Annotated in this window: 89 protein-coding genes (2 of these 89 only partly in view); 38 read left to right on the top strand and 51 right to left on the bottom strand. The window is 71.5% G+C overall.

The window, feature by feature from the left end:
• The 6 genes from Sru02f_RS27755 to Sru02f_RS27780 all read left to right on the top strand — a co-directional run.
• Positions 1-812 carry the 3' portion of a SulP family inorganic anion transporter gene (locus Sru02f_RS27755; protein WP_109029723.1) on the top strand. The gene continues 679 nt to the left of window position 1, outside the view, so 812 of the gene's 1,491 nt are visible here — the last part of the coding sequence; the start codon falls outside the window, past its left edge; it ends in the stop codon at positions 810-812.
• 99 nt (positions 813-911) lie between these two features.
• The gene (locus Sru02f_RS27760; RefSeq protein ID WP_109029724.1) at positions 912-1,700 is read left to right on the top strand and encodes a slipin family protein; all 789 of its coding nucleotides are present in this window, start codon (positions 912-914) and stop codon (positions 1,698-1,700) included.
• An 89-nt stretch (positions 1,701-1,789) separates the two neighbouring features.
• Positions 1,790-3,187 (top strand): PhoX family protein, encoded by a 1,398-nt coding sequence (locus Sru02f_RS27765; RefSeq protein WP_109029725.1) that lies wholly within the window; start codon positions 1,790-1,792, stop codon positions 3,185-3,187.
• 69 nt (positions 3,188-3,256) lie between these two features.
• On the top strand, positions 3,257-4,780 hold the full coding sequence (locus tag Sru02f_RS27770; RefSeq protein ID WP_167469324.1) for an FAD-dependent oxidoreductase: 1,524 nt from the start codon (positions 3,257-3,259) through the stop codon (positions 4,778-4,780).
• A gap of 90 nt (positions 4,781-4,870) precedes the next feature.
• On the top strand, positions 4,871-5,737 hold the full coding sequence (locus Sru02f_RS27775) for a polysaccharide deacetylase family protein (protein WP_109029727.1): 867 nt from the start codon (positions 4,871-4,873) through the stop codon (positions 5,735-5,737).
• A gap of 17 nt (positions 5,738-5,754) precedes the next feature.
• The gene (locus Sru02f_RS27780) at positions 5,755-5,979 is read left to right on the top strand and encodes a hypothetical protein (protein WP_109029728.1); all 225 of its coding nucleotides are present in this window, start codon (positions 5,755-5,757) and stop codon (positions 5,977-5,979) included.
• Here the strand turns inward: Sru02f_RS27780 and Sru02f_RS27785 are convergent.
• The gene (locus Sru02f_RS27785) at positions 5,971-6,645 is read right to left on the bottom strand and encodes an ABC transporter (protein ID WP_109029729.1); all 675 of its coding nucleotides are present in this window, start codon (positions 6,643-6,645) and stop codon (positions 5,971-5,973) included. The genes Sru02f_RS27780 and Sru02f_RS27785 overlap by 9 nt on opposite strands.
• Entirely contained in the window at positions 6,642-7,496 is an 855-nt protein-coding gene (locus Sru02f_RS27790; protein WP_109029730.1) for an ABC transporter ATP-binding protein, read from the bottom strand. Before Sru02f_RS27790 ends, Sru02f_RS27785 begins: the two co-directional genes overlap by 4 nt.
• 44 nt (positions 7,497-7,540) lie before the next feature.
• On the opposite strand from Sru02f_RS27790, the gene Sru02f_RS27795 reads away from it, so the two are divergent.
• From Sru02f_RS27795 to Sru02f_RS27810, 4 genes are all read left to right on the top strand, one after another.
• Positions 7,541-8,290 carry a peptidyl-tRNA hydrolase gene (locus Sru02f_RS27795; protein ID WP_109029731.1) on the top strand — a complete coding sequence of 250 codons (750 nt, stop codon included), beginning with the start codon at positions 7,541-7,543 and terminating at the stop codon, positions 8,288-8,290.
• A 136-nt stretch (positions 8,291-8,426) separates the two neighbouring features.
• A complete protein-coding gene (locus tag Sru02f_RS27800; protein ID WP_109029732.1) occupies positions 8,427-9,743 on the top strand; it encodes a DUF692 domain-containing protein in 1,317 nt (438 codons plus the stop codon).
• A gap of 116 nt (positions 9,744-9,859) precedes the next feature.
• Positions 9,860-10,657 (top strand): TIGR04222 domain-containing membrane protein, encoded by a 798-nt coding sequence (locus tag Sru02f_RS27805; protein WP_109029733.1) that lies wholly within the window; start codon positions 9,860-9,862, stop codon positions 10,655-10,657.
• Between the two features lie 114 nt (positions 10,658-10,771).
• On the top strand, positions 10,772-12,355 hold the full coding sequence (locus Sru02f_RS27810) for an alpha/beta hydrolase (protein ID WP_167469325.1): 1,584 nt from the start codon (positions 10,772-10,774) through the stop codon (positions 12,353-12,355).
• Here the strand turns inward: Sru02f_RS27810 and hemQ are convergent, their stop codons facing one another.
• Together hemQ and hemG are read right to left on the bottom strand one after the other, a co-directional pair.
• Positions 12,356-13,087 (bottom strand): hydrogen peroxide-dependent heme synthase, encoded by a 732-nt coding sequence (gene hemQ, locus Sru02f_RS27815; protein WP_003972879.1) that lies wholly within the window; start codon positions 13,085-13,087, stop codon positions 12,356-12,358.
• 4 nt (positions 13,088-13,091) lie between these two features.
• On the bottom strand, positions 13,092-14,576 hold the full coding sequence (gene hemG / locus Sru02f_RS27820; RefSeq protein ID WP_109029735.1) for a protoporphyrinogen oxidase: 1,485 nt from the start codon (positions 14,574-14,576) through the stop codon (positions 13,092-13,094).
• Between the two features lie 238 nt (positions 14,577-14,814).
• Between hemG and Sru02f_RS27825 the strand changes: the two genes are divergently transcribed.
• Positions 14,815-15,795, top strand: coding sequence for a DUF4349 domain-containing protein (locus Sru02f_RS27825; protein WP_109029736.1), 981 nt, complete (start codon positions 14,815-14,817; stop codon positions 15,793-15,795).
• A 27-nt stretch (positions 15,796-15,822) separates the two neighbouring features.
• Positions 15,823-17,220 carry an FAD-dependent oxidoreductase gene (locus Sru02f_RS27830; RefSeq protein ID WP_109029737.1) on the top strand — a complete coding sequence of 466 codons (1,398 nt, stop codon included), beginning with the start codon at positions 15,823-15,825 and terminating at the stop codon, positions 17,218-17,220.
• A gap of 13 nt (positions 17,221-17,233) precedes the next feature.
• Here the strand turns inward: Sru02f_RS27830 and Sru02f_RS27835 are convergent, their stop codons facing one another.
• Positions 17,234-17,596 carry a hypothetical protein gene (locus Sru02f_RS27835; protein WP_115744787.1) on the bottom strand — a complete coding sequence of 121 codons (363 nt, stop codon included), beginning with the start codon at positions 17,594-17,596 and terminating at the stop codon, positions 17,234-17,236.
• A 135-nt stretch (positions 17,597-17,731) separates the two neighbouring features.
• Here Sru02f_RS27835 and Sru02f_RS27840 point away from each other — a divergent pair, with 135 nt between their 5' ends.
• Entirely contained in the window at positions 17,732-18,550 is an 819-nt protein-coding gene (locus tag Sru02f_RS27840; RefSeq protein ID WP_164275426.1) for a rhomboid family intramembrane serine protease, read from the top strand.
• A gap of 37 nt (positions 18,551-18,587) precedes the next feature.
• Here Sru02f_RS27840 and Sru02f_RS27845 read toward each other — a convergent pair whose 3' ends face one another.
• Genes Sru02f_RS27845 through Sru02f_RS27865 form a run of 5 tightly spaced genes read right to left on the bottom strand, consistent with a single transcriptional unit; the run spans position 18,588 to position 23,998 of the window.
• On the bottom strand, positions 18,588-19,820 hold the full coding sequence (locus Sru02f_RS27845; RefSeq protein ID WP_109029739.1) for an MFS transporter: 1,233 nt from the start codon (positions 19,818-19,820) through the stop codon (positions 18,588-18,590).
• A gap of 6 nt (positions 19,821-19,826) precedes the next feature.
• Positions 19,827-20,396 (bottom strand): GNAT family N-acetyltransferase, encoded by a 570-nt coding sequence (locus Sru02f_RS27850; RefSeq protein WP_109029740.1) that lies wholly within the window; start codon positions 20,394-20,396, stop codon positions 19,827-19,829.
• A complete protein-coding gene (locus tag Sru02f_RS27855) occupies positions 20,389-21,597 on the bottom strand; it encodes a type III PLP-dependent enzyme domain-containing protein (protein WP_109029741.1) in 1,209 nt (402 codons plus the stop codon). Before Sru02f_RS27855 ends, Sru02f_RS27850 begins: the two co-directional genes overlap by 8 nt.
• Positions 21,594-22,922 (bottom strand): DUF6271 family protein, encoded by a 1,329-nt coding sequence (locus Sru02f_RS27860; protein ID WP_109029742.1) that lies wholly within the window; start codon positions 22,920-22,922, stop codon positions 21,594-21,596. The genes Sru02f_RS27855 and Sru02f_RS27860 overlap by 4 nt, the downstream gene beginning before the upstream one ends.
• On the bottom strand, positions 22,904-23,998 hold the full coding sequence (locus Sru02f_RS27865) for a phytanoyl-CoA dioxygenase family protein (RefSeq protein WP_109029743.1): 1,095 nt from the start codon (positions 23,996-23,998) through the stop codon (positions 22,904-22,906). The genes Sru02f_RS27860 and Sru02f_RS27865 overlap by 19 nt, the downstream gene beginning before the upstream one ends.
• A gap of 416 nt (positions 23,999-24,414) precedes the next feature.
• On the opposite strand from Sru02f_RS27865, the gene Sru02f_RS27870 reads away from it, so the two are divergent.
• Complete coding sequence (locus Sru02f_RS27870) at positions 24,415-25,935, top strand: glycoside hydrolase family 3 protein (protein WP_109029744.1); 1,521 nt, start codon at positions 24,415-24,417, stop codon at positions 25,933-25,935.
• A gap of 28 nt (positions 25,936-25,963) precedes the next feature.
• On the opposite strand, the gene hemE is transcribed toward Sru02f_RS27870, so the two are convergent.
• Positions 25,964-27,031 carry a uroporphyrinogen decarboxylase gene (hemE, locus tag Sru02f_RS27875; RefSeq protein ID WP_109029745.1) on the bottom strand — a complete coding sequence of 356 codons (1,068 nt, stop codon included), beginning with the start codon at positions 27,029-27,031 and terminating at the stop codon, positions 25,964-25,966.
• A 151-nt stretch (positions 27,032-27,182) separates the two neighbouring features.
• Here hemE and Sru02f_RS27880 point away from each other — a divergent pair, with 151 nt between their 5' ends.
• The 5 genes from Sru02f_RS27880 to Sru02f_RS27900 all read left to right on the top strand — a co-directional run bounded on the left by Sru02f_RS27880 (position 27,183) and on the right by Sru02f_RS27900 (position 33,881).
• Positions 27,183-27,899, top strand: coding sequence for a DUF3000 domain-containing protein (locus Sru02f_RS27880; RefSeq protein WP_109029746.1), 717 nt, complete (start codon positions 27,183-27,185; stop codon positions 27,897-27,899).
• 293 nt (positions 27,900-28,192) lie between these two features.
• Entirely contained in the window at positions 28,193-28,855 is a 663-nt protein-coding gene (locus Sru02f_RS27885; RefSeq protein WP_003972894.1) for a response regulator transcription factor, read from the top strand.
• 203 nt (positions 28,856-29,058) lie between these two features.
• Positions 29,059-30,345, top strand: coding sequence for a ribonuclease D (locus Sru02f_RS27890; protein ID WP_167469326.1), 1,287 nt, complete (start codon positions 29,059-29,061; stop codon positions 30,343-30,345).
• Between the two features lie 192 nt (positions 30,346-30,537).
• Positions 30,538-31,755, top strand: a complete 1,218-nt coding sequence (locus Sru02f_RS27895) for a thiolase family protein (RefSeq protein ID WP_109029748.1) — start codon at positions 30,538-30,540, stop codon at positions 31,753-31,755.
• Positions 31,752-33,881 carry a 3-hydroxyacyl-CoA dehydrogenase NAD-binding domain-containing protein gene (locus Sru02f_RS27900; protein ID WP_109029749.1) on the top strand — a complete coding sequence of 710 codons (2,130 nt, stop codon included), beginning with the start codon at positions 31,752-31,754 and terminating at the stop codon, positions 33,879-33,881. Before Sru02f_RS27895 ends, Sru02f_RS27900 begins: the two co-directional genes overlap by 4 nt.
• Before the next feature lie 65 nt (positions 33,882-33,946).
• Here the strand turns inward: Sru02f_RS27900 and Sru02f_RS27905 are convergent, their stop codons facing one another.
• From Sru02f_RS27905 to Sru02f_RS27925, 5 genes are read right to left on the bottom strand one after another with little or no spacing between them, the layout of a single operon-like run.
• Entirely contained in the window at positions 33,947-35,914 is a 1,968-nt protein-coding gene (locus Sru02f_RS27905) for a PIG-L family deacetylase (protein ID WP_109029750.1), read from the bottom strand.
• A gap of 31 nt (positions 35,915-35,945) precedes the next feature.
• Complete coding sequence (locus Sru02f_RS27910) at positions 35,946-38,039, bottom strand: glycosyltransferase family 4 protein (protein ID WP_109029751.1); 2,094 nt, start codon at positions 38,037-38,039, stop codon at positions 35,946-35,948.
• Positions 38,036-39,796 (bottom strand): stealth family protein, encoded by a 1,761-nt coding sequence (locus Sru02f_RS27915; RefSeq protein WP_109029752.1) that lies wholly within the window; start codon positions 39,794-39,796, stop codon positions 38,036-38,038. Before Sru02f_RS27915 ends, Sru02f_RS27910 begins: the two co-directional genes overlap by 4 nt.
• Positions 39,793-41,415 carry a sugar phosphotransferase gene (locus tag Sru02f_RS27920; protein ID WP_109029753.1) on the bottom strand — a complete coding sequence of 541 codons (1,623 nt, stop codon included), beginning with the start codon at positions 41,413-41,415 and terminating at the stop codon, positions 39,793-39,795. The genes Sru02f_RS27915 and Sru02f_RS27920 overlap by 4 nt, the downstream gene beginning before the upstream one ends.
• A gap of 15 nt (positions 41,416-41,430) precedes the next feature.
• The gene (locus Sru02f_RS27925) at positions 41,431-43,056 is read right to left on the bottom strand and encodes a stealth family protein (protein WP_109029999.1); all 1,626 of its coding nucleotides are present in this window, start codon (positions 43,054-43,056) and stop codon (positions 41,431-41,433) included.
• Positions 43,057-43,499: 443 nt separating this feature from the next.
• Between Sru02f_RS27925 and Sru02f_RS27930 the strand changes: the two genes are divergently transcribed.
• Positions 43,500-44,600, top strand: a complete 1,101-nt coding sequence (locus Sru02f_RS27930; RefSeq protein ID WP_109029754.1) for an LCP family protein — start codon at positions 43,500-43,502, stop codon at positions 44,598-44,600.
• Between the two features lie 84 nt (positions 44,601-44,684).
• On the opposite strand, the gene Sru02f_RS27935 is transcribed toward Sru02f_RS27930, so the two are convergent.
• Together Sru02f_RS27935 and Sru02f_RS27940 are read right to left on the bottom strand one after the other, a co-directional pair.
• The gene (locus Sru02f_RS27935) at positions 44,685-45,806 is read right to left on the bottom strand and encodes a PLL family lectin (protein ID WP_109029755.1); all 1,122 of its coding nucleotides are present in this window, start codon (positions 45,804-45,806) and stop codon (positions 44,685-44,687) included.
• Between the two features lie 211 nt (positions 45,807-46,017).
• The gene (locus Sru02f_RS27940; RefSeq protein WP_109029756.1) at positions 46,018-47,043 is read right to left on the bottom strand and encodes a PLL family lectin; all 1,026 of its coding nucleotides are present in this window, start codon (positions 47,041-47,043) and stop codon (positions 46,018-46,020) included.
• Between the two features lie 147 nt (positions 47,044-47,190).
• Between Sru02f_RS27940 and Sru02f_RS27945 the strand changes: the two genes are divergently transcribed.
• Complete coding sequence (locus Sru02f_RS27945) at positions 47,191-47,568, top strand: PIN domain-containing protein (RefSeq protein ID WP_109029757.1); 378 nt, start codon at positions 47,191-47,193, stop codon at positions 47,566-47,568.
• A gap of 82 nt (positions 47,569-47,650) precedes the next feature.
• Here Sru02f_RS27945 and Sru02f_RS27950 read toward each other — a convergent pair whose 3' ends face one another.
• Together Sru02f_RS27950 and dxs are read right to left on the bottom strand one after the other, a co-directional pair.
• Complete coding sequence (locus tag Sru02f_RS27950) at positions 47,651-49,162, bottom strand: amino acid permease (protein WP_109029758.1); 1,512 nt, start codon at positions 49,160-49,162, stop codon at positions 47,651-47,653.
• Positions 49,163-49,328: 166 nt separating this feature from the next.
• Entirely contained in the window at positions 49,329-51,257 is a 1,929-nt protein-coding gene (gene dxs / locus Sru02f_RS27955) for a 1-deoxy-D-xylulose-5-phosphate synthase (RefSeq protein ID WP_109029759.1), read from the bottom strand.
• 368 nt (positions 51,258-51,625) lie between these two features.
• On the opposite strand from dxs, the gene Sru02f_RS27960 reads away from it, so the two are divergent.
• Positions 51,626-53,149: a glycosyl hydrolase family 18 protein gene (locus tag Sru02f_RS27960; protein ID WP_109029761.1), complete on the top strand. Its 1,524-nt coding sequence runs from the start codon at positions 51,626-51,628 to the stop codon at positions 53,147-53,149.
• A gap of 118 nt (positions 53,150-53,267) precedes the next feature.
• On the opposite strand, the gene Sru02f_RS27965 is transcribed toward Sru02f_RS27960, so the two are convergent.
• The 7 genes from Sru02f_RS27965 to ngcE form a co-directional block, all read right to left on the bottom strand.
• On the bottom strand, positions 53,268-54,560 hold the full coding sequence (locus Sru02f_RS27965; RefSeq protein WP_109029762.1) for a sugar ABC transporter permease: 1,293 nt from the start codon (positions 54,558-54,560) through the stop codon (positions 53,268-53,270).
• Positions 54,557-55,348 (bottom strand): ATP-binding cassette domain-containing protein, encoded by a 792-nt coding sequence (locus Sru02f_RS27970; protein WP_059298203.1) that lies wholly within the window; start codon positions 55,346-55,348, stop codon positions 54,557-54,559. Before Sru02f_RS27970 ends, Sru02f_RS27965 begins: the two co-directional genes overlap by 4 nt.
• Positions 55,349-55,509: 161 nt before the next feature.
• Entirely contained in the window at positions 55,510-56,613 is a 1,104-nt protein-coding gene (locus Sru02f_RS27975; protein WP_164274082.1) for an ABC transporter substrate-binding protein, read from the bottom strand.
• Between the two features lie 133 nt (positions 56,614-56,746).
• Positions 56,747-57,958, bottom strand: coding sequence for an ROK family transcriptional regulator (locus Sru02f_RS27980; RefSeq protein ID WP_109029764.1), 1,212 nt, complete (start codon positions 57,956-57,958; stop codon positions 56,747-56,749).
• 233 nt (positions 57,959-58,191) lie between these two features.
• Positions 58,192-59,100 (bottom strand): carbohydrate ABC transporter permease, encoded by a 909-nt coding sequence (locus tag Sru02f_RS27985; RefSeq protein WP_109029765.1) that lies wholly within the window; start codon positions 59,098-59,100, stop codon positions 58,192-58,194.
• Positions 59,097-60,158: a carbohydrate ABC transporter permease gene (locus tag Sru02f_RS27990; RefSeq protein ID WP_109029766.1), complete on the bottom strand. Its 1,062-nt coding sequence runs from the start codon at positions 60,156-60,158 to the stop codon at positions 59,097-59,099. Before Sru02f_RS27990 ends, Sru02f_RS27985 begins: the two co-directional genes overlap by 4 nt.
• 7 nt (positions 60,159-60,165) lie before the next feature.
• Complete coding sequence (gene ngcE / locus Sru02f_RS27995) at positions 60,166-61,578, bottom strand: N-acetylglucosamine/diacetylchitobiose ABC transporter substrate-binding protein (protein ID WP_109029767.1); 1,413 nt, start codon at positions 61,576-61,578, stop codon at positions 60,166-60,168.
• A 570-nt stretch (positions 61,579-62,148) separates the two neighbouring features.
• Here ngcE and Sru02f_RS28000 point away from each other — a divergent pair.
• The 3 genes from Sru02f_RS28000 (at position 62,149) to Sru02f_RS28010 (ending at position 67,467) form a co-directional block, all read left to right on the top strand.
• On the top strand, positions 62,149-65,955 hold the full coding sequence (locus Sru02f_RS28000) for a GH92 family glycosyl hydrolase (protein WP_109029768.1): 3,807 nt from the start codon (positions 62,149-62,151) through the stop codon (positions 65,953-65,955).
• Between the two features lie 181 nt (positions 65,956-66,136).
• Positions 66,137-66,997 (top strand): helix-turn-helix domain-containing protein, encoded by an 861-nt coding sequence (locus Sru02f_RS28005; RefSeq protein WP_109029769.1) that lies wholly within the window; start codon positions 66,137-66,139, stop codon positions 66,995-66,997.
• A gap of 71 nt (positions 66,998-67,068) precedes the next feature.
• A complete protein-coding gene (locus Sru02f_RS28010) occupies positions 67,069-67,467 on the top strand; it encodes a hypothetical protein (RefSeq protein ID WP_203696113.1) in 399 nt (132 codons plus the stop codon).
• 261 nt (positions 67,468-67,728) lie between these two features.
• Here the strand turns inward: Sru02f_RS28010 and Sru02f_RS28015 are convergent, their stop codons facing one another.
• Entirely contained in the window at positions 67,729-67,974 is a 246-nt protein-coding gene (locus tag Sru02f_RS28015; RefSeq protein ID WP_003972922.1) for a DUF397 domain-containing protein, read from the bottom strand.
• 216 nt (positions 67,975-68,190) lie between these two features.
• Positions 68,191-70,908 (bottom strand): aconitate hydratase AcnA, encoded by a 2,718-nt coding sequence (gene acnA, locus Sru02f_RS28020; protein ID WP_109029771.1) that lies wholly within the window; start codon positions 70,906-70,908, stop codon positions 68,191-68,193.
• Between the two features lie 305 nt (positions 70,909-71,213).
• Here acnA and Sru02f_RS28025 point away from each other — a divergent pair, with 305 nt between their 5' ends.
• Positions 71,214-71,411 (top strand): DUF4236 domain-containing protein, encoded by a 198-nt coding sequence (locus Sru02f_RS28025; protein WP_109029772.1) that lies wholly within the window; start codon positions 71,214-71,216, stop codon positions 71,409-71,411.
• Between the two features lie 86 nt (positions 71,412-71,497).
• Positions 71,498-73,027 (top strand): helix-turn-helix domain-containing protein, encoded by a 1,530-nt coding sequence (locus Sru02f_RS28030; protein WP_109029773.1) that lies wholly within the window; start codon positions 71,498-71,500, stop codon positions 73,025-73,027.
• A 304-nt stretch (positions 73,028-73,331) separates the two neighbouring features.
• Here the strand turns inward: Sru02f_RS28030 and Sru02f_RS28035 are convergent, their stop codons facing one another.
• Entirely contained in the window at positions 73,332-75,614 is a 2,283-nt protein-coding gene (locus Sru02f_RS28035; RefSeq protein ID WP_159107482.1) for an NACHT domain-containing protein, read from the bottom strand.
• A 487-nt stretch (positions 75,615-76,101) separates the two neighbouring features.
• Between Sru02f_RS28035 and Sru02f_RS28040 the strand changes: the two genes are divergently transcribed.
• Together Sru02f_RS28040 and Sru02f_RS28045 are read left to right on the top strand one after the other, a co-directional pair.
• Positions 76,102-76,863: a hypothetical protein gene (locus Sru02f_RS28040; RefSeq protein ID WP_109029775.1), complete on the top strand. Its 762-nt coding sequence runs from the start codon at positions 76,102-76,104 to the stop codon at positions 76,861-76,863.
• Positions 76,864-76,915: 52 nt separating this feature from the next.
• On the top strand, positions 76,916-77,812 hold the full coding sequence (locus Sru02f_RS28045; RefSeq protein WP_109029776.1) for a DUF4231 domain-containing protein: 897 nt from the start codon (positions 76,916-76,918) through the stop codon (positions 77,810-77,812).
• A gap of 1,334 nt (positions 77,813-79,146) precedes the next feature.
• Here Sru02f_RS28045 and Sru02f_RS28050 read toward each other — a convergent pair.
• On the bottom strand, positions 79,147-80,331 hold the full coding sequence (locus Sru02f_RS28050) for a DUF6183 family protein (RefSeq protein WP_109029777.1): 1,185 nt from the start codon (positions 80,329-80,331) through the stop codon (positions 79,147-79,149).
• Positions 80,332-80,440: 109 nt separating this feature from the next.
• On the opposite strand from Sru02f_RS28050, the gene Sru02f_RS28055 reads away from it, so the two are divergent.
• Positions 80,441-84,925, top strand: coding sequence for a DUF6531 domain-containing protein (locus tag Sru02f_RS28055; protein WP_244941744.1), 4,485 nt, complete (start codon positions 80,441-80,443; stop codon positions 84,923-84,925).
• A gap of 68 nt (positions 84,926-84,993) precedes the next feature.
• On the opposite strand, the gene Sru02f_RS28060 is transcribed toward Sru02f_RS28055, so the two are convergent.
• Both Sru02f_RS28060 and Sru02f_RS28065 read right to left on the bottom strand, forming a co-directional pair.
• A complete protein-coding gene (locus tag Sru02f_RS28060; protein ID WP_109029779.1) occupies positions 84,994-86,199 on the bottom strand; it encodes an McrC family protein in 1,206 nt (401 codons plus the stop codon).
• Positions 86,196-88,055, bottom strand: a complete 1,860-nt coding sequence (locus tag Sru02f_RS28065) for a DUF4357 domain-containing protein (RefSeq protein WP_109029780.1) — start codon at positions 88,053-88,055, stop codon at positions 86,196-86,198. Before Sru02f_RS28065 ends, Sru02f_RS28060 begins: the two co-directional genes overlap by 4 nt.
• A 162-nt stretch (positions 88,056-88,217) precedes the next feature.
• Here Sru02f_RS28065 and Sru02f_RS28070 point away from each other — a divergent pair, with 162 nt between their 5' ends.
• Positions 88,218-88,904 carry a hypothetical protein gene (locus tag Sru02f_RS28070; RefSeq protein WP_159107483.1) on the top strand — a complete coding sequence of 229 codons (687 nt, stop codon included), beginning with the start codon at positions 88,218-88,220 and terminating at the stop codon, positions 88,902-88,904.
• A 279-nt stretch (positions 88,905-89,183) separates the two neighbouring features.
• Positions 89,184-90,563 carry a serine/threonine-protein kinase gene (locus tag Sru02f_RS28075; RefSeq protein WP_109029782.1) on the top strand — a complete coding sequence of 460 codons (1,380 nt, stop codon included), beginning with the start codon at positions 89,184-89,186 and terminating at the stop codon, positions 90,561-90,563.
• A gap of 305 nt (positions 90,564-90,868) precedes the next feature.
• Here Sru02f_RS28075 and Sru02f_RS28080 read toward each other — a convergent pair whose 3' ends face one another.
• The 9 genes from Sru02f_RS28080 to Sru02f_RS28120 form a co-directional block, all read right to left on the bottom strand.
• On the bottom strand, positions 90,869-91,165 hold the full coding sequence (locus Sru02f_RS28080; protein ID WP_159107484.1) for a hypothetical protein: 297 nt from the start codon (positions 91,163-91,165) through the stop codon (positions 90,869-90,871).
• Between the two features lie 285 nt (positions 91,166-91,450).
• Complete coding sequence (locus Sru02f_RS28085) at positions 91,451-91,720, bottom strand: hypothetical protein (RefSeq protein ID WP_109029784.1); 270 nt, start codon at positions 91,718-91,720, stop codon at positions 91,451-91,453.
• Between the two features lie 165 nt (positions 91,721-91,885).
• Positions 91,886-92,404, bottom strand: a complete 519-nt coding sequence (locus Sru02f_RS28090) for a transglycosylase SLT domain-containing protein (RefSeq protein ID WP_109029785.1) — start codon at positions 92,402-92,404, stop codon at positions 91,886-91,888.
• A gap of 438 nt (positions 92,405-92,842) precedes the next feature.
• Positions 92,843-95,689: a TIR domain-containing protein gene (locus Sru02f_RS28095; RefSeq protein ID WP_167469327.1), complete on the bottom strand. Its 2,847-nt coding sequence runs from the start codon at positions 95,687-95,689 to the stop codon at positions 92,843-92,845.
• Positions 95,656-96,366, bottom strand: a complete 711-nt coding sequence (locus Sru02f_RS28100) for a hypothetical protein (protein WP_109029787.1) — start codon at positions 96,364-96,366, stop codon at positions 95,656-95,658. Before Sru02f_RS28100 ends, Sru02f_RS28095 begins: the two co-directional genes overlap by 34 nt.
• 83 nt (positions 96,367-96,449) lie before the next feature.
• The gene (locus Sru02f_RS28105) at positions 96,450-97,343 is read right to left on the bottom strand and encodes a cytochrome c biogenesis CcdA family protein (protein WP_109029788.1); all 894 of its coding nucleotides are present in this window, start codon (positions 97,341-97,343) and stop codon (positions 96,450-96,452) included.
• Positions 97,340-98,164 (bottom strand): DsbA family protein, encoded by an 825-nt coding sequence (locus Sru02f_RS28110; RefSeq protein ID WP_109029789.1) that lies wholly within the window; start codon positions 98,162-98,164, stop codon positions 97,340-97,342. The genes Sru02f_RS28105 and Sru02f_RS28110 overlap by 4 nt, the downstream gene beginning before the upstream one ends.
• 68 nt (positions 98,165-98,232) lie before the next feature.
• Complete coding sequence (locus tag Sru02f_RS28115) at positions 98,233-98,727, bottom strand: hypothetical protein (protein WP_109029790.1); 495 nt, start codon at positions 98,725-98,727, stop codon at positions 98,233-98,235.
• 51 nt (positions 98,728-98,778) lie between these two features.
• Positions 98,779-99,174 (bottom strand): hypothetical protein, encoded by a 396-nt coding sequence (locus Sru02f_RS28120; protein ID WP_109029791.1) that lies wholly within the window; start codon positions 99,172-99,174, stop codon positions 98,779-98,781.
• Positions 99,175-99,694: 520 nt separating this feature from the next.
• Between Sru02f_RS28120 and Sru02f_RS28125 the strand changes: the two genes are divergently transcribed.
• Positions 99,695-100,552, top strand: coding sequence for a DUF2637 domain-containing protein (locus tag Sru02f_RS28125; protein WP_167469328.1), 858 nt, complete (start codon positions 99,695-99,697; stop codon positions 100,550-100,552).
• Between the two features lie 118 nt (positions 100,553-100,670).
• On the opposite strand, the gene Sru02f_RS28130 is transcribed toward Sru02f_RS28125, so the two are convergent.
• The gene (locus Sru02f_RS28130; RefSeq protein ID WP_109029794.1) at positions 100,671-101,114 is read right to left on the bottom strand and encodes a DUF6299 family protein; all 444 of its coding nucleotides are present in this window, start codon (positions 101,112-101,114) and stop codon (positions 100,671-100,673) included.
• Positions 101,115-101,354: 240 nt separating this feature from the next.
• Here Sru02f_RS28130 and Sru02f_RS28135 point away from each other — a divergent pair, with 240 nt between their 5' ends.
• Positions 101,355-101,564: a DUF5999 family protein gene (locus Sru02f_RS28135; protein ID WP_109029795.1), complete on the top strand. Its 210-nt coding sequence runs from the start codon at positions 101,355-101,357 to the stop codon at positions 101,562-101,564.
• Between the two features lie 18 nt (positions 101,565-101,582).
• Here Sru02f_RS28135 and Sru02f_RS28140 read toward each other — a convergent pair whose 3' ends face one another.
• Genes Sru02f_RS28140 through Sru02f_RS28150 form a run of 3 tightly spaced genes read right to left on the bottom strand, consistent with a single transcriptional unit; the run spans position 101,583 to position 104,008 of the window.
• A complete protein-coding gene (locus Sru02f_RS28140; protein WP_109029796.1) occupies positions 101,583-102,410 on the bottom strand; it encodes an alpha/beta fold hydrolase in 828 nt (275 codons plus the stop codon).
• Between the two features lie 27 nt (positions 102,411-102,437).
• Positions 102,438-102,836, bottom strand: a complete 399-nt coding sequence (locus tag Sru02f_RS28145; protein ID WP_109029797.1) for a RidA family protein — start codon at positions 102,834-102,836, stop codon at positions 102,438-102,440.
• Positions 102,833-104,008, bottom strand: coding sequence for an acyl-CoA dehydrogenase family protein (locus tag Sru02f_RS28150; RefSeq protein WP_109029798.1), 1,176 nt, complete (start codon positions 104,006-104,008; stop codon positions 102,833-102,835). Before Sru02f_RS28150 ends, Sru02f_RS28145 begins: the two co-directional genes overlap by 4 nt.
• 87 nt (positions 104,009-104,095) lie before the next feature.
• Between Sru02f_RS28150 and ambL the strand changes: the two genes are divergently transcribed.
• From ambL to Sru02f_RS28165, 3 genes are all read left to right on the top strand, one after another.
• On the top strand, positions 104,096-105,850 hold the full coding sequence (ambL, locus tag Sru02f_RS28155) for an aminobenozate:CoA ligase AmbL (protein WP_167469345.1): 1,755 nt from the start codon (positions 104,096-104,098) through the stop codon (positions 105,848-105,850).
• 1 nt (position 105,851) lies between these two features.
• Positions 105,852-106,697: a PaaX family transcriptional regulator gene (locus Sru02f_RS28160; protein WP_109029800.1), complete on the top strand. Its 846-nt coding sequence runs from the start codon at positions 105,852-105,854 to the stop codon at positions 106,695-106,697.
• An 83-nt stretch (positions 106,698-106,780) separates the two neighbouring features.
• On the top strand, positions 106,781-107,692 hold the full coding sequence (locus Sru02f_RS28165) for a sulfotransferase family protein (protein WP_109029801.1): 912 nt from the start codon (positions 106,781-106,783) through the stop codon (positions 107,690-107,692).
• On the opposite strand, the gene Sru02f_RS28170 is transcribed toward Sru02f_RS28165, so the two are convergent.
• Positions 107,680-110,091 carry a bifunctional salicylyl-CoA 5-hydroxylase/oxidoreductase gene (locus Sru02f_RS28170; RefSeq protein ID WP_373103591.1) on the bottom strand — a complete coding sequence of 804 codons (2,412 nt, stop codon included), beginning with the start codon at positions 110,089-110,091 and terminating at the stop codon, positions 107,680-107,682. The genes Sru02f_RS28165 and Sru02f_RS28170 overlap by 13 nt on opposite strands.
• A 25-nt stretch (positions 110,092-110,116) precedes the next feature.
• Positions 110,117-110,944, bottom strand: a complete 828-nt coding sequence (locus Sru02f_RS28175) for an enoyl-CoA hydratase family protein (protein WP_109029803.1) — start codon at positions 110,942-110,944, stop codon at positions 110,117-110,119.
• A gap of 176 nt (positions 110,945-111,120) precedes the next feature.
• Here Sru02f_RS28175 and Sru02f_RS28180 point away from each other — a divergent pair, with 176 nt between their 5' ends.
• Positions 111,121-111,561, top strand: coding sequence for an ATP-binding protein (locus tag Sru02f_RS28180; RefSeq protein ID WP_174855003.1), 441 nt, complete (start codon positions 111,121-111,123; stop codon positions 111,559-111,561).
• Here the strand turns inward: Sru02f_RS28180 and Sru02f_RS28185 are convergent.
• From Sru02f_RS28185 to Sru02f_RS28195, 3 genes are all read right to left on the bottom strand, one after another.
• Positions 111,521-112,960 carry an amino acid permease gene (locus Sru02f_RS28185; RefSeq protein ID WP_109029805.1) on the bottom strand — a complete coding sequence of 480 codons (1,440 nt, stop codon included), beginning with the start codon at positions 112,958-112,960 and terminating at the stop codon, positions 111,521-111,523. The two genes, Sru02f_RS28180 and Sru02f_RS28185, sit on opposite strands and share 41 nt — an antisense overlap.
• A 128-nt stretch (positions 112,961-113,088) precedes the next feature.
• Positions 113,089-114,096 carry an ornithine carbamoyltransferase gene (gene argF, locus Sru02f_RS28190; RefSeq protein WP_109029806.1) on the bottom strand — a complete coding sequence of 336 codons (1,008 nt, stop codon included), beginning with the start codon at positions 114,094-114,096 and terminating at the stop codon, positions 113,089-113,091.
• Between the two features lie 82 nt (positions 114,097-114,178).
• Positions 114,179-115,343, bottom strand: partial view of an arginine deiminase gene (locus Sru02f_RS28195; RefSeq protein WP_164274016.1) — the 3' portion only. The gene runs 59 nt beyond the window's last position; the window shows 1,165 of its 1,224 coding nt (coding positions 60-1,224); its start codon lies off the right edge, out of view — the gene reads right to left on this strand; it ends in the stop codon at positions 114,179-114,181.

Consider the following 115,343-nt stretch of genomic DNA (forward strand, 5'->3'; position numbering starts at 1 on the left):
ACGTGATCCAGCCGCCCGGCGCCGACGCGTTCGGCGAGCTGGCGAGCGTGGGCCTGCTCGGCACGATCGTGGCCTTCACGCTGATCGCCTCGGCGGAGAGCCTGTTCAGCGCCGCGGCGGTGGACCGGCTGCACGACGGGCCGCGCACCCAGTACGACAAGGAGCTGATGGCGCAGGGCGCGGGCAACACCGTGTGCGGCGTGCTCGGCGCGCTGCCGATGACCGCGGTCATCGTGCGCAGTTCCGCCAACGTCGCCGCGGGCGCCCGCACCAAGGCGTCCCGGGTGCTGCACGGCGTGTGGCTGCTGCTGTTCACGGCGCTGCTGCCGTCCGTGCTGGGCCTGATCCCGCTGCCCGCGCTGGCGGGCATCCTGGTGCACGCGGGCTGGAAGCTGATCCCGTTCCGCAGCATCCTGCCGCTGTGGCGCGACCACCGGGGCGAGGCGCTGATCCTGGTGGTCACGGCCGTCTCGATCGTCGCGGTCAACATGTTCGAGGGCGTGCTGATCGGTCTGGCCCTGTCCGTGGTCAAGACCGCCTGGGAGGCCTCGCACCTCGGGCTGGAGATCGTCGACAAGGGCGCGGGACCCGTCCAGGCCCACCTGAGCGGCAACGCGACCTTCCTGCGGCTCCCGAAGATCCTGGAGTCCCTGGAGGCGCTGCCGCAGGACCGCCCGGTCGAGCTGGACCTGTCCGGGCTGCACCACCTGGACCACGCCTGCCGCACGGCCCTGGAGAACTGGGCCGAACGGCACAGCGCCGCCGGCACGGATCCGGTGAAGGTCACGGAGCCGGAGCGGGCGGGGGTGTAGCGGGGGTCCGCCGCCGGGTTCCGGGCATGGCACCCGGCCCGGCGGCGGGCCTATCGTGACAGTAAGGGTGAAAACCGTCCTCCGAGCGAGGAGGTCGTCATGGTCCAGGAGCTTCTGACCGCGGCCGCCGCCGTCGGCAGCGCGGGCGTCCTGTACGTCGCCTCGGCAGCACGGGTCGTCAAGCAGTACGAACGCGGGGTGGTCTTCCGGCTCGGACGGCTCGCGGGGCAGGCGCGCGGTCCCGGGTTCACCATGATCGTGCCGTTCGTGGACCGGCTGCACAAGGTGAACATGCAGATCATCACGCTGCCCGTGCCCGCCCAGGAGGGCATCACCCGGGACAACGTCACCGTACGGGTGGACGCGGTCGTGTACTTCAAGGTGGTCGACGCGGCCAACGCGCTGGTCCGGGTCGAGGACTACCGGTTCGCCGTCTCGCAGATGGCCCAGACCTCGCTGCGCTCCATCATCGGCAAGAGCGACCTGGACGATCTGCTGTCCGACCGGGAGAAGCTGAACCAGGGTCTCGAGCTGATGATCGACAGCCCGGCGGTCGGCTGGGGCGTGCAGATCGACCGGGTCGAGATCAAGGACGTGTCCCTGCCGGACACCATGAAGCGCTCGATGGCCCGCCAGGCCGAGGCGGACCGGGAGCGACGTGCCCGGGTGATCAACGCGGACGCCGAGCTGCAGGCCTCGAAGGTGCTCGCGGAGGCGGCCCGGGAGATGTCCGAGACGCCCGCGGCGCTGCAACTGCGGTTGCTCCAGACGGTCGTGGCGGTGGCCGCCGAGAAGAACTCCACCCTGGTGCTGCCCTTCCCCGTGGAGCTGCTGCGGTTCCTGGAGAAGGCGCAGGAGCACCCGGTCGATCACCCGGTGGAGCGGTGACACGAGCCACACGCGTGGTTCCCGGGGCTCCTGGCAGGTGATAGACACAGCGGGGTCACAGTCCTGTCCGCCAGCAGGAAGGTTTCCCCATGTCCACGTCCCGCAACGCGGCGACCCGCCGCCAGGTGCTCGCGCGTACCGGAGCCCTGGGCGCAGGCATCGCCTTCACCGGCGCCCTCTCCGAACTCTTCGCCGGCACCGCCGCCGCCCAGTCCCTCGGCCACACCGGCTACGGCCCCCTGGTCCCCGACCCCGACGGACTGCTGGACCTGCCCAAGGGCTTCCGCTACCGGGTGCTGTCCCGCGAGGGCGACCGGCTGCGCTCCGGCGAGGGTCCGGTGCCCTCCAACCACGACGGCATGTCCGCCTTCCCGGGGCGTTCCTCCGGCAGGCACGGCCGCACCACCCACCTCGTCCGCAACCACGAGAACCGCGAGGACGGCCGCGTCCCCGTCCCGACGGTCGAGGGCCTCACCTACGACCCGCAGGGCAAGGGCGGCTGTACGGCGCTGACGCTGGACTCCCGCAACCACGTCCTGTCCGAGCGGGTCGCGATCGCCGGTACGGCCGTCAACTGCGCGGGCGGTCCCACTCCCTGGCACACCTGGCTGACCTGCGAGGAGACCGAGGACCGGGCCGGGACCAACGGCTACACCAAGGACCACGGCTTCATCTTCGAGGTCGACCCGGTCGACCCGCACCGCACCGGGGCGGTGCCGCTGACCGCGATGGGCCGCTTCCAGCACGAGGCGATCGCCGTGGACCCGCGGCGCGGTGTCGTGTACGAGACGGAGGACGCCTTCGAGCGGCCGTTCGGCCTGTTCTACCGGTTCCTGCCGGAGAAGCCGCTGGGCGGCCTGGGCTCGCTGCGGGCGGGCGGCCGACTCCAGGCGATGCGCGTGCCCGGCGTGCCCGACCTGTCCTCGATCCAGGAGACGGGCGCGACCTTCGACCGCGTCGAGTGGGTGGACGTGCCCGACCCGCTGGCGGACGGTACGCCGATCCGCTTCCAGGACTTCGGCCGGGGCGGCATCACCCACGCGCAGAAGCTGGAGGGCTGCTACTGGGGCGGGCGGAGCGTGTACTTCGTGTCGTCCTTCGCCCACAGCGACGAGGGCTCGGCGGCCGACCACTACGGCCAGATCTGGCGCTACGACCCCGAGCGGCGCCGCCTCACCCTGGTGATCGTCTTCGGCCCGGACACCGACGTGCAGCTGCCGGGCGAGTCCCCGGACAACATCTGCCTGGCGCCCAACGGCGGCCTGATGGTCTGCGAGGACGGCAACGGCGCCCAGCACGTCTTCGGCGTGACCCGGCGCGGCGAGGTGTACGCGATGGCCCGCGGCGCCCAGAACATCGGTACGGAGGAGGAGCCGGAGTGGGGCGAGTTCGCCGGCGTCACCTTCTCCCCGGACGGCGACACGATGTACGTCAACTGCTACACGCCGGGCACCACCTTCGCGGTGACCGGGCCCTGGCGCAGGTAGCGGCCCGGGGACGCGGGCGGGGCGCGCCGTCCGGTCACTGAAGCCGCGACCATGGGGTACCCGGGCCGCATGACTCAGAACGTGCAGGTCAGCGACTCGTACTGGCTTCAGACGGCACCGGGCGGCGCGGCCCGCCCCGCGCTCGCGGAGGATCTCGACGTCGACGTCGCCGTGATCGGCGCCGGTGTCGCCGGGCTCAGCGCGGCCTGGGAGCTGAGCCGGGCCGGGCGGAGCGTGGCGGTGCTGGAGGCCGGGCGGGCCGCCGCCGGGGTCACCGGGTACACCAGCGCCAAGCTGACCGTCCTGCACACCCTGGTCTACGACAGGCTGCGCCGCACCCGCGGCCCCGAGGGCGCCCGGCTGTACGCCCGCTCGCAGTCCGAGGCGATCGAGCACGCCGCCGGGATCGTCGCCGAGCTGGGCATCGACTGCGACTGGGAGACCCGGGACGCCTACACGTACGTCCGCGACCCCGGCCGCGTGGACGAGCTGCGCGCCGAGGCGGCCGCGGCCGAGGAGGCGGGGCTGCCCGCGTCGTTCGTGACGGAGACCGGGCTGCCGTTCCCGGTGGCGGGCGCCGTGAAGGTGACCGGGCAGGCCCAGTTCCACCCCGTCAAGTACCTGCTGGCCCTCGCCGCGGACCTGGAGGCGCGCGGCGGGCGGATCTTCGAGGGCACCACCGTCCAGGGTCTGGACGAGGGCGAGCCGTGCCGGGTGAGGACGGAGGCGGGGGCGACGGTCACCGCCCGGGACGTCGTGGTGGCCACCCACTATCCGATCTTCGACCGGGCCCTGCTCTTCGCCCGCCTCTCCCCGCGCCGCGAACTGGTCGTCGCCGGGACCGTCGAGGCGGACCGCGACGTCGACGGCATGTACATCACGCCGGAGGAGAACACCCGCTCGGTGCGCACGGCACCGCTGGCCGACGCGGGCCGCCGCCTGCTCGTCGTCACCGGCGAGCACTTCACCCCCGGCACGGGCGACACCCGCGAGCGCTTCGAGACCCTCGCCGCCTGGGCGGACGAGCACTTCCCCGGCGTCGAGCGCACCCATGCCTGGGCCACCCAGGACATCGACCCCACCGACACCGTGCCGATGGTCGGCCCGCTGCACCCGGGCGCGCACCACACGTACGTCGCCACCGGCTTCGGCGGCTGGGGTCTGAGCGGCGGCATGATGGCGGGCCGGCTGCTCACCGCGCAGATCACCGGCGAGGAGTGCGCGTGGAGCGGGCTGTACGACCCGCGCCGACTGCGCACGGCGGTGCGTGAGGCGCCCGCGCTGCTCAAGACGCAGGCCGAGGTGGCCCGGCACTTCGTCGGCGACCGGCTGCGGCCCACCCCGCCGGTGGAGGCGCTGCCGCCGGGCGAGGGCGCGGTGGTCCGGGCGGGCGGCGACCGGGTCGCGGTCTACCGGGACGAGGAGGGCGCCCTGCACGCCGTCTCGCCGCGCTGCACCCACCTGGGCTGCCTGGTCGACTTCAACGCGGCCGAACGCGCCTGGGAGTGCCCCTGCCACGGCTCCCGCTTCGGCACGGACGGCAAGGTGCTGGAGGGCCCGGCGACCAAGCCGCTGGAGCGGCGGGACATCTGACGCCCTGGATCTGAGCCGGGCGGGTGACCGAGGCGGCACGTCACCCCTCATAGTCATACAAACCGAACATCCCACTCCTACGTTCGTACGGTGATCACTCTCGTACGACGTGCCACCGCGCTCTGTGTCCTGGGCGCCGCCCTCGCCGCCTGCGGAACCACCGGGGCCGAGCAGACCCCCCGCCCGGCACCCTCCGCCCCCGCCCCGTCCCCCTCCTCCTCGTCCGCCCGGACGCCCACCCTCGCCCCCGGCCCCGCGGGTCTGACGCCCGTCTTCGAGCACGGCCCGCGCACGGGCGGCACCAAGGACGGCAAGCCGGTCGCCCTCACCTTCGACGCCGACATGACCGCCGACCAGGGGCCGCGGGCGGCGTCGGGCGAGCGGTTCGACAACCCGGGGCTGATCGCGGCGCTGCGGGAGCTGAAGGTGCCGGCCACGGTGTTCATGACCGGCCGCTGGGCGGAGGAGTACCCGGACGAGGCCCGCTCCGTCGGCCGGGACCCGCGGTTCGAGATCGCCAACCACTCCTACAGCCACTACGCCTACACCGACGACTGCTACGGCCTGCCCACCGTGTCCAAGGACCGCATGCGCCCGGACCTGGAGCGGGCGTACGCGGCGTTCGAGAAGGCCGGGGTGCCCAACCCGATGCCGTACTTCCGCTTCCCCGGCGGCTGCTACGACAAGGCGGCCCTCGAGGAGTTGTCGGCCACCGGGGTCACCGCCGTGCAGTGGGACGTGGTGAGCGGGGACGCCTTCGCGACGGACGCCGACGCGGTCACCCGGCAGGTGCTCGACGGGGTGCGGCCGGGGTCGGTCGTCGTCATGCACTGCACGCGCAGCGCCGCCCCGGTGACCGAGGAGGTGGTGCGGGCGGTGGTGCCGGAGCTGCGCCGCCAGGGGTACCGCTTCGTGAAGGTCTCGGAGCTGGTCGGCGCCGCGAACGGACACGCCTGACGTCCTAGGCTGGAGACATGGACAGCGACCACGACCACGAACCGGAGCCGGACGGCGCCGGCTGCGAGCCCGGCGGCTACTGCCTGATCGACGCGCCCCGGCCGCCGAAGGCCGACGGCCCGCCGTTCGCGGAGTGCGTGCAGTGCCGGGAGCCGACGGAGTACCCGGAGTCGTACAAGGGCATCACGCTCTGCCCGGTCTGCGAGTGGCAGGAGGCCCAGCGCACCGCCTGCTCAGGCTGACGACCTGCGCGGGCCGAGCGCACAGGCCACGGCGATCGCGCCCGCGGCGATGACCGCCGCCCCGGCCAGCGGCAGCAGCGGCAGCGGGACCGCGCCCGACCTGGACCCGGTGACCAGGCCGCTCACCGCAGCCCGCGCCGGGGACCCCGACGCCACCAGCGCCAGCAGGGCCGCCAGCAGCAGGGCGGGGACCGCGCGGCCGGGCGAGCGCAGCACCGGCCAGGCGGTGAGCGCGCCGACGGCGGTGCCGAGCAGGGCGCACACCAGCGCGGCGAGCAGCCCGGCACCGGCCGCCGGGAGCGGGGACACGCGCGTTCCGTGACCGGTGCTGACGGGGTCGCTGATCAGCGTCACGACGACGGTCGCGACGGCGGCCAGGACGACGGCGGCGGCCAGCCCCACCAGCACGGCGGCCAGGTGGGACCGCGCGGGACCCCGCGCCGCCGACACGCACCCCCGCGCGGCGGGCGGCTCGCCCGTGACGCAGATCCGCACCAGCCAGGCCGCGACCGGCAGCAGCACGGCCGCCGCCCAGCCCAGCGAGTCGAGCACCGGCTGCCCGCCCTGCACGCCGATGCCGAGCGCGGCGGCGTACAGCACGACGGGCGGCAGCCAGCGCTGGGAGCGCAGCAGGAGCGCGGTCTGGTAGCGCAGCAGAGCGGTCATCGGCGGTCCTCGGGGGCGTGCACGCTCACCACGTGCCAGGGCGGCCGGGCGGTCAGGAGCGTGCGCAGCAGGACGTCGGAGTGCGAGGCGGGGACGGTGAGCGTGTGGCAGCCGGGACCGGTCTCCTCGGCCGAGGAGGCCACGCGGTGCACGTCGGCGGGGAGGGCGGCACCGGCCGGCCCCCGCACCCGCACGACGACCCGCGGCCCCGCGGACACCGGGGCGGGTCCGGTACGGCGGTGCAGGGTGCCGTCGCGCACGGCGTACACGGCGGCGGGCACCCCGGCCAGGCGGCGCGGATCGTGGTCGACGAAGACGACGGCGCCGCCGGCCGCCGTCCGTTCGGCGACCGCCCGCTCCAACTCGCCCCGCGCGTCCGCGTCCAGCCCGGTCCAGGCCTCGTCGAGCACCAGCAGCTCCGGCTCGGCGAGCAGGGCCTGCGCCACCGCCACCTTCTGGCTGCTGCCCTTGGACAGCCGGGAGAGCCGCGTGCCGGCGTACCCGGCGGCCCCCAGCCGCTCCAGCCAGTGCCCGGCGGCACGGGCCGCCGCCCGGCGGGACAGGCCGTGGACGGCGCCGAGGTGGGTCAGGTACTGGGCGGCCGTGAAGGGCAGGGTGGGCGGGAAGCGTTCGGGGACGTAGGCGGTGCGCGGGCGGCCGGTGACCCGGCCCTCGGTGGCGGCGTCGATCCCGGCGACCAGGCGCAGCAGGGTCGACTTGCCGGTGCCGTTGGCGCCCTCGACGCGGACGAGGGCGCCGGGCTCCACGCCCAGCTCGACCCCGCGCAGCACCCACGGGCCGCGCAGACCGTAGCGGCGGCCCACCCCGTCCAGCCGTAGCTCGCGTCGCATGGGGCCATACTCTCCCAGCCGCGCGGGTTGGCAGACTGTAGGGCGTGAGCAACGACCCGACGACACCCGTCCCCGCGCCCGTTCCCGTCCCCGACAGCCCCTTCCGTCCCGAGCCCGGCGACCGCGACCTCGCGCCGCAGTTCGTGCTGCCGCTCGTGGTGCGCATCGAGCGGGCGGCGCCGCCGTCCCGCACCGACGCGCTGGAGACCGCGGCCCGGGCGGTGCTGGTGATGCTCGCCGACGAGCGGTCGACCGGCGACGGCGCGTGGGCGCGGGCGGTGCGGGACTGGCAGGACGCGCGTATCCGCAAGGTCGTCCGGCGGGCCCGCGGCGCGGAGTGGCGGCGGGCCGAGGCGCTGCCGGGCATCACGGTCACCGGCAAGAACGCCGAGGTACGGGTCTTCCCGCCGGTCCCGTTGGACGGCTGGCCCAAGGACCTGGCCCGCCTCCAGGTCTCCGGCACCGACCTCGACGACCCCGAGCCGCCGGTCGACGCCGACCCCACCGCGCCGGTGCTCTGGCTCAACCCCGACCTGGACATGTCGGCGGGCAAGGCGATGGCCCAGGCGGGCCACGGTGCGCAGCTCGCCTGGTGGGAGTTGTCCGGGGACGAGCGGACGGCGTGGCGCGACGCGGGCTTCCCGCTGTCGGTGCGCACCGCGGACCCCGCCCGCTGGACCGGCCTCACCACCGGCGCCCTGCCGGTGGTGCGGGACGCCGGGTTCACGGAGATCGCGCCGGGTTCGTGCACCGTGGTGGCGGACCATCCGGCGCTGCGGCGGGCGCGCCCGTAGCCGCGGGGGCGAACCGGCCGGGGCCCGGGGTGGCCCGCGAACCTCAAATGTTCCTCTGAAGGCGTCCTGAGCGGGGTTCGGGCCCGGTCGCGCGGGCGATACCCCGGTCATGACGACGCGGAGGGAGGGATCGGCCATGCGACGACTGGGCACCGGCATCGGATGGCGGCCGGAGATCGCGGACGCCGTCGAGGAGATGCCCGGCATCGAGTGGGTCGAGGCCGTGTCCGAGAACCTGTGTCCCGGGCATCTGCCCGACTCGCTGCTGCGGCTGCGCGAGCGCGGCGTGACCGTCGTACCGCACGGGGTCTCGCTGGGGCTCGGCGGCGCGGACCGGCCGGACCCGGGACGGCTGGCGGCGCTGGCCGAGCGGGCCGAGGTGCTCGGGTCGCCGCTGGTCACCGAGCACATCGCGTTCGTGCGCGCGGGCGGGGCGCTGACCGCGTCGCCGTCGCTGGAGGCGGGGCACCTGCTGCCCGTGCCGCGCACGCGCGACGCCCTCGACGTGCTGTGCGAGAACGTGCGCGTCGCGCAGGCCGCGCTGCCCGTGCCGCTCGCCGTGGAGAACATCGCCGCGCTCGTCCCGTGGCCGGACGAGGAGCTGACGGAGGGGCAGTTCCTGTACGAGCTGGCCGACCGGACCGGCGTGCGGCTGCTGATCGACGTGGCGAACCTGCACACCAACCACGTCAACCTCGGCCAGGACCCGGCCGAGGCGCTCGCCGAACTGCCCCTGGAGGCCATCGCCTACGTCCACGTCGCGGGCGGCTTCGAGCGGGACGGCGTCTGGCACGACAGCCACGCCCACCCCGTCGCGCGGCCGGTGCTGGACATCCTGACCGACCTCGCCTCGCGCGTCGCGCCGCCGGGCGTGCTGCTGGAGCGCGACGAGAACTTCCCCTCCGGCGACGAGCTGCGGGGTGAGGTGGAGGCGATCCGCGGCGCCGTGGAGAAGGGGCGGGCGGCGGCCACCGGGACCGGAGCGGCCGCCCACACCTCGCGCACCGGTACCGATGCGGGCTCCGGCGCCGACGACGCCGTACGGCAGCGGCTCGGGCTGGCGCAGGCCGCGCTGCTGTCCGCGCTGGTCGCGGGGGCGCCGGTGCCCGAGGGGTTCGACCGGGTGCGGCTGGGGGTGCAGGCGCGGGCGCTGGCCGGGAAGCGGGCCGACGTGGTCGGGAAGGTCGCGCCCGAGCTGCCGGTGATCCTGGGCGCGCGGTACCGGCCCGCCTTCCTCGCCTACGCGCAGGACCGTCCGATGACCGGCGGCTACCGGCGGGACGCCCTCGACTTCGTCGCACACGTGCTGCGGACGGCGCCCGGGGACGAGGACCCGGGTGTGCGGCGGGAGTTGCGGGAGTGGTGGCTGGAGCGGTCGGGACCGGTGCCGCGGTCGGCGCGTCCCGGGGCCCGGCTGGCCCGTGCGACCAGGCGTGTTCTGCTGCGCCGCTGAACCGGGGGCGGCGTGGGGGGACATCGCCGAGCGGAACGTCACATACCCACAACGCTGCGTCCCGGAATGTGAAAAGGGCATGGCGCCGGCGAAAGCCTTTGGCATAGAAGTACGGCATGTTCTGGGTCCTTTTCCTCCTGTCGGCCTGGGCCGTCGCCGGCCTCGCGTGCCTGCGGCTGTGCCTGGCCGCCGTACGCGCGGCGGCCGTGGAACCGGGCGCCGTCGTCCGTGAGCACACGCTGACGCTGTACGAGGCGGCGTTCCTGTCCGGCGGTCCGCGGCGGGTGGCGGACCTGACGCTGGTCTCGATGGCGCGCCAGCGGCGGCTGCTGCTCGCGCACACCGGCTGGGCGACCGTCGTCGACCCGTGCGGCCGGGACGACATGGAGCGGTCGGTCATCGGGGCGATAGGACCCGGTGGCCAGTCCCGGATAGCGCCGGTACGGGCCGCCGCGGCCGCCGCCGACGCGGTACGGGGCCTGGCCGACCGGCTGGTGGGAGCGGGCCTCGCAGTACCCGACGGCGGCACCGGCGGCGTCGCGGCCGGGGTGCGCCGGGTGCGGGTCGCCGCGGTGACGGTGTGCGCGCTCGGCCTGGTCGCCCTGGCGCTGCCGCTGCCCGCCACCGAGCCGCGCCTCCTGATCGCCCTCTGGTTCGCGCTGCCGCTCGCCCTGACGCTCGGGTGCCTCGCCATCACGCGCATGGAGATCCATCCGTACGCGCGCTGGGCCTCCCCCGCCGGGCAGCGGCTGGTCGGCGCCCTCGTGCGGCAGGCCGACGGCACGGCGGACGACCGGACCTTCCTCACCTCGGTCGCCGTGCGCGGCGTGCACGCGATAGGCGAACCGGACCTGCGTGCGGCCTTCGCCCACCGCGAGAAGTACGCCGGGGACCACTGGGAGCGCCGGGCCTGACGCCCGGGGGGCGTACGGGGGCACTCGGCGCCGACACCCGCGGGCGGTGCTTGCCCCGTCCGGCCGCCGCACCAAACATCCCTTGTGTCACACCGTGCACCGAAGGGATACGCGATGCGAGCTGCCGCCCTCTACTCGGCCGCCGGGTCCTTGCTGCTGGCCACCCTCACCGCCGCCCCCGTCCAGGCGGCGCCGCCGGCCGGGCCCGGATCGGCCGAGGCGCTCGGCACCGCCGTGGCCGCCCGGCGCGCGGCGGCGGCCGGGGTGGACTTCGGCAGGTGCCCGAAGGCGGAGGAGCTGCCGGACGGCATCCGCTGCGGCACCGTGACCGTGCCGCTGGACTACGCCCACCCGGACGGCGAGCAGGTCCGGCTCACCGTCAGCCGGGTGCGGGCCACCCACCGGGACCCGGACGGCGGCGGGCGCGAGGTCTCCGGCCAGGGCGCGCTCCTCTACAACCCGGGCGGCCCCGGCGCCTCCGGGCTGTACTTCCCGCTGGTGGGCATGGTGCCCGAGTGGAAGCGCATCGCCGCCGCCTACGACCTCGTCGGGTACGCCCCGCGCGGGGTCGCGCCCTCCGCGCCGCTGTCCTGCCAGGACCCCGGGGACTTCTTCAAGGGGCCGCGGCCGGCGCCGACGCGGCCCTCGGACGCGTACAAGAAGGAGCGCGCCGCGGAGGCCGAGGCGTACGCGCGCGACTGCGCGGAGCGGGGCGGGGACGCGCTGCGGCACTACCACTCGCTCAACAACGCCCGGGACCTGGAGGTCGTCCGCGCCGCGCTGGGCGAGCGGCGGCTCACGTTCATGGGCGCGTCCTACGGCACCTACCTCGGCGCGCTGTACGCCGAACTGTTCCCCTCGCACGTGCGGCGGATGGTGTTCGACGCGGTGGTGAACCCGGACCCCGAGCAGGTCTGGTACCGCAACAACCTCGACCAGTCGGAGGCGTTCGAGGACCGCTGGGAGGACTTCAAGGAGTGGGTCGCCGAGCACGACGCCGTGTACGGGCTCGGGGACACGGCGCGGCAGGTGCAGGACAGCTACGAGGAGGCGAGTGCGCGGCTGGCGGCGGAGCCGGCGGGCGGCACGGTGGGGCCCGCGCAGTTGCAGGGGGCGTTCCTGAAGGCCGGGTACTACGACGACTACTGGCCGCACCGTGCCGAGGCGCTGTCGGCGTACCTGAAGGGCGATCCGCAGCCGCTGGTCGACCAGGCGGGCACCCGGACCGCGGAGGGCGCGGTGCGGTCGGAGAACTCCAACGCCGTGTACACGGCCGTCGAGTGCAACGACGCGCCCTGGCCGGCCGACTTCGAGGTCTGGGACCGGGACAACACCCGGCTGGCCCGCCGGGCGCCGTTCGAGACCTGGGACAACGTGTGGGCCAACCTGCCGTGCGCCTACTGGCGGGCGCCCCGGCAGCGGCCGCTCGACGTGCGCACCGCGCCGGGCGAGCTGCCGCCGACGCTGGTCCTGGCCGCCGAACGGGACGCGGCGACGCCGTACGAGGGTGCGCTGGAGCTGCGGCGGCGGCTGGCGGGCTCGGTGCTGGTGACCGAGCGGGACGCCGGGACGCACGGCATCGCGGGCGGACCGAACGACTGCGTCAACGGCCACCTGGAGGCGTACCTGCTGGACGGCCGCCTCCCGGCGCGGGACACGTCGTGCGCCCCGCGCCCGGAGCCGGAGCCGAGGGCCTGACTAGGCGAGCCCGGCGACCAGCTCGCCGATGTCCTTGCGGCGCCCGGTGTAGAACGGGATCTCCTCGCGGACGTGGCGACGTGCCTCGGAGCCGCGCAGGTGGCGCATGAGGTCGACGATGCGGTGCAGCTCGTCGGCCTCGAAGGCGAGGATCCACTCGTAGTCGCCCAGCGAGAAGGAGGCGACCGTGTTGGCGCGCACGTCCGGGTAGCCGCGGGCCATCTTGCCGTGGTCGGCGAGCATGCGGCGGCGGTCCTCGTCGGGCAGCAGGTACCAGTCGTAGGAGCGCACGAACGGGTAGACGCTGATGTAGTTCCGCGGCGTCTCGTCGGCCAGGAAGGCCGGGATGTGCGAGCGGTTGAACTCGGCGGGGCGGTGCAGCGCCATGTTCGACCAGACCGGCTCCAGCGCACGCCCGAGCTTCGTGCGGCGGAAGAGGTTGTACGCCTCCTGGAGCTGGTCGGCGGTCTCGGCGTGCCACCAGATCATCAGGTCGGCGTCCGCGCGCAGCCCGGACAGGTCGTAGGTGCCGCGGATCGTCACGTCCTTCGCGGCGAGCTGGTCGAACAGCTCCTGGACCTCGTCGGCGTACCCGGCGCGGTCCTCGGGGAGGGTGTCCTTGAGCTTGAAGACGGACCAGAGGGTGTAGCGGATGACCTCGTTGAGGTCCTTGGCCAGCTTGCCCTTGTTCGGGATCCGCTCGGCGGCGGGGGTGGAGGCGTCGTCACTCATGGCCCTATTCTCCCGCTCCGCCGTGCAGGCTCTGCACCGGGTGGGCCGTGAGCTGCTCCACACCGCCGAGGTCGCCCCGGATCTGGTCGGCGGCGGCGTACGCGCTCGCGATGCTGGCCGGGATGCCGACGCCGTCGTAGGCCGCGCCGCACACCGCGAGGCCGGGGAGCTTGGCGACGTGCTCGCGGACGCGGGCCACGCGCGCGTGGTGGCCGACGGGGTACTGCGGCAGGCCATCCTGCCAACGGGTGACGCGGGTGGCGACGGGCGCGGCGGTCAGGCCGGTGGCCTCGGCCAGGTCGTGCCGGGAGACGGCGACTAGGCCCGCGTCGTCGCGGCCGAGGATCTCCGTGTCGCCGTACCGGCCGACCGAGGTGCGCAGGACCATCAGGTCCGGGTCCTCGTCGGCGATCCAGCCCCACTTGCGGGAGGCGAAGGTGGACGCCTTGATGGTGTGCCCGTCGACCGGCGGTACGAGGAAGCCGCTGCCCTCGGGGAGCGCGGCGGCCTCCGAGCGGCGGTAGGCGAGGGTGATCAGGGCCATCGAGGCGTACTCCACCGCGGACAGCTCGGCCGCGGCGGCGGGCGCCTCGGCGCGCAGCAGCTCGGCGGCGGGCCCGGCCGGGACGGCGACGACGACCGCGCCGGCGTGCAGCACCCGGTCGCCGGCGACGATCCGCCAGCCGCCGGACGCGGTGCGGCGCAGCTCGGTGACGGGCGCGTGGGTGACGATCTCGCCGCCGCGCGCGCGGACGGAGTCGGCGACGGCGGGCGGGAGGGTGCCGATGCCGCCCTCGATGCCCATGAAGACCGGACCGCTCGGCGGTGAGGTGGCCGTGCGGCCCTGGAGGGCGCGGACCGCCTCGGTGAGCGAGGTGTGGGTGCGGGCGGCCTCGAAGAGCTGCGGCACGGCCGAGCGGAGCGAGATGCGGTAGGCGTCGCCCGCGTAGACGCCGCCCAGGAGCGGCTCGACGAGGCGGTCGACGACCTCGCGGCCGAGGCGCGCGGCGACGTACTCCCCCACGGCCACGTCGTCGCCGACCTCGGTGCGGGGCAGCTCGGCGTCGCGCTCGATGCGGGCGAGGCCCTCCTCGGAGAGCACGCCGGACAGGGCGGCGGCGGTGCCGGGGACGCCCATGACGTGGCCCTTGGGCATGGGGCGCAGGGCGCCGCGGGTCCACAGGGAGGCCGTCGCGGTGGACGGCGGCTGGAGACGGTCGCCGAGTCCGGCCGCGCGGGCCAGGCCGACGGCCTCGGGGCGGCGGGCCAGCATCGACTCGGCGCCGAGGTCGACGCGTACTCCGGCGATCTCGCCGGGCAGCAGCTTGCCGCCGACCCGGCCGGACGCCTCCAGGACGGTCACCCGGGCGCCGGCCTCCAGGAGACGGTGGGCGGCGGCCAGTCCGGCGATGCCGGCTCCGACGACGACTACGTGTCCGGGTGCCTCTTCCGGTGGGAACTCGCCCGCCGGGGTCTCACTTGCGCTCATGGCCCCAGCGTCTCAGACGCCACCGACACCGCCCCGGGGCCGGACGGCCCCCGCCCCGGGCCCACAGGTCCCGCGCGATCCGCGCGACCCGCGCGTCCGCCCGTCCGTCCGGCCCCGTCCGGCGCCCGGCCGGCCGCGAGTCCGGACCGTGATCTCTTCGGAACCGTTCCGCGCCGTCGTGCGCGCCCCTCCGCGCGTCGTAGAGACATCAGTTGCCACCAACCTGGGGGGATCCACGATGCAGGTACGACAGCAGGCGACAGGAAGAACCGCGGCGCCGAGGTCCGTGCCACCCGCCCGCGCCCTGGCCGGCCTGTTGCTGGTCACGGCGCTCGCCCTCACCGGATGCAGCGCCTCGGACGCCGGCTCCGACGCGGGCGGCAACGCCAAGGCGGCCGCGCCGCAGCAGGGCTCGCAGGCGCAGGACTCGCAGGCCGACGGCACGACGGGCGCGGCCGGTGAGGGCGGGTCCGACGGCGCCGGTGCGAGCGCGCCGCCGAAGCTCACCCCGGCCCACATCATCCGCACCGTCTCCCTGAGCGTTCAGGTCAAGGACACGCCCAAGGCGCTCGACGCGGCCCGCACCGTGACCGAGAACGCCGGCGGATACGTCGGCGACGAGTCCACCACCCGCGACGCGGAGGGCCACGAGCGGACCGAGGTGACGCTGCGCGTGCCCGTGGAGCGCTACGAGGACGTGCTCGACGCTCTGGAGGGCGCCGGGAAGCTGCTGCGGCGCGACGCGAAGGCGGAGGACGTCACCGACCAGGTGGTGGACGTGGACAGCCGCGTGAAGTCGCAGCGGGCGAGTGTGGCCCGGGTCCGCGAGCTGATGGACCGGGCGACGCGGCTGAGCGACGTGGTGAGCCTGGAGGGCGAGCTGAGCACCCGTCAGGCGGAGCTGGAGGCGCTGCTGGCCCGGCAGGCGGCCCTGAAGGACCGCACGAGCCTGGCCACCATCACCCTCTCCCTGTCGGAGACGCCGGTGAAGCACGAGGAGAAGAAGGAGGACGAGGACCCGGGGTTCACGGACGCGCTGGCCGGCGGCTGGGACGCCTTCGTGACGATGCTGCGCTGGGTGGCGGTGGTGCTGGGCGCGGTGGCGCCGTTCGCCGCGGTGGCCGCGCTGCTCGCGCTGGTGTGGCTGCGGGTCGTACGCCCCCGGCTGCCGCGCCGTCCGCAGGGGCCGCGCGGTGCGGAGCCCGGGGCGCGGGACTGAAAGATCCCGCCCACGTAGCGTGTTCGCATGAACATGAGCGCTGGGGACGGGAAGAGCGAGCGGCTGGTGGTGATCGGCGGCGACGCCGCGGGCATGTCCGCGGCGTCGCAGGCGCGCCGGCTGAAGGGCCCGGACGAGCTGGAGATCGTGGCGTTCGAGCGCGGTCACTTCAGCTCGTACTCGGCGTGCGGCATCCCGTACTGGGTCGGCGGCGACGTGACCGGACGGGACGCGCTGATCGCGCGCACGCCCGAGGAGCACCGCGCCCGGGACATCGACCTCAGGATGCGCACCGAGGTCACGGAGATCGACGTGGCCGGCGGGCGGGTACACGCGCGTGACGTCGATTCGGGCGCCGAGTCCTGGACGTCGTACGACAAGCTGGTGATCGGGACGGGAGCGCGGCCGATCCGGCCGGAGCTGCCGGGCATCGACGCGCCCGGCGTGCACGGGGTGCAGACGCTGGACGACGGGCAGGCGCTGCTCGACACGCTGGCACGCACGCGTGGCCGCCGCGCGGTGGTCGTCGGCGCCGGGTACATCGGCGTGGAGATGGCCGAGGCGCTGATCAACCGCGGTTACGAGGTGACGGTCGTCAACCGCGGCCGGGAGCCGATGTCGACGCTGGACCCGGACATGGGCCGCATGGTGCACGGGGCGATGGAGGGTCTCGGCATCACCATGGTCAACGACGCCGAGGTCACCGGGGTGCTGACCGGGGACGACGGCCGGGTCCGGGCGGTGGCGACCAGGGACGCCGAGTTCCCGGCGGACGTGGTGGTGCTCGGCATCGGGGTGCGCCCCGAAACGGGGCTCGCCGCGGCGGCGGGGCTGCCGCTCGGTGCCCACGGCGGGCTGCTCACCGACCTCGCGATGCGGGTGCGCGGCCACGAGAACATCTGGGCGGGCGGCGACTGCGTGGAGGTGCTCGACCTGGTCTCCGGCCAGGAGCGGCACATTCCGCTGGGTACGCACGCCAACAAGCACGGGCAGGTCGTCGGCACCAACGTCGGCGGCGGCTACGCGACCTTCCCGGGCGTGGTCGGCACGGCGGTCAGCAAGGTCTGCGACCTGGAGATCGCGCGGACCGGCCTGAGGGAGAAGGACGCGCTGCGGGCGGGGCTGCGCTTCGTGACGGTGACCGTCGAGTCCACCAGCCGGGCGGGCTACTACCCGAACGCGTCCCCCATGACGGTGAAGATGCTGGCCGAGCGGCGCACCGGGCGGCTGCTCGGCGTGCAGATCGTCGGCCGTGAGGGCGCCGGCAAGCGGGTCGACATCGCCGCGGTGGCCCTCACGGCCGGGATGACGGTCGAGCAGATGACCGCCCTGGACCTCGGTTACGCGCCGCCCTTCTCGCCGGTGTGGGACCCGGTGCTGGTGGCCGCCCGCAAGGCGGCGAGGGAGGTCGAGCGGCAGCGCTGAGGAGCGCCCGCGGTCAGGCCGTGCCGTTGATCCGGTCGATGGCCTGCCGTGCCTGCTCGGCCGGGGGCCGCGCCGGCAGGGAGGACACGGACGCCGGGGCGCCCATCGACGCCGGGGCGGTCGCCGGCACCGGGGTGCGTACCGCGGGCGGCTGCTCACCGGCCGGCTTGGCGTGGGACGCGCCGCGCGCGGAGCGCAGCCGGTGGCTCACCGCCTCGTCCAGCGTCACCGGCCGCTGCATCTGCGCCGCCAGCCGCCCCGCCTCCTGGCCGAGGCGGGCGACGTCCTCCCAGGGGAGGCGGAGGACGAGGGCGACCTCGGCCTCGCCGTCGGGCAGGGCGTGCATCGCCGGAGCCGGTGTGACCCGTTCGTTCATCGCCTGTTCCTCACGTCGTCCCCGCGTCCCGCCTTCCCCGGGCCGCGGGCGGTTGAGAGGGCATACGTACACACGGACGGGGGCGTTCAACGGGGCGGACCGGTTCACCGCCGGCCGGGCGGGCAGTACTGTCTCGTGGTCATCCCCGTCCATGACGTGAACCCGGCGCGCCGCACCCCGTGGGTGACGTACGCCCTGATCCTCGCGAACATCCTGGTGTTCCTCTTCACCCCCGGTATGGCCGGGTCCGCGTCGGGCGACGGCAGCCTCGCGCAGATGTGCGACCTCCAGGCCTTCCTGGACCACTGGGCGGCGGTGCCCCAGGAGCTGCTCCAGCACCGGATGCCCCGCCTGGTGCCCACCGGCGCCGTGGGGGTCGGCCCGCAGGGGCCGGGCTGCGTGGTCGCGCCACCCGGCTACGACAAGTCGCCGGAGCTGAGCGTCCTGACGGCGATGTTCCTGCACGGCGGCTGGCTGCACCTGCTGGGCAACATGCTCTTCCTGTGGATCTTCGGCAACAACGTCGAGGACCGGATGGGCCACGTCCCCTTCCTGCTCTTCTACGGCGTCTGCGGCTACGCGGCGACCTACGGCTTCGCCCTCCTCAACGCCGACTCGGGCGCCCCGCTGATCGGCGCGTCGGGCGCGATCGCCGGGGTGCTCGGCGCCTATCTGGTGCTGTATCCGAGGGCCCGCGTCTGGGTGCTGGTGCCCTTCCTGATCTTCCTGCCGCTGCGGCTGCCGGCCTGGCTGGTGCTGGGCTTCTGGTTCGGGCTCCAGGCGGTCTACTCCTCCGGCGGCGCCGTGTCCGACGCGGGCACGGTGGCGTACGTGGCGCACGTCGTCGGCTTCGTCGTCGGCATGCTGATCGCCTGGCCGCTGCGGCGGGGCACCCCGCGCCCGCCGGAGCCGCCCGGGCTGCTGTTCGGGCGGCGGGCACGGCCGGGGTGGTGAACGGCGGGCCGGGTGGTGATCGGCGGGCGGGGCGTGCTCAGGCGGGGGTCGCCTCGCTCTGCGCGACGGAGGCCGGTTCGGTCCAGCTGATCCGGGTGCTGCACAGGGCGACGGCGCCCGCCGAGGCGGCCACGGCGCCCATGCCCCACGCCAGGTTGCTCGCGCCGGCGATGAAGCCGATGAGCGGCGGGCCGGCCAGCAGCCCCGTGGTCCCCATGGCGGCGACCAGGGTCAGCGCGTCCGAGCCCTGCCGGGCGGCGGCGGCGTAGACGCAGGGGGTCACGGCCGCGATGCCCAGGCCCATGCAGGCGAAGCCCGCCAGCGCCGGGGCGACGCCGCCGCTGACCAGGGCGACGGCGAGACCGGCGGCGGCCACGGCGCTGCCCAGCAGGACGACCCGTCCGTCGCCCCAGCGGCCGCGCCAGCCGTCGGCGAAGAGGCGGGCGACGACCATCATCCCGGACACCACGGCGATGCCGAGCGGGGCGAGTTCCGCCGAGGCCTCGGCGATGTCCTTCAGGTAGAGGGCGGACCAGTCGTTCATGGCGCCCTCGGCCACCGTGCCGAAGACCATGGCGCAGCACATCCACAGGGTCAGGCGCGAGGGCACGGTCCAGCGGCGGCGGCCCGGCTTCGGGCCGGCGTCGGCCGGGACGTCGGCCGGGGCCCCGTCGTCGGCCGGGTCCGGCCGGTCGGCCGGGGCGTCCTCGTCGAGCAGTCCGGTGCGCGCCGTCACGCCCAGCGCGGCGAGCAGGACGACGGCGACACCGAAGTGCGCCGCGACCGATCCGGTGGCGGCGGTCATGCCGGAGGCGAGCAGGGCCGCGAGCAGCGAGCCGGCGCTGAAGACGGCGTGCAGCCTCGCCATCGTGTTGCGTTCGTGCCGGGTCTCCAGGGCCGCGCCCTGCGCGTTCATGGCCACGTTCAGGCAGCCGACAAGGACGCCGTCGGCGCACATCACCAGCAGCGCCACCGGGTAGTTGGGCGCCGCCGCCAGGGCGAGCAGCAGCAGGGCCAGGCCCAGCTGGGACAGCAGGGCCAGCCGCCGCGAGCCCATCCGGCGCATCAGCCAGGCCACCGCCGGGAAGGAGACCGCCGCCCCGACCCCCGCGGCCATCAGGAGCACCCCCACCTCAGCCGCGCTCAGGTCGAGGTCGGCCTTGATGGCGGGGATCCGCGCGGCCCACGTGGCGTACTGGAAGCCGAGGGACAGGAAGAGCGCGGCGATGGCCAGTTGGCCGCGCCGGAAGGGGTCGTGGAGACGGGTCACGCGCAATCAGCTCACTTCGCGCAGGGTGGGGGCGGGCGGGGAGAGGGACGGGCGGCCCCGGGTCCGCCGGGCGGCCGCCACCGGCTTGGACATGTAGACGGCGTCGCCGCCGTACTCGCCGGGCGGCACCACCCCCGGCTCGGCCACGAAGCCGCGCGCCGACCAGAACCGTTCGGTGCCGCCCACGGCGACCAGGGAGATCCGCTCGTCCCCGCGCGCCCCGGCGGTGGCGGTGAGGTGGTGCAGGAGGTGCCGGCCGAGCCCCCGGCGGCGCAGCCCGGGGGCGACGACGATGTCGTGGAGGTGGAGGTTCCCGGGCTCGGACGCGTCCCGGGCCGCCTCCGTCCGCGTCAGGTCCGGGTAGCGGTGCGGCGGATAGGGCAGCGCGAGCAGGTAGCCCGCCGTACGGGCGCCGACGTCCACCACGAAGCAGGTGTCCGGCGACGCCGCCGCCCGGGACTGGAGCGCGGCCCGGCCCTCCGACAGGCCGAGGCCGGTGTAGGCGTCCCGCTCCAGCGTCACGACCGCGTCCCAGTCCCCGTCGGCGAGGGGGCGTACGCGCACGGTCTCAGTCATCGGCGCCGGTCCCCTCCGGGCGGCCCGCGAAGGTGTACGGGAGCGGGGCGAAGCCGTTGAAGCCCCGGGTCGTGTAGCTGGTCGCGTAGGCGCCGCAGGACAGCACCCAGACCGGGTCGCCCGAGGCCAGCGCCGCGGGCACCGGGACCAGCCCCTCCTCGTGGGAGTAGGCGTCGTCGCTGTCGCAGGTGGGTCCGGCGACCACGGCCGGGACGTACGGGCCCTCGGGGTGGCCCGGGAAGACCAGCCGGTACTGCAGGGCGTCCATCTCGTACAGGCCGTTGAACTTGCCGCAGCTCAGGTAGAGCCAGTGCTGCCGCTCGCCGTCGGCCGCCCGGCGCTCGGTGAGGCGGGCGACGTGGGCGCGGATCGCGCCGTGGTCGGCGACGAGGTGCCGCCCGGGTTCGACGACGAAGTCCAGGTGGCCGCCGTGGATCCGGCGCAGCTCGTCCATGCCCTCCCGGATCACCGCGAAGATCTTGTCCAGCGGTGGGTCGAGGGGGGCGCCGTGCCGGTCGCGGTAGCCGAGCGCGGGCAGGCCGCCGCCGAGGTTGACGTGGTCGACGCGGATGCCGCGCCGGCCGAGTGCGCGCAGCACGTCGCCCAGGTCGTCGACGGCGCCGTGCCAGGCCTCGCTCGTCATCTGCTGGGACCCGACGTGCACGGACAGGCCGGCCGGCACCAGCCCGGCGTCCCGGGCCGCCACCAGCACCCGGACGGCGTCGCCGGGCGGGCAGCCGAACTTGTTGCTCAGCCCCCACAGCGCGCCCGCCCCGCCGGTCGCCACCCGGCAGAACACCCGGGCGCCGGGGGCGTGGGCGGCGAGGGCGGCGACGTCCTGGAGGCTGTCGGTGGCGAAGGTGCGCACGCCGAGCCGGTGGGCCTCGGCGATGTTCCGGTCGGACTTGACGGTGTTGCCGTAGTGCACGCGCCCGGCCGGCACCCCGGCCCGCAGCGCCTGCTCGACCTCGCCGGGGCTCGCCGCGTCGGCACCGGCGCCCCGGCCGGCCAGGGCGGCGAGGACCTCGTCGACCGGGCAGGCCTTCATCGCGAACCGCACCTGTACGCCGGGCAGTTCCTCGAGCAGCGTGTCGTGGCGCCGCTCGATGCCGGCCAGGTCGTACACGAGCCGGTCCTCGGTGGCGGCGGCGAGCGCGGCGGCCAGGGGTTCGCCGAGGTCCGCGGCCGTCAGGGGGCTCACCGCTGCTGCCCCTCGGGCAGGCGGACCGGGGTGGTCCTGGCCGCGGCCACCATGGACTCCCACGCCTCCGTCAGCAGTGCGAAGTCGGCCATGTCGCCGCGTGCCTCGTCCAGGAGGCGGGCGCGTCGCCCGGCCAGCAGGTCGGCGAAGTCGGCGTATCTGCCGCCGAGCCTTCGGTAAGCGGCGTCCAGGGCGTCGAGCCGGCGGACGTTCTCCGCGGTGTCGAGGCCGGTGCTCTCGCGGGCCAGGGCGGCGACGGTGTCGGGGCGGACCCGGCCGTGCTCGTCCAGCAGGGCGTCGCCCGCCTCGGCCATGCGGTCGTAGACGTGGTGGAAGTAGAGCATCGACAGCAGGAACTTGGCGAAGCGGGTCTGGTAGGCGAGGAAGCCGGGTCCCGTCCGGCGTTCACCGGTGTAGTAGTTGACGATGTTCCGGTTGTGCAGCACGCCCGGCAGCCGCGCGTCGTGCACGAGGTGGATGAGGAAGTAGTCGCTGCCGATGGTGTCCCGGGCGGGCGGCAGCGGCACGCGTTCGCTGACCGTCGGGCCGTGGAAGGCGATGTTGCACATGTCCACGCGCATCGGGTCGACCACCGTCAGCAGCGAGTGGTCCGCCGTGAAGGGTTCGGTGCCCGCGCCGGTGAAGGACTCCTCGACCAGGGCGCGCTTCTGCTCGGCGGACCAGTCCTCGGGCGCCCACAGGGAGACGACGTCGTGGTAGACGTCGGGGTCGGTGTCCCGTATCTGCGCGATGTCGACGGAGAGTTCACCCACGAAGGAGCTGCCGACCATGGCGACCCGCCGCTCCCGGAGGTGGTCCGGGAGGGCGACCGGCTCGGTGACGCCGGCCGCGGCGTCGGCGGCGCGTTGGCCCAGCGACAGCAGTTCGTGGTGGACGGGGTAGACGGTACGGCCGTCCACGCTCTGGTAGCGGCTGTCGGAGTCCCTGCGGTGGACGGACTCGCAGCCGAGCGCGGCCGCGATCAGGAACGCGCGGTTGGTGCAGGCGCCGTAGGACAGCCCGTCGGGGAGCATCAGGTCGAGGAGCAGTTCGGGCTTGGCGCTCCCGGAGCGTGCCGCCACCCGGGTCAGGAAGTCGCGCTGGGCCGCCTCGTCGAGGTGGTGCGCGGTGATCCGGGGGTGGGCCGGCAGGCGCCGTAACGCGGCGGCGTGGGCGGCGCGTTCCGCGGGCGGGCAGGAGTCGAGGACCAGCAGATGGACATCGATGTCGAAGTGGTCGGCGGCGTAGGCGGCTTCCTCGCCCAGGGCCGCGACGGTGTCCGGGCAGTGCCGGTTGGTGGGCAGGGTCAGGCAGATGCCGCGCATGCGCCGTCCCCGGTGGCCTCGTTCCGGTCGCTGTTCTGGTCGCCGCTCTCGGCGCCGGCGTCCGCGTGCCAGGACTTCAGGCCGAGCAGCCTGGCGCCGAGGTCGGTCAGTTCGGCGGGGCCGTAGCGCTCGGACTCGTGCCGGTGGGCGTCGCCGAGGAGGGTGACGTTCCAGTCGGGGGTGGCGAGGGTGCGCCAGGAGTCGATCCGGGAGTCGCGCAGGGTGCGGTGGGACTCCAGCGCGGGCATCATCGACAGGTACTGCACGGCGCGCACGCCCTCGCCGGAGACGTTCGGGGCGACGCCGTGGGCCAGCAGGCCGTTCCAGATCAGCAGGTCGCCTGCTTCCAGGTCGGGCCGTACGACGGGCATGTCCTCGCGGTCGATCGCGGGCCTGATCGGGTCGCGGCCGTCGGGCTGGAGGGCCTTCCAGCGGTCGAAGCGGCGGAACAGCTCGGGGCAGCACTGGAAGCCGCCGTGGTCGGGCTTGGTGTCGTTGAGCGCGATGATGCCCTGGACGCGCTGCGGCAGGACGCCGAGCGTGGTGTCCACGTCCCAGTGCAGGTCGATGTCGAAGCCGCGGTCCGGCTTGTTGATCAGGGCGCGGTCGCGGTTGCCCGTGTTGGGCGGGTTGAGGTTGAGCCGGTCCAGGGTGACCCACAGCTCCTCGCAGTCCCACACGTCGACGAAGGCGTCGTAGACGCGCTGCGTCTGGCGGCTGTCCCAGATGAGCTGGTGGTGGTAGGCCTCGACGAAGCCGTAGATGTGCAGCTCCCGGTCGAGGTCGGAGCGGTACTCGCGGTCCTGGTACCAGGTGTCGGGGCGTTCGGGGTCGAGGCCCTGGAACTCCCAGGCGAAGTCGAGCAGTCGGCGCGCGGAGTCGGCGGGTATCGCCTCCTTCACGACGACGTAGCCGTACGTCTGCCAGTGGGCGAAGTCCTCCTCGGACAGCACCCGCAGCGGACGGGTCTTGTCGAGGTCGCGCAGCTGGGTGCGGGCCAGGTAGGTGTCGGCGTCCGCGCTGAAGTAGGGCAGGTCCGACGGGGCTCGGTGGAGGTAGGAATCGGGCGTCGCCATGTGGTGCTCCAGATCCTCGCCGTCGCCCCGTGCGGGCAACGGCGGTGTGCACGACGGTGGTCGGGCCGTCGCACATGAGGTCGGGTGGTGGCAGCGGGCCCGCTCGCGGCACGGGGCGGGAGCGGGGCGAGGTCCGGGGTGGTCGTCACGGAAGTCGTCGTACGGAAGTCGTCGCCGCGGCGGCGGACTTCGCGGTCCGGTCGCGGCAGGTGCCCGGCGCGGAAACTGACGTCACATCCGTCCCTCGCCGAACTTGCGCCTCACAATGGACTAGACCAAGGCGGGGTGTCAACACCCCTCCCGACTAGGCGAGTTGTTACTTCCGAGTTCGGCGAGGGGCACTCTTGACACGCCTGGTTAACCTGAACGCGCACCTCCTTGGTCTATACCAAGAATCCACCCGAAAGGCGCGGCCGATGTCCTCCAGCAAGCACAGCAGCGAGTTGCGTCGGCTCGCGCTCTCCGTTCTGCAGCCGGGTTTCGTGGGCACCGAGGCCCCCGACTGGATCCTGCGCGACATCGGCGACGGACTGGCCTCCGTCGTGCTCTTCTCCCGCAACATCGTCTCCACCGAGCAGGTCGCCCGGCTGACCGCGCGACTGCGCGCCGAGAACCCCGACCTGATCGTCGCGATCGACGAGGAGGCGGGCGACGTCACCCGCATCGAGTCCGCCACCGGGTCGTCCCGGCCGGGCAACCTCGCCCTCGGCACCGTCGACGACCCGGCGCTGACCGAGGCGGTCGCCGCCGACCTCGGCCGGCAGCTGCGCACCGCCGGGGTGAGCCTCGACTACGCGCCGAGCGCGGACGTCAACTCCAACCCGGACAACCCGATCATCGGCGTACGCTCCTTCGGTTCGGACCCCGAGGTGGTCGCGCGCCACACCACCGCGTGGATCCGCGGCCTCCAGTCGTCCGGCGTCGCCGCCTGCGCCAAGCACTTCCCCGGCCACGGGGACGTCGCCGTCGACTCCCACCACGACCTGCCCGCCTACCCGGCCGGCCGGGACGAGATCGCCGCCCAGGCGCTGCCCCCGTTCCGGGCCGCCCTCGCGGCCGGCGTGCGCGCGGTCATGAGCGGCCACCTGCTGGTGCCCGCCTACGACCCCGACCTGCCGGCCACGCTGAGCCGGCGGATCCTGCACGGCCTGCTCCGCGAGGAGCTGGGCTTCGACGGCCTGGTCGTCAGCGACGCCATCGAGATGGGCGCCGTCACCCGCCGCTACGGCATCGACGGCGCCACCGTGAAGGCCGTCGCCGCCGGGGTGGACGCCGTCTGCGTGGGCGGCGAGAGCGCCGAGGAGGCCACCGTCGCGCTCCTGGTCAAGGCGCTGACCGCCGCGGTGACCGGCGGGGAGCTGGCCGAGGAGCGGCTGGCCGAAGCGGCGGGCCGGGTACGGGAGTTCGCCCGCTGGTCGGCCGGGCTGCGGGCGTCCGGCGCCGCCGGGGAGGCCGCCGGGGACGGCATCGGCCACGTCGCCGCCCGCCGGGCCGTACGGCTCACCGGTGCCGCGCGGGCCGCCCTGCCGCTGACCGCCGCGCCGCACGTGGTCGAGCTGGCCCCGGTGACCAACATGGCCATCGGCAAGGAGACCCCGTGGGGCGTGGCCGAACCGCTGCGGGAGCGCCTGCCGGGTACGACCTCCGTGCGGGTGCGCGGGCAGGAGCTGGAGGAGGGGACGGTGGCGCTGGAGAGCTGCGCCCTCGAACCGGCCGTGGGGCGCCCCCTGGTGATCGTCGCCCGCGACGCGGCCCGGCACGCGTGGATGAGCCGCGCCGTGACCGGCCTGACCGCCGCCCGCCCGGACGCGATCGTGGTGGAGATGGGCCTGCCGGGCGCCGGCCCCGCCGCGGCGGCGCAGATCTTCACCCACGGCGCGAGCGCGGCCTCGGGTGTCGCCGCGGCGGAGGCCCTGACTCAGGCATCGGTGCTCTGAGCCGGAGCCCCTCCCCGGGCGGGTGCCCTCAGCGGGTGGTCTGCGTGTGGACGTACTCCACGAGGTGGGTCAGCGCGTCCGGGTCGGTGGTCGGCAGGACGCCGTGGCCGAGGTTGAAGACGTGGCCCTCCAGGCCCGCCGCCGCGTCCAGGACCTCGCGGGTCTTGGTCTCGACCGCCTCCCGCCCGGCGAAGAGGACGGCCGGGTCCAGGTTGCCCTGGAGCGCCTTGCCCGGGCCGACGCGGCGGGCCGCCTCGTCCAGCGGGACGCGCCAGTCGACGCCGACGACGTCCGCGCCGGCCTCGCCGAGCAGGCCCAGCAGCTCGCCGGTGCCGACACCGAAGTGGATGCGCGGCACGCCGTACCCGGAGACGGCCTCGAAGACCTTGCGGGAGGCGGGCAGCACCGAACGGCGGTAGTCCGTGGGGGAGAGCGCGCCGACCCAGGAGTCGAAGAGCTGGACGGCGCTCGCGCCCGCTTCGATCTGCACCTTCAGGAAGGCGGCCGTGATGCCGGCGAGCCGGTCCAGGAGGTCGGCCCACAGCTGCGGGTCGCCGTACATGAGGGCCTTGGTGTGCTCGTGGTTGCGGGACGGGCCGCCCTCCACGAGGTAGCTGGCGAGGGTGAACGGCGCGCCCGCGAAGCCGATCAGCGGGGTGGCGCCCAGCTCGCGGGTGAGCAGGCCGAAGGCCTCCGTGACGTAGGCGACGTCCTCGGGGGTGAGGTCGCGCAGCCGCGCCAGGTCCGCGCGGGTGCGGATCGGGTCGGCGATGACCGGGCCGACGCCGGGCTTGATGTCGAGGTCGATGCCGATGGCCTTGAGCGGGACCACGATGTCGCTGAAGTAGACCGCCGCGTCCACCCCGTGCCGGCGCACCGGCTGGAGGGTGATCTCGGCGACCAGTTCCGGCCGCATGCAGGACTCGAGCATCGGGATGCCCTCGCGCACCTTCAGGTACTCCGGCAGCGAGCGCCCGGCCTGCCGCATGAACCACACCGGGGTGTGCGGCACCGGCTCACGCCTGCACGCCTTGAGGAACGCGGAGTCGTACGTGGCGGTCGGCGGCTGGCCCGCGGGGCTCTGGTTGGCACTCACACCGGCAAGTCTCGCATGCCCCCGGAACGGCACCGGACCACGGGTGGGGCGGCTCCCGCGTGCCCCCGCGGGGCCGCGTGATCCGGACATCGCGTCCGCCCGCGGGTGTCCCTCCCTGCGCCGGGCCGCCGTTCCGCTTAATGTTCCCCGCATGGCTGCGGCTCAGGGACGACTGTCGGACGGCGCTGGCGGAATGGACGAGGCGAAGGGGACCGAGGAAGAGGCCCGGCACAAGGGGGGCCACAACGGAAGCAACGGAAGCGGCGGGGGCAACGGGAGTACCGTGCCGCCGCCCTTCGCGGCCGCCGTGGAGGCGCTGCGGACCGCGCGGCTGCGGCCGCAGATCGAGGTGGAGGCGACCCCCGCCCCGAAACGGCTCGCCCCGCACGCCTACGCCCTCGAGGCCGCGGTCGTGGACGGGGACGACGACCTGGCGGACGGGCGGCTGGTGCTGCTGCACGACCCGGCCGGGCACGACGCCTGGCACGGGACCTTCCGGCTGGTGACGCTGGTGCGGGCGGAGCTGGAACCGGAGATGGCGGCGGATCCGCTGCTGCCGGACGTGTGCTGGTCCTGGCTGACCGGCGCGCTCCAGGCCCGCGGGCTGACGTACGGGGAGCCCAGCGGCACGGTCACGCGTGCGAGTTCCCACTATTTCGGAGGGCTCTCGGCGCGCCCGTCCGCCTCGCAGATCGAGATCCGGGCGTCCTGGACGCCGCGCGAGGGTCTCGGCGGCGTCCCGGACACCGCGGCGCACCTCTCCTCGTGGTGCGACCTGCTGGCCCAGGTCGCGGGTCTGCCGCCGGCGGCGCCGGGCGACGCCTCGGTCGTGACGCTGCCGCAGCGGCGCGGCCCGCAGTCGCGCTGACCCGTCACCAGCCGTCGTTCATCGTTCCGGGCAGGGGGTCCGCATGCCCGGAGGAGGTTCCGTCACTTTGTCGACACGGCCACTTTCGGCCTCGTATCGACAAAGTGCGGAACCGTTCGATCTTCGAATGATCGACAGCGTGTCCGAATTGCTCGGATTGTTACTCACCAGATCGTGATCATTCTCTAAAGGAGGACGCGTTCGGTGCCGAAGACGACTGTGACCTTGAAAGCACGGTTCGTCCCGGCTTAAACCCCATGAGCCGGCCCCGTCCCCGCACCCCAGGAGGCCTGGTGTCCGTTCTCCTCGAGCAGCCTGCAAGCCTGGTCGCCTACCGCCCGAACAAGCCGACCGCCATGGTGGTCGTGGCCGACCCGCGCGTCCGTTCCACCGTCACCCGCCATCTGTGGGCGCTCGGTGTGCGCGACGTGATCGAGGCCTCGTCCGTCGCGGAGGCTCGTCCCCGCATCGGCAACCCCCGCGACATCTGCGTCGCGGACGTCCACCTCCCCGACGGCTCGGGCCTGACCCTGCTGTCGGAGACCCGTGCCGCGGGCTGGCCCAACGGGCTCGCCCTGTCCGCCGCCGACGACATCGGCGCCGTGCGCAACGCCCTGGCCGGCGGCGTCAAGGGCTACGTCGTCACCGGCACCCGTACCAACGTCGGGCTCCCCACCCGGCCGGGCGCCGCCCCCATCGGCGCGGCCGCCGCCCGTCTGCACCGCCGCCCCCCGGGCGCCCCGAGCCACCCGGGCGGCTACCGCGAGCTCTCCGGCCGCGAGGTCGAGGTGCTGCGGCTGGTCGCGGAGGGCCAGTCGAACAAGGCGATCGGCGTCTCGATGGGCCTGTCCGCCCTGACCGTCAAGAGCCACCTGGCCCGCATCGCCCGCAAGCTCGGCACGGGCGACCGCGCCGGGATGGTCGCGGTGGCCCTGCGCACGGGCATCATCCACTGACCGCCCCGATCCCCGATTCCCCCGATCTCCATTCCCCGCTCCCCGGTCCCCCGCTCCCCCGCACTCCACTCCCGCTCCCCACTCCCCCGACAACGCCCCGTGAAGCCGGTCTTTCACTGACCTGACTGGTTTACGACCCCCCGGAGCCCGCCGACGGAACGTTCCGTCGGCGGGCTCCGTCGATCCACCGATACCCTTGACAGGTGACCGACGCCCACGAAACCGCAGCAGACCGTCCACTGCGAACCACCGGAGGCGCCCCTCCGGAAGACGCCGGATCTTCTGTGAGTCAGGCGCCGATCCCCTTGCTGGAACCGCGCGAGGGCATTCCGCCGGTGATCGCCGACGCGGACGCCCTCGCCGAGGTGACCGCCGCCTTCGCCGCCGGGAGCGGCCCCGTCGCCGTCGACGCCGAGCGCGCCTCCGGCTACCGCTACGGCCAGCGCGCGTACCTGGTGCAGCTGCGCCGTGCGGGCGCGGGGTCCGCGCTGATCGATCCGGTGGCCTGTCCCGACCTCTCCGGCCTCGGTGCGGCGATCGCCGACGCGGAGTGGGTGCTGCACGCGGCCACCCAGGATCTGCCGTGCCTGCGGGAAATAGGGATGGTGCCCACCCGCATCTTCGACACCGAGCTGGCCGGGCGGCTCGCCGGCTTCCCGCGCGTCGGCCTCGGCGCGATGGTGGAGAACGTCCTGGGCTTCGTCCTGGAGAAGGGCCACTCCGCCGTCGACTGGTCGACGCGCCCGCTGCCCGAGCCCTGGCTGCGCTACGCCGCGCTCGACGTCGAGCTGCTGGTCGACCTGCGGGACGCCCTGGAGAAGGAGCTGGACCGCCAGGGCAAGCTGGAGTGGGCCCGGCAGGAGTTCGACGCGATCGCCTCCGCCCCGCCGGCCGAGCCGCGCAAGGACCCGTGGCGCCGTACGTCCGGCATGCACAAGGTGCGCCGGCGCCGCCAGCTCGCCGTGGTGCGGGAGCTGTGGCAGGCCCGGGACCGGATCGCGCAGCGCCGGGACGTCTCCCCCGGCAAGGTGCTCGGGGACGCGGCCATCGTCGAGGCCGCCCTCGCGCTGCCGCCCAACGCGCACGCGCTGGCCGCGCTGAACGGGTTCGGCAGGGTGAACCGCCGGCAGCTGGAGCAGTGGCAGCTGTCGGTCGACCGGGCCAGGGCGCTGTCCGAGTCGCAGCTGCCGCAGCCCGGCCAGCCGGTGACCGGCCCCCCGCCGCCGCGGGCGTGGGCCGACAAGGACCCGGCCGCCGCGGCCCGGCTGACCGCGGCACGCGCGGCGGTGACGGCGCTGGCCGAGCGGCTGGGCATGCCCCAGGAGAACCTGATCACGCCCGACACGGTGCGCCGGGTCTGCTGGGAGCCGCCCGCGGTGGTCGACGCCGAGTCCGTGGGCGCGGCCCTCGCCGGACACGGGGCCCGGCCCTGGCAGGTGGAGCAGGTGACACCGGTACTGGTGGCGGCGCTGAGCCGGGAGGCGGCGTAGCGGGAGCGGCGGATTCCGGCCAAGGTCGTGGGTGCGGTACTTCCTCCGGTGGTGTGACGGACGGTGTGACCTTCGCCGCTCCGGCCGGGGGGACTGGGCAGCTACGTTACTCATAAGTAGCATGGGGCTGAGCGCGCGCTCAGTGCATGCGTGCCGCAGCAGTGCCATCCCGCACCCTGGAGGAGAGCCATCGTGCCTCGTACCGTCAGGGACGTCGTCTTCGTCGACGGCGTCCGCACCCCGTTCGGCAAGGCGGGCCCGAAGGGCGTCTACCACGAGACCCGCGCCGACGACCTGGTCGTGAAGGCGATCCGGGAGCTGCTGCGCCGCAACCCCGGTCTCGACCCCAAGAAGATCGACGAGGTCGCCGTCGCCGCGACCACGCAGATCGGCGACCAGGGCCTGACCATCGGCCGCACCGCCGGCATCCTGGCGGGCCTGCCCACCTCGGTCCCGGGCTACTCCATCGACCGCATGTGCGCGGGCGCCCTGACCGCCGTCACCTCGGTGGCCGGCTCGGTCGCCTTCGGCGCGTACGACGTCGCGATCGCGGGCGGTGTCGAGCACATGGGCCGCCACCCGATGGGCGAGGGCGTGGACCCGAACCCGCGGTTCGTCAGCGAGAAGCTGGTCGACGAGTCCGCCCTGTTCATGGGCATGACCGCGGAGAACCTGCACGACCGCTACCCCTCGATCACCAAGCAGCGCGCCGACGAGTACGCGGTGCGCTCCCAGGAGAAGGCCGCCAAGGCCTACGCCAACGGCCAGATCCAGGCCGACCTGGTGCCGGTCTCGGTGCGCCGCACCAACGAAGAGGCCGGTGAGACGGGCTGGGGCCTGGTCACCGCCGACGAGCCGATGCGTCCGGGCACCACGCTGGAGAACCTGGCGGGCCTGAAGACGCCGTTCCGCGTGCACGGCCGGGTCACCGCGGGCAACGCGGCCGGTCTGAACGACGGCGCGACCGCCTCCCTCATCGCGAGCGAGGACTTCGCCCGCGAGAACAACCTCCCCGTGAAGATGCGCCTGGTCGCGTACTCCTTCGCGGGCGTCGAGCCGGAGGTCATGGGCTACGGCCCGATCCCGGCCACCGAGAAGGCCCTCGCGCAGGCGGGTCTGTCCATCTCGGACATCGGCCTGTTCGAGATCAACGAGGCCTTCGCCGTCCAGGTCCTCGCGTTCCTGGAGCACTACGGCATCGCCGACGACGACGCGCGCGTCAACCAGTACGGCGGCGCCATCGCCTTCGGCCACCCGCTGGCCTCCTCCGGCGTCCGGCTGATGACGCAGCTGGCCCGCCAGTTCGAGGAGCAGCCGCACGTCCGCTACGGCCTGACCACCATGTGCGTCGGCTTCGGCATGGGCGCGACGGTCATCTGGGAGAACCCGCACTTCGAGGGGGACAAGTGAGCACCACCGCAGAGCTGCTGAAGGGTGCGGCCGAGCTGTTCCCCGGCGAGGTCGTCACCAGCGCCCACGTGCGCCACTTCGACCTCCCCCTGGGCGCCGGGCGTTTCGCCCTCGTCACCCTGGACAACGGCCACGACCACACCAAGCCGACCACGCTCGGCCCGCAGTCGCTGGCGAACATCGACGCCGCGCTCGACCAGGTCGAGAAGGAGGCCGCGGACGGCGACATCGTCGGCGTCGGCGTCACCGGCAAGCCGTTCATCTTCGCGGTGGGCGCCGACCTCAAGGGCGTCGAGCTGCTCAAGCGGCACGAGGACGCGCTGGCCATCGGCAAGGGCGGCCACGACGTCCTCAAGCGCCTGGCGAACCTCGCGGTGCCGTCGTTCGCGTACTACAACGGCGCGGCCATGGGCGGCGGCGTGGAGATCGGCCTGCACTGCACCTACCGCACGGTGTCGGCGGCCCTCCCGGCCTTCTCCCTCCCCGAGGTCTTCCTCGGCCTGGTCCCCGGCTGGGGCGGCTGCACGCTGCTGCCGAACCTGATCGGCGCCGACAAAGCCGTCTCGGTGATCATCGAGAACAGCCTCAACCAGAACAAGCAGCTCAAGGGCGAGCAGGTCTTCGAACTCGGCATCGCCGACGCGATCTTCGAGGGCGCGGACTTCCTGGAGCAGTCGCTGCTGTGGACGGCGTCCGTCCTCAAGGGCGAGATCACCGTCGAGCGTCCGCTGATCGACCGCGGCGAGGCCTGGGACCAGGCGGTCGCGCGCGGCCGGTTCATCGCCGACGGCAAGGTGCACGGTGCCGCCCCGGCCGCCTACCGCGCCCTGGACATCGTCGCCGCCGCCAAGAACGGCGACCTCCAGCAGGGCTACGACGCCGAGGACCAGGCCCTCGCCGACCTGATCATGGGCGGCGAACTGCGCTCCGGCATCTACGCCTTCAACCTGGTCCAGAAGCGCGGCAAGCGCCCGGCGGGTGCGCCCGACAAGTCGCTGGCCCGCCCGGTCACCAAGGTGGGCGTGGTCGGCGCCGGTCTGATGGCCTCCCAGCTCGCGCTGCTCTTCCTGCGCCGCCTGGAGGTCCCGGTCGTCCTCACCGACATCGACCAGGAGCGCGTCGACAAGGGCGTGGGCTACGTCCACGCCGAGATCGACAAGCTGCTCGGCAAGGGCCGTGTCAACCAGGACAAGGCCAACCGCCTCAAGGCCCTGGTGACCGGCGTCCTGGACAAGGCCGAGGGCTTCGCGGACGCCGACTTCGTCATCGAGGCCGTCTTCGAGGAGATGGGCGTCAAGCAGAAGGTCTTCGCCGAGGTCGAGGCGGTGGCCCCCGCGCACGCGATCCTGGCCACGAACACCTCCTCCCTCTCCGTCTCGGAGATGGCCTCGAAGCTGAAGCACCCCGAGCGGGTCGTCGGCTTCCACTTCTTCAACCCGGTCGCGATCCTGCCGCTGCTGGAGATCGTCCGCGGCGAGCAGACCGACGAGGCCTCGCTGGCCACGGCGTTCGGCGTCGCCAAGAAGCTGAAGAAGACCGCGGTCCTGGTCAAGGACGCCCCGGCGTTCGTGGTGAACCGCATCCTGACCCGCTTCATGGGCGAGATCCAGAACGTCATCGACGAGGGCACCCCGGTGCCGGTGGCGGAGAAGGCGGTGGAGCCCCTCGGCCTGCCGATGTCCCCGCTGGTCCTCCTGGAGCTGGTCGGCCCGGCCATCGGCCTGCACGTCTCGGAGACCCTCAACCGCGCCTTCCCGGAGCGCTTCACGGTCTCCCCGAACCTCAAGGCGGTCGTCGAGGCGGGCAAGCGCGGCTTCTACGTCTACGACAGCGGCAAGCCGGAGCTGGACCCGGAGGTCGCCGCGCTCCTCAAGCAGGGCGACTCCGTCCTGACCGAAGAGCAGGTCCGCGACCGCGTCCTGGACGCGGTGGCCCAGGAGATCGGCCTGATGCTCGACGAGGGCGTCGTCGCCGAGGCCCAGGACGTCGACCTCTGCCTGATCACCGGCGCCGGCTGGCCCTTCCACCTGGGCGGCATCACGCCGTACCTGGACCGCGAGGGGGTCTCGGAGCGGGTGAACGGGAAGCGGTTCCTGGAGGCGGGGGTGGCGTCGGTACCGGCGTGACCTCCCGGAGCAGGTGAAGTGGGCCCCGCCGACGGCGGGGCCCACTTCGGCGTTCGGAGCCGCGCTCAGCAGAGCCAGGGGCCGAGCGGACTGCTCACGGACGCGGAGAGCTGGCGGCGGACGTGCAGCCGGCCGTCCACGCCGATGACGGCCACCACCAACGCGCCCTGTGCGTCGTACGCCATGGCCGGGGCGTACGCGAACGTCTCGCCCGACTCGTGCCAGTGCGCGCCGGAGTGGTCCTTGTCCCGGTCGGGCAGGGAGACCACGAGCCGTCCACTGCTGCCGCGGTGCGCGAGGAACGCCTCGCGGGCACCCCGTTCCGGAGCCCACAGCGCCGCGACGGCGCCGGTGCCGCCGTGGCCGCCGACCCCGGCGCCGGAACCGGGCCAGCGGCCGTCGGCGTGCTGCCGGTAGGCCATGACCTGCTGGGTGCCCGCCTCCCGGAAGTACAGGCAGGTGCGCTCGTCGCCCGAGTCCACCGCGGTGATTCCGCCCGTCGCGGGCCGGCCCGTGCGCAGGGTGTCGTCGAGCAGGAAGGAACCGCCGGGCTCGGCCTGGTACCAGCGCCATACCGAGTTCTTCCCCGGCACGTACAGCTCCACGGTGCCCCGCGAGGTGGTCAGCGTGGTGCCCGCGTCCTGGACGAAGTTGCCGCCGATGCCGGTCCAGGCAGTCCAGTTGCCGTCCGTGTCCCGGCCGCGGTGGGAGATGCCCTGGTCGAAGTCGCGGACGAAGACGTGCAGCCGGCCGGCCCCGTCGACGGCCGCCGACGGTACGCCGACCTCCCGCTGCCGGCGCCCGTCGGCCTGGGTCCAGTCGGGGTTCTCCAGGGAGTGCCAGCCGCTGAAACCGTTGCCGTCGGCATCCTGCACGGTGTGCACGACGTCGGCGGTGACCGTGCCGCCCGCGACCACCTGACGGCGCAGGCCCACCAGTTCCGCGGGACCGCCGGGCAGCCCGGCCACCGCGAGCGTGGACGCGAGCCAGCCGTCGCCCAGGACGTACGGGCCCTTCCACTCACCGCTCGCCGGAGCGGTCTCGGTCCAGAAGGCGAGCCGGCCGGCCAGCACCCCGAAGGCGTTCAGCCGCCCGCCCGGCCCCAGCCGCAGCCAGTCCGTGGTGGGCGAGTAGCGGTAGGCGCAGCTCAGCATGTGCGTACTGCGGTACGGGTTGCCGCCCAGTTGCCGGTCACCGCAGGTGCCGCAGGTGCCGTGCCGACAGGTCGCGGGTGCGTCGATGCCGGCGTACGTCGCCAGGTACGCGGCCTTTTCCGTGGCGGCCGCCGAGTCGAGGTTGTAGCCCCAGAAGCGGTTGGCGTAGGCGCGGTAGCACTCGACGACCGGGTTGTGCCCCGCCTCGCGGTGACGGGCGAGGGCCGCGAGCGCGAACTCGGCGGTGACCGTGTGGTCGACGTGGTCGGAGCAGACGAACTCCGTCTTTCCGCCGTCGTGTTCGGGGTCGGGGTCCATCGTCCGCACGGACGTCGGACGAAGGTGACCCAGCAGCGCGGCGAGCCCCGTGATGACCTGCTCGCGGGTGACGTGCTGGACCTCGCCGACCGTGCAGCCGTGCACCGGCAGTGTGGCCTGGGTGTGCAGCGTGCCGCCCCACAACTGGTGCAGCCGGGTGCGGACACCCCGCGGCCCGGGGGCGCCCATGTGCAGCTGGAGGAAGTACAGGCACACCTTGTCGTGGCCGGTGAGCACGAACCGCTCGGCGGCGAAGCCGGGGACGAGGTCCACGGGCTCCCGCCGCCAGGGGTGGTCGCGGTCACCGGTCACCATCAGGGCGTACGCGGACCGGAGTCCGCAGCCGCGTTCGGTGCTGTACCGGGCGAAGTCCGGCGCCGTCCCGCCGCGCCCCGGATCGCCGGTGTCGGCGTTGATGCCGTCGCCCTCCCCCGCGGTCACCACCACCGTGGTGACCTGATCGCCGTCCTGGAGGGAACGGGCCAGGTCGGGGTTCATGAAGTAGAGGTCGTCGTCCTGGTGCGCGATGATGTGCAGGACGGAACGGGCCGTCGCGGTCACCGGTCCTCCAAAGTGGTCGGTCGTCGTCGGATCATCGGTCCACCACGTTCATGGCCATGGCCCCGGAGGCCGAGCAGTAGGGCCGCACCCAGACCGGCCGGGCCGGGTGGATCACGGCAAGGTCCGATATCCCGTCCCCGGTCAGCGGGAGGGACGGGTAGGCGTAGGCGCCCTTGACGTCCGGGAAGTCCTCCAGCAGGTGGCACACCCGCACCTTGCGCCGGTCGTGCGGGTCGGGTTGCAGCCACCAGTCCCAGTCCTCCCAGCGTTCCAGGCGGTGGTCGACGACGCGTCGCACCGGCACGTGCGCCCGGAACGCGTGGCGGCCGAGGACCTCCACGGGCACGGTGAAGTTCTTGCCGTGCGGACCGCGGCGGCTCACGACGAACAACGCGCCCGGTTCGATCCGGCGGCCGCCGCACAGGACGCCCCGCAGCGTGATGGCACCGTCCCCCAGCTCGACGGTCGCGCACTCGACGTGTTCCTCGCGCAGCACCGTGCGCAGCATGAGCCGGCCGTTGGGCTGGGCGTAGGGCAGGTTCCAGGTGACCGGCCCGGTCGGCGGACGGCCCACCAGGTCGGCCCGGGCGTCGATCAGCGCCCGGGTGTCCCGGATGCCCGCCTTCATGTGCACGGTCTTCGACCTGGCCGAACGCATCGTCACCTGCCAGCGTCCGTCGCCGAGTTCGTCCAGGGCCGAGGGGCCCAGCGCCGCCGTGTACCGGGTGCCTCCGTTGTCGAGGTCCGTCCGCGAGGTGCGCACGGGCACATCGGGGCGCCGGTTGCCGTCGGACGGCTTGTGGCGCAGTACGAACTGCCAGCGGTGACGGCCGTCGCCGGGGCCCTCGGTGCTGAAGCGCAGCCAGCCCGCGCCGTCGGCGACGACGTCCACGGTCGCCGCGCCGATGCCCACCGGGGGGACGGTGGCCGGGGCCCCCGTCCGCCGGGACGCGGCCGGTGCGCGGTAGCCGCGGACGGCGGCGGCCCGGCGGCGGGCGGCGTCCTCGAAGAGCCGCACATAGCGGTCCGCGACGGCGGCCGGATCGTAGCGGGCGGCGTTGCGCAGGGCCGCCTCGCCCATGTCGCGTCGCAGCACCTCGTCGGCCATGAGGCGGCGCAGCCCCCAGGCGATGCCCGACACCTGCCCGTTGGGCACCAGGAAGCCGTCCTCGCCGTCGCTGAGGATCTCCCGGGGCCCGACCGGGCAGTCGGTGGAGACCACGGGCAGTCCGCAGCGCATCGCCTCCACCAGGGTCATGCCGAAGGACTCCGCGCTGGAGGTGACGGCCGCTATGGACCCCTTCGCCCACTCGGAATCGATCGGCGAGAACCCGCCCATGAGCAACGCCCGCCCGGACAGTCCGAGTTCGGTGACGAGCGTGCGCAGCTTTCCGGCCTCCCCGCCGTCGCCGTAAATGCGCAGCTGCCAGTCGGGGAACTCGTCGGCGAGGCTGCCGAAGGCGCGGATCAACAGGTCGTAGCGCTTGATGTGGTGCATGCGGCCCGCGCTCACCACGATCTTGCGGGTGCAGTCCGAGGGCTGCACGGACGGCCGGGGCACGCTGTTGGGGATGCCGACCACGGTGATGCCGGGGATCGGGGTGTTCTCCATGAAGGACCCGGCGTCGGCCTCGGTGACCGTCGTGATCGCGTCCAGCCGCGGGTACACCCGGGCCATCTCGGCACGCACCGCCGGCGGGATGGCGAGGTGCGTCATGTGCTCCTGGGCGACGCGCAGCGCGCCCTCTTTGGTGTGGGCGGCGACGAAGAGGTTGAGACTGGGCCGGGTGCCGACCACCACGTCGGCGTCGGTCCTGCGCAGGTCCCGGATGATGCGCTCGTCGGTGAACCGGCTGTACTGCGCGAAGAACTCCTCCTGTCGCGGCACCACTGCGCTCGGCTCGTCGCTGCCGGCGGCACCCCGGTCGGACGAGCCGGGACGCAGGTCGACGAGGGCCCGGACGGTGATGCGCGGGGAGATCTCGAACTTGGTCGCGTGCGCACGCCGGAAGACCGAGACGATCTCCACGTCGTGGTGGACGGAGAGGGCCTCGGCGAGGTTGATGACGGTCCTGTTGGTGCCGCCGATGCCGTAGATGTTGTTGATCAGGAAGGAGATCTTCACCGGGCCTCGCGCTCCTTGCGCTCGAAGGGACTGGGCACCGGGTAGTAGGCGCTGAGGAAGGTGGCGAGCATCTCCGTCTGGCGGTCGACGTCGTGGCCGTCGGAGAGCGTGTCGTTGATGCAGAACGCCTGCCGGTCGCGGCGGGCCAGCAGGATGCCCAGCCTCCGTGCGACCTCGGGCCTGGCGAGGTCCAGGTAGGCGAACCGGATGTCGGACGGCACGGCGCGGCCGGTGAAGTAGGCGTAGTAGTGGTACAGCGACGACGGGATGGAGATGTCGGTCGGGCTGCGGAACCGGCTGTGGGAGGTCTCCCAGTGCGCTTCGGGGTACTCGCGTTCTATCTCCGCCAGCACACTCCGCCGCAGGGCGTAGGGCGCGTGCCGGAGTTTCTGGACGATGACCGAGCCGAAGTTCTCCAGGAGAAGCCGCCGGTTGTTCTTGCCGGCCGCGTCGACCGGACGGTCCGCGGGGCTGGGGTCCGGGCGGGGCACCTGGGACGGCGAGAAGAAGGTCCGGGTCATGCCGTTGGACAGGAAGAAGTCCTGCGGAGTGACGGGCCGGCCCAGGAACATGTCGTCGTTGAGGTAGAGGAAGTGCTCGGCCAGCCCCTTGATGTGGTGCAGCCGGCTCTCGATGGCGTGCGAGTTGAAGGTGGGCAGGGCGGCCGGATCGGCGAAGATCTCGGAGTGGTCGACGACGGTCAGGCGCGGGTGGCTGTCGTTGAGCCATGCCGGACGCTGCCCGTCCGTCACCAGGTGGACGTGTCTGACCCAGGGGGCGTTCTGCTCCAGGGCCCGCAGGGAGTAGCGCAGCTCGTCGCGGCTGATGTAGCGGGCCGCGTTCGCCGACTCGGCGTGGTATCCGCCGTCGTAGGCACTGCGGCGTCGCCGCCAGGCGGGGTCGTTGCCGTCGACCCACGTGTAGACGACGTCGATCGGAAAGCGCACGTCCTCCGGCAGCGCGTCGGCGCAGGCCGGTACGGTGCGCACCGAGCGGGTGCGCCGGGTGTGCAGCGCGGCGAAGCCGGTGAGCCGGCTGACCGGCACGGTGACCCGGGCCTCGCGCAGTGACACGTCCTCCGTGACGCGGTTGGGGCGGGGCGCCACGAGGCGGCCGGCCTCGGGCTTCCAGAACTCGATGTCGCAGCTGTGCTCGAGACCGAGCACCAGGGAGCCGGTGGGATCGCTCCAGACCATGCCGGTCCGAAGGACCGCGGCATGGCGGGCCTGCTGTCTGCCGGCCCGGGAGCCCGCCAGTGCCGGACGGGCCTGTGGGGTCTCGCCCCGGCATGCGCGCAGATAGAGGGGGCCGTGCCCGGCACAGCGTTCGAGCGCCCTGCCCACCTGCTCACGGTCGGACTCCGCGACGGCGAGGACGGAGCGGAAGTCGGAGGTCCCGCGGACGGCGAAGTAGTCGACGCCCGCCTCCTCCAACGCGGTCACGACCAGTTCGAGGTTGGCCTCGCGCAGGCCGAGCGGCGAGACGGTGGGCCGGACCAGGGCGATCCGGTCGCCGTGTCCGGCGAGTGCGGCGAGCCGCTCCCCCTCGCGGAAGAGGTGCGGCCAGCGGCGGCGGGCCCGGAAGCCGCGGAACAGCCGGGAGGCGAGGGAGAGGACGTGCAGCCGGCGGAGCAGGTGCTTGAGCACCGTACGCAGACCTGCCGGGACACGGCGTGCGATACGGCGCCTGAGGCCCGCCGGGACCAGGCTGCGGTACGCGCCGACCGCGGCGGAGGCCTCAGGGTTGCCTGTGCTCACGAATGTCTGTCCGGCTCTGTGTCGGTCTGCGGGCGGTCGCACTCGAAGACGCTGGGGACGGGGTAGTACTGGTGCAGGAAGCGCACGACGGCGTTGGTCCCTCCTCCGGAACCCGCCTCCCCGGTGCCGAGACCGAAGAACTGGAGCTGTTGCACGTCACGCCGGACGAGCAGCCGTTGCAGGTGGGTGCCGATCCCGGGCAGTGCCGCGTGCAGCGCCACCGACGCCTCCCCCGAGGGGTCGGCGAGTCCGGCGACGTATCCGAAGTGGTGGGCCATCCCGTCCATGGGGTGGGTGCCGGGCACGCCGGACAGCACCTGCTCGTCCGGTACGGGCAGGGACCGCGCCCCCGCCTCCCCGAGCCGGGTGAGGGTGTCGGCCCGGTACGGCTGGGGCCCGGCCGCGTAGCCGTGGCCGGTGGCCCGGCCCGTGACGGAGTAGGCGGCGCGGACCCACTCCGCGAAGGACTCCGACGCGCTCCAGGGGCCGCGCCGGGGACGGGTTCCGCCACTGGGCGTGAAGTAGTCGAAGGGCCGCACCGGCCGGCCGAGCAGGGCACCGGGCCGCATGAGCAGGAAGTGCTCGGCGAGGTCGGGCAGCTGGTCGAGTCGCCACTCGGCCCCGGGCACGGCGCGGACGACGCTGATCCGTTCGTCCGCCTCCAGCCAGGCCGGCGGCTCCGCCTGGGCGACGACGTGCACGACGTCGGTCCACGGCGCGTACTGGTGCACCGAGCGCAGGGCCGCGCGCAGCAGTTCCTCTCCCCACGGCGTGGGGTGCTGCCACAGCAGTACCGCGTCGACGGGGAAGGAGATCTCCTCGAGCCGTACGACGTCGAAGTTCTCCAGGGTGACCGTCGGCCCCAGGTCGCCGTCGATGTCGCAGTAGCCGGACAGCCGGTCGAGACCGATCTCGATGCCGAGTGCATCGGCGGGCACGGCGCGCTGCACCCGGTTGGGGCGGGGGCCGATGAGCCGTTCGTGGGGCAGGTCGGTGTTGGCGGTCCAGAACTCGATCTCGATGCCCTGGTCCTCCCCCACCCACAGGCGCTCCGTGGGGTCGGTACGGAGCCACGTGAGGCGGATCACCCGGGCCCGGCCGTAGTGCTTCCACGCCTTGATGTGGCTGCCGGGTGTCTCGCGGGTGTCGGCGGCGGACGGCGACACGGAGACGACGTAGCCGGTGTGCTCCTCCAGCAGGGCGCGCAGCACCCGGCGCACGGTGCCCTTGTCCCGCACCTCCACGGCGAGGCACAGACGGCGGTCGTCGAGGGCGGGCACCGCGAACCAGGGCACCTCGGCGGCGTCCAGCGCCTGGGTGACCAGGTCGTGGTCGAGCCGGCGGGCGAGGTCGACGGTGAGCCCGGTGTGCACGTGCGCGATCCTGCCGTCCGGTGCGGTCGTACGGCGCTCGGACTGTCCGAGGCCCGCGCGGCGGACGCGTCGCAGGGCCCTGCGGTGCAGGCGGGCTTCTCGGCGGCTCAGGGTCCGCGCGAGGCCGCCCTTCACCTTGCGCCGCACGCCCGCGGGCACGGTGGTCGCGGCGGCGGAGCGGACGGGCTGGGGGACGAACCTTCGGTAGACGTGCACCGCGGAACTCATCGACGTCGGATTGGCCACGTCATGAACTCCGTCTCATCGTTCGTAGGGACTTGGGGTGGGGAAGTACGAGGTGAAGAAGTCGTCCAGCAGTTCTTGCTGGGCCTCCGTGTCCTCGGGGGTGGAGAAGGCGTCGTTGAGGCAGAACGAGTCCTGGTCGCGGCCGTCGAGCAGCCGTTGGAGTCGGTCCGCCAGGTCGGGCACGGCCAGCTGGATGTAGGTGAAGGGCATCGATCCCGGCTGCGCCCGGCCGGTCAGCGCCGCGTAGTACAGCGCGAACGACGAGGTGGGCGACAGGTCCGTCATGGCCCGGAACCTGCTGGCCGAGGTGCGCGCCCACGCCTCGGGGAACTCCAGTTCGGCCTCTGTCATCGCCGAACGCCGCAAGGCGTAGGGGATGTGCTCCATGGGCTGCGTGATGACCTTGCCGAAACGTTCATGCAGTAGCGCTCTGTTGTTCTTGCACGCCGCGTCCACCGGACTGTCGGTCTCGGCGACCGCTCCCTGCGGGATGCGATTGCGCGAGGGGAAGTAGCGCGCCGTCCCGTTCGGGGTGAAGAAGGAGTGCGGGGCGACCGGTCGCCCCATGAACATGTCATCGTTGAAGTAGAGGAAGTGCTCGGCCAGCCCCTCGATGTGATGGAGCTGGCTCTCGATCGAGTGCGAGTTGAAGGTGGGGAGGTCCTCCGGGTTGCGGAAGATCTCCCGGTGGGTGGCGATGCGGGCCCCGGGCACGTCCTCGCGCATCCAGCCGGGAACCTGGTCGTCGGTGACGACGTAGATGTTCCGGATCCACGGTGCGAACAGGTGGAGGGAGCGTATCGAGTAACGCAGTTCGTCCCGGCTGATGAACCTGGCGTCGCTCGCCGACTCGGCGTGGTAGACCTCACCCTTGGCCTGCGCCTTGCGCTGCTTCCAGGCCGGGTCGTTTCCGTCGACCCACGTGTAGACGGCGTCGACGGGAAACGCGATGTCGTCGGCGCAGTTCACCAGGAACTCGGGCCGGGTCGGCAGCGCCGGTGCGAGGTACCCCGGGGTCCAGTCCGACACGAAGCGGCTGAACAGCCGGGCGGCGCCCATGACGTTCGGACCGCCGACGGCCACCGCCCAGGTGGCCCGGTTGGCCCGCGGCGCGACGAGACAGCTGCCCTGCCGCCGCCAGAACTCCAGGGCGCAGCCGTACTCGTGCCCGAGCAGCAGGTGCCGGCCCGGGTCGGTGCGGTACCAGCTGACCTGCAGGATCCGCGCGCCGACGACCTCGCGCCAGGCGCGGGGGTCACGCGAGGAGACCGGCTTGGCGGGCCGGGGCGCGTCCGGGTCCACGACGCTCAGGTGTCCCGGGTACTGGCCCAGCCCGCGGAACACCGCCTGGAGCGCACGCTCACGGTCCTCTTCGGCGACGCCCACGACCGTGCCGTGGTCGACCGTGCCGCGTACGGCGAAGTGGCCGACGCCGGCCGCGTCGAGCAGGGCGACGAGTGCCGAGCGGTTGGCCTCGCGCGCGGCCAGCGGAGTCAGCCCCGGCTCGACGTAGACGTCGCCGTGCTCGTCCGTGAGCGTCGCCGGCGCGTCCACGGCGGAAGGCCGTGGGCCCGCGGTGCCCTTCGGGGCCACAACGGCCGTGGCGGTCTGATGCGCGGTGAAGTCAGAAACGGTCGTCATGCCACTGAACCCCATAGGACGACGCACGCAGCGGCACAGCCACCCTCCCTCTCCTCACTCGGGACACGCCGGAGTGAGTACCAGTGACCGTGAGCCCTCGTGCCCCCCGGCTCGAATCACGACCACGCCAGGCACCGACCGACCGGCCAGTGCCGTCCACACCGAAACTTTAACGTTCACAGGACCGACACATCTTCACCAAGGTCCCGATTGCTGTCAACAGCAGTCACTTATGACGGAAAATACACAGCTCTCTGACATGCCCTTGAACATCGGACATCGGGCAGATGTCCAGTCCCGCCAACCGGCCCGTCCGCCAGTCGGTCTATAGTTCGGAAACGCTTCGGCGACCGTCGCCGCGGCGGGGCCCGGCCTCTCCCCCCACTCGTGGCCTGCACGCACGTCCGGACCAGCGAGCCGGTGACAAGAGAGGACCGAGGTCGATGACGCACGCCCCGACGGAGACGAGCCCCCGCCGGTCCCGGCGCGCGCCCAGCCGCCGCCGGTCGCCCCGTCCACCGAGACGGCGCCGAGTCTGGCGCTGGGTCGGCCTGAGCCTCGTCCTGTTGCTCCTGGTCGTGGGGGGTGTCGGGTACTGGCTGTACAGCGACCTCAACGGCAACATCAAGGGCGTCGACATCAACGAGGCGATCGGCGACGACCGCCCGGAGAAGCTGCCCACCTCGGGCCAGAACATCCTGGTGCTCGGGTCCGACTCACGCTCCGGGGACAACGCCGGACTCGGCACCGGCAAGGTGGCCGGGGCGCGCTCGGACACCGCGATGGTGATGCACATACCCGAGGGCCGCACCGAGGCCGTGGCCGTGAGCATCCCGCGGGACACCCTGGTCACCCGTCCCGAGTGCAGGAAGCAGGACGGCACCGAGGCCGCCTCCGCCGAGCGCGTGATGTTCAACTCCATCTACGCGCAGGTGGGTCCGGCCTGCGTGGTCAAGACGGTGGAGCAGATGTCGGGCATCCGCATGGACCACTACGTGGAGATCGACTTCGCCGGTTTCAAGGACCTGGTCGACGCCATCGGGGGCGTGACGGTCACCGTCGACCAGGACATCCACGACCCGTCCAGCGGTCTCGACCTGACCGCGGGCACGCACAGGCTGAACGGCACCGACTCCCTCGCCTTCGTCCGCACCCGGCACGGCGTCGGTGACGGCAGCGACCTCGGCCGCATCGGCCTTCAGCAGCAGTTCATGCTGGCTCTGCTGAGCGAGATCAAGCGCCAGGACCTGCTCGGCAGCCCCACCAAGACCTACAAGATCGCCGACCAGCTCACGGCGGCCCTGACCACCGACTCCGACCTGGCCTCCCTGACCAAGCTCGCCGAGTTCGGACGCAGCCTCAACGGCGTCGATCCGGCCGCGATGGAGACCATCATGCTGCCGGTCGCCTACGACACCCAGGACCGCAACCGGGTGGTGGCGGCCCAGCCGCAGGCGGAGCAGTTGTGGGAGGCGCTCCGCAAGGACGCGGACATCCCGGAGTCGGCGAAGAAGTCTCCCGCCACGGGCGGCGGTTCCGCCTGACCCGTGGGCCAGGTGCCCGGTGCGCTCCGACAGGGTGACGAAACGTTACGTCACCCTGCCGGGCCGCAGACGGCGGCACGCGCCTCAGACACGTACCGGTGGATCGAGCGCCAGCCCCGGGCCGGTACCCTGCCGCGCGACGCGCAGCGTGCCGTCGGGACCGATCAGCGCGAGGACGATCCGGCCGTGTCCGTCCAGGGCCAGCGCGGGCGCCCCCGCACTCGGCCCGCCGGCCGGCGACCACCACACGCCCGCGCCTTCGTTCTCCGTGCCGCACGCGGCCACCATGACCTCGCCGTCGAGTCCGCGGTGGGCGAGCACCGTGCAGTCGTAGCCGTCCAGCACCGCGCGCAGCACCGCGATCCGGTCCCCGGTGGACGCCCCGCCTAGGGGGACCACCCAGCCGCCGAGGCGGTGGGCGACGATCTGCCCGGTGTCTCCGTCGGCCCAGTAGAAGGTCGACCGGTCCGGCGCGGTCTCCAGCAGCGAGGCGGTGCCGGGCGTGATGCGCAGGGGGATGTTCGGCTCCCGCCCGAAGTCCGCGTCGGCATCGGACTGCCACCACCGCATCGCGTGTTGCGAGCTGTCCGCGAGCACCTCTATCCGCCCGGAGGAGTGGACCGTCGTGGCGAACCCGTCCCGCACCCCGCTGCCCTTGAGGTCCAGCCAGCGGTCCCATCGGCCGCTGGGGCCCTCCCGACGGAGCATCAGCCCGCCCCCGGCATTGCGCACGATGACATGGACTCGTCCAGTCGAGCTCACCGCGGCCACCGGAGCGCCGAGGCGGACGGCCTTCTCCTGCTGCGGGTGCGGATTTCCCAACGACCGCCACTCGGTGACCGGGCGGGCGGTCTGGTACTGGATGGCGTGGACGACGTCGACGGTGGGCTGCGCCCCGTCGCCCCCGCGGGCACGCCGGCCCAGGAAGTGGACATAGGTGTCGGCGCCCTGCGTCACCGAAAGGTCCGTCAGGTCCGGCACCGGGATGAGTTCCGGCTCCGACCAGTGCGGTCCGCCGGGCCTGGTCTCCGTCCAGCGCAGCAGGCCGGCCCGGGAGCGGGCGTAGGCGGTCAGCCTGCCGTCCTTGCCCAGGACGAGCCACCGGCCGTCGAGACAGCCCTCGGCGACATGCCGCTCTCTCCCCGCCTCGACGACCTGGCCGGCCGCTCTTCCTCGGGCGGCGCCGCGCCCGGATCCGGTCCGCATGACGTGACCTGCCCCTCCCGCCGCCGAACGCGGCTGACCCGCCCTCCTCCCGAGGATCCGTCCTGCGCGGAGGCTGAGCGCGCACCATCATAGATCGAACGTTCGACGAACATGATGTGACGACCTGGTGCGCGGCTCCTCCCGCCCGCGACGGCTGCTCCCGGGACCCGCCCGCGCGGCCGCTCCCGGGCGGCGGCCCGGGGGTCTTGGGTCAGACCGCCTGCCACGCCCCCAGCGCCAGCCCCGCCTCGTCCTTCCGCCGGGTCAGCAGCAGCTGCCCGGTCGACGGGGACAGGGTCGCCGCCACCAGCCGGCCGTCGGCGTCCAGGGCCAGGGCCACGGTCGCGTCGGCCGGCAGCGCGGGGCCCGACTCGGTCCAGGCCACGCCGGCCTCCTCCGTCTCCGAGGGGTACGCGGCGAAGGCGACGCGGCCGCTGCCCGCCGCGCGCTGGGCGAGCAGCGTGCAGTCGTAGCCGTCTATGACGGTGCCGACGGCCGCCACGGGACCGGGGCCCGCGGCGGGCACCAGCGGGACCGGCTTCCCGCCGGGGCGCCAGGCGCACAGCTCCCCGGTGCCGTCGTCGGTGAAGAAGACCGTGGTGCGCTCCGCGGAGGTCGCCAGGGCGCGCAGGGTGCCCGGGCGGACCGCGGCGTGCAGGCGCTCCCCCAGCTCCATGCGGGTGCCCGCCGCCTCCTGACTCCAGTGCAGGATCCCGCTCTCCACGGGCGCGTACAGCTCGACCAGTCCGGTCCGGGTCGTCACCGCCACGGGCGACTCCCGGACGCGGCTGCCCCTCAGGTCCCGCCACGGCGCCCAGCCGCCCTTCTCCCGCTGGGCCACCATGCTCATGCCGCCGCCTCCGTTGCGGACGAAGACGTGGGCGCGTCCCTGCGCGTCGACCGCGACGGTGGGAGGCCCGGTGCGGTCGCCCTGCTTGTTGGGGTGGCCGGCCGGCTGCCAGTCCAGGGGCGCGAGCAGCGGCCGGTAGTGCGTGGTGTGCACGAGGCCGGCGCGGTCGGCACCGGTGGGCTGCCAGGCGACCAGGTGGGCGTAGCCGTCCGCGCCCTGCCCGACCGCGAGGGCGCCCGGACGCAGTTCCTGGTCGCCGCCGGCCCGGCGCGGGGGCTCCCAGCGTCCGCCGGGTGTGCTCTCGGCACGCCACAGGGCGGCGTCGTCCGCCTGGAAGTACACACTGAGGCGGCCGTCGCGGCCGAGGAGAAGCCAGTCGCCGTTCACCGGTTCACTCTAAGCGGGAGCACCGGTTCCGTGGCGAGCGGGTACGGCCGCCGACCGCGAGGCGGGGCGGGGCGGGGCGGCGCGGGGACAGTGAGGCTCAAGGGCGGGGAGCCGCAAGGGCGGGGAGGGGCGTGCGACCCTGGCGGCATGGAAGACAACGCGCCCCTGCTCGTGGTCGTCGACGCCGCGAACGTCGTCGGCTCGGTGCCCGACGGATGGTGGCGGGACCGGCGCGGGGCCGCCGAGCGGCTGCGGGACCGGCTGGCGGCGGACGGGGTGCCGGGGCGGGCCGGGCCGGTGGACATCGTGCTCGTCGTCGAGGGCGCGGCCCGCGGGGTCGAGTCCGTGCCCGGCGTACGGGTGGAGTCGGCGCCCGGCAGCGGGGACGACCACATGGTCGACCTGGTCGCGCGGGCGGCGGACGACCGCCCCGTCCTCGTCGTGACGGCCGACCGCGAACTGCGCCGCCGGGTGACCGGGCTGGGCGCGGAGGTGGCGGGGCCCCGGACGGTGCGGCCCGTGTGACACCCGGCCCGGTGCCGGGCGGGGCCCCGCACCCGCGCTGGTGCGGGGCCCCGGCGCGACGGACCGGGTGGGGCCGGTGGGGCTACGTGCCGGACGGCCCGGCCGGGTCGGCCGGCGCCTCCTCGCCGCGGGCCAGGCGGCTGTGGGTGCGGCCGTAGAGGAAGTACACGACGAAGCCGATCGCCATCCAGATCCCGAACCGGACCCAGGTCTCGGCGGGCAGGTTCAGCATCAGCCACAGCGAGGCCGCCACGGACACGATGGGCAGCACCGGGACCAGCGGGGTGCGGAAGGCGCGGGGCAGGTCGGGCCGGGTCCGGCGCAGGATGATCACGCTGATCGCGACGACGACGAAGGCGAACAGCGTGCCGATGTTCACCAGCTCGGCCAGTTCGCTGAGGCTGGTGAACCCGGCGACGATCGCGATGACCACGCCGAGCAGGATGGTCGGCCGGTAGGGGGTGCGGAACTTCGGGTGGACGTGGGAGAAGAAGCGCGGCAGCAGTCCGTCGCGGCTCATCGCGAAGAACACCCGGCTCTGGCCCAGCAGCAGGATCATGCAGACCGTGGTCAGGCCGACGGCCGCGCCGAAGCTGATCACCCCGGAGAAGAAGGGATGCCCCGTGGCTTTGAAGGCGTCGGCGAGCGGTGCGTCCACGGAGAGCTTGGTGTAGTGCTGCATGCCGGTGACGACGATGGAGACGCCGACGTACAGGAGGGTGCAGATGATCAGGGAGCCGAGGATGCCGCGGGGCATGTCGCGCTGCGGGTTCCTGGTCTCCTCGGCGGCGGTGGCGACGATGTCGAAGCCGATGAAGGCGAAGAAGACGACCGAGGCGGCCGTGAAGATGCCCATCACGCCGAAGTTGGACGGGGCCCAGCCGAACATCAGCTGGATCAGTGGTGAGTGCAGTCCCCCGCCCGCCTCGACGGGCTGCGACTTGGGGATGAAGGGGTCGTAGTTGGCGCTCTTGACGAAGAAGGCGCCCGCGATGATCACGATGAGGACGACGGCCACCTTGATGGCGACGACGAGCGAGGTGATCCGCGCCGACAGCTTCATGCCGAGCACGAGGATGGCGGTGAGCACCAGCACCAGGGCGGCGGCGAGGATGTCGAAGCCGAAGCCCTCCGCGCCGTCCCGGCCGCCCAGCTCCGCGGGCATGTGCCAGCCCGCGTTGTCCATCAGCGAGCGGATGTAGCCCGACCAGCCGACGGCCACCACCGCCGTGCCCAGCGCGAACTCCAGGACCAGGTCCCAGCCGATGATCCAGGCGGGCAGTTCGCCCAGGGAGGCGTAGGAGAAGGTGTACGCGGAGCCGGCCACCGGGACGGTGGAGGCGAACTCGGCGTAGCACAGCGCGGCGAGCGCGCAGACGACGCCGGCCACCACGAACGCCAGGGCCGTGGCGGGCCCGGCGTTGTCCTTGGCGACGGTGCCGGTCAGTACGAAGATGCCGGTGCCGATGACGACGCCGATACCGAAGACGGTCAGGTCCAGCGCCGACAGGGATTTCTTGAGCGCGTGCTCCGGTTCCTCCGTGTCACGGATGGACTGCTCGATCTTCTTCGTCCTGAACAGGGTGTTGCTCACGGGGACCTCCCACGCTTGTCGTCCTCGACATGATCGAGAGGGGGCGTACTGCGTATGCCCCGGCGTGGGCGATTTCACGCGGATGGGCCGGTTCCACCACCGCAACGAGTGGTCGAACCGGCCCATCCGGCTCAGTGCCGGGTCGCGGGTCCCGCGGTGCGCGGTGTCAGTCGCGCGCGGCCTCCACCTGGTCCACCTCGGCGCCGGCCCGGTCGTACCTGCCGTCCAGCTTGGCGACCAGTCCGGTGACCTGGCGCGCGATGTCGGGCGCGGTGAGCCCGATCTCGGCCAGCACCTCGGCGCGGGAGGCGTGGTCGAGGAAGCGCGGCGGGATGCCGAAGTCGCGCAGCGGTACGTCGACGCCGGCGTCGCGCAGGGCCTGGGCCACGGCGGAGCCGACGCCGCCGACGCGGGAGTTGTCCTCGACGGTGACGACCACGCGGTGGCGCTCGGCGAGCGGGGCCATGGCCTCGTCGACGGGCTTGACCCAGCGCGGGTCGACCACGGTGGTGGAGATGCCCTGCTTGTTCAGCAGCTCGGCGACCTCCAGGCACATCGGGGCGAGGGCGCCGACCGAGACCAGGAGCACGTCGGGGGTGTCGGTGCCGGGGGCGCGCAGCACGTCCATGCCGCCGACGCGGCCGACGGCGGGGACGGCGGGGCCGACGGCGCCCTTGGAGAAGCGGACCACGGTCGGCGCGTCGTCCACCGCGACGGCCTCGCGCAGCTGGGCGCGGACCTGGTCGGCGTCGCGCGGGGCGGCGAGCCTGAGGCCGGGGACGACCTGGAGGATCGACATGTCCCACATGCCGTTGTGGGAGGCGCCGTCGGTGCCGGTGACGCCGGCCCGGTCCAGCACGAAGGTGACGCCGCACTTGTGCAGGGCCACGTCCATCAGGACCTGGTCGAAGGCGCGGTTGAGGAAGGTGGCGTACACGGCGAAGACCGGGTGGACGCCGCCGTGCGCGAGGCCGGCCGCGGAGACCGCGCCGTGCTGCTCGGCGATGCCGACGTCGTAGACGCGGTCGGGGAAGGCCTTGGCGAACTTGTCGAGACCGACCGGCTGGAGCATGGCCGCCGTGATGGCGACCACGTCCTCGCGCTCCTTGCCGAGCTTGAGCATCTCGTCGCCGAAGACGCTGGTCCAGTCGGCGCCTGAGGTGGAGATGGGCAGGCCGGTGTCGGGGTGGATCTTGCCGACGGCGTGGAAGCGGTCTGCCTCGTCCTGGAGGGCGGGCTGGTAGCCGCGGCCCTTCTCGGTGAGGCAGTGCACGATGACCGGGCCGCCGAAGCGCTTGGCGCGGGTGAGGGCGGACTCCAGGGCCTCCAGGTCGTGGCCGTCGATCGGACCGACGTACTTGAGGCCGAGGTCCTCGAACATGCCCTGCGGGGCGATGAAGTCCTTCAGGCCCTTCTTGGCGCCGTGCAGGGTGTCGTAGAGCGGGCGGCCGACGACCGGGGTGCGCTCCAGGACCTCCTTGGTGCGGGCCAGGAAGCGCTCGTAGCCGTCGGTGGTGCGCAGGGTCGCCAGGTGGTTGGCGAGGCCGCCGATGGTGGGGGCGTAGGAGCGCTCGTTGTCGTTGACGACGATGACCAGGGGGCGGTCCTTGGCGGCGGCGATGTTGTTCAGCGCCTCCCAGGCCATGCCGCCGGTGAGGGCGCCGTCGCCGATGACGGCGACGACGTGGTCGTCGCGCTCCATGACCTGGTTGGCCTTGGCGATGCCGTCGGCCCAGCCGAGCACCGTGGAGGCGTGGCTGTTCTCGATGACGTCGTGCTCGGACTCTCCTTGCGAGGGGTAGCCGGACAGTCCGCCCTTCATCTTGAGCTTCGAGAAGTCCTGGCGGCCGGTGAGCAGCTTGTGCACGTAGGACTGGTGGCCCGTGTCCCAGAGCACCTTGTCCTTCGGCGACTCGAAGACCCGGTGCAGGGCGAGGGTGAGTTCCACCACGCCGAGGTTGGGGCCGAGGTGGCCGCCGGTCTTGGACACGGCGTCGACGAGGAAGGTACGGATCTCCTCGGCCAGCTGAGTCAGCTCTTCCAGGCTGAGCCGGTCCAGATCGCGCGGTCCCGTGATGCGGGTCAGCAGCGGCACCCGTGCCTCCTTGCAGTAGAGCTGTTGCCGGGCTCGTCGAGTCTAATGTTCCGCTCCGGCGGAACGTGTCCGGGCGGTGCGTCGTACGTCACGCGTTCGGCCCTACCCACGGGCGGGCCGTTCTACGTCTTCCCGGCCCGCGTCCGCGGGCACCTCGGCGTCCGGCTTGGGGACACCTTTACCCGGGTGGTCCAGTCCACGGGGCGCACGGTGTGCAGGCCGGGTGGCGCCCGGCCCCGCGAATTGGTCTAGTCCCATTCTGGTCCAGACCATTGCGTCCCCCGTCGCTCCGGCGATATCCCCGTACCCGGCAACACCCCAGCACAGCACGGGAATCGACGTTCCTCCCCACACACACCGGGACTGACATGAGACGCATGCGTTCCATCCGGGCGGCCCTCACCGCGGCCGCCACCACCGTGGCCGCGGTGGGCCTCGCCCTGTCCGGCACCGGCGCGGCCCAGGCGGCGACCCCGCTGCCGGACCGGGTCTTCGCGCCGTACTTCGAAGCCTGGACCGGCGAGAGCCCGGCCGCGCTGGCCGCCCAGTCGGGTGCCAAGCACCTCACCATGGCCTTCCTCCAGACGGCGACGCCGGGTTCCTGCACGCCGTACTGGAACGGCGACACGTCGATGCCGATCGCCCAGTCGACCTTCGGCGCCGACTTCGACACCATCCAGGCGAACGGGGGCGACGTCATCCCCTCGTTCGGCGGCTACACGGCCGACACCACCGGCACCGAGATCGCCGACAGCTGCACGGACGTCCAGCAGATCGCCGCGGCCTACGAGAAGGTCATCACGACCTACGACGTCTCCAGGCTCGACATGGACATCGAGATCGACGCGCTGGACAACACCGCGGGCATCGACCGCCGCAACAAGGCGATCAAGCTGGTCCAGGACTGGGCCGCCGACAACGGCCGCGACATCGAGATCTCCTACACCCTGCCCACCACCACCCGCGGCCTGGCGAGCAACGGCGTCGCCCTGCTGGAGAACGCCGTGGCGAACGGCACCGAGGTCGACGTCGTGAACCTCATGACGTTCGACTACTACGACAACCAGCAGCACGACATGGCCCAGGACACCCGGACGGCGACCCAGGGGCTGCACGACGTGCTGGCCCGGCTCTACCCGGCCAAGTCCTCGGCCGAGCTGTGGCACATGATCGGCGTCATCGAGATGATCGGCGTCGACGACTTCGGACCGGCGGAGACCTTCACCCTGGACAACGCCCGCACGGTCTACGACTGGGCCCTGGACCAGGGCATCAACACGCTCTCCTTCTGGGCGCTGCAGCGGGACAACGGGAGCTGCGCGGGCGGCGGCGCGGCCGACAACTGCTCCGGCATCCAGCAGAACACCTGGGACTTCTCGCACATCTTCGCGCCGTTCACCAGTGGCAGCACCACCCCGGAGAACGACTTCTCCCTCTCCGCCACCCCGGCCTCCGGCACGGTGACCGCGGGCGCCTCGGCCACCACCACGGTGAAGACCGCGGTGAAGTCGGGTACGGCTCAGACGGTGCAGCTCAAGGCGAGCGGGGTCCCGGCGGGCGTCACCGCGTCCTTCAGCCCCGCCTCGGTCACTGCGGGCGGGCAGTCGACGCTCACCCTCGCCACCACCGACCAGGCGGTCTCGGGGACGTACTCCATCACCGTCACGGGCACCAGCCCGTCCGGCAGCCACAGCACCACGTACGCGCTGACCGTCACCGGCGGCAACGGCAACCAGTGCACGGCCGCCCCGTGGAACTCGGGCGCGATCTACACCGGCGGGCAGCAGGTCTCCCACGAGGGGCACACCTGGAAGGCCAAGTGGTGGACGACCGGCGAGGAGCCCGGGACCACCGGCCAGTGGGGTGTCTGGCAGGATCTCGGCGCCTGCTGAGAACGGCACGGCCTGAGAACGGCACGGCTCACCCCGACGGCGCGGAAAGCGGTCCGCCCGCCGGCCCAGGGCTCAGCTGGGCGGGCGGGCGGACCGTCGTCGGCCGTGCGGCGGCGTGCTACGCGCGGCCGGCCGTCTTCTGCGTCTTGCGGGTGATCGCGTCGATGACGACGGTCGCCAGCAGCACGCCACCGGTGATCATGTACTGGACCGGCGAGGCGATGCCCTCCAGGGCGAGGCCGTACTGGATCGAGACGATGACCATCACACCGAGCAGCGCGTCCCAGGTGCGGCCGCGGCCGCCGAACAGGGACGTGCCGCCGATCACGGCCGCGGCGATGACGTTCATCAGGAACTCACCGGTGCCCGCGCCCTGGTTGGCGGAGGCGATCTTCGACGCCACGAAGAGGCCGCCGATCGCCGCGAAGCCGCCGGCGATCGCGAAGACCGAGATCCGGACCAGCTCCACGTTGATACCGGCACGGCGGGACGCCTCGACACTGCCGCCGAGCGCGAAGATCTTGCGACCGTAGGCGGTGCGGCGCAGCACGAAGTCCGTGAGCAGCAGGAACGCCAGGAAGATCACCACGGCCAGCGGGAGGCCCTTGTACTGGTTGAAGACGATCGCCACGGCGAAGGCCAGGATCGCGAGCAGCACCGTGCGCACGATGATCTCGTTCAGCGGCCGGGACGGCACCCCGGCGGCCTCGCGGCGGCGGTTGTCGAAGAACGCGGAGAGGAAGTAGCCCGCGGTCACCACGACAGCCAGACCGTAGGCGGCGGCCACGTCGCTGAAGTAGTAGCTCGTCAGCTTCACCACGACGCCGTCGGAGTCGAGGTTGATCGTGCCGTTGTCGCCCAGGATCTGGAGCATGAAGCCCTGCCAGAACAGCAGTCCGGCGAGCGTCACGGCGAAGGCCGGGACACCGATGCGGGCGAAGACGAAGCCGTGGATGGCACCAGCGACGGTACCGGTGAGGATCGCCAGCAGCAGGGCGAGCCACTCGTTCATCCCGTGCGTGACGCTCAGCACCGCGAAGGTGGCGCCCGCGACACCGCTGACCGAGCCGACCGACAGGTCGATCTCGCCGAGCAGCAGGACGAAGACGATGCCGACGGCGATCATGCCGGTGCCGACCATGGCGACCGACATGTCGGAGAAGTTGCCGGCGGTGAGGAAGTTGGAGTTCAGGCTGGTGAAGATGGCCCAGATGATCAGCAGACCGACGACGACCGGTATGGAGCCGAGGTCACCGGCCTTCATCTTCCGCTTGAACTCGCCGAGGTAGCCGGCGAAGCCCTGCTCGCGCACCAGCAGCCGGGGGTCGACGGCCGTGACGGCGGCGGCCGCCGCGTCGGTGTTCTCCACCGCGCTGTCCGCGGCGGGGGTGGAGGTCTTGTCGATGCTCACTTCTTGATCTCCCCATTTGCGCGTGCCGCACGACGGGTCACGGCGTTCTCCGTGGCGCCCGTGATGGCGGAGATGATCTCTTCCTGCGAGGTCGACTTGACCTCGAAGACGCCGTTGTTGCGCCCGAGGCGCAGGACGGCGACCTTGTCGGCGACCGCCTTGACGTCAGCCATGTTGTGGCTGATGAGGATGACCGCGTGGCCGCGCTCGCGCAGCCGCTCCACGAGGTCGAGGACCTGCGCGGTCTGCTCGACGCCGAGGGCGGCGGTGGGCTCGTCCAGGATGACCAGCTTGGGCTCGCCGAGCATGGACCGGGCGATCGCCACGACCTGGCGCTGACCACCGGAGAGGGAGGCGATCGGGATGCGGACGCTGGGGATGCGGATGGACAGCGTGTCCAGGAGCTCGCGGGAGCGGCGCTCCATCTCCACCTCGTCCAGGACGCCGCGACGGCGGATCTCCCGGCCCAGGTAGAGGTTGCCGACGACGTCGATGTTGTCGCACAGCGCGAGGTCCTGGTAGACCGTCGCGATGCCGAGGTTCTGGGCGTCGTGCGGCCTGTTGATCGAGACGGCCTTGCCGTCCCACTCGATGGCGCCCTCATCGATGGGGTGCACGCCGGCGATCGTCTTGACCAGCGTGGACTTTCCGGCGCCGTTGTCGCCCACCAGGGCGACCACCTCACCGGCGTGGACCTCAAGCTCTACCTCGGTGAGCGCCTGGACGGCACCGAATCGCTTGGAGACCCCGCGCAACGCCAGCACGGGCGTAGCGGACACGTGAACCATCTCCTTCGCCGCCTGACCCGGCGGGAGGTTGTGCAGAAGTATTTGGGGAGGGTGTTCCGTCCGGCGCCCCGCGTAGCTTGCGGGGCTGATGAGTGCGGGGCGCCGGAGGAGCTGGGGCGGACGGTCCCGGGCGGCTCAGTCGGCTCGGGACGCGGGTCCGCTTACTTGAGGCCGATCTTGTCGCAGGCGGCCTTGTACTTGTCCGTGCAGATCTCGTCGATCGTGTAGAAGCCGTCCTTGATGACGGTCTCCTTGATGTTGTCCTTGGTCAGCGAGACGACCGGGACGATGACCGCGGGGATGCCCTTGGCGGTGGCGGAGTCGACCTTGTCGTTGGCGATGGAGTCGAGCGACTCGCCCTTGGCGAGCGCGACGGCCATCTCGGCCGCGGTCTCGGCCTCCTTCGGGTACGACTTGAAGACGCTCATGTACTGCTCACCGGTGACGATGCGCTGCACGCCCGCGAGCTCGGCGTCCTGGCCGGTGACCGGGACGTCGGAGATGCCGGCGGCCTTCAGGGCGGTGATGATGCCGCCCGCCATGCCGTCGTTGGCGGAGTAGACGCCCTGGACCTTGTCCTTGCCGAGGGCGGAGATGGCGCCCTCCATGTTGGCGTTGGCGTTCTCCGGCTTCCACTCCTTGGTGTCGTACTCGCGGCCGACCTTCACCTTGCCGTCGAGGGCGGCGTGCGCGCCCTCCTTGAACTGGGCGGCGTTCGGGTCGGTGGAGGAGCCGTTCATCATGACGATCTGGGCGTCCTTGGCCTTGTCGCCCAGCGCCTGGAGGAGCGCCTCGCCCTGCGTCTTGCCGACGGTGACGTTGTCGAACGAGGTGTAGGCGTCGATGGGGCCCTCCGCCAGGCGGTCGAAGGCGACGACCTTGATGCCGGCGTCCTTGGCCTTCTTGACCGAGCCCGCGATCGCCTTGTAGTCCACCGCGTCCACGATCAGCACGTCCACCTTGTTGGTGACCATCGTGTCGACCTGCTGGTTCTGCAGGCTGGCGTCCTGCTTGGCGTTGGCGTAGACGACCTCGCCCTTGTTGTTCGTGAGCTCCTTGACCTTCTTCTCGATCATGGGCTTGTCGAACTTCTCGTACCGCGCGGTCTGGTTCTCGGGAAGGAGCAGGCCGACCTTGATGTCGTCGCCCTTCTTCGCCGCCGAGTCGGACGAGTCGCTGCCGCCGTCGGACTCCTTGGCGCTGCCACAGGCGGCGAGCGAGACGGCCATCGCGGTGGTGGCAACGGCAACGGCGGCACGACGCATACGCGTGTTCACTTCACAAACCTCCCTGACGAGGCCGCGTCGTTGCGGCCGAGGTGGCTGGAAGTCAACTCGGCCACACGTGCGACGTCAAGAAGTAAATCCTTAACGAGATGACAACGGTGCCATCCGTGCTCTAAGTGAAGGCAGGCGTGGCCGCCGGCAGAGCGCCGGTCGCAGACCCGTCCAAGAGCGTCGAATCGCCCATCTCGCTGAGGGCGAGGGCGAGGGCCCCGAGCACCTCCGCACGGCCACCGAGGGCCCCGGGAAGCACGGAGAGCTGCCGCGCCGCGCTGGGGATGGCGTAACGCCCGACGGACTCTCTTATCGGCCCGAGCACCAGCTCGCCGGCCTCGGCGAGATCGCCGCCGAGGACGACGCGGCTCGGGTTGAGCAGGTTGCAGAGGTTGGCGACTCCACTGCCGATGTGGCGGCCGACGTCGGCGATCACCCGACGGCAGCCAGGGTCACCGTCCCGCGCCAGCCGTACGACGCCCTCCATCGTCAGATCGGTGCCGTGGCTGGGCTGGAGGAGCGGAAGCACATAGCGTGCTGCGGCGAAGGTCTCCAGGCAACCCCGGTTGCCGCACCGGCAGACGGGACCGGCCTCGTCCAGGGTGATGTGCCCGATTTCGCCCGCCGTGCCGCCGGGGCCGCGATAGATCTTCCCGTTGATCACCAGCCCGGCGCCGACACCGCTGGCGACCTTGATGTACGCCAGGTCCCGCACCCCCCGGCCGCTGCCCCAGACCAGCTCGCCCAGGGCGCCGAGGTTGGCGTCGTTGTCCACGTGCACCGGCACGCCGAGCCGCCCCCGCAGCTCCTCGGCGGGCCGGATGCCGCCCCAGCCGGGCAGGATGGCGGTCGAGCCCAGCGTCCCGGACTCCACGTCGATCGGGCCCGGCACGCCCAGGCCCACCCCGGCGATCTTGGTCCGGTCCACTCCGGTGGCCGCGATCAGCCGGCTGACCAGCTGTTCCGCCCGGTCGAAGCCCTGGTCCGAGGAGGCGTCGACGTCCAACGGCTCGGACTCTTCGGCGAGCACCTGGTGGGCGAGGTTGCCGACCGCGACGCGCAGGTGGGTGTGTCCGAAATCCACGCCGATGACGATGCCGGCGTCCCCGCTCAGCGAGACGCTGCGGGCCCGGCGGCCGCCCGCCGAGGTGGGCGTGACCTCGACCGTCCCGCCGTCCTTCAGTTCCCGGACGATGTTCGAGACCGTCGCCGCCGACAGGCCCGTCGTCCTCGCGATCTCCGCCTGCGTCAGCGAACCGGCGAGCCGTACCGCCCGTACGACGCGTTCCAGGTTGGCGCGGTGCAGCGACGACTGCGACCCGGGAGTCTCCATTGACTCTCACCCTCATCCCCTGGGTCCGCGTCACCCGGTGCGATGCGGACCTTGTACAAGTTATGAACCCCAAACTCCGCTGAATCGTCCAGTGCCGTCAAGCCCTTGAAAGAAATCGGTTCCAGGCCGTGTCCACGGCCGGCTGCCGGTGGTACGCCGCAGGGGTCCGTCCCCGGAGAGCTGTCTCTCCGGGGACGGACCCCTGCGTGTGACGGGTGAAGCGGCAGTGGGCGTCAGCGGAAGGTGCCCTGCGACACCGAACCGGCGATCCGCCGCTGGAAGACGCAGTACACGAGGAGTACGGGCACCACCGTGACCACGATCGCCGCGAACAGCGCACCGTAGTCGATGTCGTAGACCTGCGAGGACGCGTAGGCGGCCATGCCCTGGGTGAGGACCCACTTGTCCTGGTCGGTGTTGAGCGCCACCGGCAGCAGGAACTGGTTCCACAGGCCCAGGAAGTTGAAGATCGCCACCGCCGCCATGCCCGGACGGGCCATCGGCAGCATCACCTGGAAGAACGCCCGCCAGTCCCCGGCACCGTCGATCAGCGCGGCCTCGTACACGTCGTGCGGCAGCGACCGGAAGAACGAATAGAGGAAGAACATCGTGAACGGCAGCGCGAACGCGACATAGGTGAGGATCAGTCCGGGACGTGTGTTCAGCAGCCCGAAGTTCTGCAACTGGAAGAAGAGCGGAACGATCGCCAGGAAAACCGGGAAAGTCAGGCCGGCGAGCATCACGTAGTAGATCAGCCGGCGTCCGGGGAACTCGAACCTGGCGAGAACGTAGGCGCACATCGCGCCGAGCAGCATCACCAGGACGAGTGCCGAGACCACGACGATCACGGAATTCAGGAAGTACTTCCCGATGTTCGCGTCGGTCCACGCGTTCGCGTAGTTCTCGAAGCGCCAGTGATCCGGCAGCGAGAACGGCGACGAAAGGATCTCGCCGGTCGATTTGAACGACGACATCAGCACCCACAGCATGGGCACGATCACGATCACGGACCACAGGATCAGCAGGGTGTGCGAGATCGCCGCGAATCTGCGGTCGCTGCTCGCGGCGGCCCTCGTCAGCCTGCGGTCGCTCGCCGGTTTCCGGTCACTGGCCGGCTTGCGGTCGGCGGCGATGACGCTCACCGGGCACCTCCCTTGGCTGCGGCACGCCGAGCCCTGGACCCAGGTGCTTTCCTCTTGCTCTCGCCCTCGCCGCCGCCCGTGAGGCGGTTGACGAGGAACACCAGCGCGGCGAACACCAGGGTGACGATGGCGAGGACGACGCCCATCGCGGTGGCGTAGCCGAACTGCTGCTTGGCGAAGGCGACGTTGAACAGACGCTGGCTGATGGTCAGGGTCGAGTTGTCCGGGCCGCCGTTCGGCACCATCGCCTGGACGTAGACGAACGCGTCGAGGGCGGCGATGCCCAGGTAGATGTACGCCGTCTGCACGCTGTCCCGGATCGCCGGCAGGGTGATCGAGATCGTGGTGCGGAACCGGCCGGCCCCGTCGATCTTCGCCGCCTCGTACAGCTCGCCGGGAACGCCCTTGATCGCGGCGATGAAGAGCACCGCGTAGAACCCGACGAGCCCCCAGATGATGACGAACATCACGGACGGCATCGCGGTCGCCTTCTCGCCCAGCCACGCGAACGACTCGAACCGGTCGAGGCCGAGGCCGGAGAGGACGCCGTTGAGCAGGCCGGCGTTCGGGTCGTACATCTGCGCCCAGATCAGGCCGACGATGATCGCCGGCACGACGTAGGGGAAGAAGGAGATGATCCGGTAGAACGACGCTCCCCGGATCCCTCGGACGGGGCCCTTGCTGGGCCCGCCCAGGGTGATGGCCACGGCGACCCCGAGGGCCAAAGTCAGCGTGACCAGCGGGACGAAGGCCGCGAGGAGTGCGACGTTGCGCAACGCCTTCAGGAAGATGTCGTCCTGGAACATCTTCGTGAAGTTGTCGAAGCCGACGAAGTTGTAGTCCGGGCTGAAGCCGCGCCAGTCGGTCATCCCCCAGAAGATCGCCTGGCCGAACGGGACCAGGACGAAGAGAACGAAGATGGTCAGCGGGACACCGAGGAACGCGAGGAAGAACGTCACCCGGTCGAACGTGAGCCTGCGGCGCCGTGGCCGCCCGCCGCGAGCGGCCGGCTGGGGCCGGCGGCTCGCGGCGTCGGAGGTGGTGATGTCGTCTTTCATCGCTGTACTAGCTGATCTCGATCTTGTCGATGGAGTCGTCGTCCCGGACCTTGTCGGAGATCTTCTGCAGGGCCGCGGTGAGGCCCTTGCGGTCGAGGTCGCCGGAGAGGAACGAGTTCCACGGCACCAACTGGTCGGTGTTCATGCCGTATGCCTCGACGAACCTCCTCATGTCGGAGATGTTGTCGCCCGCGGCCTCGAGCATCTTCGTCTGGGAGACGAGGGCGGCCGATCCGAAGCCGTCGGCGGGCACGGTGCCCTTGACCACCGTCGGGGCCAGCTTCGTCTTGGAGAAGTTGGCGGCCGCCTTCTCGGACAGCATCGCCCGCAGCACTTCCTTGCCGCCGGCCGGGTTCTTGCCCTGCTTGGGCACGATGAACGGCTCGCCCGCCGCGGCGTGGAGCGACTCGTAGGGCAGCTTCGGCTTGTCCGTGAGCGTCATCTCCGGGAAGCCGGTCATCTGGAAGTCCTTCTTAGTGGCCTGCTTCATCTCGTTCTCGATCCAGCCACCGGACGGGTAGAGCAGCGCCTTCTGGTCGTTGCTCCAGATCGCCTGCGCCTTCTGGAACTGGGTGCCGGAGCCGCCGGGGACGAACATCTTCTCCTTGACCATGGTCTCCATGACCTTGAGGACGCCCTGGATGGCCGGATGCGACCAGGCGTTCTTCTCGAGATTGCCGAGAGCGAGCCGGACCTCGTCACCGCCCTCCTTGATCGCTGAGGCGAACAGCATCGTCTGGTAGTAGGTCGCGGCTTCCTTGCCGTGGACGAAGAGGTACTTGCCCTTCTTCTTCGCGTTCTGGCCGAGGTCGAGCGCCTCGTCCCAGGTCTTCGGCGGGGTCCAGCCGTTCTCCTCGAAGAGCGTCTTGGAGTACCAGACGCCGTACACCGTCATCACGTACCGCAGCGCGACGAACTTGCCGTTGTACGTTCCGGGGTCCTTGACGCCGGGGTAGACGATGTCGGCGATCTTCTTGCCCTCGTAGGTGTTGGCCTCGAAGAGGTCGTCGAGCGTCTCCAGCTGGTCGAGGATGCCGAGGAAGCCGATCTGGTCCTCACCGGAGTTGTCGATGAGGTCCGGCGGGTTGCCGCCGACGAAGCGGGGCTGGAGCTGGGGGGCGATGTCGACGACCGGCTTGACCTGGACCTTGAGGCCCTTGACCTGACTGCCGAGCACCTGGTTGGTGTAGTCGACGTAGTCGGTGCCGTAGCCGCCGTCGAAGATGGCCGCTTCGACCGAGGAGTTCGCGGCGGCGCCGAACGGGTTGTTGGCGCTCTTCTCGCCCTTCGGGCCGCCGTCGCCGTCGCCGTCCTCGCTGGAGGGAGAGCTGCACGCGACCGCGAACGAGCCCACGGCCGCGGTGGCGATGGCCCCGCGCAGGAGCGTCCGCCTGTCAAGAGAGCCGGCACGAATGGTCATCTTTGCATCCTCACTGATCGATTGGTTCTGTCCGGGTGTGCTGCGTGTGCGGCGTTGTCGCCGTCGTCTCGGAGCCGCGGTACGGCGCCGATGATCAGCTGAGCGATGCCGGCACAACAGTCGCCGGGGCCGGAGCGGCGGTCGCGCTCCGCCTGATCAGATCGTGATGGCCCACGCCGGTGGTGGATCCCATGCTCAAGTCCTCGCCTTCTCCAGGACTCAGGCGGTGAACCGGATCCTCCCCGGCACCGCGTTCGGGTCAAGCTGGGTCGTGCAGGAAATGCGGCCGTACAAGGTCGGGTGCGGTGAAGATGCCCCGGAGTGCCGACAGGTATAGTCCACTTTCGCTTGGCGGAGCAAGATCGAATGCAAGGTTCGCGGTACGTCTTTTCCGAGTTGAGACCTCCCGGAAATATGAGTGGCCTGTGCACCGCATGCCGGAGGAATACCTGCCATAAGCCCCGAACGCCACATCCAACACCCTTGACATCACATGCCACTTGACCCCTACTGGTCCTTGCGCAGTTGATTTGACAACGTTGTCCCGCGCGCAGGGAGGGTGGCCAGGACATGCAGTACAGAGTTCGGCACAGATGGGGTCCGGCGGTCGTCATGACGACCGCCTTCGCCTTGGCGGTGGGTTCACAGGGAGCGGCGGTCGCGCTGCCGGGCGCCCCCGCCAAGGCCGACCGGGAGTTCGCGTCGTCCTTCGAGGCGGACGACCCGGTTCCGGACTGGACCGACACCGTGGACACCGACCGGGACGGCGGCAAGCGGGCCTCCGGCGTGGACGGCGGGTACAGCACCGGCATACCCGGCAACGTCACGGAGAACGTCACCGGAGTGCGCGCCAGCGCCGAGAACACGGGCGGCCGGGAGGTGAAGGAGAACCTCGTCGACAACGAGCCGGCCACCAAGTGGCTCACCTTCGCGCCGACCGGCTGGGTCGAGTTCGACCTCGACGCACCGACGAAGATCGCCAAGTACGCGCTCACCTCGGCCAACGACCACGACGAGCGCGACCCGCTGGACTGGACGCTGAAGGGCTCGGCGGACGGCGAGAACTGGCAGACGCTGGACACCCGTGCCGGGGAGCACTTCGACGGGCGGTTCCAGACCAAGACGTACCAACTCGCCGAGACCGCCGAGTTCCAGCACTTCCGGCTGGAGATCACCAAGAACAACGGGGCCGGCGACGCGCTCCAGCTCGCCGACGTGCAGCTGGCCACCGACGACACCGAGGTCCCCACGCCCGAGGACATGCTCTCCTTCGTCGACGAGGGCCCGGTGGGCTCGCCGACCGCGAAGGCGAACGCCGGGTTCACCGGCACGCACGCGCTGCGCTACGCGGGCCGGCACACCGCGGACGGCCGGGGCTACTCGTACAACAAGGTCTTCGACGTGAACGTCGAGGTCGACCGGCGCTCCGAGCTGTCGTACAAGATCTTCCCGTCGATGGCGGACGGCGACCTCGACTACGACGCCACGAACGTCTCGGTCGACCTCGCCTTCACCGACGGCACCTACCTGAGCGATCTCAAGGCCACCGACCAGCACGGGTTCCCGCTGACGCCGCGCGGTCAGGGCGACGCCAAGATCCTCTACGTGAACCAGTGGAACAGCGTGAAGTCCGGGATCGGTTCGGTCGCGGCCGGCAAGACCGTCGACCGGATCCTGCTGGCGTACGACTCCCCCAAGGGCCCGGCGAAGTTCCGCGGCTGGCTGGACGACGTGGCGATCGAGCGGGCCGCTCCCGAGCGTCCCAAGGCCCACCTGTCCGACTACGCGCTCACCACCCGCGGCACCAACTCCAGCGGCAGCTTCTCGCGCGGCAACAACTTCCCCGCGACCGCCGTGCCGCACGGCTTCAACTTCTGGACGCCGGTGACCAACGCCGGTTCGCTCAGCTGGATCTACGAGTACGCCAGCGGCAACAACGACGACAACCTGCCCACCGTTCAGGCGTTCTCCGCGAGCCACGAGCCGAGCCCGTGGATGGGCGACCGGCAGACCTTCCAGGTGATGCCGTCGGCCGCCTCCGGCACCCCGGACACCGGCCGGGACGCCCGCGAGCTGGCCTTCCGGCACGAGAACGAGACCGCCCGGCCGTACTACTACGGCGTGCGGTTCGAGAACGGCGTCAAGGCCGAGATGACGCCGACCGACCACGCGGCGATGATGCGCTTCACCTACCCCGGTGACGACGCGAGCGTGATCTTCGACAACGTCAACGACCAGGCCGGCCTGACCCTGGACAAGGAGAACGGCACCTTCACCGGCTACTCGGACGTCAAGTCCGGCGGCTCCGCAGGTGCCACCCGCCTCTTCGTCTACGGCGAGTTCGACAGCAAGGTCACCGGCGGCGACTCCAGCGGCGTCAAGGGCCACCTGCGCTTCGACGCCGGCCGGGACCACGCCGTGACGATGCGCATCGCCACCTCGCTGATCAGCGTGGACCAGGCGAAGGACAACCTGCGCCAGGAGATCCCGAAGCGGGCCTCCTTCGACAAGGTCAAGCGGGACGCCCAGAAGCAGTGGGACAAGATCCTCGGCAAGGTCGAGGTCGAGGGCGCCACGCAGGACCAGCTGACCACGCTGTACTCCGGCCTCTACCGGCTGTACCTGTACCCGAACGCGGGCCACGAGAAGGTCGACGGCACGTACAAGTACGCCTCCCCGTTCTCCAAGGCGGTCAAGGAGAACACGCCGACCGAGACCGGCGCCAAGATCGTGGACGGCAAGGTCTACGTCAACAACGGCTTCTGGGACACCTACCGGACCGCCTGGCCCGCGTACTCCTTCCTCACCCCGTCCCAGGCCGGTGAGCTGGTCGACGGCTTCGTGCAGCAGTACAAGGACGGCGGCTGGACCTCGCGCTGGTCCTCCCCCGGCTACGCGGACCTGATGACCGGCACCTCGTCCGACGTGGCGTTCGCCGACGCCTACGTCAAGGGCGTCGACTTCGACGCGAAGGCGGCGTACGACGCGGCCGTCAAGAACGCCACCGTGGTGCCGCCGTCCTCCGGCGTGGGCCGCAAGGGCATGGAGACCTCGCCGTTCCTCGGCTACGCCGGTACCGAGACGCACGAGGGCCTGTCGTGGTCGCTGGAGGGCTACCTCAACGACTACGGCATCGCCAAGATGGGCGAGAAGCTCTACAAGGAGACCGGCGAGAAGCGGTACAAGGACGAGTCCGCCTACTTCCTCAACCGCGCCCAGGACTACGTCAACCTCTTCGACGCGAAGGCCGGCTTCTTCCAGGGCAAGGACGTCAAGGGCAACTGGCGCGTGGACTCCGAGAAGTACGACCCGCGCGTGTGGGGCTACGACTACACGGAGACCAACGGCTGGGGCTACGCCTTCACCGCCCCGCAGGACAGCCGCGGCCTGGCCAACCTGTACGGCGGCCGCAAGGGTCTCGGCGACAAGCTCGACGAGTACCTCTCCACCCCGGAGACGGCCTCCCCGGAACTGAAGGGCTCCTACGGCGGGGTCATCCACGAGATGGTCGAGGCGCGGGACGTCCGCATGGGCATGTACGGGCACTCCAACCAGGTCGCCCACCACGCCCTGTACATGTACGACGCGGCCGGGCAGCCGTACAAGACGCAGAAGAACATCCGCGAGGTGCTCCAGCGGCTGTACACCGGCAGCGACATCGGGCAGGGCTACCACGGCGACGAGGACAACGGCGAGCAGTCGGCCTGGTTCCTCTTCTCCTCGCTCGGCTTCTATCCCCTGGTGATGGGCAGCGGCGAGTACGCCGTCGGGTCCCCGCTGTTCAAGAAGGCGACGGTGCACCTGGAGAACGGCCGCGACCTGGTCGTCAAGGCGCCGAAGAACAGCACGAAGAACGTCTACGTGCAGGGCCTGAAGGTCAACGGCAAGCGCTGGAACTCCACTTCGCTCCCCCACTCGCTGATCGCGAAGGGCGGCGTCCTGGAGTTCGACATGGGCGCGAAGCCCTCCTCGTGGGGCACGGGCGACAACGCGGCGCCGCCGTCGATCACGAAGGACGACGAGGTGCCGACCCCGCGCACCGACGCGATCACGGGCCAGGGCGCGCTGTTCGACAACACCTCGGCGACGGACGCGAACGTGGCCTCGGTGGACCTGCCCGTGTCCGGCGAGGGCGCCAAGGCGGTCCAGTACACGCTCACCTCGTCGGCGGACCGCACCAAGGCCCCGACCGGCTGGAAGCTCCAGGGCTCGGCCGACGGCACGACCTGGCGGACGCTGGACGAGCGCTCCGGCGAGTCCTTCGCCTGGGACCGGCAGACGCGGGCGTTCTCGGTGAAGTCGCCGGGCTCGTACGCCCAGTACCGCCTGGTGTTCACCGGTGCCTCGGTGCTCTCCGAGATCGAGCTGCTCGCCTAGCACCATCGTTGATCAGGGCCCGCCCAGCTTCTGGGCGGGCCCTGCGCGTGTCCGGGCCCTGCGCGTGCGGGTTTTGGCTCTATGCAGAAAGCCAGAGGCATAATGGTTCGAGCGAACAGCTAGGAACTGTCTGTGCATGGCCGTTCTGGTTCAGGGTACGTGCACGGTCGAAGGAGCGGCGATGACACCCCTTGTGGACCCCAGTCTCAACCGGCGCAAGCTTCGGCTCGCCCTGCGCAAGGCGCGGGAGCGTGCGGGGCTCAGCCAGCGTGAGGCCGCCGAGCAGGTGGAGTGGTCGCAGTCGAAGCTCATCCGTGTGGAGACCGGGACGGTGAGTGTGTCCGTCAGCGACCTGCGCGCCCTCCTGGCGCTGTACGACATCACCGAGCCCGGCACGGTGGAGGAGTTGACGGAGGCGGCCCGGGGCAGCAAGGGGGCCAGTTGGTGGTCGAGCTACCACGACGTCGTTTCACCGCAGTTCGCCCAGTACCTCGGTTACGAGGGCGCCGCGCGTGCCGTCGACACCTACCACCCCATCGTGATCCCTGGACACCTTCAGACCCGCGCCTACGCGGACGCCCTGCTCGCCGAGCGCGGGCTGGCCGAGGAGCGGGTGCGGCGCATCGTCGACCTGAGAATGGACCGCCAGCGGCGCATGTTCGACGGCTCGGGCCGTCCGGCGGCCACTTTCGTCCTGGACGAGGCGGCGGTGCGGCGGCAGGTCGGCGGACGGAGCGTGTTCGCCGAGCAGTTGGCACAGGTCGTCGCCTTCGCCGGACGGGACGAGGTGACCGTCCGCGTGCTGCCGTTCGACACCGGAGCGCACTACAGCACCCTGGGCAGCTTCGTCCTGCTGCGCTTCCCGGACGACGACGACCTCCTGTACCTGGAACACGCCGCCGGCAGTATGACCGGTGGCGAGGACCTGGAACTGCTGGCCCGCTACCAGGAGTGCTTCCAGACGCTCATGGAGCGGGCGCTGGACGAGAGCGCGTCCCTCGACTTGATCGATCGCGTCAAGCAGAGCCTCAAGGCCGGCTAGACCCGCGGTACCGGGCTGACAGAGGCAGGGGGAGGACCGGCGTGGTCTCCAGGTCGACAATCGATGCTCTGATGGACGTGCTGCGAATAGCCTTCGGCTCCGGCATGAACGACGAGGAGCTGAAGGCTCAGGCCATCCAGGACCCTGAGCAGACGAAGCGTCTCATAGCCATCGAGACGTCCCGGGCACGCGACAAGAGGAAGCACACCGCACTGCTCGGCGTGCTGGGGCTGCTGGCCCTCGCCATCGTCATGGTGAAGGCGGCGCCCTTCATCGTGAAGAAGGCCCGTGCCCTCGAACTCCCCTGGTCCGGCGTCGGGACCGCACTGGGCACGTTCGTGATGGGCTCCGCCCTCGCCGGGCTGAGCTGGTGGGTCAGGCGCAAGCTGGCGGCGCGCGGCTCGGCTACTCCGCGGAACCCGCCCGAGAGTCGTAACGAGGGTGATCAGAACCAAGTAGGGACGGGATAGCCCCGTTCCCCGCGCGCCACACTCCCGCGCCTACTGCCACCGCGGCCACCACGCTCACCCAGAGGAGCCGTTTGGCGAGTACGCTGTCGACGAGCATGGACGCGACCGCGGCCGCCAGCGTCGCCACCGCTCCCACGCTCACGGTGAAGGTGAGGACGCCGCCCACGACGACGGCGCTCCGCCTGCCGACCGACCGCCGCCCTTCGGATGCCTCGGCATTCATATGGCCCCCTACCGCCTGCCGATGGCTGGATAAGAACGTCACAGACCGTCCAACTCTCCTTGTGCCACGGCATGCAGGAAGTCAGTCCAGACGGAGGCGCTGAAGCCCAGTGGTGTGCGCCCGAGTGTCTTGGAGTCGCGTGCCAGCACCCGGCCCTCGCACACGGCGACCTCCACGCACTCGCTCTCGTTGCCACACACACTGCTCCTGCGCCACAAGGGTCTCCCCTCATGCACTGCCCCAGCCCCCTGCTTCCCCCACATGCCTGGATAGCGCCCCATCATGTTAGTGGACGAGTGTGCACTGTCGCAGGCGAGTGCCCGAATCCCCTCCCGGCAAGCCCCTGCGGCATTCCGTCGTCACCGAATCCATCACTGAAAGTCATCGAACGACCAGTTTAGGTGACGCAGTTCGGCGGTGGCCATACGGGAACCAGCCGGGTGGTACGGCACGGGCCGCGCCCTCCGAAGGACGGTGGACACGGCCCGTGGAACAGCCGTCTACTTGCGGATCAGGCTGCGCAGCACGTACTGCAGGATGCCGCCGTTGCGGTAGTAGTCCGCCTCGCCGGGGGTGTCGATGCGCACGACCGCGTCGAACTCGACGCCGGTGTCGGTGGTGACCTTCACCGTGCGCGGGGTGGTGCCCTCGTTCAGCTCGGTCACGCCGGAGACGGAGAAGGTCTCCTCGCCGGTCAGGCCGAGGGACTCGGCGGTCTGACCCTCGGGGAACTGGAGCGGCAGGACGCCCATGCCGATGAGGTTCGAGCGGTGGATGCGCTCGTAGGACTCGGCGACGACGGCCTTGACGCCGAGCAGCGCGGTGCCCTTGGCGGCCCAGTCGCGGGACGAGCCGGAGCCGTACTCCTTGCCGGCCAGGACGACGAGCGGGGTGCCCTGCTCGATGTAGTTGCGGGAGGCGTCGTAGATGAACGACACCGGACCGCCGTCCTGGGTGAAGTCGCGGGTGTAGCCGCCCTCGGTGCCCGGCGCGATCTGGTTGCGCAGGCGGATGTTGGCGAAGGTGCCGCGGATCATGATCTCGTGGTTGCCGCGGCGCGAGCCGTAGCTGTTGAAGTCGCGGCGCTCGACGCCGTGCTCCGTCAGGTACTTGCCGGCCGGGGTGTCGGCCTTGATGGCGCCGGCGGGCGAGATGTGGTCCGTGGTCACCGAGTCGCCGAGCTTGGCGAGCACCCGGGCGCCGGAGATGTCCTCGACCGGGGCCGGCTCCATGCCCATGCCCTCGAAGTACGGGGGCTTGCGCACGTAGGTGGACTCGCCGTCCCACTCGAAGGTGTCGCCGGTCGGGATGGACAGCGCCTGCCACTGGGCGTCGCCCGCGAAGACGTCGCTGTAGGACTTGGAGAACATGTCCTCGCCGATGGCGTTGGCGACGACGTCGTTGACCTCGGCCTCGGAGGGCCAGATGTCCTTCAGGTAGACCGGGTTGCCGTCCTGGTCGGCGCCCAGGGCGTCCTTGGTGATGTCCACCTTCATGGAGCCCGCGAGCGCGTAGGCGACGACCAGCGGCGGGGACGCCAGGTAGTTCATCTTGACGTCGGGGTTGATCCGGCCCTCGAAGTTGCGGTTGCCGGAGAGCACCGAGGTGACGGCGAGGTCGTGGTCGTTGACGGCCTTGGAGACCTCGTCCGGCAGCGGGCCGGAGTTGCCGATGCAGGTGGTGCAGCCGTAGCCGACCAGGTTGAAGCCGACCTTGTCGAGGTAGGGGGTCAGGCCCGCCTTCTCGAAGTAGTCGGTGACGACCTTGGAGCCCGGGGCGAGGGTGGTCTTGACCCACGGCTTGCGGGTCAGGCCCTTCTCGACGGCCTTCTTGGCCACCAGGGCGGCGGCGACCATGACGTACGGGTTGGAGGTGTTGGTGCAGGAGGTGATGGCCGCGACCGTCACCGCGCCGTGGTCCAGTTCGTAGGTCGTGCCGTCGGGGGCGGTGACCGGGACCGGGTTGGACGGGGCGCCGTTCGGGGTGACGGCCGGGGAGTCGGAGGCCGGGAAGGACTCCTTGCCCGCCTCGTCCACGACGTCGACGTAGTTGAGGACGTCTGTCTTGAACTGCTGGGCGGCGTTGGCGAGGACGATGCGGTCCTGCGGGCGCTTCGGGCCGGCGATGGAGGGGACGACCGTGGAGAGGTCCAGCTCCAGCTTCTCGGAGAAGTCCGGCTCGGCCTTCGGGTCCAGCCAGAGGCCCTGCTCCTTGGCGTACGCCTCGACGAGGGCGACCTGCTGCTCGGAGCGGCCGGTCAGGCGCATGTAGTTCAGCGTCTCGTCGTCGACCGGGAAGATCGCGGCGGTGGAGCCGAACTCCGGCGACATGTTGCCGATGGTGGCGCGGTTGGCCAGCGACGTGGCGGCGACGCCCTCGCCGTAGAACTCGACGAACTTGCCGACGACGCCGTGCTTGCGCAGCATCTCGGTGATCGTGAGCACCAGGTCGGTGGCGGTGGTGCCGGGGGTCAGCTCGCCGGTGAGCTTGAAGCCGACGACGCGCGGGATGAGCATGGAGACCGGCTGGCCGAGCATCGCGGCCTCGGCCTCGATGCCGCCGACGCCCCAGCCGAGGACGCCGAGGCCGTTGACCATGGTGGTGTGCGAGTCGGTGCCGACCAGGGTGTCGGGGTAGGCCTTGCCGTCACGGGTCATGACGACGCGGGCCAGGTGCTCGATGTTCACCTGGTGGACGATGCCGGTGCCCGGGGGGACGACCTTGAAGTCGTCGAAGGCGGTCTGGCCCCAGCGCAGGAACTGGTAGCGCTCCTTGTTGCGGCCGTACTCCAGGTCGACGTTCTGCTGGAAGGCGTCGTTGGTGCCGAACTTGTCCGCGATGACGGAGTGGTCGATGACCATCTCGGCCGGGGAGAGCGGGTTGATCTTGTTCGGGTCGCCGCCCAGCTCCTTGACGGCCTCACGCATGGTGGCGAGGTCGACGACACAGGGCACGCCGGTGAAGTCCTGCATGATCACGCGGGCCGGCGTGAACTGGATCTCCTGCGACGGCTGGGCCTGCGAGTCCCAGCCGCCGAGGGCGCGGATGTGGTCGGCGGTGATGTTCGCGCCGTCCTCGGTGCGGAGCAGGTTCTCCAGCAGCACCTTCAGGCTGTAGGGAAGGCGCGCGGAGCCCTCGACCTTGTCCAGCCGGAAGATCTCGTACGACTCGTCGCCCACCTGCAGTGTGCTGCGGGCGTCGAAGCTGTTCGCCGACACGACAGTCTCCTTCATTCATGTGCGCGTACCACCGCATCCTGCCGCCACGCCCTGTTGGCCGATCCGCTAAGGTAAGGCTAAGTTAGGTAACCCTTACCGCCAGACCGACAGCGGCGCGCGACTGCGGCACGCCTCGGCAGATATCTCGATGTCGAGATAACTCTAGTACATGGGGGCGGTCCGGTCATGTCCGGGCGCTGTGTGGCGTGCGCCCTACTCCGGGTGACCCGTGCGGCCATCACTACGCCGAACGGGGGTATCCGATGCGTGCCGGACCGACCCGGCGCGACACGGAAGGGGGCACGATGCCGCTCACGTTCCGCAAGAGTTTCCGGATCCTCCCCGGAGTGCGGCTGAACATCAACAAACGCTCGTGGTCCATCACGACCGGTGGCAGCAGCGGCCCGCGCCACACCCGCAGCAGTACCGGACGCCGTACGACATCGATGGATTTGCCGGGACCTTTCGGGTGGCGTCGCACGACGACGAGCAGGCGCCGCTGAGGCGTGACCGGGGGTTACTTGACGTCACGTCACCCGAACGGACCCCCCGAGAGGTGCGATCTCATATCTGAGATAGCCTCGACCTCATGGCAGACGACTACCTCGTACGCATCGGCCGACTCATCCGTGACGCCCGGCAGCACCGCGGCTGGACGCAGTCACAGCTCGCGGAGGCGCTCAACACCAGTCAGAGCGCCGTCAACCGCATCGAGCGCGGCAACCAGAACATCAGCCTTGAGATGATCGCCCGGATCGGCGAAGCGCTGGACAGCGAAATCGTCTCCCTGGGCTACGCGGGACCGATGCATCTGCGTGTCGTCGGCGGCCGTCGCCTGTCCGGCGCCATCGACGTCAAGACCAGCAAGAACGCCTGCGTGGCCCTGCTGTGCGCCTCGCTGCTCAACAAGGGGCGCACGGTGCTGCGCCGGGTCGCCCGCATCGAGGAGGTCTACCGCCTCCTGGAGGTGCTCAACTCCATCGGCGTGCGCACCCGCTGGATCAACGACGGCACCGACCTGGAGATCGTGCCGCCGGCCGAGCTGGACATGGAGGCCATCGACGCCGAGGCCGCCGTCCGCACCCGCTCGATCATCATGTTCCTCGGCCCGCTGCTGCACCGCATGGAGCGCTTCCGGCTCCCCTACGCCGGCGGCTGCGACCTCGGCACCCGGACCATCGAGCCGCACATGATCGCGCTGCGCCGGTTCGGCCTGGACGTCGCCGCGACCGAGGGCCACTACCACGCGGTGGTCGACCGCACGGTGCGCCCGGACCGCCCGATCGTCCTGACCGAGCGCGGCGACACGGTGACGGAGAACGCCCTCCTGGCCGCCGCCCGCCACGACGGCGTCACCGTCATCCGCAACGCCTCGTCCAACTACATGGTCCAGGACCTCTGCTTCTTCCTGGAGGCCCTGGGCGTCCGCGTCGAAGGCATCGGCACCACCACCCTCACCGTCCACGGCATGCCGGTCATCGACGCCGACGTGGACTACTCCCCCTCAGAGGACCCGGTCGAGGCGATGAGCCTGCTGGCCGCCGCCGTGGTCACGGAGTCGGAGCTGACGGTGCGCCGGGTCCCGATCGAGTTCCTGGAGATCGAGCTGGCGGTCCTGGAGGAGATGGGCCTCGACCACGACCGCACCCCGGAGTACTTCGCCGACAACGGCCGCACCCGCCTGGTGGACCTGACGGTGCGCCCCTCCAAGCTCGAAGCGCCGATCGACAAGATCCACCCCATGCCCTTCCCGGGCCTGAACATCGACAACGTCCCCTTCTTCGCGGCCATCGCGGCCTCGGCGCAGGGCCAGACCCTCATCCACGACTGGGTCTACGACAACCGCGCCATCTATCTCACGGACCTGAACCGCCTGGGCGGCCGCCTCCAGCTCCTGGACCCGCACCGCGTCCTGGTCGAGGGCCCCACCCGCTGGCGCGCCGCCGAGATGATGTGCCCGCCGGCCCTGCGCCCCGCGGTCGTCGTCCTCCTGGCGATGATGGCCGCCGAGGGCACGTCGGTACTGCGCAACGTCTACGTCATCAACCGCGGTTACGAGGACCTCGCGGAGCGGCTGAACTCGATCGGGGCGCAGATCGAGATCTTCCGGGACATCTGAAAGCACCAGGGAAAGTCGACGTGAATTCCCTCCTGGCCTGTACTCGTGCTAGCCAGGAGGGGATTCCGCCGAAGGACCGACGCCGAAGCCGTCGCCGCCTACGGGCTTGACGACGCCACCATCACCGCTCTGCACTCCTGGGCCCTGGAGCGGGCGGACGTCCTCGCGGCCCGCTTCATCGATGTCGCGGCGGTCTGCAGCTCGACCAGATCGGCGGGCCGGGCAGTCTCGGACGGGGCGTCGGCCGATGCAGGCGACCTTCGTCGCAGTGGACGGTCCAGCACCGCCGCAGTGCTGGCGGGGCCTAATTGGTGGCTCTGCGCGGGCTGCCCAGGTTCTCCTCCAGGAAGCGGCCCAGGGTGTCGTCCACCTTCTTCTCGGCGGCCAGCTGGTGGCAGGCCTGCCGGCCGCTGCTGGTGGCGCTGATCATCTCGCTGCGCCCGCCCTTGACGGTCAGGTAGTCGCAGCCGAAGAGGTACTCCAAGAACTTGCGGGCCAGCGGCACGTTCCGTTCGGCGGCGCCTCGCTGCTGGACCCCACGGCGCTGGTGCTGCGCCCCGTCGGCGAGGACCTTGCAGATCTTCTGGACGACCTCGAAGTCGGGGTTGGTGGCGAACACGTAGTACGGGTTGACGTCGTCGGTGATCGCGCCCTGCGCCCGCAGGTGGCCGACGAGGTGCTCGCCGGTGATGATCTGGGTGCCTCGGGAGGTCTTGATTACGGCGGTCGAGTCCCGGTCCAGGTCGGTGAAGTCGGCCTCGGCGCACTGGAGGCCCGTGATGTCGCAGTCCATGATGAGGGCACGCTTGAACGAGGCTCCGTCGGCCACCGCCTGGGACAGATTGCACGCCTCGAAGATCGAGTCGGAGAAGTTGGAGCGCTCGATCCGGGCCCCTCGGAAGGAGACCCCCGACAGTTCGGTCTCGGAGGCGTTCAGCCGGTGCAGGCCCGAGGACCGGGCGTCGGCGGAGAAGTCGACCTGGTGCAGCCGGGACTTGGAGATGTCCAAACCGGGGCCAACGATCCGGGCGAGAATGTCCCGCTTGTCTTCGGTGGCGGGGACGTTCTGAAGGAGAGCGGGCCACAGCAGCGTCAGGATGCGGTCCAGGCTCTTGCTGTAGCTGCGGTTGGGCCAGCCCATGGCGAGTTGCGCGAGGGAGCCTTCCAGGACGTCCTTCGGCATCGACCGGGCGAAGGTCAGCATCGCGTCGGTGAGCTGGATCTGCCGGGGCAGCGAGCGGCCCGCCTGGTGCTCGCTGACCATGAAGGTGAGGGCGAGGTACTCGCGCAGGGAGTTGTGCGAGAACTGCCAGGCGTACTCGCCGGGTTCACGAGAGCGGGTGAGCGTTGAGGAGGAGCGCAGGTCGTCGAAGAGGGCGTCGGCAGCGTCGGCGGCGTCGGCGGCCCGCTGTTTGGCGAGATAGCCGGGGAAGCGCTCCTCGATGAGTTCCCGGAATGCGGCCTCGCGGATCGACCGGCGACTCTCAGAGGAGAGCCGAACCGCGAGATACCGGAGGAACTCGAGGCGGTCCGACGGGGGAAGGTTCTTCACCCGGGCCCAGTCGCGCAGCATCAGCTTGTTGATGATCAGCTCGTAGATCTGCCACTCGGTGAGCTTGCCGCCGCTGCCGCTGGCCTCGTCGCGCTTGAGTTCCTCGACGACGTCCAAGAGATAGCTGACGATGACGGGTTTACCGCCGAGGGAGTGCTCGCGGGTGCTCTCGGGGCGGAAGACCCGGCTGAGGATGCCGGTGACCGCCTTCTCACCCGCGGGATCGTCCCCGAGGCGCTTCTTCACCAGATGGAACGTCTGGTCCGGACTGAGGTCGCGCAATTGCCGCTCGGCGCGCTGAATGACGAACTGCTCCAGCATCCGGTCGACCTGCTGCTCCTGTTGCAGGACCTCCTTGTCGAGGGCGGCGGCGCCGATCTCGGACCGGGTGTCGAGGTTCCGGTAGAGCACCTCGAAGACCTGGAGCTCCTCGGCCTCGGTGAAGTAGTTGGGCCGACTGGTGAGGATACCCCGCACGCCGTCGCCGGAGAGTTCGGTAAGCGCCTCCAAACAAGCTCTGCGTTCCCGCGCGTTGAGGAACTGGGCCATCTCGTCGTAGCCGTCGAGGATGAGCATGACGCGCCCGTTGGCGATCATGGACTCAACGAAGCTGATGTTGAGGTGGCCCAGTTCGTTGCGGTCGAGGAAGTGGTGGAGCAGGCCGCGGGCGTCGAACTGGCGGCTGAAGTCTCTGAGTTCCACCCGGAACGGCAGCCTGGCCAGCCGGCCTTCGCGGTAGTCGCTCATCCAGCGACGCTGGAGGACCCTGGTGAGGGCGGTCTTCCCCGTGCCGTACTCGCCGACGACCACCACCCAGCGGGACGGTTCGGCCTCGTCGCCCACCCAGCGAGTCAGCCATTCGGTGGCGCGGTGCACTCCCTCGTCGTCGTCGAAATCGGGTTCCTCGTAGACCTCGTCCAGATCACGCAGGGAATCGGCGAAGTCACCGTCCCCCAGGACGTGCTCGATATACGGGTCGGTGCGCTCGAACTGCCGGAAAAGTTCCTGGAAGGTGTAGACCAGAATTCCTTCCATTTTCGCATGGTCGCGCGCTTCGTCGGTGAATCCACCTGACGAAACGAGAACCTGTTGCGAACCGAGCACCTGTTTCCGCGCCAGGGCCAGTTTCGCTATCAGCCCCTCATGCCTGACCATGTTCACGTGGTCGATCGTGACTTCGATGAATACCTTTTGCTCGACCAGTCCCGCCATCTGTTTCGCAAGGAGCGGGAACCTCACGTCCTGGACGGTGACGTCCTCCGTGACCGAGTAGCCGTTCGACTCGAAGAGCCAAGCCACCGCGCGGGGCAAGGTCTGCTCGGTATAAGTGAAGTCCACTGATCAACCCCCCGATTCCGTGCACCTTCACCTGTCAGCATAGTGGTCCGCGGGGGGTCCGTCTGCGTGTAGCACCGAAGTATAATTCACCCCAAATCGACCTGATTCCCCATCAGGCGTGACGAACATCCGAAGAGCGCGACGCCATATACTGCCGCTGCCCACTTCATGGCCTGGGGGGAACATGGAAACGCCAGCCGCGACCCACCGCTGTTTCTACATAGCGCCGATCGGAGCGACGGGATCGGACATCCGGCGACGCAGCGACCAGATTCTCCGGCACATCGTAAAACCGGCCGCCCTGGAATGCGGATATCAGGCGACCAGGGCCGACGAGATCGACTCCTCGGGACTGATCAGCACTCAGGTCCTCGAGCGGATTCTCGGCGACGGACTGGTGATCGCCGATCTGACCGACCAGAACCCGAACGTCTTCTACGAACTCGCGGTGCGGCATACCACCGGGAAGCCCTTCATCCAGATCATCTCCGAGGGCCAGACCATTCCGTTCGACGTACAGGGTCTGCGGACCATCGAACTGGACCACCGGGATCTGGACAGCGCCGCGGAGGCCCGGGAGGCGATCGTCCGGGCGATCAAGGCCGTCGAGGCGGGGGAGGCTGTGAACACACCCATGACGTACACGATGGATCTCGCCGAACTCCGCGGCTCGGGCAAGGCGGAGGAACGCGGCGTCGCGGACATCCTCGAGGTGGTCAAGGGCATCCAGCGGCAGCTCAGCCGACCCGCCAACGAGACCTCAGCGCGGCACGACCTGGCCCTCCTCCAGAACATCATCGGGATGTGGGTCCAGCAGGGCCACCTCCAGCGGGACAGCCTGATGGTCCTCATGGGCGAGATGAAGTCGAAGAACGGCTCCGCCTGGCTCCAGGACTTGATGCACAGCACCTTCCCGGGGACCACGGCCCCGGCGCAGGACGCTTGAGCAGCCCCCGCGCACCTCCCCACGTTCGTACCGCAGAAGAGAAGAGAGTGCCGTGACCGACGACCAGCGCCTGCGCAGCTCCGATCTCCCCGAACTTTTCCGGGTCGCCGACGCCGCCTCCCTGGAAGGACAGCGGCTCTACATCCGCGGCACCCGGCTTCGGCTCGTCCTGGCGGTCACCGCCGCGGTCCTCGCCGCCGCCAGCCTGGAGATCGGCGACGGCTGGGACCTGCCCGCGCTGATGGTGGCCGTCGTGTTCCTCGGGACGCTGGTCCTGGAGATCTGGCTGCTGGGCCGCAGCCCCGAGCGGGACTGGTACGACGGCAGGGCGCTCGCGGAGTCCGTCAAGACGCTCTCCTGGCGATACGCCGTCGCCGCCGCCCCGTTCTCGGCGTCCCTGACCGACGAGGACGCCGAACGGCACTACGTCTCCGAGGCCGAGAAACTCATCGACGACGCCCCGGCGACATCCGTCATCGTGACCGGGCCGCTCGGTGTCACCGACGCCATGCGCGGCCTGCGGCACACCGGCCTCACCGCCCGCCGGGACCTCTATCTGAAGAACCGCATCGGCGACCAGCTCACCTGGTACTCCACCAAGGCCCGGTTCAACGCGGACCGGGCCCGCCGCTGGCGGCTGGCACTCATCCTCATCGAGGCCCTCGGGCTGATCGTCGCCGTGCTGCGGGCCTCCGGTGTGGTCGATGTCGACCTGCCCGGCATCCTCGCCGCGCTGCTGGGCGCCGGGACGGCTTGGTTGGCGGTTCGTCAGTACGACGCGCAGGCAAGGGCGTACGCCTTCGCCGCCAAGGACCTCGGCACCATCCACAACGGGCTGCGCACCATCGACTCCGAGACCGAGTGGGCCGTGCACGCGGCCGACGCCGAGGAGGCGATCAGCCGCGAGCACACCATGTGGCGGGCCTCCCGAGGCGCGTACGGCGGGTGACGGCCCCGATGGTCGGAGTGCCGGCCACACCGTGGTGCGCGAACCCAGCCGGCTGTCGTCCAGCAGCACGCTGCTCAGCAGGACCTCGCCGGGAGGCCGTCGCCAAAACCGGACAGGTTGGTGACGCAGCACCCGCCCGCCGACCGGCCGGACCCGCAGCAGGCCGTCCGGCGCCTCGTCCGAACAGGTAGGCGTCCTACCCGTAGAGCAGCTTGCGAGGCAGCTGAGGGCCGTGTCGTACAGCTCCTGAGTCGGCCCCGCCAACCCGTCCTGGCTGTGGCACAGCCACCGCTACGAGGTCAAGTCCGGCAGCCTCCCCCCTCCCCCCCCCCGGCGTCCCCGACCTGCCCAGCGCGAAACAGTTGCGGACCTTGCCCAGGGGGTTCCACACCCGGCCGTCCGGCACCCGCACCCCGGTCGACTCCCCGGAGTAGGAGCGCTGGTCGGCCCCGAAGCCGATCCACGTCGCGCCGCGCGTCGGACGAGGACCTCTCTGACGTACGCCCCAAGACCGAACAGCGCGGCGCGCACCCTCGCCTCTTCCACCCCGTTCTTGCGCAGCCCGTCGACAAGGAAGTCGACGACGCGAAGGCTCGCCACTGAGTAGTCCAGCGGCAGCCTGTTCCGGACGGCGACACGTTGCACGAAGGCCGCAGCGGCGGTCCGCATCTCCCGTGCACACGGCAGACGTTCACCCACATCACTCATCGGGCCGCTCCCCCTCCACTCAGTCGTGTGGAAGACATACGCCCGCCTTCCCCCCGTCTTTCAGCACAACCTTCTCGGTTGCTACGCGTCTCAAGGCGAGCGCGCCAGTGTCCGGCGGCCCAGTGGACATGCGGGTGGTCGGCGGCCCGGTGATGCCACCCCACTGACCCATCACTGCGGTCCCTCGGCCCCATCGACGCCGCGGTCTCATGAAGGACCCCGAGTCGAAGTCCTACAACTCCATGCACAGCGCACCACAGGACTTCCGAATGACCGAATCCGGCGACCGCGGCAGCGAACGTCCCATCGACTACCCCACCCAGTACGCCAAGGCACTCGTCATCAGCTTCAACCGATGACCCGCCACGCCCGGCCGCGGCGCCAGCCCCCTCCCTCACGTCAACGGCAGCTGTGCCATGGCAGATTGCGTCAGGCTCGGCCACCCTGGCTTCGGGGGCCCTCTGGGACTTTCCTGGGACTTCCCGCCGCATCAGCCAGCACGAGCGTGAAAGAACCGAAACAACATTCATGCAGGTCAACGACCTACGGCAGCCAGACGCCACAGGCTGTAAGACCTGGGCCCACTCTGACGACAAGGGCGAAGAAGGTACCAGGACGTCGTCCCGCTATCCGAGAGCATCGCAGTGGACATCGGTATCGGTAGCCGCCAGCACCGCGACCCGAGTCCGGGTGGGATCGAGCACGGCGAAAGCCAGGTCCGAGGTGTCGTGGTGGAACCAGTCCGTGAACGCCATGAACCGCAACCACCGGTGATCCGCCGCGCGCCGCACCGCCTCCAAGAGGGGTACACCGGTGGGCAACCCCATGAGCGCGTAGAGACTCTCCCAGGCATACAGCCGCGCGTACGCTCCGCCCTGCCCCTGGCCGTTCACTCCGCCGACGTACGAAGCCGAGAACAGTTCGTTGAGCACATCGTCGGGTGTCGTCACGCAGGCGAGCGCGCTCCCCCGGCGGCTGCCCTCACCCGCCAGACAGCGCAAGGGCAGTTCCTTGATGAAGGAGATGCCGAAGTCGTCGGGGCTGAGCGGGCTCGGCAGCGTGAAGAACCGTGCCTCGGGCTCACGGGCCCAGCCGCCGGCCGCGAACGGTCGGGCGGCCGCGTTCACCCGACCGCCGTCCCGGGCGTCCTCGGCCCCGCGGCCGACGGCGGCGCCGCCGTCGGTCGAGGGAGCCTCCGGGAAACGCGACCGTAGCTGCTTCGCGGTCTTGATCGACCCCAGCCCCCGGACACGAACGGCGAAACGGTGCTCGATGTCCAGTCGCGCCCCCGGCAGCCGAGCCAGCGGATGCCCCAGCTCACGCAGCTTCTCGGCGTACGCCTCCAGGGAGCGGCGACCGGCCCCCGAGCCGATCAGCGCCAGCTCTCCGAGGAGACAGGCCCGTAGCTCGACTGCCGGATCCTGAATCGCTTCCGGCACCTCACAGAACAGAGGCTCGATGTCGCGCAGATGCTGAGCCTTGGCCAGCCTCGCCGCCACGGAACGCAGCAGTCGATCGCCTTCGCCGGGAGGCACGGTCCCTTCGGACAGCAGCCGATTCACGAGGTCCACAGCGAACGTCACACTGTCCCGGGAACGCGTGTCGGCCAGAGTCTCGGCGATCCGCCCGACAGCTCGCGCCGCCGAGGCTTCAAGGGGGCCATCGCCGGTCGTCGTCCGGCACAGCTTCTCCGCCGCTTCGTACATTCCCCTCGGTTCGAGCTCAACCAGATGCTGCGACTCCGGCCCGGGCCGCTCCCCTTGCTGTCCGTCGGAAGCGCCGACGCCGGGTGTCTCTTCGTTGTGGCTCACGCCCCGAGTCTAAGAGCTGGAGTTCGAGTAACTTTGCTGAGGCATACGTGTCTTGACTAGAGCCGTGCGACGGGGGAAGAACGTGGGAAACCGGCCAACGGACTGGCATGTGCTTGATCTGGACAAGGACCCGACCCCCGGCGATCCGCAACGAGTGCGCAGGCTGGCGAAAGTCCTGCACGACTTCGCCGACGACGTGTCCGACGCCCTGCGCCTGGTCAAGAACATGGCGGGCGAGAGCACACTCGCGGAGTGGACGGGCAAGTCGGCCACGGTCTTCAAGGAGGAGTTCTCGGGCGTCCCGAAGAACTTGAAAAAGCTGGAGAAGTCCTACGGGATGTGCGGCGACGCCCTCTCGGACTTCTGGCCGAAGCTGGAGCGCGCCCAGGCTCTGGCGGACAAGGCGCTGGTGAAGGCGCGCGAAGCCCGTGCCGACCTCTCCTCGGCACAGTCGAAGCTCTCCTCGGCCGACTCCTGGGTGACCCGGGCGTCCAAGGAGGCCGACAAGTACAAGGACGACCCGACCGGCAGCAAGTCGGACGCCGACAAGCCGGACGAGGCGAAGGTGCGGGCGGCCACCCGGGACGTCCAGCATGCCAAGACGGCGCAGACGAACGCGCAGTCGGCCGTCGATACCGCCCAGAGTGCCCTGGACGCGGCGAAGAAGATGGCCGAAGACGCCCGCCAAATGCGCGAGGACGCCGCTCGCGAGGCCAAGACCAAGATCGACGAGGCGTCCGACGCCGGCATCCAGAACCGATCGTGGTGGGAGGACATCGGCGACTGGGTCTCGGACAACTGGGACACCATCGTCGCGGTCTGCAAGATCGTCGTGACCGTGGTCGGCGTTATCGCGATGATCATCGGCGGACCGATCCTGGCCGCGATCGTCGTCGTGGCCGCCCTCGTCGTCCTCGCCGACACACTCAACAAATACCGCAAAGGCCAAGCGTCACTGTGGGACGTGGGATTCGCGGCCCTGGACTGCATACCGGGCGTCAAGGGCATCACCACACTCGGCAAGCTCGCGGCAGGAGCGAAAGCCCTGGGCAAGGGTGGCCTCAAGGCGATGGCCAAGGGCCTCGGACGAGGCCTGCGCAAGGGAGCCGACGACGCGGTCGGCAAGAGCAAGCCGGCCAAGGGGCGCTGCAAGAACGGCGACCCCGTCGACATGGTCTCCGGCGAGATGCTCGTGGAGGAGACCGACGCCGAGCTTCCCGGGCTCCTCCCGCTCGTGCTGCGGCGTACGCATCTGTCGACATACAACTGGGGTTCGTGGTTCGGCCCATCGTGGGCCTCGACGTTCGACGAACGTCTCGAACTGGACGGCGAAGGCGTCGTCTTCGCCGCTGAAGACGGCATGATCCTCGTGTATCCCGTGCCCGCCCCCGGTACGTCGGTCATGCCGACGGAGGGCCCGCGCTGGCCGCTGGACTGGAACGGCTCCCCCGAGAGCCCCCTCCGCATCACCGACCCAGCCTCCGGACGCACCCGCCACTTCGCCCCGCTCGCCGGACCCGTCGCCGCGTACGAGGCGTTCACCCTTCCCCTGGCCGCCGTGACCGACCGCGGTGGACGGCGCATCGACATCGACCGGGACGACACCGGCACCCCCGTCGCCGTCCGCGACTCCGGCGGCCGCCATGTGCACATCGACACCGAGGGCAACCGCGTAGTCGGCCTGCGGCTGCGCGACGAGGAGACGGGGCCGGACGGCACGACGCTGCGGCGCTACGGCTACAGCCCCGAGGGTCACCTGACGGAGATCTACAACTCCAGCGGTCTTCCCCTCAGGTACGACTATGACCTCCAGGGACGCATCACATCTTGGACCGACCGCAACGGCACCTGGTACCGCTTCACCTACGACGACCAGGACCGTTGCATACGCGGTGAAGGCGCCGACGGGTTCCTGTCCTGCTCCGTCGCCTACGACCCGGAAGGCCGGGAGACCCGCTACGCCGACTCGCTCGGCCACACCACGACCTACCGGTACAACGAGCGCCGGCAGGTCGTCGCCCAGACCGACCCGCTCGGCAACACCACCCACGCCGAGTGGGACGCGTACAACCGGCTGCTCTCACGCACGAATCCGCTGGGCCACACGTCCCGTTACAGCTACGACGAGCGTGGCAACCTCATCTCCGTGGTCCGTCCCGACGGCACGGTCACCACCTGTGAGTACGACTCCTCCGACCGTCCTCTGTGGATCACGTTGCCGAACGGCGGCAGGAGAGGCTACGCGTATGACGAGCACGGCCACCCGGCGGCGACCGTAGACGCCGATGGTGCCGTCACCACCTACGCCCATGAACCCTCCGGTGGACTGCTCGGCGTCACCAACGCCCTGGGAGCGACCCACCGCGTCCACCCGGGACCGCTGGGGCTGCCCGACTCCGTCACCGCGCCACTGGGCGGTACGTCGCACGTCACCCGCGACGCCTTCGGCCGCATCGTGGGTACCGTCGACGCCGCAGGCGCGGCGACACGCACCACTTGGACGGTGGAGGGCTACCCCGCCGAGCGCGTCATGGCCGACGGCAGCGGCGAAAGCTGGTCCTACGACGGCGAGGGCAACATCCTCCGCTACACCGGCCTCGACGGCCGGAGCACGACCCACACCTTCACCCACTTCGACCGGATCCGCTCCAGGACGGAGGCGGACGGTTCGACGACGTGGTTCGCGTACGACACCGAACTGCGGCTCACCTCCGTGACGAGCGCGTCGGGTGCGGTGTGGTCGTACACATACGACCCGGCGGGCCGCCTCGTCCGAGAAGTGGATTTCAACGGCCGCGCCGTCGCCTACACCTACGACGCCGCGGGCCGTCTGATCCGGCGCACCAACGGCGCCGGCGAGATCACCTCCTATGTGCGGGACGCGTGCGGCCGGGTCGTGGAGCGACGATCCGGCGAGGCGATCGCAACCTTCGCCTACGACTCCTCGGGACAGCTCGTCACGGCGGTCACCCCTGAGACGACACTCACTTTCGAACGCGACATCGTGGGCCGCATCGTCTCCGAAGAGTGCAACGGCCGCGCGGTCCACACGTCGTACGACGCACTCGGCCGGCGGACGGAACGCCGGACTCCGTCGGGCGCCGTCAGTCATTGGGAATGGGACGCGAACAACCGGCCGACCCGGGTCCGGCTCGCCGACAGCTCTCTGTCCTTCGCCTACGGGACCTCGGGCCACGAGACCGAGCGGCGGCTCGGGGAGACGGCGGTACTGACGCAGGAGTGGGACGCCGGCCACCGGCTGACCGAGCAGAGGGTCCTCGGTGGACCGTCATCCGACACGGCTTCGCCGGACGAGGTCCTGCTGCACCGCTCGTACACGTACGGACCGGACGGCGGCCTGACCGCCGTCGAGGACCAGACCCACGGCACCCGCCGGTTCAGCCGTGATCGTCTCGGCCGGGTGGAGGCGGTCTCCGCCACCGGGTGGTCCGAGCGCTACGCCTACGACGCGGCGGGCAACGTCAGCCGGGCGGACGCACCGGAGGGCCCGCAGGGGGAACGGGTCCACGACGGCACACTCATCCGCAGGGCCGGACACATCACCTACGTCCACGACGCACAGGGGCGCCTCGTGCGGCAGGCGCGCAAGCTGCTGTCCGGGGGGACGCGGGAGTGGACCTACGTGTGGGACGCCGAGGACCGGCTCACTCAGGTCACGACCCCGGATGGTCGTCGCTGGGCGTACGTCTACGACGGCCTGGGCCGCCGCGTCGCCAAGCGCCTGCTGTCCGACGGGGGTCTGCCGGTCGAGGAGACGGTCTTCACCTGGGACGGCTCCCACCTGGTGGAACAGCGCAGTTCCGCCGGCGGTCCCACCCGAAGCTGGGAATGGGCTCCCGGCACCGACCGTGCGCTGCTGCAGATCGACCAGGACGAGGTCGACCGCCGCTTCTACGCCATCGTCACCGACCTGGTCGGCACCCCCACCGAGCTGGTCGACGAGGAGGGCCGGGTCGCCTGGCGGGCGCGCACGACGCTGTGGGGCACGCCTGTGGGTGGTCCCGCCGGTCCGGTCGACTGCCCGCTGCGCTTCCCGGGCCAGTACCACGACCCGGAAACCGGCCTCCATTACAACTTCCGGCGCTACTACGACCCCGAGAACGCCCGCTACATCAGCCCGGACCCCCTGGGTCTCGCTCCCGCGCCGAACCACCACGCCTACGTCCTCGACCCCCTTCGCTGGACCGACCCGTGGGGGCTGGTGAGCTGCGAGAGCAGCAGGCACGGCATCACGGAGGAGCGCGAGGCCCACATCGAGGGCCAGCACGGCCCCGGCGCCCAGGACCGCGTGCGGGACAATGCCGACCCCACCGGGCCGGAGCCCTCACTGCCAGGTGAGTTCTACGAGGACTTCTTCTGGGAGGGCGACGACTTCGTCCTCGGCCGGCGGCTCCGCGAGGGCATCGACGGCACTCCCGCCATCCCCAACCCGCGCGCCAGGGCAGGACAAGACAGCCACCTGCACCGCTTCGAACACGGAGAGCCCGTGGGCATCAACGGCAGCGGGCGGGAGACCAGGGACGTGGAAGTCGTCATCCGCGACGGCCATATCCATACGGCGTATCCGGTCTGAGAGGGTCGGTCGGTGACGGGCATCGCCGACCGCAGGCAGGAACACCGCTGGCGCGACCCACCGATGGTTCAACCCGATCGAGGTTGCACCATGCGTGCGGCCAGTGCATGGATGCTTTTTATAAGCGTCGACGAGGGCTGGTCAAGATCAAGTGCATGTTGATGCAGCGCGATCCCAGAGTGCCTCACCAAATGGCCCGCATGCGGTGCGTTGCCCTTGGCGTACACCAGGTGGCCATTGTTGAGGCCCAGGGAAGTGGAATACGCCAATATTTGGTACAGGTCGGCATCGGGATAGCCGTGTGGCTTGCCCAGCTTGTATTTGGCGTCGGCCACGACCTGTGAGGCTCCCGAATCGTCGTACCAGATGAGGTCCGGTCGCATTCGGATGAGCTCGGCTTCATCCAGGTACACATCACTGGCCTGCAGCGCAGCGTGCCCACCGTACACACTCAGGGCCTCCCGGAGCCCGACGCAGACGAAGTCCTCGAAGACCGTGTTCATATCGAAGAGGAAGCCGTTCATCCGCACCCCGCCCGGCAGATGTTCGACAGATGCATTGTCCAGTACAAGTTCCGCCAGGCGGAGAGCGCGGTGATACCGGGCGTTCAAACGACTCGGCTGCCAGCCGGGGAGCGACTGCCCCTTCGCCAGTGGAGTGACCTCCGCGAGCCTGGCGCGCTGGTGCATAAGGCGTGTCCGTACGGCACCGGGCACACCGTCCACGCGTAGGAGGCGTTCCACCGCGGCGCGCAGAATGCGGTTCTCGGCGATGTCCGTGCTGAACTCGTCGTACGCGATCTCGGCGGGGAACGGCGCACCGAACCGGCGCCGGATCTGGTCGGCCTCGCGAATCCGACCACGTACGACGAACTCCGTGGCTTCGGTGTACCGGTAGCCCTGCAGAAGCCCTTGCCGCAGCGCCCGGTCCGTCTGTCGTTCGACGGTGTGGGCGATGGCGGGCAGCAGTTCGTCGTGTCCGCCGACGTCCACGTCTCCGTCTCGCCAGCCGCCGGGGTCGCGGCTGTAACCGACGAGGAAGAACAGACGCCGAACGGGCAGTTTCGGCGTGATCCGCAATCTCACGGTCTCGCCTCCTGGGACGTCGAGTGTCACTGCCCCGACCTTGCTTCCCGCCTTCAGCCGCCACAGCTCCGGCTCGTGGGGGTCGGGCGTGGCATCCACGGCCTTCAACTCTGCCAGGGCCCGCCCCGCCGCGTGCGGAAGGGGGACGATGCGTGCCGGTCCATGCTCGACGAGGTGAACGTCGGTCACCGGGCGTCAGGGCTTCCCTCGTTGTCGCCCGCCGCCGGCGCTCTGCGCGCGGCAACGGTCGCCCGCAGCGCCGCCAGCCCGTAGCGCTTCTCGATGTCAACGCCGTCCCCGTAGTGGTGCTCTTCCAACAATGGGAGGATCTTTGTCCGCCAGGTGCGTTCGAGTCCGCCCTCACGGTAGACGCCTGGTTTCATCAAATATGACGGCCCGATCCGGAAGTCGGCGTCATCGATCCGGGCGTTGAGAGCGTCAAGCAGATCGGCAGGCCCGGTGTCTTTCTCCTCGCTTTCCAGCCAGCGCCACAGCAGTCTTCTGGTCGGCTCGGCCCTCGGTGAGAGCTCGACGAAAGCGAACCGCCGCCGCATCGCGGCGTCCACGAGTGCGATGGACCGGTCTGCGGTGTTCATCGTGCCGATCACGAACAGGTTCCGAGGCAGTGCGAACTCCTCACCCGAGTAGGTAAGTCGGACCGACTTTTTTCGGTACTCCAGCAGGAAATACAGCTCACCGAAGACCTTGGCGAGGTTGGCGCGGTTGATTTCGTCGATGATCAGAAAGTGCGGAATATGCCGGTTCCCCTCCATTCGGGCTTGATCGGCCAGTTCTCGTAGCGGGCCCGGCGTCAACCGGAAGGCGACCTCATGAGTGTCCGGGTCCTCCCGGGGCCGGAACCCCTCGAAGAAGTCCTCGTACGCATAACTGGGATGGAACTGAATCAGCTTGACGTGCTCGGGACCACCGCCGAGGAATTCTGCGAGCTCCTGCGCCAGATAGGTCTTGCCCGTGCCAGGAGGACCGTAGAAGATCAGCTGACGTTCCTCCCAGAGCAGGTCGCGGACCTCGTTCAGCCACGCGAGGTCGTGGACGTTCAGCCTCTTGCGCAACGCCTCGTCGGGCTGAGGGAAGGCCAGGTCGCGGCGGGCGACGATGGCCTGAACCGCGACGCCGGACGTGTCCGTTGACTCCTCAACCGCCTTCTTGAGTTCGTCGTCGGAGGACCAGAGGCCGTCGAGGATGCCCTTGACCGCCGTGAGATCGACCAGGTCGTGTCCGGTGTTCAGCTTCTGCTGAACCTCCTCCGGGAGCTTGTCGTACGGGTAGCCCTCGCTCGCCCACTCCACCGGCCGGCGCAGAACACTCCGGCCGTCTCCCGAGGTGACCTGCTCGGCCTCGCCCGTGACCTCTCCCACGAAAAGCTCACCGTCAGGGAACACGCACACGGTGTCCCCCGGACGCATTCGGGAGAGGAACGCGTGAAACTCTTCCACGAAGCGCGGCTTCTGGCTGTACGCAGCCGCCGATTCGTAGTCCTCGTCCACGATGACGCGCAACTGTTCCTTGCTGATGCCCGGGGTCACTCCAGGCCTCAGCCGGTCCGCGGCGAGCGTCACACAATTATTGGAGAGCCAGATCTGATCGACCGGACCGGCCCTTGTGATGATCGGGTCGCGGACGAGCCACGCACGGCTGGGGCCGGCCGAAGCCTGCTCCAGGAAGTCCGCGAGAGGTCTGCCGTCGGCCGTCTTCCACTCCAGCCAGCCGTTGGCACTGCGACCGAGAAGGATCTCCGCAGCGGCCGACGGGGAGTTGCACTCGACGTCACTGACGACCTCCAGCCACCCGGACCAGGTGGTCGTCTCCTTGATCGTTCCCCGTTCTCTCAGCTCTTCGCGCAGCCGATGGGAGGACGGCATCCGAAGGGGGAAGGAGGGGACGACCTCGGGGCGGGCCGGCGAACCTGCCAGGACCACCATCTTCTGGCTGCCATTGGTTCCCTTTTCCGTGAGCAATCGCCCCCGCGCCAGCGGCCCGTTGCGCGGCAGGCGCAGCAAGAACTCCGGGTACTCGTCGGTCATCGTCTCCCCCACTCAGTCAGGCCGATGGCAGAAATCTACGCGTGCCGCGATCCTGGCCACCCTCGTGAGGCGATCCGGCCAGGGAACGGTGCCCGGATTGCCCTTCATGGCGTGCAGCGCTCATGATCTGTTCGGACCAGGGTGGGCCATGAGGGGGGAACAGTGCGCAGCGGAACGACAGCGGCGACGGGGAAGCGACAGGCGGAGTCTCTGCCGACCGCGCTGGGGATGTCAGTATCAGAACTCGTGCAGGCGGTGGGCGGCTTCGAGGGTGACCCGGCTGAGATGGTTCGGGCATCGGTGCGGACGGCCGAGCGGGCCTTCGCCGAACTCGACGCGTGCGACGCCGTGATCGACAAGGCCTCGGTAGCCGGAGGGAAGATCGCGGACAGGCTGCGTGTACATCTCTCCGCAGAGTCCGTGGCGGACGTCCAAACGGAGCTCGAGGAGCTGGAGAGGGTAGCGGCCCGGGTCCGGGGCACCGATGAAACCCGTCGGCTCCTGAACCGTGTGCTGGGAAAGGAGGAGCGGGACGCGTTCACGCCCGCGGTTGTCGTCCGCCTCACCGCAGACGACCTCCCCAGGCTCCCGTCCGCCTATGCCGAAGCCGACGACTACACGGACCTCCTCGCGGTGGCCGGCCGCGAGGAGCAATTGAGGCCCCAGTTGGAACTCGCACACGCGAAGCGAATCGTTCGCGTGGCCACGCACCTGGTGACCGTGGTGGAGCAGGTCGCCGCGGCAGGTTTCGCCGACAGTCGGTTCGCCGCGGAGTCGCTTCTCGAGGCACAGCGCTCGCACGCGTTGTGGCAGACGTTCCTGGCGGAGAGCCGACGGGACCTGAGCTAGAAGTGGGACTCACACAGCTCCGGTGATCTTGAAGGCAGCCCGGAACAACGGGTGGGATCTATATTCGGATGGACGATGTGGAGCATCTCGACTTCATCGGAGTACCTCCCGTGAGTGCGGGCGGAGACGCGAGCAGTGACCGTGACTCGACCGCGGTTGGACCCCGACGGGAAGAGGTGCCAACCGCCGCACGGCGCCGACCGTTGTTGCCTGCACGGAGTGGTCTAACGTGCCGGTGAGCACCTGCCCCGGCAGCCAGTCCCGATTGTGAGGATCCACGTGCACATCGCGCCCCTCAGCCCCGACGACCCTGCCGAGCTGGGCGGATACGAGCTGCTCGGGCGGATCGGGCAGGGCGGCATGGGCCAGGTGTATCTGGGGGAGTCGCCGGGCGGGGAACCGGCAGCCGTGAAGGTGATCAAGCCGTCCGTCGTGGACTCCGAGACGCGGCTGAGGTTTGCGCAGGAGGTGGAGATCCTCAAGACGGTGTGGGGCGCCCGGATCGCCGCCCTCCTGGACGCCGACCCGGAGGCGGACCCGCCGTGGCTGGCGACCGAGTACGTCGAGGGGCTGGACCTCAGCAGGCACGTGGCCAGTCACGGACCGCTGGACGCCCTGCTCACCGCCTCGCTGGGCGCGACGCTCGCGGAAGCGCTGGCGACGGTGCACAAGCAGGGGCTGCTGCACCGCGATCTCAAGCCCGCCAACGTGCTTCTCGGCCCCAACGGACCCAAGGTGATCGACTTCGGCCTCGCGGTGTTCGCGGAGTCCAGCGTGTCCCTGACCGCGGCCAACACGGTCGTCGGCACGCCCTCCTGCATGCCGCCCGAGCAGGCGAACGGTGAGAAGCCGCTGACTCCCGCGGTCGACGTGTACGCGCTTGCTGCCGTGCTCCTGTTCGCTTGCTCGGGCCATGCTCCCTACCGCGCCGACAACATCCACCTCCTGTTCCACCAGGTCGTCGATCCCGCGACCGCGCCGGATCTCTCGGGCGCACCCGAGGAACTCGCGCCGCTGCTGACGGCGATGCTGGCCCACCGCCCCGAGGACCGGCCCGCGCTCGACGACGTCGTGCGGCGGTGCCGGGCGCTCATCGAGGCACAGGGGCTGAAGGTCGCCCAGGCGCGGCGCAGGCTCACGAACTACACGGCCGCTCCGGCCCACGTCCTCGACGACCTGCTCGCCGTGAGCCGCCCGGCTGCGGAGGGGTCGGCGGCCCGGACGCGAGCCACGGCGGACGGCCCGGTAGCCGCTCCACCTCCACGGCAGGAACCGGGCAGCTCAACGCCTCGGCCGACCCGGCAGGAGCCGAGCGGGTTCCGAACCGGCCGCCGGGCTCCCGAGGTGGCCTCGCCCACGCCGCCGAAGCCGCCGGCCGTGACGCCGCCGCCCACGGATCCGCGACTGCTCTTCGCCCGGGTCGACACCCCCGCACCCCCACCGGCCGACGACGTACCCGCCTCCCCGCTGGCAGGGCGGCCGCCGGCGGACAGAACGGCGGAGCGGGACAGCGCGCGGCCCTCGCTCCCCTCTGCGGGCCGGGGCACCCTGGGCGGCAGCGAGGGCAGCGTGCGACGGCGCTCCGTGCGGCATTCCGCCCAGGCCCGGATCACCGCGCAGCGGTTGCGTGAGGCATACGCGGCCAGTACCCCCTTCTGACCCGTACGCCCCTGCGACCCGCGATAATGGGCGGGCCCTGAAGGGGGGCCTGACCATGTACGACCGAACCGCCTCAGGAGGCCACGGGTGACCGCCGTCCAGACAAGTGCGGAGCAGAGCGGCGTCACGGCAAGCCAGGATCAGTACCCGGCCGGTGCCCAGGTGGTCGTGCGGGACGAGGAGTGGCTGGTCAGAAGCTCGATGCCGACGGAGGACGACGGGACCCGCATCGAGGTCGTCGGGGCCGTTCCTCGACGAATCGTGGGTCGCCTCGTCGGCGCCGCCGTCCTGAGAGTGAGGCCTCCTCAGGCCCCCGGCCGTCCGGCAAGCAGGATGACCAACGCGTCGCCGACGATTTCGGTACTGCCGCCGTACTCCTTGCGGATGGCGTGGACCGCCTCGGCGGCGGCCGCGGCGGCCTCGGGGGCGATGTCGACCAGCGTGCCGGCCATCTGCTGCAGAGCGTAGTGACGGTACTCGGCCTTCAGGGCCGAGGCTTCCTGGGCCACCCGGGCCGCCCAGTCCGGATCGAGCTCCGCGCCGACCGGAACGAGGTCCTCCAGCACCGACATCCGGTCGTCCTCGGGCAGGTCGCAGGCCATCCGTACGCACTCCTCCAGCAGCTCCAGCGCCTGCGCAGGCCGCGCGCACCAGCCCGGAGGACAGCAGAACCAGGCCCGACACGTACTCGGCCCTCGGAAACTCCAGGAGCCCGTGCCGTCTGCGCTCCGGGTCCGCCGAGCCCCCGGCCGCGGCGATCCACAGCGTGGCCGCGAGGCCGTGTTCCTCATCCTGGACTTCGGCCGCCAGCCGTTCGGCTTCCTGGTACAGCCGCTCCGCCCGCCCTGGGTGCTCGGGGGCCAGGCTCTGGGCGATGTCCGCGAGGGTCAGGGTCCGGCAGTCCTCGGGGATGCGCCGTGCGACGGCCAGGGCCGTTCCGGGTCCGTGTCGCGCAGCTCGGCGGCCACGGCGTGCAGGGCGTCCGCCCGCTCCTCCTCGTCGGCCATGGTGCGGGCGAGCCGTTCGGCGGCGTTCAGATCAGTCTTCAGTACGCACCGGAAGACCTGCGACAGGGCCGACGTCCGCTCGTCCTCGTCGGAGAGGCTCCGGGCGACACGCTCGGCCGTCTGCGGATCCAGCGGTGCCAGCGTGCTCACCAGGTCCCGCAGCGCCCACTTCCGCTGAACCGGGACTGCAGGCGCTACGCAGGCGGGGCCGGAGGAACCTGTCGTTCCTCCGGCCCCGCCGTGCTGCCTGGGCCCCGCCGGCCTCCGCGCGGGACCGGTTGTCCCGGGGGCTCAGGCGGTCGGTGGGTCCGCCGGTCAGTAGGCGGAGTCGACGTTGTCCATGGAGCCGTACTTGTCGGCCGCGTAGTTGCAGGCGGCGACGATGTTGGCGACCGGGTCCGTGATGGAGTCCTTCGTGCCCTTGACGTGGTAGGCGTCGAAGGTGGGCTGGATCGTCTGGAGCAGGCCCTTGGAGGGGATGCCGTTCTGGGCGTTGACGTCCCAGTTGTTCTGCGCGTACGGGTTGCCGGACGACTCGCGCATGATGTTGCGGTGCAGGCCCTCGTAGGTGCCCGGGATGTTCTTGGCGTCCATGACGTCCAGGGCGGTGCGGATCCAGCCTTCGAGGTCGTTGCCGTGCTTCTTCTTACCGGCCTTGACGATGGCCTCGATCTTGTCGGTCTGGGCCTGGGTCTGCGCGGTGGAGGCCTTGGCCGGCTCGGCGGCGTGTGCCGGGCTCGGGGCGAGGGTGAGGGTGACGGCGGCGGCGCCCGCAGCGGCGAGGGAGGCCACGGCGGACTTGCGGATGGCGGGGCGGCGCAGGATGGCGTGCACGGGTGTACCTCTCCATTCGGGAACGTGATGGGGAGGCCGACGGGGGGTCGGCGACGCGGTGTCCGCGTTGGACGCGGCTTCGCGTCATCAGGGCCGGTGTCTGGATCACGGACGGGCTCTTCCCGTCCGGTCCCGGCGCTCGGCTCCCCGGTACGCCGAACACCTTGCGGAACGCCCCGGCGTCGCGACAAGTGTGTGACCTACTACGCCGCTTCGCAGACGGGCCGCGTGGCTCGCGGGCACGGCCGCCGACCACGGGGGCGGGGAGCCGTCGGGCGTCTACTAACCCCGCCCCTGTGTGACGTGCGCCCTGTGCGCGCCCTCACAGAGCCGGTCACCCGGCGGTCACCGGTCGACACTCTGCGGAGACGGACATCTCACTCGATGAGAGAGCGCAGTCACCCACCGGGGTCACCTGGAAGCCGATGAGCGGCCCGCTCACTCCGGGCACAGCGTTCGGGACGCCGGCCCCGGGGGGACGTCCTCGTGCCAGCGGTCGGTGGTGAAGGCGCCGTCCGCCCATGCGCACAGGGAACGGACCGGGTCCGCTGTCGCCTCGACGTTCCACAGCCGCGCCGTGCCGTCCTGGGCCCAGCTGACCAGCGTGTCACCGCCGGGGGTGAAGGCCGTGCCGGTGACACCCGCGCCGTGGCCCTCCAGCGGAGCGCCGATCGGGCGCTCCATGGCGACGTCCCAGAGCCGGACCGTGCCGTCGTTGCCACCGGTGGCCAGGGTTCTCCCGTCGGGACTGAACACGACGGACGTGACGCCGCCGTGGTGGCCCCTCAGTGGGGCGCCGATCCGTTCGCGGGTGGCCGCGTCCCAGAGGCGGACGGTGTCGTCGCGGCCCGCGGTGGCGAGCGTCGTGCCGTCCGGGCTCCAGGCCACCGCCGTTATCTGGGCGGTGTGATCGCCCGGTGTCTCACCGGTGCGGCGGCGCGTGGCCATGTCCCAGAACACCACGGTGTCGTCCTGCGTGGTGGTGGCCAGCGAGCGGCCGTCCGGGCTCAACGCGACGCCGACGGACCAGGGACCGAGTGCCGTGCCGGTGGGGGGCCGTGCCGTCAGGTCCCACACGTGGACGGAGTCCGGACCGCCGCTGACGAGGGTCCTGCCGTCGGAACCGAAGGACAGCGCGCCAACGTCGCCCGTGCCGAGCAGCGGCTCGCCGACTGGCCGGCGCGTCGCCACCTCCCGGAGCCGCAGGCCGTCGGACCCGATCGCGAGCACGGCACCGTCGGCGCGGAACGCGAGACTGGGGCTGAAGCTGTCGACACCGCGCACCAGCGGCTCGCCGACCCGGCGCCGTGCGACGACGTTCCAGAGGCGCACGGCCTGCTCGGAGTCGACGACCGCGAGGGACCGCCCGTCCGGGCTGAGCGCCGCCGCCCCCGTCCCTCCCGTGTCGATCGGTGCTCCGGCCTGGCGCAGCGTGCGGACGTCCCAGAGGCGGACGGTGGTGTCCGCGCTCGCGCTGGCCAGGACCGATCCGTCCGGGCTGAAGGCGACGGACTCGACCGTACTGGTGTGGGCGAGGAGCGGGCCGCCCACCTGGGCGCGCCGGCGGAGGTCCCACAGCCGCACGCCGCCGTCCTCGTACGCGGCGGCGAGCATCGCGCCGTCGGGGCTGAAGGTGATCGACCTGGCTCCCGTGGAAGTGGAGGGGGCGGCGATCGGCTCACCGACCGGGGCCCTCGCCCCGATGTCCCACAACCGGAGGTTGCCGGCGAGGTCGGCGGTGGCGAAGGTCTTGCCGTCGGGGCTGAAGGAGAGTGCCGTGACGACACCGTCGCCGCCCTTCAGCGCTGCCCCGGCCGGTGCGCCGGATTCGGTGTCCCAGAGCCGTATGCCGCCCTGGGACGTACTGGAGCCCACCCGGCTGCCGTCCGCGTTCGTGCCGAGCACGGATCCAGGACCGTCGAGCAGGTGCCCGGTCTGTCGGTGGGTCGCCACGTCCCACACCCGTACGGTCCCCGAGTCGGCCTCGTCGACCGTGACGAGCGTCCTGCCGTCGCGACCGAAGGCGACTGAACGAACCGTCCCGGCGCCCGCGTTGAAGGGGGCGCCGATCTGCGTGCGGTCGGCGAGGTGCCAGAGTCTGACGGTGCCGTCGAAGCCCGAACTGGCCAGTGTCCTGCCGTCCGGCGCGAAGGCGATCGAGGTGACGCCCTGGTGGTGCCCGATGAGTGGACGCCCCGCCGTCCGCTGGGTCCCGGTCCGCCAGATTCTCACCACTCCGTCGCTGCCGCCGGAGGCTACGGTCCGGCCGTCGGGACTGAAGGCCACCGAGTCCACGGGCACCGAGTGGGAGAGCACTCCGGACGCCGGATCGACCGCTGCGTCGAGCACGGCGAAACGGGTCTCCGGAGAAGGGTCGATGCGCCAGGCGGCCAACGCCTTCAACCGGGCGGCGAACGGGTCGCGTTCGGCGAGCAGGGAGCTCTGGGTGATGAGTTGCTGGACGACGGCCTGGTCGCGCTGCCGGGTGGCCTCGGCACGGGAGAGGACCGCGACCACCGACAGGGTGCTCGCGACCAGCAGCAGACAGCCCAACGCGGCGGCGACGATCCTGGCCGTCCGCAGGTTGCGCCGGGTGTCGCGGAGCCCTTCCGAGCGGAGTTCGTCCTCGGGGAGGCCGCGCACGACGGACGCGACACCGAAGGCGACCCCGTCGACGTCGGGAGAGAACCCCGCGTCGTCGGGAGAGAACCCCGCGTCGCCGTCGGGGCGCGGGTCGACGGACTTCCAGACCGGTTGCCGCTCGAACTTGCCCGCCAGCCGGGCCGGCAGCGCCGTCGACCGTTCGGGATCCCAGTCGCCCCGCCGCTCGTCCCACACCAACTGCCCTGCTGTGACGACGAGCAGGATGGTGTGCACCGACTTGTGCTCCAGCCACCACGCGATCTCCCGGTCGACCCACACCGAGGACCTCGCCTCCGGTGAAGCCAGGACCACGAGCCAGTCGGACCGGGCGAGACCGGCCTCGATCTTGCCCCACAGCTCCGGCCCGATCGACACTCCCGTCTTGTCCAGGAAGACCCTGATGTGCGGCGGCTTGTACCAGGGGCGGGACTGCTTCTCGATCGCGTGCCGCAGCTGAGGCAGCCATCGCCGGTCGCGCTCGCCGCTGTAGGACAGGAAGGCGCCGTACCCCAGCTCGGCCCTGACCGTTCCGCGCCCGGCCACGGCGGACCGCAGCCGGGCGGACGCCGAGCCGAGCCCCCGCCCGCGCGGCGACCAGCGCGTCCGCATCAACCGGTCGGCAGGTAGTCGTGACCGTCCCACCGCAAGGTCACCTTGGCGGTGGCGCCTTCGGCACAGGAGGGATCGCACCCCTTGATGTACTGGACGATCGCATACTCGCCGTCCTTTCCGGGGCCGACCGGCCTCGCGTAGTAGAAGGCGAGTCTGCCGCCGCTGTAGTACTCCTCCGGGCTCCGCCAGCCGATGTCGGCGAATCCGTCCGCGGTGGGCACGAGCACCAGCACCCCGTCGTAACGCCCCGGGTTGTAGATCACGAAGAGGTTCTTTGTCGAGTCGGTCGCCGGAGCGGCGAATCGCAACGGGTCCTTCATGCTCCAGTTGGCGTCCACCTCGACGGGGGCCAGCGCGCGCCCGCTTCCGGTGACGGCCGCGACACAGCCGGCAGGTTCGTCGGACGCGGGCCGCCGGACCAGGAACACCCGGACCGGCCCCAGGTCCGGATGCCGGATGTCCCGGTGGTCGAGCATTTTCCCGGTGCATCCGGCGGTGGCCGGCGGGCTCGGCGGAAACGAGGCGTCCAAGGGGGCCGACGCGGTCGACTTGCCCTCGGCCGCTCCGCTCCGGGTCGTCCCGCCCCCATCGGTGCATCCGGCGACGAACACCGCCGCCAGCGCCGTCATCAGCAGGGCGGACCGCGCCGCGACCGAGCCGCGCCGGGGCAGCGGTCGACGTAACCACGGAGATGAACTGGGAGACATGTCGTTCCCTCTGCTTCGAGGCGAGACCGGGCCACGGCCGGCAGGATCACGATCCCTGTCCAGCGGCAACACACAGTAGTGGACTACGTCCTCATGCGTGAGCGTGCGGCTGAATCAGCCGCCCCCGGCCCGGAATCCGGCGGTTCCTGCGCTTCCCGCCTCCCGCCCGGCCGGAGCAGCACGAGCAGGGCGGTCAGCGCCGCCACCCCGGCCAGGAGCAGGAGGACGACCCGGTCGGACACCGCCGCGCCGATGTCGGACAGTCGTTCCTCCAGGGCGAACTCGGTGTCGGTGTCCAGCACCGAGGGCAGCGCGGAGGTGCCGTCGAAGACCAGGAACGCCGCGCCGAGCGCGATGAAGAACAGGCCGCCGATGAGGGTGGTGCTGTGCAGGGTCAGCGGGCCCGCCCGGAAGGTCCGGCCGCGCAGCCAGCGCCTGCGGCCCAGGTCGAACCGGTCCCAGAGCAGCGCCAGTACGAACATCGGGACCGCCATTCCCAGTGCGTAGACGGCCAGCAGCACCCCGCCGTGCAGCGGCTCGCCGTCCACGGCCGCCACGGTGAGGACGGAGCCGAGGATCGGCCCCGCGCAGAATCCCGCCAGTCCGTACACCGCGCCCAGGGCGAACACCGACAGGGCCGAGCCCGAACGGCGTCCGCCCGCGGCCCGCGCCATCCGGCGGGAGCCGAAGCCCAGCCCGGCGATCTGGGCCACGCCCAGGGCGATGACCGTCCATCCGCCCGCCGTCACCAGGGCGTCCCGGTGCCCGTAGAAGAGGCGGCTGGCGAAGGAACCGGCCACGCCGAGCGGTACCAGCGTCGTGCACAGTCCGACGTAGAACAGGCCGGTGCGTGCCATCAGCCGGGTGCGGCTGGTGAAGGAGTAGGCGAAGAAGGCGGGCAGCAGCAGTGCGCTGCACGGGCTGAGCAGGGCCAGCAGGCCGCCGAGGAAGGCCATCGCCAGGCCGGCCTCGCTCATCGTCCGTCCCCCTTCGGCGTCTTCGGCGTCTCCGCCGTCTTCGCCGCGGTCTCGACGGCTTCCTCGAAGGTGTCCGTGGGCTGGGCGCCCAGGATCGGCCTGCCGTTGACCAGGAACGCCGGGGTGCTGGTCACGCCGAGGGTGTAGCCCTCCTCCTGGTCCTCGCGGACGGCGCCGCGGGCCTCGTCGGAGGCCATGTCGGCCTGGAAGCGCTCGATGTCGGCGATTCCCGCCTCGCGGGCCATGGCGACGAGGTTCTCGGCGTCGAAGGCGCCGGTGTTGCGTTCGCGCGGCTTGCCGTAGGCGACGTCGTGGAACTCCCAGAACTTCTGCTGCCGCCCGGCCGCCCAGCCGGCCAGCGCCGCCTGTTCGGACTCCTCGCCGAAGATCGGGAAGTTGCGCCACTCGATGCGCAGGGTGCCCTTGTCCAGGTACGAGCGCAGCAGTTCGGGCTTGGTCTCGCGGGCGAACCGGCCGCAGAACGGGCACTGGAAGTCGGAGTACTCGATCAGCACCACCGGAGCGTCCGCGCGCCCGATCGCCAGCGGATCGGACGCGTCGCGGCGGGCGAGGGCGAGCAGGGCCTCGTCGGCGGGCGCGGGGGCGGCGGAGCCGGTGACGGCCGCGGGTTCGCCGGCCTTCTCCTCGCGGTTGTCCGCGTCGTCGAGCGTGAGGGCGAAGGCAGCGGTCACCGCGGCGGCGGCGAGCACCGCCACGGCAGCGACGGTCCGCCTGCGGCTGCGGCGGGACGGGGACGAGGACGGGGACGAGGACGGGGACGAGGACGGGGACGGGGACGGGGACGGGGTGGATCCAGTCATGGGGCACCTCAGACAGGTGGGGAGGGAAGGGAAGAGGAGGAGTGAAGGGGGCGGAACCGGGCCGCGGGTCAGGCCGAGGGCGTGACCGGGCACTCGGTCTCGGCGGAGAGGCGGCGCAGCGCGGCTTCCGCCAGCAGGCCCGCCGACAGCACGGCCAGCAGCGGTTGCAGCGGAGCCCAGTAGCTCAGGGCACCGGAGGCCCCGAGGAGCACCAGGACGAGCTTGTTGCAGACCGGGCAGCCGACGGCGAAGAAGGAGAGCACCCCGCCGATCGCCCCGAGCCGGCCGCCGTCGGCGGCGTGCGGCTCCGGGGACGACGAGGGCCGGCGCACGTAGGTGGTCAGGACGATGCCGGCGAGTACGGCCGTGACGGCCAGGGCCGGGTAGTTCCACCACTGGACGGGGACCGACCGGCCGAAGAGCGGGTTGGGCACCACGTCGGTGGGCGCGCCGACCAGGACCGCCGTGGCCAGCGCACCCGCGCCCGCCACGGTCCACCGCCGGGACCGCCAGCCACGCAGTGCCGTACCCGCCCGCCGCCAGGAGCGCGGGGAGGAGGACATGCCGAAGAACTCCGTTTCAGAGGATGCGGGGACACGGCCGAACGGGCCGGTCTACATCCGCAGAACGGAGTGGAGGGTCGGTGGGGGCGGATCGGGGCCGCCGGCGAACACGCCGAAGTGCTGGGCCACGAGGGGCGCGGGATCGGTGTGCGGCGACGTCGCGCGCGAGAAGGCGGCGGAGGGCGGCGGGTTCTCGGCCCGCTGGACACTGGAGTCGCCGATCGCCTTCTTGCCGCACGGTGCCGCGGCACCGTCGGACGGTTCGGCTGCGGCTGCGGCTACGGCGGCTGCCGGCGCGGTGTGTACCCGCCCCGCCGTGGGCGCGGGCGTGCCCCGCGCTCCGCTCTCCGCGTGCGCGAAGACGCACAGCAGCCCCACCACGGCCACGAGCAGGGCCAGCACACCGCGGACGTGGGCGTGGGCCCGCCCGGGTGCCGCTCGCTTCATCGCCGCTCCTGCGCTGTCCGTGGTCACGGCCACCCTAGGTCACCCGCCGCCAGGACCCGTACCGGGCCCGGACGCGCCGTCGGGCCGCGCTTCTTCCCCCGTTCGCGCGATTTCCGACGCTTTTCGTACCGGACGGCGATCGAACCGGTGTGAATTCGAGATTGGGTAAGTATCGCAGAAATCGTTCACTCGACTGCCGCGCATCCGACGGAGTAGGCAGACGTTACTTCGGATATGACCGAGGAACGCGGGGAATTCACGGCGCTTGGCCCGTACACCTACAGGCCCGGCAGAAATCACTGTCCGTCACCGAGTGACGGAACTCTGACCAGAGGCGGGCACCCCGTCCCGCTCCGGGTGACCGAGCCCGTGCTGCAGCGGTTCCTGGACGTCATGACCGAGTTGGAGACCGGCCTCGCCGAGCGGTGGGGCCGGACGCAGGGCTCCTTGACGTACACCCGCGCGGAGTGACCGGCACCTCGTGTACGAAGAACACTACGGAGAACACACCCACCCCCGCATGCCGTACGGCGAAGGGCCGTTCCGTACCACCGGCACCGGCCGGCACCGGGCTCCCGAGGCGGCCTCCCAGGAGACTCTGGTCCCGCCCGAACCCGGTTGGGACCCGGCCGAGGAACTCGCGTTCCTGCTCCAGGACGCGTTGGAGCAGCAGACCGGAGCACCCTCCGCGACGGACACCTCGGCGCTCGCACCCGCCCCGGGCACACCGCTGAGCAATCTGCAGGAGATCACGGCGGAGCTGCCCCCGTTGAGGGAGTCCCCGACGAGTCACCGCAGGGTCCGCAGAGGGAGAAAGGTGAGCCGGCTGCGCGCCGCGAGCCTGTTCGTCGCCGCGCTCGCCGCGGTCATCGCCGCCTCCGTGAGCCTGTTCGGCGGCATGGTGGCCTACGAACCGTTGCGGCTGGCCGCCGTGACCCGCACCCGCGGCAGCGTCGTGTCCTGGTGGCCGCTGCTGGTCTACGGGCCCTGGCTGGTGGCCTCGCTGGCGGTGCTGCGGGCCGCGCTGCACCAGCGCCGCGCGGTGCACTCCTGGGCCGTCGTCCTGCTGTTCTCGGCCATCGCGATGCTGCTCTGCATCGCGGAGGCGCCCAGGACGATCAGCGACGGGGCGGCGGCCGCTCTGCCCGGACTGGCCTCGCTGGTCTGCTTCCAGCAGGTCATCCGCCAGATCACGCTCACCCGTCCGCCCCGGCGGGCGGTGCCGCGCCACCGGCAACGCGCCGCGGTCACTCCGGGTGACGACCCGTCGGGCAGGGCGGCCGCCGATCCGGTGTCCCTTCCGCAGCAGCGGCAGAATGCCGTACGTCCGCCGCGGCCCGGAGCGGGCCCCGGAACAGGGCCCGGAAAACGTGGCTGACCGGGCTGAACAGGCGGTCGTGACGGTCTTCCGTCTCCTTCGGAGAATGTGAAGAAAAGGAAATGCGGAATGCGTTGCGGGTCACGCCCGGACGGGCACGGAGGGGGCACCGCGCGGATCAGCCCGCCGTCAGGATCACGTCCTGTCCCTGCCGGGCGTGGAAGCTCGGGAGCGGCACGATGCCCATGGGGCGCAGCTCCATCAGGGTGGCCTCGACGTGGGCCGCGCCGGGCTCGAGGACGACCGTGTCGGGCGTGCCGGTGTTGACCCAGCGGTGCTCCAGGCCGTCGCAGACCGCGCGGGTGCCGCCGACGCCGAAGCGGGCGGACGGGTCGCTCTGGCTCACGGTGGAGCTGACGAAGACCGGGCCGCTGCCGCCGGTGCAGCGGTAGGTGCCGGAGAGGGTGACGCTGCCGTCGGCGGCGATGCGGCCGGTCGGGTCGACGGTCACCGACTCCGCGACGAGGCGGGCGTCGTGGGGTGCGGCCGTGGCGGCGGGGGCGGCGAGCAGCAGCAGGGCGGCGCCGGCGGCCGTGGCGAGGGCGGCGGAGCGTACGGGCATGGGGAACCTCCCGGTCGGTCGGAATGAGGGGTTCCACTGGTACCGGGCGGAGGGGCCGGCGGCAGTGACCGTCACCCCTTCGGTGGCGAGTCCGCGCCGGCGGTCGTGGAACCGTCGCCGGCTTGTCCGGGTGTTGTCACGCTTGCCGCCCGGGTCTTGGCGACGGCTTCCCGGCGGGCGCACCGTCTGTACACGCGACGGTCCCGAGGACGGGACGGTCTCCCGACGTGGAGGTGCCCCATGTGTGTCCACCGGCCTTCCTGCCCCGCTTCCGACTCCCCCGCGGCGCGTGTCGTCACCGCGCACGTCGTCGCCGCCCACCCGGAGCAGGGGTGGAACCTGCTGTGCGACGGCACGGTCGTCTTCGACGACACCGGCGAGCTGCTCCCCGACGGCCGTGTGGTCGCCCCGTGCCGGGTGCCCGCCGGGCGCCTGGCGATGGCCGCCTGAACCGGAGTCCCGTACGGCTCAGTCCTTCTCGGCGACGAACTCCCGCAGCAGGGAGGCGAGCAGCTCCGGCTGGTCCTCGGGGATCAGCGTCCGGGTGTCCTCGACCTCCACGAGCCGTCCCTGCGGGAGGAGTTCGGCCAGGCGCCGGCCGTGGGCGCGGGGCATCATCAGGTCCTCGGTCGCCCAGACGACGAGTGCGGGCCGGTCGAACCTCCGCAGTCCCTGGGCGGCTTCGAGCAGTTCGTCGCGGCGCACGTGCGTGCCGTAGTGCCGGAAGTCGCGCCGGATCGCCGGGTCGGTGCGCAGCGGGCGCAGCCAGCCGTCGACGACCGCGTCCGGCACGGGGCGTTTGGTGAGCGCGCCGATGCCGACGGGCAGGCGGCGCAGCGGTTTGAGGCCCAGGGTGCGCACCAGCAGGGACACGCCGCCGGGGGCCCGGCAGGCGAGGCCGATCAGCTTCCCGGGCAGGCCCGGCGGGTAGTTGTCGAACGCCTCGCAGGCGACGAGCGCCAGCCGCGCGAGCCGCTCCGGGTGCCGGGCGGCCACCGTCTGGGCGCGCCCGCAGTCGTTCTCGACGAGGGTGACGTCGGTGAGGTCGAGGCGGTCGAGGAACTCGGCGATCAGCTCGTTGACCAGGTCGGGTGTGGGTGGTCGGCGCATCGGGCGGCGGTGGGCGCCGTAGGGCAGGGTCGGCGCGATCACCCGGTGGTCGGTGCGCAGGTTGGCGATGACCTTGCGCCAGACGGTCCGGTCGTGGACGAGGCCGTGGAGGAGGACGACGACGGGGCCGTCGCCGCCGGTGTCCTCGTACTCGATGGTTCCCGCGCTCAGTTCGATGTCCGGCATGCCGGAATGCTAGGCGTCTCGGCCGGGCTACGGCAGTACGGCGAAGCCGTCCAGTTCCACCAACGCCCGTTCGTCCCAGAGCCGTACGACCTCCACGACCGCCATGGCCGGGTAGTCGCGGCCGGCCAGCTCGCGCCAGGTGCGGCCGAGTTCGGCGGCGTGGGCGCGGTAGGCGGCGACGTCGGTGGCGTAGACGGTGACCCGGGCGAGGTCGGCGGGGGCGCCCCCGGCGGCGCGCAGGGCGGTGAGCAGGTTGGTGAGGGCCTGCTCGAACTGGGCGGGGAGGGTGTCGCCGGTGACCTTGCCGTCGGTGTCGAGGGCGGTCTGGCCGGCCAGGAACACGAGGCGGCCGCCGGTGGCGACGACGGCGTGGGAGAAGCCGGTGGGCGGGGACAGTTGGGGTGGGTTCACCCGTTCGGCGGTCATGCTCCGGCCTCCTTGCTCGTGGCGTCGGTCCGGGACGGCTGGTACGTCCGGTACAGCTCCTTGGCGACGATGCCGCGCTGGACCTCGCTGGCGCCCTCGTAGACGCGCGGGGCGCGCACCTCGCGGTAGAGGTGTTCGAGGAGGTGGCCGCGGCGCAGGGCGCGGGCGCCGTGCAGCTGGACGGCGTGGTCGACGACGTACTGGGCGGTCTCGGTGGCGAGGAGTTTCGCCATCGCGGCGCGCCTCGGGACCTCCGGGTCTCCCGCGTCGTACGCCGTGGCCGCCGCGTACACCATCAGGCGGGCCGCCTCGGTGCGCAGCGCCATCTCGGCGACCTGGTGGGCGACGGTCTGGAGGTCGCGCAGCCTGCCGCCGAAGGCCTCGCGGGCGGTGGTGTGGTCGAGGGTCGCGTCCAGGGCGGCCTGCGCCATCCCGACGGCGAAGGCGCCGACGCTGGGGCGGAACAGGTTGAGGGTGTCCATGGCCACCCGGAAGCCGCGGTCGGGTTCGCCGAGGACGTCGTCCGCGTCGACGGGCACGCCGTCGAAGGAGAGGGCGCCGAGGGGGTGCGGCGAGAGCATGTCGACCGGGGTGCCGGTGAGGCCGGGGCGGTCGGCGGGCACGAGGAAGGCGGTGACGCCGCGGGCGCCGGCGCCGGGGGTGGTGCGGGCGAACACCGTGTAGAAGTCGGCCTCGGGGGCGTTGGAGATCCAGCACTTCTCCCCGGTGAGCCGCCAGGCGGAGGCTCCCGCGCCGGGCCCGGTCTCCGGTTCCGCCCGCAGCGAGAGTGCCGCCGCGTCGGAGCCCGCGTCGGGCTCGCTGAGGGCGAAGGCGGCGACCGCGGTGCCGTCGCTCACGCGGGGGAGCCAGCGGGCGCGCTGGGACTCGGTGCCGTGCGCGTGCACGGGGTGGGCGCCGAGGCCTTGGAGGGCGAGGGCGGTCTCGGCCTCCGTGCAGGCGTGGGCGAGGGACTCGCGCATCAGGCACAGGTCGAGCGCGCCCGAGGTGAACAGGCGGGGCAGCAGGCCGAGGGAGCCCAGCTCGGCGACCAGGGGGCGGTTGACGCGGCCCGGCTCGCCCTTCTCCGCGAGCGGGCGCAGCCGTTCGGCGGCGAGGGCGCGCAGCTCGTCGCACCAGGTGAGTTGTGCCGGTTCGAGCGAGAATGCGGTCATCGCCGGTCCCTTCCCCTGCTTCCCTGCCTGCTCCCGGCCCGCCGGACGGACCACCGGACACCGACCGACGATATCGCGCCCCGTTGACTGTCGTCACCAACACGATACGCTCGTTGCGCGAGCCCACCACGACAAAGGGGGCGAACCGCCATGGCCGATCCTCGCCGCGCGGACCCGCACCGCTCCGCCCACGTCGACACCTTCGCGCGCGACCACCTGCCGCCCCCCGAGCAGTGGCCCGAGCTGCTCTTCGACCTGCCGGAGCTGCGCTACCCGGAGCGGCTGAACTGCGCCGCCGAGCTGCTCACCGGCCCGCCCGGCGACCGCCCGGTCTTCCGCACCGCGTCCGGGGACACCTGGAGCTACGGGGAGCTGCGGGACCGCGTCGACCGGATCGCCCACGTGCTCACCGGCGACCTCGGTGTCGTCCCGGGCAACCGGGTGCTGCTGCGCGGGCCCACCGGTCCGTGGCTGGCCGCGTGCTGGCTGGCGGTGCTGAAGGCGGGCGCGGTGGCGGTCACCGTGCTGGCCCAGCAGCGCCCGCACGAGCTGCGCGCGATCTGCGAGATCGCCCGGGTGCGGCACGCGCTGTGCGACGTCCGGGCCGTCGACGACCTCGCCAAGGCGGAGATCACCGGCCTGCGGATCACGACGTACGGCGGGGACGCGCCGGACGACCTGCACAGCCGCACGGCGTCGGACGCGGTGCCCGCGACGCCGTACCGGGCCGTCGACACCGCCGCCGACGACGTGGCGCTGATCGCGTTCACGTCCGGCACCACCGGGCGGCCCAAGGGGTGCATGCACTTCCACCGCGATGTGCTGGCGATCGCGGACACCTTCTCCGCGCAGGTGCTCAGGCCGCGCCCCGACGATCTCTTCGCGGGCAGCCCGCCGCTCGGTTTCACCTTCGGGCTCGGCGGTCTCGTCGTCTTCCCGATGCGGGCCGGGGCGAGCGCCCTGCTGCTCGAACAGGCCGGTCCCCGGCAGCTGTTGCCGGCGGTCGCGGAGCACCGGGTGTCGGTGCTGTTCACCGCGCCGACGGCGTACCGCGCGATGCTCGACGAGCTGGACGGGTACGACGTGAGCAGCCTCAGGCGCTGCGTCTCGGCGGGCGAGAACCTGCCCGCGGCCACCTGGCGGGCCTGGCACGAGCGCACCGGGCTGCGCGTCATCAACGGCATCGGCGCCACCGAGCTGCTGCACATCTTCGTGTCCGCCGCGGACGACGACATCAGGCCGGGCACGACGGGCGTTCCGGTGCCGGGGTGGCACGCGCGCGTGCAGGACGCGCACGGCGCACCCGTGCCCGACGGGGAGCCCGGACTGCTGGCGGTGCGCGGTCCGGTGGGCTGCCGGTACCTCGCCGACCCGCGCCAGCGGGAGTACGTGCGCGACGGCTGGAACGTCACCGGGGACACCTATGTCCGCGAGCCCGACGGGTACTTCCGGTACGTGGCACGCGCCGACGACATGATCATCTCCTCCGGGTACAACATCGCCGGGCCCGAGGTGGAGGACGCGTTGCTGCGCCACCCGGACGTGGTGGAGGCGGCGGTGGTGGGCCGTCCCGACCGGCACCGGGGGCAGGTCGTGGTGGCGCACGCGGTGCTGCGGGACGGGGCCGCGCGGGACGCGGACGCGCTGCGCGCGTTCCTGCGCTCGGAGCTGGCGCCGTACAAGTGTCCACGGGAGATCCTCTTCCCGGACGCGCTGCCGCGCACGGCGACCGGCAAGCTCCAGCGCTACCGCCTGCTCGACCCGACCGGTCCGGGCCCCTCCCCCCGCTCCCGGGGCTCGTCCGAATCCCCTGGGCGGCCGGGCGCAACGCCGACGACATAAGATGATCAATGTGTCCGACCTGCACCTACAGCCCGCTCCGAGGTCCCTCATCGTCACGCTCTACGGCGCGTACGGCCGCCGCGCGCCGGGCCCGGTGCCCGTCGCCGAGCTGATCCGGCTGCTGGCCGCGGTCGGGGTGGACGCGCCCTCCGTGCGTTCGTCGGTGTCCCGGCTGAAACGGCGCGGGCTGCTGCTGCCCGCCCGTACCGCCGGGGGCGCCGCGGGGTACGAACTCTCCGCCGAGGCCCGCCAGTTGCTCGACGACGGGGACCGGCGCGTCTACGCCACCACGCCCCACGGGGACGAGGGCTGGGTGCTCGCCGTGTTCTCCGTGCCCGAGTCGGAGCGGCAGAAGCGGCACGTCCTGCGTTCGCGCCTGGCCGGTCTCGGCTTCGGCACCGCGGCGCCCGGCGTGTGGATCGCCCCGGCCCGGCTGTACGCGGAGACCCGGCACACCCTGGGCCGCCTCGGCCTGGACTCCTACGTGGACTTCTTCCGCGGTGAGCACCTGGGCTTCACGGCGACCGCCGAGGCGGTGGCCCGCTGGTGGGACCTGGCCGCGATCGCCAAGGAGCACGAGGCGTTCCTCGACCGCCACGAGCGCGTCCTGCACGCCTGGGAGCGCCGGGCGGACACCCCGCCCGAGGAGGCCTACCGCGACTACCTCCTCGCCCTGGACTCCTGGCGCCACCTGCCCTACACGGACCCCGGGCTGCCCGCCCGGCTGCTGCCCGAGGGCTGGCCCGGCACGCGCTCGGCGGCCGTCTTCCGGGCGCTGCACGAGCGGCTGCGCGACGCGGGCGCCCAGTACGCGGCCATGGGACCGACTCCGCCTCCCCGGCAGTGAGTCACATCACAGTCCGAGGGCATCAGCGAACCCTCAGCCTCCTCAGACCGTCTTCTCAGGTTTCTCACCTACCGTGCGGACGCATGAGTCTCGCACGTAACTTGAACCGGGCCCTCACCGTCACCACCGGCCTCCAGGTACGCAGAGCACCCCGGGCGACCAACGGGAGTCCGAAGGGGAGGCAGGGAAGGAAGTCCGCCGCCGCGCAGCCCGCGGCGCGCCGGGCGGCCCCGTACCGGTGTCCGTCGGCCGGGGAACTGCCCACCGACCGGTTGCTGCGACGGCCCGTCTTCATCATCTCGTCCATCCGTTCCGGCTCCACCCTGCTGCGCATGATGATGGGCGCCCACCCGCGGCTGCACGCCCCGCACGAACTGCACGTCGGCAAGCTGGAGGTCGCCTGCACCAACTGGCACTCCGAGCGCGCGATGGGCGAACTCGGCCTGCGGCGCGGCGACCTGGAGCACCTGTTGTGGGACCGTGTCCTGCACCGTGAACTCATCAAGTCCGGCAAGGACTTCGTGGTCGAGAAGACACCGGCCAACGCCTACATGTACCAGCGTCTCAAGGACTGCTGGCCCGACGCCCGCTTCGTCTTCCTGCTGCGCCACCCCGAGTCGATCGCCCGCTCCTGGCACGAGAGCGACCCCGTCAAGCGCCCGCACGACACGGCCGTCACGGACGTGCTGCGCTACATGACGGCCGTGGAGGAGGCCCGGTCGGCGGACGCCGACGGCTTCACCGTGCGCTACGAGGACATCACCGGCGACCCCGAGCGCGAGATGCGCCGCCTGTGCGCGTACCTCGGCGTCGACTACGCGCCCCAGATGCTGAACTACGGCAGGAAGGGCAACGCCGAGCTGGTCAGGGGCCTGGGCGACTGGCGCGAGAACATCCGCACCGGCACGGTGCAGCCGGGGCGCGAACTGCCCGGCAAGGACGAGGTCCCCGAGCGGCTGCGCCCGATGTGCGCGGCCTGGGGCTACCCGTCCTGACGCGGGCCGTGCAGCGTGAGCCTCGGCTTGGGGGCGTCGGTGCGTCCGGTGCGCGGCGGGCGGCTGCCCGCCCGGTACGGCGCGGGCCAGCGGGCGCCCGGTCCGTCGTAGCCCTGTTCGGCGGCGGCGTGCAGCGTCCAGTGCGGGTCGTAGAGGTGGGGGCGGGCCAGCGCGCACAAGTCGGTGCGTCCGGCCAGGACCAGCGAGTTGACGTCGTCCCAGGAGGAGATCGCGCCGACCGCGATCACCGGGACGCCCGCCTCGTGCCGGATGCGGTCGGCGTACGGCGTCTGGTACGACCGCCCGAACTCGGGGCGTTCGCCGGTCACGACCTGTCCGGTGGATACGTCGATGGCGTCGGCCCCGTGCGCGGCGAAGGCACGGGCGATCTCCACCGCCTCCTCGGCGCTCGTGCCGCCCTCGGCCCAGTCGGTGGCGGAGATCCGTACGGTCATGGGCCGCTCGTCCGGCCACACCTCGCGCACGGCGTCGAAGACCTCCAGCGGGAAACGCAGCCGACCCTCCAGTGAGCCGCCGTAGGCGTCGGTGCGGTGGTTGGTGAGCGGGGAGAGGAAGCCGGAGAGCAGGTAGCCGTGGGCGCAGTGCAGTTCGAGCAGGTCGAATCCGGCCCCGGCGGCCCGTTCGGCGGCGGCCCTGAACTGCTCCCGCACGTCCGTCAGTTGCGCCCGGGACAGCTCGCGCGGGACTTGACCGTCGGGTCGGTACGGCAGCGGGGAGGGTGCCACCAGGGGCCAGTTGCCGTCGGGCAGCGGCTCGTCCATGCCCTCCCACATCAGCCGGGTCGAGCCCTTGCGGCCGCTGTGGCCGAGCTGTACGCCGATCGCGGTGCCGGGCGCGCCGTCGTGCACAAAATCGGTGATCCGCCGCCACGCCTCGCCCTGCCGGCCGGTGTAGAGGCCCGCGCAGCCGGGGGTGATGCGGCCCTCGGCGCTGACGCACACCATCTCGGTCATCACCAGGGCGGCACCGCCGAGGGCCCGGGCGCCGAGGTGGACCAGGTGGAAGTCGCCGGGGACGCCGTCGGTGGCGGAGTACATGTCCATCGGGGAGACGACGACGCGGTTGCGCAGGGTCAGCCCGCGCAGCCGGAACGGGGTGAACATCGGGGGCGTGTCCGGCGGGCAACCGAACTCGCGCTCGACGGAGTCGGTGAAGCCGGCGTCGCGCAGCCGCAGGTTCTCGTGGGTGACCCGGCGGCTGCGGGTGAGCAGGTTGAAGGCGAACTGGCGCGGGGGCTGGGCGAGGTACCGGTCCAGGTCCTCGAACCACTCCAGGCTGGCCTTGGCCGCCCGCTGGGTGGAGGCGACGACGGGGCGCCGCTCCTCCTCGTAGGCACTGAGCGCCTCCTGGAGGGTGGGCCGCTCCTCCAGGCAGGCGGCGAGTGCGAGGGCGTCCTCCACGGCGAGCTTGGTGCCGGAGCCGATGGAGAAGTGCGCGGTGTGCGCGGCGTCGCCGAGCAGGACGATGTTGCCGTGCGACCAGCGTGCGTTGACGACCGTGCGGAAGGTGGTCCACGCGGACTTGTTGGAGCGCAGCGGGCGGCCGCCGAGCGCGTCGGCGAAGATCTTGGCGCAGCGGGCGGTGGACTCGGTCTCGTCCAGTTCGTCGAAGCCGGCCGCCCGCCAGACCTCCTCGCGCATCTCGACGATGACGGTGGAGGCGGCTTCGTTCTGCGGCCCGTAGGGCCTCGTTGAGGGGTGGTGGTCGGGCGACGGGCGGGAGTAGGGGTAGCCGTGCAGTTGCATCACGCCGTGCTCGGTCTCGGCGATCTCGAAGCGGAACGCGTCGAAGGCGAAGTCGGCGGCGAGCCAGATGTAGCGGCAGCGGTGGGGGGTGAGGTGCGGCCGGAAGACGTCGCGGTACGCCTCGCGGGTGGCGCTGTGCACTCCGTCGGCGGCGACGACGAGGTCGTGGGTGCGGGCAAGGCGGTCCGGGGGCGGTGCCTCGGTGCGGAAGCGGAGCTCCACGCCGAGGTCGCGGCAGCGGTCGTGCAGGATTTCGAGGAGGCGGCGGCGGCCGAGGGCGGCGAAGCGGTGTCCTCCGGAGGTGTGGCGGGTGCCTCGGTGGACGATGTCGATGTCGTCCCAGCGGACGAAGTGCGCCTTGAGGGCCTCGTAGACGGTCGGGTCGGCGTGTTCGATGCCGCCGAGGGTCTCGTCGGAGAGGACTACGCCGAAGCCGAAGGTGTCGTCGGGGGCGTTGCGTTCGTAGACGGTGATCTCGCGGGCGGGGTCGAGGCGTTTGAGGAGGGCGGCGGTGTAGAGGCCGCCGGGGCCGCCGCCGATGATCGCGGCGCGTAGGGGGTGGCTTGTCTTCGCGGGCGAGTGCGGCGTCGTTGTGGCTGGTCGCGCAGTTCCCCGCGCCCCTGAGGTTGGCATACTCCCCCGCGTTGAGAACATCTCCCTACCTCCCTTGCCACTTCGGGGGGCGTTTTTCCGTGAAGGACGCGTGGAATTCGGCGTAGTCCTCGCCCGTCATCAGGAGGGCCTGGGTCGACGCGTCCAGTTCCACCGCGGCCGCCAGCGGCATGTCCAGCTCGGCCGTGAGGAGGGCCTTGGTCTGGGCGTGGGCCAGGGCCGGGCCGTCGGCGAGGCGGCGGGCGAGGGTGTGGGCGGCCTCGTCGGCGCGGCCCTCCTCGGTCAGCTCGCTGATCAGGCCGATCCGCTCGGCCTCGGGTGCGCGGACCGTGTCGCCGAGCATCAGCAGCCGGGTGGCGTGGCCGAGGCCGACGACCCGGGGCAGCAGGTAGGCGGCGCCCATGTCGCCGCCGGAGAGGCCGACGCGGGTGAAGAGGAAGGCGAAGCGGGCGGACGGGTCGGCGACGCGGAAGTCGGCGGCCAGGGCGAGGACCGCGCCCGCTCCGGCGGCGACCCCGTGCAGGGCGGCGATCACCGGGAACGGGCACTCCCGTACCGCCCGCACCACCTGGCCGGTCATCCGGTTGAAGTCCAGCAGCCGGGCGGTGTCCATGGACAGGGTGGCGCCGATGATCTCGTCCACGTCGCCGCCGGAGCAGAAGCCGCGCCCCTCGCCGGCCAGGACCAGCGCCCGTACGGACCGCTCGCGGGACAGCTCGGCGAGCAGGTCGCGCAGGTCGGCGTAGGCCTCGAAGGTGAGGGCGTTGAGCTTGTCGGGGCGGGCGAGGGTGACGGTCGCGACGCCGTCGGTGATCTCGACGCGCAGGTGCCGCCAGTCGGGGGTGGGGGCGGCGGAGCCGGTGAAGGGACTCATGACACTCGAAGTTATCACCCTTCTGTGACTGTCGTCACGGGTGCGCGATACACCGTCCGTGTCGAGGGCCGAAGGTCCCGGAGGGTGCCCGTCGAACGGCTCTGCCGGGCGGCGCCGTACCATTCATAAGGTTGAAAGCAGGACAGGACTCCCCTGCTCCACGAAACGGACCTGCCGTGCACGATCACTTCCCCGCACCCGCCTCCTGGCGCATCGCGCTGCCGCACTCCGCCGCGGCGGTGCCGGTGGCGCGTGCCCTGGTGCGCAGCGCCCTGGCCGAGCTGGAGCACACGGCCGACGGGGACACCGCCGAGCTGCTCACGGCGGAGCTGGTCGCCAACGCGGTGGAGCACACCCCGGTCGGCCCGACCGCGATCGAGCTGGTGGTGGAGCTGATGCCGACCGGCTGCCAGGTGGAGGTCCACGACCCCGACCCGTCGCCGCCGGCCGACCTCACCCGGCCGGACGTGGAGCCGCCCGACCCGTGGCGCGAGGACGGGCGCGGCCTGCTGCTGATCCGCGCCCTCAGCTCGTCCTGCGGTCACCGGCCCACCCGGTCGGGCAAGGCGGTCTGGTTCAGGCTTCCTGCGGTACCCGCTCAGCGTCGTCCGCGCTGACGGCGGTCCGGGCGAGGCGGGAGTGCCGGCGCCCGTAGGCGCTGTAGACCAGCAGTCCCACCGCGAGGAACACCGCGAACTGGAGCCAGGTGGCACCGCCCGTCTCGTACATCAGGTACAGGCAGAAGCCGACCCCGAGCAGCGGCGTCGCCGGGTAGAGGGGCACGCGGAAGGTGCGGGCGAGGCCCGGTTCGCGGCGCCGCAGGGTGATCACCGAGACGTTGACGGCGGCCATGGTGGCGAGGGTGCCGATGGTGCACAGGTTGACCACCGCGTCGAGCGGCGCGAAGGCCGCGGGGAGGGCGAAGACCACGCCGACGATCAGGGTGCCGGCGACCGGGGTCGCGGTGCGCGGGGAGACCTTCTCGAAGACCCGGGGGATCAGTCCGTCCCGGGACATCGACATCAGGATGCGGGTCTGGCCGTACATCACGGCGAGCACCACGGAGGCGATGGCGACGACCGCGCCGAAGGCGACCACGCCGCCGCCGATCGCCGAGCCGGTGACCCGGTCGACGACGTAGGAGAGCGCGGCGGGCCGGTTCCCCACCTGGTCGCCGCCCACCGCGCCGATCGCGGCGACGGCGACCGCGCAGTAGAGGAGGGTGACCAGGCCGATGCAGACCAGGATCGCGACCGGGATGTCCCGGCGCGGGTTCTTGGCCTCCTCGCCGGCCGTGGTGATCGCGTCGAAGCCGATGTAGGAGAAGAAGGCGGCGGTGGTGCCGGCGCCGATGCCGCCGAGGCCGGCCGGCGAGAAGGGGGTGAGGTTGCCGTCCTGGAAGGCGTAGAAGCCGATGGCGCAGAAGGCGAGCAGCACGGCCAGCTTGAGGACGGCCATGGCGGCCGTGGCGCGGGCGCTGTCCCGTACGCCGCGCACCAGCAGGACCGAGGCCAGGGCGATGACCACCACCGCCGGCAGGTTGACCGCGCCGCCGTCGCCGGGGCCCGCGGAGAGGGCGTGCGGGAGCTGGAGGCCGAGGACGCTGTCGAGCAGCTCGTTGACGTACTGGCTCCAGCCGACCGCGACCGCCGAGACCGACACGCCGTACTCCAGGAGCAGGCACCAGCCGACGAGGAAGGCGGTCCGCTCGCCGAGCCCGGCGTAGGCGAAGGAGTACGAGGAGCCGGAGACCGGGATCGCGCCGCCCAGCTCGGCGAAGGCGAACGCGGTGAACACGCAGGTGATCGCGGCCAGGACGAAGGAGACGACGACGGCCGGGCCGGCCTCGGCGACGGAGTCGGACAGGCCGACGAAGATGCCGGTGCCGACGATCGCGCCGACGCCGAAGCAGACGAGCTGGAGCAGCCCCATCGTGCGCTTCAGGCCGTGGCCTTCGCGGTCGGCGCCGGATTCGGCGACGAGGAGGTGGGGGGACTTGACGCGGGAAGCGGGCATTGCGGGTGGTGCTCGTTTCTGGTGGTGCGGGGGGCGCGACGGTGGTCGCGGCCGACGGCACCGGAAGGGGTGGCTCCGGAGCCGCCGGTCAGCATAGGGCCTGGTGGGGGAAGGGCGGCGGGGAAGAGTCAGGCGAGGGTGGCGACGAGTACGGCCTTGATGGTGTGCAGGCGGTTCTCCGCCTCGTCGAAGACCACCGAGTGCTCCGACTCGAAGACCTCGTCGGTGACCTCCAGGGAGTCCAGCCCGTGGGCCTCGAAGATCTCCTGGCCCACCTTGGTGCCCAGGTCGTGGAAGGCGGGCAGGCAGTGCAGGAACTTGACGTCCGGGTTGCCGGTGGCGCGCAGCACGTCCATGGTCACGGCGTAGGGCGCGAGGGCCTTGATCCGCTCCGCCCAGACCTCCTTGGGCTCGCCCATGGAGACCCAGACGTCCGTGACGACGAACCCGGCGCCCCGCACCCCCTCGGCCACGTCCTCGGTGAGGGTGATGCGGGCCCCGCTGGTGGCGGCGAGCCGGTGCGCCCGGTCGACGACCTCCTGGGCGGGCCAGTAGGACTTCGGGGCGACGATGCGCACGTCCATGCCGAGCAGGGCGCCGGTGACCAGGTAGGAGTTGCCCATGTTGAAGCGGGCGTCGCCGAGGTAGGCGAAGGTGGTCTCCCGCAGGAGGCGGTCGCCGTGCTCGGTCATCGTGAGCACGTCGGCGAGCATCTGGGTGGGGTGCCAGTCGTCGGTCAGGCCGTTGTAGACGGGTACGCCCGCGAAGGCCGCCAGTTCCTCGACCTTGGTCTGGCTGTCGCCGCGGTACTCGATACCGTCGAACATGCGGCCGAGGACGCGGGCGGTGTCCTTCACGGACTCCTTGTGGCCGATCTGCGACCCGGCCGGGTCGAGGTACGTCGTGGACGCGCCCTGGTCGGCGGCGGCGACCTCGAACGCGCAGCGGGTGCGCGTCGAGGTCTTCTCGAAGATCAGCGCGATGTTCTTGCCCTGGAGGTACCGCGTCTCCGTCCCGGCCCGCTTCGCGGCCTTCAGTTCCGCGGCCAGCTCGATCAGGCCGCGGAACTCCTCCTCGGTGAAGTCCAGCTCCTTGAGGAAGTGGCGGCCGGCGAGGGCGGTCGGGACTGTCGCCATGGGGGCGCTCCAGAGGTGCAGGTCGGGGACTGACTTCTGGAAGTCTATACGAACTTCTGAATTTCTATACAGAGCCGAGTCCCTATACGGGCTCACGCTCCACCGGGCAGCTCATGCAGCGCGGGCCGCCCCGGCCCCGGCCCAGTTCGCTGCCCGGGATCTCGATCACCTCGATGCCCTGTTTGCGCAGGTGGGTGTTGGTGGTGGCGTTGCGTTCGTAGGCGACGACGACGCCCGGCTCGACGGCCAGCACGTTGCAGCCGTCGTCCCACTGCTCGCGCTCGGCCGCGTGCACGTCCTGGGTGGCGGTCAGGACCCGGATCTCGCCGAGGCCGAGGGCGGCGGCCATCGCGCGGTGCATGTGCTCCGGGGGGTGGTCGGTGACCTTCAGGTCCTTCTCCCCGGCGCCCGGCTCGATCGTGTAGGAGCGGAGCATGCCGAGCCCGGCGTACTGGGTGAAGGTGTCGCCGTCGACCATCGTCATCACCGTGTCCAGGTGCATGAAGGCGCGCCGCTTCGGCATGTCGAGGGCCACGATGGTCCGGGCGGACCCGGCGGCGAACAGCTTGTGGGCGAGCATCTCGACGGCCTGGGGCGTGGTGCGCTCGCTCATGCCGATGAGCACGGCGCCGTTGCCGATGACCAGGACGTCGCCGCCCTCGATGGTGGAGGGGTAGTCGGCCTGCCCCTCGGACCAGAGGTGGAAGGTCTCGTCGCGGAACAGCGGGTGGTGGCGGTAGATCGCCTCGAAGTGGACCGTCTCGCGCTGCCGGGCCGGCCAGCGCATGGCGTTGATGGAGACCCCGTCGTAGATCCAGGCCGAGGTGTCCCGGGTGAAGAGGTGGTTGGGCAGCGGGCCGAGCAGGAAGTCGTCCAGCTCCATGGCGTGGAAGCGCACGGAGGTCGGCTCCGGGTGCGCGTCCAGGAACTCCCGCTTGGTCATGCCGCCGACCAGCCACTCGGCCAGCTCGTGGGCGGGCAGGGTCTCGAAGGCGGCCCGGAGGTGGTCCGTGGCCAGCACTCCGTACTCCTTCTCGTCGAAGACCCGGTCCAGGACGAGCCGCCGCGCGGCCGGCACGTCCAGGGTCTCGGTGAGCAGGTCGCCGAAGAGGTGCACCGCCACCCCGCGGTCGCGGAGCACGTCGGCGAACCCGTCGTGCTCGGCGCGCGCCCGGCGCACCCACAGCACGTCGTCGAAGAGAAGGGCGTCCTTGTTGCTGGGGGTGAGCCTTTTGAGCTCGAGATCC

It is taken from the genome of Streptomyces rubrogriseus, assembly GCF_027947575.1.
Classification (GTDB): Bacteria; Actinomycetota; Actinomycetes; order Streptomycetales; family Streptomycetaceae; genus Streptomyces; species Streptomyces rubrogriseus.

Excerpts from the sequence above, each read along its gene's own strand:
- Sru02f_RS27760 (WP_109029724.1), top strand. The coding sequence starts at position 912 with ATGGTCCAGGAGCTTCTGACCGCGGCCGCCGCCGTCGGCAGCGCGGGC.
- hemG (WP_109029735.1), bottom strand. The coding sequence starts at position 14,576 with ATGAGCGCAAGTGAGACCCCGGCGGGCGAGTTCCCACCGGAAGAGGCA.
- Sru02f_RS28175 (WP_109029803.1), bottom strand. The coding sequence starts at position 110,944 with ATGAGTCCCTTCACCGGCTCCGCCGCCCCCACCCCCGACTGGCGGCAC.
- Sru02f_RS28010 (WP_203696113.1), top strand. The coding sequence starts at position 67,069 with ATGGACGTGCTGCGAATAGCCTTCGGCTCCGGCATGAACGACGAGGAG.
- hemQ (WP_003972879.1), bottom strand. The coding sequence starts at position 13,087 with ATGAGTGACGACGCCTCCACCCCCGCCGCCGAGCGGATCCCGAACAAG.
- Sru02f_RS27870 (WP_109029744.1), top strand. The coding sequence starts at position 24,415 with ATGTCCTCCAGCAAGCACAGCAGCGAGTTGCGTCGGCTCGCGCTCTCC.
- Sru02f_RS27850 (WP_109029740.1), bottom strand. The coding sequence starts at position 20,396 with ATGACTGAGACCGTGCGCGTACGCCCCCTCGCCGACGGGGACTGGGAC.
- Sru02f_RS27975 (WP_164274082.1), bottom strand. The coding sequence starts at position 56,613 with ATGCGTCGTGCCGCCGTTGCCGTTGCCACCACCGCGATGGCCGTCTCG.
- Sru02f_RS28140 (WP_109029796.1), bottom strand. The coding sequence starts at position 102,410 with ATGCCGGACATCGAACTGAGCGCGGGAACCATCGAGTACGAGGACACC.
- Sru02f_RS27865 (WP_109029743.1), bottom strand. The coding sequence starts at position 23,998 with ATGGCGACGCCCGATTCCTACCTCCACCGAGCCCCGTCGGACCTGCCC.
- Sru02f_RS28120 (WP_109029791.1), bottom strand. The coding sequence starts at position 99,174 with ATGAAGCGAGCGGCACCCGGGCGGGCCCACGCCCACGTCCGCGGTGTG.
- Sru02f_RS28135 (WP_109029795.1), top strand. The coding sequence starts at position 101,355 with ATGTGTGTCCACCGGCCTTCCTGCCCCGCTTCCGACTCCCCCGCGGCG.
- Sru02f_RS27960 (WP_109029761.1), top strand. The coding sequence starts at position 51,626 with ATGAGACGCATGCGTTCCATCCGGGCGGCCCTCACCGCGGCCGCCACC.
- Sru02f_RS28160 (WP_109029800.1), top strand. The coding sequence starts at position 105,852 with ATGATCAATGTGTCCGACCTGCACCTACAGCCCGCTCCGAGGTCCCTC.
- Sru02f_RS27935 (WP_109029755.1), bottom strand. The coding sequence starts at position 45,806 with ATGCGGACCGGATCCGGGCGCGGCGCCGCCCGAGGAAGAGCGGCCGGC.
- Sru02f_RS28080 (WP_159107484.1), bottom strand. The coding sequence starts at position 91,165 with ATGGCCTGCGACCTGCCCGAGGACGACCGGATGTCGGTGCTGGAGGAC.
- Sru02f_RS28105 (WP_109029788.1), bottom strand. The coding sequence starts at position 97,343 with ATGAGCGAGGCCGGCCTGGCGATGGCCTTCCTCGGCGGCCTGCTGGCC.
- Sru02f_RS28150 (WP_109029798.1), bottom strand. The coding sequence starts at position 104,008 with ATGACCGCATTCTCGCTCGAACCGGCACAACTCACCTGGTGCGACGAG.
- Sru02f_RS27990 (WP_109029766.1), bottom strand. The coding sequence starts at position 60,158 with ATGAAAGACGACATCACCACCTCCGACGCCGCGAGCCGCCGGCCCCAG.
- Sru02f_RS27835 (WP_115744787.1), bottom strand. The coding sequence starts at position 17,596 with ATGAACGAACGGGTCACACCGGCTCCGGCGATGCACGCCCTGCCCGAC.
- Sru02f_RS27790 (WP_109029730.1), bottom strand. The coding sequence starts at position 7,496 with ATGCGACGCGAGCTACGGCTGGACGGGGTGGGCCGCCGCTACGGTCTG.
- Sru02f_RS27765 (WP_109029725.1), top strand. The coding sequence starts at position 1,790 with ATGTCCACGTCCCGCAACGCGGCGACCCGCCGCCAGGTGCTCGCGCGT.
- Sru02f_RS28145 (WP_109029797.1), bottom strand. The coding sequence starts at position 102,836 with ATGACCGCCGAACGGGTGAACCCACCCCAACTGTCCCCGCCCACCGGC.
- Sru02f_RS27880 (WP_109029746.1), top strand. The coding sequence starts at position 27,183 with ATGGCTGCGGCTCAGGGACGACTGTCGGACGGCGCTGGCGGAATGGAC.
- Sru02f_RS28100 (WP_109029787.1), bottom strand. The coding sequence starts at position 96,366 with ATGTCTCCCAGTTCATCTCCGTGGTTACGTCGACCGCTGCCCCGGCGC.
- Sru02f_RS27980 (WP_109029764.1), bottom strand. The coding sequence starts at position 57,958 with ATGGAGACTCCCGGGTCGCAGTCGTCGCTGCACCGCGCCAACCTGGAA.
- Sru02f_RS28130 (WP_109029794.1), bottom strand. The coding sequence starts at position 101,114 with ATGCCCGTACGCTCCGCCGCCCTCGCCACGGCCGCCGGCGCCGCCCTG.
- Sru02f_RS28115 (WP_109029790.1), bottom strand. The coding sequence starts at position 98,727 with ATGTCCTCCTCCCCGCGCTCCTGGCGGCGGGCGGGTACGGCACTGCGT.
- Sru02f_RS27785 (WP_109029729.1), bottom strand. The coding sequence starts at position 6,645 with ATGACCGCTCTGCTGCGCTACCAGACCGCGCTCCTGCTGCGCTCCCAG.
- Sru02f_RS28025 (WP_109029772.1), top strand. The coding sequence starts at position 71,214 with ATGCCGCTCACGTTCCGCAAGAGTTTCCGGATCCTCCCCGGAGTGCGG.
- Sru02f_RS28035 (WP_159107482.1), bottom strand. The coding sequence starts at position 75,614 with ATGGAAGGAATTCTGGTCTACACCTTCCAGGAACTTTTCCGGCAGTTC.
- Sru02f_RS27830 (WP_109029737.1), top strand. The coding sequence starts at position 15,823 with ATGAACATGAGCGCTGGGGACGGGAAGAGCGAGCGGCTGGTGGTGATC.
- Sru02f_RS27780 (WP_109029728.1), top strand. The coding sequence starts at position 5,755 with ATGGACAGCGACCACGACCACGAACCGGAGCCGGACGGCGCCGGCTGC.
- ngcE (WP_109029767.1), bottom strand. The coding sequence starts at position 61,578 with ATGACCATTCGTGCCGGCTCTCTTGACAGGCGGACGCTCCTGCGCGGG.
- Sru02f_RS28110 (WP_109029789.1), bottom strand. The coding sequence starts at position 98,164 with ATGACTGGATCCACCCCGTCCCCGTCCCCGTCCCCGTCCTCGTCCCCG.
- Sru02f_RS28065 (WP_109029780.1), bottom strand. The coding sequence starts at position 88,055 with ATGACCGACGAGTACCCGGAGTTCTTGCTGCGCCTGCCGCGCAACGGG.
- Sru02f_RS27810 (WP_167469325.1), top strand. The coding sequence starts at position 10,772 with ATGCGAGCTGCCGCCCTCTACTCGGCCGCCGGGTCCTTGCTGCTGGCC.
- Sru02f_RS28125 (WP_167469328.1), top strand. The coding sequence starts at position 99,695 with ATGCCGTACGGCGAAGGGCCGTTCCGTACCACCGGCACCGGCCGGCAC.
- Sru02f_RS28165 (WP_109029801.1), top strand. The coding sequence starts at position 106,781 with ATGAGTCTCGCACGTAACTTGAACCGGGCCCTCACCGTCACCACCGGC.
- argF (WP_109029806.1), bottom strand. The coding sequence starts at position 114,096 with ATGGCGACAGTCCCGACCGCCCTCGCCGGCCGCCACTTCCTCAAGGAG.
- Sru02f_RS28170 (WP_373103591.1), bottom strand. The coding sequence starts at position 110,091 with ATGCCAACCTCAGGGGCGCGGGGAACTGCGCGACCAGCCACAACGACG.
- Sru02f_RS27860 (WP_109029742.1), bottom strand. The coding sequence starts at position 22,922 with ATGCGCGGCATCTGCCTGACCCTGCCCACCAACCGGCACTGCCCGGAC.
- Sru02f_RS27930 (WP_109029754.1), top strand. The coding sequence starts at position 43,500 with ATGACGCACGCCCCGACGGAGACGAGCCCCCGCCGGTCCCGGCGCGCG.
- Sru02f_RS28000 (WP_109029768.1), top strand. The coding sequence starts at position 62,149 with ATGCAGTACAGAGTTCGGCACAGATGGGGTCCGGCGGTCGTCATGACG.
- Sru02f_RS27770 (WP_167469324.1), top strand. The coding sequence starts at position 3,257 with ATGACTCAGAACGTGCAGGTCAGCGACTCGTACTGGCTTCAGACGGCA.
- Sru02f_RS27800 (WP_109029732.1), top strand. The coding sequence starts at position 8,427 with ATGCGACGACTGGGCACCGGCATCGGATGGCGGCCGGAGATCGCGGAC.
- Sru02f_RS27945 (WP_109029757.1), top strand. The coding sequence starts at position 47,191 with ATGGAAGACAACGCGCCCCTGCTCGTGGTCGTCGACGCCGCGAACGTC.
- Sru02f_RS28040 (WP_109029775.1), top strand. The coding sequence starts at position 76,102 with ATGGAAACGCCAGCCGCGACCCACCGCTGTTTCTACATAGCGCCGATC.
- Sru02f_RS28185 (WP_109029805.1), bottom strand. The coding sequence starts at position 112,960 with ATGCCCGCTTCCCGCGTCAAGTCCCCCCACCTCCTCGTCGCCGAATCC.
- Sru02f_RS28005 (WP_109029769.1), top strand. The coding sequence starts at position 66,137 with ATGACACCCCTTGTGGACCCCAGTCTCAACCGGCGCAAGCTTCGGCTC.
- Sru02f_RS28015 (WP_003972922.1), bottom strand. The coding sequence starts at position 67,974 with ATGATGGGGCGCTATCCAGGCATGTGGGGGAAGCAGGGGGCTGGGGCA.
- Sru02f_RS27825 (WP_109029736.1), top strand. The coding sequence starts at position 14,815 with ATGCAGGTACGACAGCAGGCGACAGGAAGAACCGCGGCGCCGAGGTCC.
- Sru02f_RS27970 (WP_059298203.1), bottom strand. The coding sequence starts at position 55,348 with ATGGTTCACGTGTCCGCTACGCCCGTGCTGGCGTTGCGCGGGGTCTCC.
- Sru02f_RS28030 (WP_109029773.1), top strand. The coding sequence starts at position 71,498 with ATGGCAGACGACTACCTCGTACGCATCGGCCGACTCATCCGTGACGCC.
- Sru02f_RS27805 (WP_109029733.1), top strand. The coding sequence starts at position 9,860 with ATGTTCTGGGTCCTTTTCCTCCTGTCGGCCTGGGCCGTCGCCGGCCTC.
- Sru02f_RS27925 (WP_109029999.1), bottom strand. The coding sequence starts at position 43,056 with ATGACGACCGTTTCTGACTTCACCGCGCATCAGACCGCCACGGCCGTT.